At 60.5% G+C, this 113153-nt stretch carries 113 protein-coding genes, 4 tRNA genes, 2 pseudogenes and 1 riboswitch (2 of these 120 only partly in view); of the genes and pseudogenes, 46 read left to right on the top strand and 73 right to left on the bottom strand.

What is annotated here, in order from left to right; all coding sequences use genetic code 11:
- The 12 genes from AB4N98_RS19385 to AB4N98_RS19330 all read right to left on the bottom strand — a co-directional run.
- Positions 1–43, bottom strand: partial view of a TatD family hydrolase gene (locus tag AB4N98_RS19385; RefSeq protein ID WP_065876817.1) — the 5' end (the start) only. Its footprint begins 743 nt before the window's first position; 43 of the gene's 786 nt are visible here — the first part of the coding sequence; it begins with the start codon at positions 41–43; its stop codon lies beyond the left edge, outside the window.
- A 65-nt stretch (positions 44–108) separates the two neighbouring features.
- Positions 109–1098 (bottom strand): DNA polymerase III subunit delta', encoded by a 990-nt coding sequence (locus AB4N98_RS19380; protein WP_017529488.1) that lies wholly within the window; start codon positions 1096–1098, stop codon positions 109–111.
- On the bottom strand, positions 1091–1723 hold the full coding sequence (gene tmk, locus AB4N98_RS19375; protein ID WP_017529487.1) for a dTMP kinase: 633 nt from the start codon (positions 1721–1723) through the stop codon (positions 1091–1093). Before tmk ends, AB4N98_RS19380 begins: the two co-directional genes overlap by 8 nt.
- A 19-nt stretch (positions 1724–1742) precedes the next feature.
- Complete coding sequence (gene mltG, locus AB4N98_RS19370; protein ID WP_116079777.1) at positions 1743–2864, bottom strand: endolytic transglycosylase MltG; 1122 nt, start codon at positions 2862–2864, stop codon at positions 1743–1745.
- Position 2865: 1 nt separating this feature from the next.
- Entirely contained in the window at positions 2866–3681 is an 816-nt protein-coding gene (gene pabC / locus AB4N98_RS19365; protein WP_460148867.1) for an aminodeoxychorismate lyase, read from the bottom strand.
- On the bottom strand, positions 3681–4925 hold the full coding sequence (fabF, locus tag AB4N98_RS19360) for a beta-ketoacyl-ACP synthase II (protein WP_017529484.1): 1245 nt from the start codon (positions 4923–4925) through the stop codon (positions 3681–3683). Before fabF ends, pabC begins: the two co-directional genes overlap by 1 nt.
- Positions 4926–5069: 144 nt before the next feature.
- Positions 5070–5306 (bottom strand): acyl carrier protein, encoded by a 237-nt coding sequence (gene acpP / locus AB4N98_RS19355; protein WP_005892238.1) that lies wholly within the window; start codon positions 5304–5306, stop codon positions 5070–5072.
- A gap of 191 nt (positions 5307–5497) precedes the next feature.
- Complete coding sequence (gene fabG, locus AB4N98_RS19350) at positions 5498–6241, bottom strand: 3-oxoacyl-ACP reductase FabG (protein WP_017529483.1); 744 nt, start codon at positions 6239–6241, stop codon at positions 5498–5500.
- A gap of 25 nt (positions 6242–6266) precedes the next feature.
- Positions 6267–7205, bottom strand: a complete 939-nt coding sequence (fabD, locus tag AB4N98_RS19345; protein WP_460148866.1) for an ACP S-malonyltransferase — start codon at positions 7203–7205, stop codon at positions 6267–6269.
- 140 nt (positions 7206–7345) lie between these two features.
- Positions 7346–8356, bottom strand: a complete 1011-nt coding sequence (plsX, locus tag AB4N98_RS19340; protein ID WP_116079776.1) for a phosphate acyltransferase PlsX — start codon at positions 8354–8356, stop codon at positions 7346–7348.
- Positions 8357–8360: 4 nt separating this feature from the next.
- Positions 8361–8543: a 50S ribosomal protein L32 gene (rpmF, locus tag AB4N98_RS19335; RefSeq protein ID WP_003179396.1), complete on the bottom strand. Its 183-nt coding sequence runs from the start codon at positions 8541–8543 to the stop codon at positions 8361–8363.
- Between the two features lie 13 nt (positions 8544–8556).
- Entirely contained in the window at positions 8557–9087 is a 531-nt protein-coding gene (locus AB4N98_RS19330) for a YceD family protein (protein ID WP_017529480.1), read from the bottom strand.
- Positions 9088–9192: 105 nt separating this feature from the next.
- On the opposite strand from AB4N98_RS19330, the gene AB4N98_RS19325 reads away from it, so the two are divergent.
- Positions 9193–9771 (top strand): Maf family protein, encoded by a 579-nt coding sequence (locus AB4N98_RS19325; RefSeq protein ID WP_116079775.1) that lies wholly within the window; start codon positions 9193–9195, stop codon positions 9769–9771.
- 132 nt (positions 9772–9903) lie between these two features.
- On the opposite strand, the gene AB4N98_RS19320 is transcribed toward AB4N98_RS19325, so the two are convergent.
- Genes AB4N98_RS19320 through rluC form a run of 3 tightly spaced genes read right to left on the bottom strand, consistent with a single transcriptional unit; the run spans position 9904 to position 12519 of the window.
- Positions 9904–10887, bottom strand: a complete 984-nt coding sequence (locus AB4N98_RS19320) for a S49 family peptidase (RefSeq protein WP_017529478.1) — start codon at positions 10885–10887, stop codon at positions 9904–9906.
- 23 nt (positions 10888–10910) lie between these two features.
- The gene (locus tag AB4N98_RS19315; protein WP_017529477.1) at positions 10911–11573 is read right to left on the bottom strand and encodes an HAD-IA family hydrolase; all 663 of its coding nucleotides are present in this window, start codon (positions 11571–11573) and stop codon (positions 10911–10913) included.
- Positions 11560–12519, bottom strand: coding sequence for a 23S rRNA pseudouridine(955/2504/2580) synthase RluC (gene rluC, locus AB4N98_RS19310; RefSeq protein WP_003175615.1), 960 nt, complete (start codon positions 12517–12519; stop codon positions 11560–11562). Before rluC ends, AB4N98_RS19315 begins: the two co-directional genes overlap by 14 nt.
- Positions 12520–13285: 766 nt before the next feature.
- On the opposite strand from rluC, the gene rne reads away from it, so the two are divergent.
- The gene (gene rne / locus AB4N98_RS19305) at positions 13286–16498 is read left to right on the top strand and encodes a ribonuclease E (RefSeq protein ID WP_135196852.1); all 3213 of its coding nucleotides are present in this window, start codon (positions 13286–13288) and stop codon (positions 16496–16498) included.
- A 62-nt stretch (positions 16499–16560) separates the two neighbouring features.
- Here rne and AB4N98_RS19300 read toward each other — a convergent pair whose 3' ends face one another.
- The 3 genes from AB4N98_RS19300 to AB4N98_RS19290 form a co-directional block, all read right to left on the bottom strand.
- The gene (locus AB4N98_RS19300; RefSeq protein ID WP_068937868.1) at positions 16561–17139 is read right to left on the bottom strand and encodes a nucleotidyltransferase family protein; all 579 of its coding nucleotides are present in this window, start codon (positions 17137–17139) and stop codon (positions 16561–16563) included.
- Positions 17136–18122, bottom strand: a complete 987-nt coding sequence (locus tag AB4N98_RS19295) for an XdhC family protein (protein WP_065876822.1) — start codon at positions 18120–18122, stop codon at positions 17136–17138. The genes AB4N98_RS19300 and AB4N98_RS19295 overlap by 4 nt, the downstream gene beginning before the upstream one ends.
- A gap of 145 nt (positions 18123–18267) precedes the next feature.
- Entirely contained in the window at positions 18268–19599 is a 1332-nt protein-coding gene (locus AB4N98_RS19290) for a dicarboxylate/amino acid:cation symporter (protein ID WP_017529473.1), read from the bottom strand.
- 338 nt (positions 19600–19937) lie between these two features.
- Here AB4N98_RS19290 and AB4N98_RS19285 point away from each other — a divergent pair, with 338 nt between their 5' ends.
- On the top strand, positions 19938–20936 hold the full coding sequence (locus tag AB4N98_RS19285) for an AraC family transcriptional regulator (RefSeq protein ID WP_017529472.1): 999 nt from the start codon (positions 19938–19940) through the stop codon (positions 20934–20936).
- Positions 20937–21054: 118 nt separating this feature from the next.
- Here AB4N98_RS19285 and AB4N98_RS19280 read toward each other — a convergent pair whose 3' ends face one another.
- Genes AB4N98_RS19280 through AB4N98_RS19270 form a run of 3 tightly spaced genes read right to left on the bottom strand, consistent with a single transcriptional unit; the run spans position 21055 to position 23402 of the window.
- Positions 21055–22401: an ATP-binding protein gene (locus AB4N98_RS19280; protein ID WP_017529471.1), complete on the bottom strand. Its 1347-nt coding sequence runs from the start codon at positions 22399–22401 to the stop codon at positions 21055–21057.
- A complete protein-coding gene (locus AB4N98_RS19275) occupies positions 22398–23075 on the bottom strand; it encodes a response regulator (protein ID WP_010208358.1) in 678 nt (225 codons plus the stop codon). Before AB4N98_RS19275 ends, AB4N98_RS19280 begins: the two co-directional genes overlap by 4 nt.
- 18 nt (positions 23076–23093) lie before the next feature.
- Positions 23094–23402 carry a hypothetical protein gene (locus tag AB4N98_RS19270; RefSeq protein WP_017529469.1) on the bottom strand — a complete coding sequence of 103 codons (309 nt, stop codon included), beginning with the start codon at positions 23400–23402 and terminating at the stop codon, positions 23094–23096.
- Positions 23403–23520: 118 nt separating this feature from the next.
- On the opposite strand from AB4N98_RS19270, the gene AB4N98_RS19265 reads away from it, so the two are divergent.
- Positions 23521–24237 carry a 4'-phosphopantetheinyl transferase family protein gene (locus AB4N98_RS19265; RefSeq protein WP_065876823.1) on the top strand — a complete coding sequence of 239 codons (717 nt, stop codon included), beginning with the start codon at positions 23521–23523 and terminating at the stop codon, positions 24235–24237.
- 64 nt (positions 24238–24301) lie between these two features.
- Here AB4N98_RS19265 and AB4N98_RS19260 read toward each other — a convergent pair whose 3' ends face one another.
- Both AB4N98_RS19260 and AB4N98_RS19255 read right to left on the bottom strand, forming a co-directional pair.
- The gene (locus tag AB4N98_RS19260; RefSeq protein ID WP_017529467.1) at positions 24302–25912 is read right to left on the bottom strand and encodes an ATP-binding protein; all 1611 of its coding nucleotides are present in this window, start codon (positions 25910–25912) and stop codon (positions 24302–24304) included.
- The gene (locus AB4N98_RS19255) at positions 25909–26634 is read right to left on the bottom strand and encodes a response regulator (RefSeq protein ID WP_017529466.1); all 726 of its coding nucleotides are present in this window, start codon (positions 26632–26634) and stop codon (positions 25909–25911) included. Before AB4N98_RS19255 ends, AB4N98_RS19260 begins: the two co-directional genes overlap by 4 nt.
- Before the next feature lie 585 nt (positions 26635–27219).
- Here AB4N98_RS19255 and AB4N98_RS19250 point away from each other — a divergent pair.
- Entirely contained in the window at positions 27220–30111 is a 2892-nt protein-coding gene (locus tag AB4N98_RS19250; protein WP_017529465.1) for a ribonucleoside-diphosphate reductase subunit alpha, read from the top strand.
- A 96-nt stretch (positions 30112–30207) separates the two neighbouring features.
- On the opposite strand, the gene AB4N98_RS19245 is transcribed toward AB4N98_RS19250, so the two are convergent.
- The 5 genes from AB4N98_RS19245 to flgB form a co-directional block, all read right to left on the bottom strand.
- Positions 30208–31266 (bottom strand): hypothetical protein, encoded by a 1059-nt coding sequence (locus AB4N98_RS19245; protein ID WP_068937451.1) that lies wholly within the window; start codon positions 31264–31266, stop codon positions 30208–30210.
- 147 nt (positions 31267–31413) lie between these two features.
- The gene (gene flgE, locus AB4N98_RS19240; RefSeq protein ID WP_017529463.1) at positions 31414–32727 is read right to left on the bottom strand and encodes a flagellar hook protein FlgE; all 1314 of its coding nucleotides are present in this window, start codon (positions 32725–32727) and stop codon (positions 31414–31416) included.
- Between the two features lie 31 nt (positions 32728–32758).
- Positions 32759–33484, bottom strand: a complete 726-nt coding sequence (gene flgD / locus AB4N98_RS19235) for a flagellar hook assembly protein FlgD (protein WP_017529462.1) — start codon at positions 33482–33484, stop codon at positions 32759–32761.
- Positions 33485–33500: 16 nt separating this feature from the next.
- Positions 33501–33944, bottom strand: a complete 444-nt coding sequence (gene flgC / locus AB4N98_RS19230) for a flagellar basal body rod protein FlgC (protein WP_003175632.1) — start codon at positions 33942–33944, stop codon at positions 33501–33503.
- Positions 33945–33947: 3 nt separating this feature from the next.
- Positions 33948–34355 carry a flagellar basal body rod protein FlgB gene (gene flgB, locus AB4N98_RS19225; protein WP_017529461.1) on the bottom strand — a complete coding sequence of 136 codons (408 nt, stop codon included), beginning with the start codon at positions 34353–34355 and terminating at the stop codon, positions 33948–33950.
- Between the two features lie 433 nt (positions 34356–34788).
- Between flgB and AB4N98_RS19220 the strand changes: the two genes are divergently transcribed.
- Positions 34789–35451 carry a hypothetical protein gene (locus AB4N98_RS19220; RefSeq protein WP_244265374.1) on the top strand — a complete coding sequence of 221 codons (663 nt, stop codon included), beginning with the start codon at positions 34789–34791 and terminating at the stop codon, positions 35449–35451.
- Between the two features lie 90 nt (positions 35452–35541).
- Here AB4N98_RS19220 and cheR read toward each other — a convergent pair whose 3' ends face one another.
- On the bottom strand, positions 35542–36369 hold the full coding sequence (gene cheR / locus AB4N98_RS19215; RefSeq protein ID WP_017529459.1) for a protein-glutamate O-methyltransferase CheR: 828 nt from the start codon (positions 36367–36369) through the stop codon (positions 35542–35544).
- 53 nt (positions 36370–36422) lie between these two features.
- Positions 36423–37349, bottom strand: a complete 927-nt coding sequence (locus AB4N98_RS19210) for a chemotaxis protein CheV (protein WP_017529458.1) — start codon at positions 37347–37349, stop codon at positions 36423–36425.
- Positions 37350–37439: 90 nt separating this feature from the next.
- Here AB4N98_RS19210 and flgA point away from each other — a divergent pair, with 90 nt between their 5' ends.
- From flgA to AB4N98_RS19190, 4 genes are all read left to right on the top strand, one after another.
- Positions 37440–38204 (top strand): flagellar basal body P-ring formation chaperone FlgA, encoded by a 765-nt coding sequence (gene flgA / locus AB4N98_RS19205; RefSeq protein ID WP_026067398.1) that lies wholly within the window; start codon positions 37440–37442, stop codon positions 38202–38204.
- A 141-nt stretch (positions 38205–38345) separates the two neighbouring features.
- Positions 38346–38660: a flagellar biosynthesis anti-sigma factor FlgM gene (flgM, locus tag AB4N98_RS19200; RefSeq protein ID WP_017529456.1), complete on the top strand. Its 315-nt coding sequence runs from the start codon at positions 38346–38348 to the stop codon at positions 38658–38660.
- Between the two features lie 48 nt (positions 38661–38708).
- Positions 38709–39179, top strand: coding sequence for a flagella synthesis protein FlgN (locus AB4N98_RS19195; RefSeq protein ID WP_017529455.1), 471 nt, complete (start codon positions 38709–38711; stop codon positions 39177–39179).
- A 96-nt stretch (positions 39180–39275) separates the two neighbouring features.
- Positions 39276–40025, top strand: coding sequence for a flagellar brake protein (locus AB4N98_RS19190; protein WP_017529454.1), 750 nt, complete (start codon positions 39276–39278; stop codon positions 40023–40025).
- 61 nt (positions 40026–40086) lie between these two features.
- Here the strand turns inward: AB4N98_RS19190 and AB4N98_RS19185 are convergent, their stop codons facing one another.
- Positions 40087–41475 (bottom strand): MFS transporter, encoded by a 1389-nt coding sequence (locus AB4N98_RS19185; RefSeq protein WP_065876826.1) that lies wholly within the window; start codon positions 41473–41475, stop codon positions 40087–40089.
- A 270-nt stretch (positions 41476–41745) separates the two neighbouring features.
- Here AB4N98_RS19185 and AB4N98_RS19180 point away from each other — a divergent pair, with 270 nt between their 5' ends.
- The gene (locus tag AB4N98_RS19180) at positions 41746–41937 is read left to right on the top strand and encodes a colicin E3/pyocin S6 family cytotoxin (RefSeq protein WP_080598162.1); all 192 of its coding nucleotides are present in this window, start codon (positions 41746–41748) and stop codon (positions 41935–41937) included.
- A 15-nt stretch (positions 41938–41952) separates the two neighbouring features.
- Positions 41953–42192 (top strand): pyocin S6 family toxin immunity protein, encoded by a 240-nt coding sequence (locus tag AB4N98_RS19175; protein WP_065876827.1) that lies wholly within the window; start codon positions 41953–41955, stop codon positions 42190–42192.
- Between the two features lie 284 nt (positions 42193–42476).
- Here AB4N98_RS19175 and AB4N98_RS19170 read toward each other — a convergent pair.
- Positions 42477–42553: transfer RNA gene (locus AB4N98_RS19170), tRNA-Arg, on the bottom strand.
- A 324-nt stretch (positions 42554–42877) separates the two neighbouring features.
- Between AB4N98_RS19170 and AB4N98_RS19165 the strand changes: the two genes are divergently transcribed.
- The 3 genes from AB4N98_RS19165 (at position 42878) to AB4N98_RS19155 (ending at position 43994) form a co-directional block, all read left to right on the top strand.
- Positions 42878–43105, top strand: a complete 228-nt coding sequence (locus AB4N98_RS19165) for a hypothetical protein (RefSeq protein WP_017529428.1) — start codon at positions 42878–42880, stop codon at positions 43103–43105.
- An 11-nt stretch (positions 43106–43116) separates the two neighbouring features.
- Complete coding sequence (locus AB4N98_RS19160) at positions 43117–43284, top strand: PA3371 family protein (RefSeq protein WP_017529427.1); 168 nt, start codon at positions 43117–43119, stop codon at positions 43282–43284.
- A 383-nt stretch (positions 43285–43667) separates the two neighbouring features.
- Positions 43668–43994: an Arc family DNA-binding protein gene (locus tag AB4N98_RS19155; RefSeq protein ID WP_003175643.1), complete on the top strand. Its 327-nt coding sequence runs from the start codon at positions 43668–43670 to the stop codon at positions 43992–43994.
- Positions 43995–44136: 142 nt separating this feature from the next.
- Here AB4N98_RS19155 and mgtE read toward each other — a convergent pair whose 3' ends face one another.
- From mgtE to ltaE, 8 genes are all read right to left on the bottom strand, one after another.
- Positions 44137–45579, bottom strand: a complete 1443-nt coding sequence (gene mgtE, locus AB4N98_RS19150; protein ID WP_017529426.1) for a magnesium transporter — start codon at positions 45577–45579, stop codon at positions 44137–44139.
- A 349-nt stretch (positions 45580–45928) separates the two neighbouring features.
- Positions 45929–46005, bottom strand: a tRNA-Arg gene (locus AB4N98_RS19145).
- A gap of 72 nt (positions 46006–46077) precedes the next feature.
- Positions 46078–46154, bottom strand: a tRNA-Arg gene (locus tag AB4N98_RS19140).
- Between the two features lie 108 nt (positions 46155–46262).
- A tRNA-Ser gene (locus AB4N98_RS19135) sits at positions 46263–46353 on the bottom strand.
- A 62-nt stretch (positions 46354–46415) separates the two neighbouring features.
- Complete coding sequence (gene csrA / locus AB4N98_RS19130) at positions 46416–46604, bottom strand: carbon storage regulator CsrA (protein WP_003175645.1); 189 nt, start codon at positions 46602–46604, stop codon at positions 46416–46418.
- A gap of 175 nt (positions 46605–46779) precedes the next feature.
- Positions 46780–48021 (bottom strand): aspartate kinase, encoded by a 1242-nt coding sequence (locus tag AB4N98_RS19125; RefSeq protein ID WP_017529425.1) that lies wholly within the window; start codon positions 48019–48021, stop codon positions 46780–46782.
- A gap of 94 nt (positions 48022–48115) precedes the next feature.
- The gene (gene alaS, locus AB4N98_RS19120; protein ID WP_460148865.1) at positions 48116–50734 is read right to left on the bottom strand and encodes an alanine--tRNA ligase; all 2619 of its coding nucleotides are present in this window, start codon (positions 50732–50734) and stop codon (positions 48116–48118) included.
- A 146-nt stretch (positions 50735–50880) separates the two neighbouring features.
- A complete protein-coding gene (ltaE, locus tag AB4N98_RS19115; RefSeq protein ID WP_137220445.1) occupies positions 50881–51885 on the bottom strand; it encodes a low-specificity L-threonine aldolase in 1005 nt (334 codons plus the stop codon).
- A gap of 190 nt (positions 51886–52075) precedes the next feature.
- Positions 52076–52245: riboswitch (FMN riboswitch) on the top strand.
- Between the two features lie 97 nt (positions 52246–52342).
- Here ltaE and AB4N98_RS19110 point away from each other — a divergent pair.
- Complete coding sequence (locus AB4N98_RS19110; protein WP_003175649.1) at positions 52343–52852, top strand: 6,7-dimethyl-8-ribityllumazine synthase; 510 nt, start codon at positions 52343–52345, stop codon at positions 52850–52852.
- Positions 52853–52924: 72 nt separating this feature from the next.
- Here the strand turns inward: AB4N98_RS19110 and astE are convergent, their stop codons facing one another.
- The 7 genes from astE to AB4N98_RS19075 all read right to left on the bottom strand — a co-directional run bounded on the left by astE (position 52925) and on the right by AB4N98_RS19075 (position 60810).
- Positions 52925–53929 carry a succinylglutamate desuccinylase gene (gene astE / locus AB4N98_RS19105; RefSeq protein ID WP_017529422.1) on the bottom strand — a complete coding sequence of 335 codons (1005 nt, stop codon included), beginning with the start codon at positions 53927–53929 and terminating at the stop codon, positions 52925–52927.
- 11 nt (positions 53930–53940) lie between these two features.
- Complete coding sequence (locus tag AB4N98_RS19100; protein ID WP_017529421.1) at positions 53941–54228, bottom strand: hypothetical protein; 288 nt, start codon at positions 54226–54228, stop codon at positions 53941–53943.
- A 26-nt stretch (positions 54229–54254) separates the two neighbouring features.
- Positions 54255–55601 carry an N-succinylarginine dihydrolase gene (gene astB, locus AB4N98_RS19095; protein WP_017529420.1) on the bottom strand — a complete coding sequence of 449 codons (1347 nt, stop codon included), beginning with the start codon at positions 55599–55601 and terminating at the stop codon, positions 54255–54257.
- A 156-nt stretch (positions 55602–55757) separates the two neighbouring features.
- Entirely contained in the window at positions 55758–57227 is a 1470-nt protein-coding gene (gene astD / locus AB4N98_RS19090) for a succinylglutamate-semialdehyde dehydrogenase (RefSeq protein WP_161979904.1), read from the bottom strand.
- The gene (gene astA / locus AB4N98_RS19085; RefSeq protein ID WP_017529418.1) at positions 57224–58249 is read right to left on the bottom strand and encodes an arginine N-succinyltransferase; all 1026 of its coding nucleotides are present in this window, start codon (positions 58247–58249) and stop codon (positions 57224–57226) included. Before astA ends, astD begins: the two co-directional genes overlap by 4 nt.
- A 60-nt stretch (positions 58250–58309) precedes the next feature.
- On the bottom strand, positions 58310–59329 hold the full coding sequence (aruF, locus tag AB4N98_RS19080) for an arginine/ornithine succinyltransferase subunit alpha (protein WP_017529417.1): 1020 nt from the start codon (positions 59327–59329) through the stop codon (positions 58310–58312).
- 260 nt (positions 59330–59589) lie between these two features.
- Complete coding sequence (locus tag AB4N98_RS19075) at positions 59590–60810, bottom strand: aspartate aminotransferase family protein (RefSeq protein WP_065876830.1); 1221 nt, start codon at positions 60808–60810, stop codon at positions 59590–59592.
- Between the two features lie 299 nt (positions 60811–61109).
- Between AB4N98_RS19075 and AB4N98_RS19070 the strand changes: the two genes are divergently transcribed.
- Positions 61110–66158: a dermonecrotic toxin domain-containing protein gene (locus AB4N98_RS19070; RefSeq protein WP_460148864.1), complete on the top strand. Its 5049-nt coding sequence runs from the start codon at positions 61110–61112 to the stop codon at positions 66156–66158.
- Between the two features lie 10 nt (positions 66159–66168).
- Here AB4N98_RS19070 and AB4N98_RS19065 read toward each other — a convergent pair whose 3' ends face one another.
- The 7 genes from AB4N98_RS19065 to acs all read right to left on the bottom strand — a co-directional run bounded on the left by AB4N98_RS19065 (position 66169) and on the right by acs (position 74143).
- Positions 66169–67149 (bottom strand): GlxA family transcriptional regulator, encoded by a 981-nt coding sequence (locus AB4N98_RS19065; RefSeq protein ID WP_017529414.1) that lies wholly within the window; start codon positions 67147–67149, stop codon positions 66169–66171.
- A gap of 200 nt (positions 67150–67349) precedes the next feature.
- The gene (locus AB4N98_RS19060) at positions 67350–68114 is read right to left on the bottom strand and encodes an ABC transporter ATP-binding protein (protein ID WP_460148863.1); all 765 of its coding nucleotides are present in this window, start codon (positions 68112–68114) and stop codon (positions 67350–67352) included.
- Between the two features lie 27 nt (positions 68115–68141).
- Positions 68142–69254: a succinylglutamate desuccinylase/aspartoacylase family protein gene (locus AB4N98_RS19055; protein WP_017529412.1), complete on the bottom strand. Its 1113-nt coding sequence runs from the start codon at positions 69252–69254 to the stop codon at positions 68142–68144.
- 1 nt (position 69255) lies between these two features.
- Complete coding sequence (locus AB4N98_RS19050) at positions 69256–69954, bottom strand: ABC transporter permease (protein ID WP_017529411.1); 699 nt, start codon at positions 69952–69954, stop codon at positions 69256–69258.
- Positions 69951–70640, bottom strand: coding sequence for an ABC transporter permease (locus tag AB4N98_RS19045; RefSeq protein ID WP_010208305.1), 690 nt, complete (start codon positions 70638–70640; stop codon positions 69951–69953). Before AB4N98_RS19045 ends, AB4N98_RS19050 begins: the two co-directional genes overlap by 4 nt.
- 92 nt (positions 70641–70732) lie before the next feature.
- Positions 70733–71518: an ABC transporter substrate-binding protein gene (locus tag AB4N98_RS19040; protein WP_017529410.1), complete on the bottom strand. Its 786-nt coding sequence runs from the start codon at positions 71516–71518 to the stop codon at positions 70733–70735.
- 669 nt (positions 71519–72187) lie between these two features.
- Positions 72188–74143, bottom strand: a complete 1956-nt coding sequence (gene acs / locus AB4N98_RS19035; protein WP_460148862.1) for an acetate--CoA ligase — start codon at positions 74141–74143, stop codon at positions 72188–72190.
- A gap of 397 nt (positions 74144–74540) precedes the next feature.
- On the opposite strand from acs, the gene AB4N98_RS19030 reads away from it, so the two are divergent.
- Complete coding sequence (locus tag AB4N98_RS19030; RefSeq protein WP_017529408.1) at positions 74541–74810, top strand: DUF2790 domain-containing protein; 270 nt, start codon at positions 74541–74543, stop codon at positions 74808–74810.
- Between the two features lie 66 nt (positions 74811–74876).
- On the opposite strand, the gene AB4N98_RS19025 is transcribed toward AB4N98_RS19030, so the two are convergent.
- Genes AB4N98_RS19025 through AB4N98_RS19015 form a run of 3 tightly spaced genes read right to left on the bottom strand, consistent with a single transcriptional unit; the run spans position 74877 to position 76562 of the window.
- Positions 74877–75317: an aconitase family protein gene (locus tag AB4N98_RS19025; RefSeq protein WP_218062381.1), complete on the bottom strand. Its 441-nt coding sequence runs from the start codon at positions 75315–75317 to the stop codon at positions 74877–74879.
- Positions 75203–76222 carry an aconitase family protein gene (locus tag AB4N98_RS19020; RefSeq protein WP_206665936.1) on the bottom strand — a complete coding sequence of 340 codons (1020 nt, stop codon included), beginning with the start codon at positions 76220–76222 and terminating at the stop codon, positions 75203–75205. Before AB4N98_RS19020 ends, AB4N98_RS19025 begins: the two co-directional genes overlap by 115 nt.
- A gap of 7 nt (positions 76223–76229) precedes the next feature.
- On the bottom strand, positions 76230–76562 hold the full coding sequence (locus tag AB4N98_RS19015) for a 3-isopropylmalate dehydratase small subunit (RefSeq protein ID WP_065876835.1): 333 nt from the start codon (positions 76560–76562) through the stop codon (positions 76230–76232).
- Positions 76563–76655: 93 nt separating this feature from the next.
- Here AB4N98_RS19015 and AB4N98_RS19010 point away from each other — a divergent pair, with 93 nt between their 5' ends.
- The 8 genes and pseudogenes from AB4N98_RS19010 to AB4N98_RS18975 all read left to right on the top strand — a co-directional run bounded on the left by AB4N98_RS19010 (position 76656) and on the right by AB4N98_RS18975 (position 82221).
- Positions 76656–77039: a LysR family transcriptional regulator gene (locus tag AB4N98_RS19010; RefSeq protein ID WP_083221600.1), complete on the top strand. Its 384-nt coding sequence runs from the start codon at positions 76656–76658 to the stop codon at positions 77037–77039.
- Positions 76949–77572 carry a LysR substrate-binding domain-containing protein gene (locus tag AB4N98_RS19005; RefSeq protein WP_223271471.1) on the top strand — a complete coding sequence of 208 codons (624 nt, stop codon included), beginning with the start codon at positions 76949–76951 and terminating at the stop codon, positions 77570–77572. Before AB4N98_RS19010 ends, AB4N98_RS19005 begins: the two co-directional genes overlap by 91 nt.
- A gap of 458 nt (positions 77573–78030) precedes the next feature.
- On the top strand, positions 78031–79281 hold the full coding sequence (locus AB4N98_RS19000; RefSeq protein WP_217855327.1) for a ribonucleotide-diphosphate reductase subunit beta: 1251 nt from the start codon (positions 78031–78033) through the stop codon (positions 79279–79281).
- A 76-nt stretch (positions 79282–79357) separates the two neighbouring features.
- A complete protein-coding gene (locus AB4N98_RS18995) occupies positions 79358–79867 on the top strand; it encodes a hypothetical protein (RefSeq protein WP_017529092.1) in 510 nt (169 codons plus the stop codon).
- Between the two features lie 4 nt (positions 79868–79871).
- Positions 79872–80045: pseudogene (locus tag AB4N98_RS18990) on the top strand (HNH endonuclease); the annotation flags it as partial.
- A gap of 71 nt (positions 80046–80116) precedes the next feature.
- The gene (locus AB4N98_RS18985) at positions 80117–80764 is read left to right on the top strand and encodes an HAD-IB family hydrolase (protein ID WP_032883485.1); all 648 of its coding nucleotides are present in this window, start codon (positions 80117–80119) and stop codon (positions 80762–80764) included.
- A 115-nt stretch (positions 80765–80879) separates the two neighbouring features.
- Positions 80880–81827 carry a hypothetical protein gene (locus tag AB4N98_RS18980; protein WP_065876718.1) on the top strand — a complete coding sequence of 316 codons (948 nt, stop codon included), beginning with the start codon at positions 80880–80882 and terminating at the stop codon, positions 81825–81827.
- A 106-nt stretch (positions 81828–81933) separates the two neighbouring features.
- Positions 81934–82221: a helix-turn-helix domain-containing protein gene (locus tag AB4N98_RS18975; RefSeq protein ID WP_017529095.1), complete on the top strand. Its 288-nt coding sequence runs from the start codon at positions 81934–81936 to the stop codon at positions 82219–82221.
- Positions 82222–82304: 83 nt separating this feature from the next.
- On the opposite strand, the gene AB4N98_RS18970 is transcribed toward AB4N98_RS18975, so the two are convergent.
- Both AB4N98_RS18970 and AB4N98_RS18965 read right to left on the bottom strand, forming a co-directional pair.
- Complete coding sequence (locus AB4N98_RS18970) at positions 82305–83066, bottom strand: hypothetical protein (protein WP_223271441.1); 762 nt, start codon at positions 83064–83066, stop codon at positions 82305–82307.
- 106 nt (positions 83067–83172) lie between these two features.
- Positions 83173–84219: an MBL fold metallo-hydrolase gene (locus AB4N98_RS18965; RefSeq protein WP_068937296.1), complete on the bottom strand. Its 1047-nt coding sequence runs from the start codon at positions 84217–84219 to the stop codon at positions 83173–83175.
- A 123-nt stretch (positions 84220–84342) separates the two neighbouring features.
- Between AB4N98_RS18965 and AB4N98_RS18960 the strand changes: the two genes are divergently transcribed.
- From AB4N98_RS18960 to AB4N98_RS18940, 5 genes and pseudogenes are all read left to right on the top strand, one after another.
- Positions 84343–84969 (top strand): TetR/AcrR family transcriptional regulator, encoded by a 627-nt coding sequence (locus AB4N98_RS18960; RefSeq protein WP_017529098.1) that lies wholly within the window; start codon positions 84343–84345, stop codon positions 84967–84969.
- A 187-nt stretch (positions 84970–85156) separates the two neighbouring features.
- Positions 85157–86215: a diguanylate cyclase gene (locus AB4N98_RS18955; protein WP_017529099.1), complete on the top strand. Its 1059-nt coding sequence runs from the start codon at positions 85157–85159 to the stop codon at positions 86213–86215.
- A pseudogene (locus tag AB4N98_RS18950) lies at positions 86127–87194 on the top strand (PAS domain-containing protein); the annotation flags it as partial. The gene AB4N98_RS18955 and the pseudogene AB4N98_RS18950, both read left to right, overlap by 89 nt.
- A 165-nt stretch (positions 87195–87359) precedes the next feature.
- The gene (locus AB4N98_RS18945; protein ID WP_371911864.1) at positions 87360–87794 is read left to right on the top strand and encodes a methyl-accepting chemotaxis protein; all 435 of its coding nucleotides are present in this window, start codon (positions 87360–87362) and stop codon (positions 87792–87794) included.
- 81 nt (positions 87795–87875) lie between these two features.
- Complete coding sequence (locus AB4N98_RS18940; RefSeq protein WP_017529101.1) at positions 87876–88394, top strand: DUF1003 domain-containing protein; 519 nt, start codon at positions 87876–87878, stop codon at positions 88392–88394.
- 31 nt (positions 88395–88425) lie between these two features.
- On the opposite strand, the gene AB4N98_RS18935 is transcribed toward AB4N98_RS18940, so the two are convergent.
- A complete protein-coding gene (locus AB4N98_RS18935; RefSeq protein ID WP_460149548.1) occupies positions 88426–89307 on the bottom strand; it encodes a LysR family transcriptional regulator in 882 nt (293 codons plus the stop codon).
- An 81-nt stretch (positions 89308–89388) separates the two neighbouring features.
- Here AB4N98_RS18935 and AB4N98_RS18930 point away from each other — a divergent pair, with 81 nt between their 5' ends.
- Both AB4N98_RS18930 and AB4N98_RS18925 read left to right on the top strand, forming a co-directional pair.
- Positions 89389–90090 carry a CTP synthase C-terminal region-related (seleno)protein gene (locus tag AB4N98_RS18930; RefSeq protein WP_065876714.1) on the top strand — a complete coding sequence of 234 codons (702 nt, stop codon included), beginning with the start codon at positions 89389–89391 and terminating at the stop codon, positions 90088–90090.
- On the top strand, positions 90087–90407 hold the full coding sequence (locus AB4N98_RS18925) for an antibiotic biosynthesis monooxygenase family protein (protein WP_460148861.1): 321 nt from the start codon (positions 90087–90089) through the stop codon (positions 90405–90407). Before AB4N98_RS18930 ends, AB4N98_RS18925 begins: the two co-directional genes overlap by 4 nt.
- Positions 90408–90454: 47 nt before the next feature.
- Here AB4N98_RS18925 and AB4N98_RS18920 read toward each other — a convergent pair whose 3' ends face one another.
- Positions 90455–90778, bottom strand: a complete 324-nt coding sequence (locus AB4N98_RS18920) for a DUF2025 family protein (RefSeq protein ID WP_017529105.1) — start codon at positions 90776–90778, stop codon at positions 90455–90457.
- Positions 90779–91011: 233 nt separating this feature from the next.
- Between AB4N98_RS18920 and AB4N98_RS18915 the strand changes: the two genes are divergently transcribed.
- Together AB4N98_RS18915 and AB4N98_RS18910 are read left to right on the top strand one after the other, a co-directional pair.
- Entirely contained in the window at positions 91012–92139 is a 1128-nt protein-coding gene (locus AB4N98_RS18915; RefSeq protein ID WP_116079190.1) for a glycerophosphodiester phosphodiesterase family protein, read from the top strand.
- Positions 92140–92805 (top strand): helix-turn-helix domain-containing protein, encoded by a 666-nt coding sequence (locus AB4N98_RS18910; RefSeq protein WP_017529107.1) that lies wholly within the window; start codon positions 92140–92142, stop codon positions 92803–92805.
- Here the strand turns inward: AB4N98_RS18910 and AB4N98_RS18905 are convergent.
- Positions 92797–93660 (bottom strand): sterol desaturase family protein, encoded by an 864-nt coding sequence (locus AB4N98_RS18905; protein WP_017529108.1) that lies wholly within the window; start codon positions 93658–93660, stop codon positions 92797–92799. The genes AB4N98_RS18910 and AB4N98_RS18905 overlap by 9 nt on opposite strands.
- Positions 93661–93812: 152 nt before the next feature.
- On the opposite strand from AB4N98_RS18905, the gene AB4N98_RS18900 reads away from it, so the two are divergent.
- The 3 genes from AB4N98_RS18900 (at position 93813) to AB4N98_RS18890 (ending at position 97071) form a co-directional block, all read left to right on the top strand.
- A complete protein-coding gene (locus tag AB4N98_RS18900; RefSeq protein WP_065876710.1) occupies positions 93813–94127 on the top strand; it encodes a PepSY domain-containing protein in 315 nt (104 codons plus the stop codon).
- Positions 94128–94277: 150 nt separating this feature from the next.
- Entirely contained in the window at positions 94278–95297 is a 1020-nt protein-coding gene (locus AB4N98_RS18895) for a transporter (protein WP_017529110.1), read from the top strand.
- A gap of 157 nt (positions 95298–95454) precedes the next feature.
- On the top strand, positions 95455–97071 hold the full coding sequence (locus tag AB4N98_RS18890; protein WP_065876709.1) for an inorganic phosphate transporter: 1617 nt from the start codon (positions 95455–95457) through the stop codon (positions 97069–97071).
- Positions 97072–97131: 60 nt separating this feature from the next.
- Here the strand turns inward: AB4N98_RS18890 and AB4N98_RS18885 are convergent, their stop codons facing one another.
- The 3 genes from AB4N98_RS18885 to AB4N98_RS18875 are packed head-to-tail and all read right to left on the bottom strand — an operon-like array spanning position 97132 to position 99780.
- Positions 97132–98106 carry a 5-oxoprolinase subunit C family protein gene (locus AB4N98_RS18885; RefSeq protein ID WP_017529112.1) on the bottom strand — a complete coding sequence of 325 codons (975 nt, stop codon included), beginning with the start codon at positions 98104–98106 and terminating at the stop codon, positions 97132–97134.
- Positions 98103–98981 (bottom strand): 5-oxoprolinase subunit B family protein, encoded by an 879-nt coding sequence (locus tag AB4N98_RS18880; RefSeq protein ID WP_065876708.1) that lies wholly within the window; start codon positions 98979–98981, stop codon positions 98103–98105. The genes AB4N98_RS18885 and AB4N98_RS18880 overlap by 4 nt, the downstream gene beginning before the upstream one ends.
- Positions 98974–99780 carry a 5-oxoprolinase subunit PxpA gene (locus AB4N98_RS18875; protein ID WP_065876707.1) on the bottom strand — a complete coding sequence of 269 codons (807 nt, stop codon included), beginning with the start codon at positions 99778–99780 and terminating at the stop codon, positions 98974–98976. Before AB4N98_RS18875 ends, AB4N98_RS18880 begins: the two co-directional genes overlap by 8 nt.
- A gap of 117 nt (positions 99781–99897) precedes the next feature.
- Here AB4N98_RS18875 and AB4N98_RS18870 point away from each other — a divergent pair, with 117 nt between their 5' ends.
- Positions 99898–100815 carry a LysR family transcriptional regulator gene (locus AB4N98_RS18870; protein WP_026067362.1) on the top strand — a complete coding sequence of 306 codons (918 nt, stop codon included), beginning with the start codon at positions 99898–99900 and terminating at the stop codon, positions 100813–100815.
- Here AB4N98_RS18870 and AB4N98_RS18865 read toward each other — a convergent pair.
- Complete coding sequence (locus AB4N98_RS18865) at positions 100812–101708, bottom strand: LysR family transcriptional regulator (protein ID WP_460148860.1); 897 nt, start codon at positions 101706–101708, stop codon at positions 100812–100814. The genes AB4N98_RS18870 and AB4N98_RS18865 overlap by 4 nt on opposite strands.
- Before the next feature lie 107 nt (positions 101709–101815).
- On the opposite strand from AB4N98_RS18865, the gene AB4N98_RS18860 reads away from it, so the two are divergent.
- On the top strand, positions 101816–102574 hold the full coding sequence (locus AB4N98_RS18860) for an SDR family NAD(P)-dependent oxidoreductase (protein ID WP_017529117.1): 759 nt from the start codon (positions 101816–101818) through the stop codon (positions 102572–102574).
- On the opposite strand, the gene AB4N98_RS18855 is transcribed toward AB4N98_RS18860, so the two are convergent.
- A complete protein-coding gene (locus AB4N98_RS18855; RefSeq protein WP_017529118.1) occupies positions 102473–102985 on the bottom strand; it encodes a multidrug/biocide efflux PACE transporter in 513 nt (170 codons plus the stop codon). The two genes, AB4N98_RS18860 and AB4N98_RS18855, sit on opposite strands and share 102 nt — an antisense overlap.
- A gap of 88 nt (positions 102986–103073) precedes the next feature.
- On the opposite strand from AB4N98_RS18855, the gene AB4N98_RS18850 reads away from it, so the two are divergent.
- Positions 103074–103928, top strand: coding sequence for a LysR family transcriptional regulator (locus tag AB4N98_RS18850; RefSeq protein WP_065876705.1), 855 nt, complete (start codon positions 103074–103076; stop codon positions 103926–103928).
- Positions 103929–104058: 130 nt separating this feature from the next.
- On the opposite strand, the gene AB4N98_RS18845 is transcribed toward AB4N98_RS18850, so the two are convergent.
- The 3 genes from AB4N98_RS18845 to AB4N98_RS18835 all read right to left on the bottom strand — a co-directional run bounded on the left by AB4N98_RS18845 (position 104059) and on the right by AB4N98_RS18835 (position 106235).
- On the bottom strand, positions 104059–105282 hold the full coding sequence (locus AB4N98_RS18845) for an RNA polymerase sigma factor (RefSeq protein WP_017529120.1): 1224 nt from the start codon (positions 105280–105282) through the stop codon (positions 104059–104061).
- Between the two features lie 146 nt (positions 105283–105428).
- The gene (locus tag AB4N98_RS18840; protein ID WP_017529121.1) at positions 105429–105773 is read right to left on the bottom strand and encodes a YciI family protein; all 345 of its coding nucleotides are present in this window, start codon (positions 105771–105773) and stop codon (positions 105429–105431) included.
- 42 nt (positions 105774–105815) lie between these two features.
- A complete protein-coding gene (locus AB4N98_RS18835; RefSeq protein WP_017529122.1) occupies positions 105816–106235 on the bottom strand; it encodes a YybH family protein in 420 nt (139 codons plus the stop codon).
- Between the two features lie 144 nt (positions 106236–106379).
- Here AB4N98_RS18835 and AB4N98_RS18830 point away from each other — a divergent pair, with 144 nt between their 5' ends.
- From AB4N98_RS18830 to AB4N98_RS18820, 3 genes are read left to right on the top strand one after another with little or no spacing between them, the layout of a single operon-like run.
- Positions 106380–106895, top strand: a complete 516-nt coding sequence (locus AB4N98_RS18830; protein ID WP_017529123.1) for a GNAT family N-acetyltransferase — start codon at positions 106380–106382, stop codon at positions 106893–106895.
- A 42-nt stretch (positions 106896–106937) separates the two neighbouring features.
- Positions 106938–107192, top strand: a complete 255-nt coding sequence (locus AB4N98_RS18825; RefSeq protein WP_017529124.1) for a helix-turn-helix domain-containing protein — start codon at positions 106938–106940, stop codon at positions 107190–107192.
- Positions 107185–108393 carry a type II toxin-antitoxin system HipA family toxin gene (locus tag AB4N98_RS18820; RefSeq protein ID WP_065876704.1) on the top strand — a complete coding sequence of 403 codons (1209 nt, stop codon included), beginning with the start codon at positions 107185–107187 and terminating at the stop codon, positions 108391–108393. The genes AB4N98_RS18825 and AB4N98_RS18820 overlap by 8 nt, the downstream gene beginning before the upstream one ends.
- 45 nt (positions 108394–108438) lie before the next feature.
- On the opposite strand, the gene AB4N98_RS18815 is transcribed toward AB4N98_RS18820, so the two are convergent.
- On the bottom strand, positions 108439–108921 hold the full coding sequence (locus AB4N98_RS18815; RefSeq protein ID WP_017529125.1) for a GyrI-like domain-containing protein: 483 nt from the start codon (positions 108919–108921) through the stop codon (positions 108439–108441).
- Between the two features lie 195 nt (positions 108922–109116).
- Between AB4N98_RS18815 and alaC the strand changes: the two genes are divergently transcribed.
- Positions 109117–110328: an alanine transaminase gene (gene alaC / locus AB4N98_RS18810; RefSeq protein ID WP_460148859.1), complete on the top strand. Its 1212-nt coding sequence runs from the start codon at positions 109117–109119 to the stop codon at positions 110326–110328.
- Between the two features lie 80 nt (positions 110329–110408).
- On the opposite strand, the gene AB4N98_RS18805 is transcribed toward alaC, so the two are convergent.
- Together AB4N98_RS18805 and AB4N98_RS18800 are read right to left on the bottom strand one after the other, a co-directional pair.
- Positions 110409–111761 (bottom strand): GntP family permease, encoded by a 1353-nt coding sequence (locus AB4N98_RS18805; RefSeq protein ID WP_017529127.1) that lies wholly within the window; start codon positions 111759–111761, stop codon positions 110409–110411.
- A gap of 83 nt (positions 111762–111844) precedes the next feature.
- Positions 111845–112378, bottom strand: a complete 534-nt coding sequence (locus AB4N98_RS18800) for a gluconokinase (protein WP_017529128.1) — start codon at positions 112376–112378, stop codon at positions 111845–111847.
- Positions 112379–112590: 212 nt separating this feature from the next.
- Here AB4N98_RS18800 and gntR point away from each other — a divergent pair, with 212 nt between their 5' ends.
- On the top strand, positions 112591–113153 hold the 5' portion of the coding sequence (gntR, locus tag AB4N98_RS18795; RefSeq protein WP_026067363.1) for an HTH-type transcriptional regulator GntR. The gene runs 469 nt beyond the window's last position; the window shows 563 of its 1032 coding nt (coding positions 1–563); it begins with the start codon at positions 112591–112593; its stop codon lies off the right edge, out of view.

Genomic DNA, 113153 nt, shown 5'->3' with positions numbered 1-113153 from the left:
CGAGGTCGAGACGATCAAGGTGGCAATGGGAGTCTACGAGCATAGGAAATTACGACTTGAGATCACAGAAAGTTGTCTGGCCGACGATACACCTGTCGGCCACGGAAATTAACGTCGGCCAAGCAACCCGACCCACTGCACCAGCAGCGCTTCGAGCAACAGCACACGGTTGAGGTTGGCCTTGCCGAGCACCTTCTGGCGCTGGGCGAGGATCCAGTCCTGAATATTCAGTACTTTTTCCTGGGCGCTTTTCTGCGCGAGGTATTGCACCACCTTGCGCATATCCGGCAGGCCAAGGCCGTTTTCATCCTGGGTCAACTGGTAACGCAGGATCAGGCTCGACCAGTCGCAGAACCAATCGAACAACAACAGCAGTGGAATATCCTTCCAGGCGCTCTCGGCCAGTTGTGTCGCGGAGAGTTCCTGCTTGAGCAGCTTTTTAACGCCATCCACCACCAGTGCCCGTTGCTCGCGCACGCCTTGGGCCTGCAACTTTACTGCGGCCAGAGGCGAGCCGGCTGCCAGGGTGAGCAATTCCACCCGCTCGTCTTCGGAGCAGTCCGGCAACGCCTGCCCCAGCCATTGCAAGCTCATAGCCTCGCTGGGCAAGGGGCACGCCTGCTGCACGCAACGGCTGCGAATGGTCGGCAGCAAGCGACTGGACTGATGGCTCACCAGCAACAGCACGGTGTCGCCGGAAGGTTCCTCCAGGCTTTTGAGCAAGGCGTTGGCGGCGTTGATATTCATCGCCTCCACGGGCTCGATCAGCACCACCTTGCGCCCGCCCATTTGCGCGGTCTGCACCACGAAGCTGACAAGGTCGCGCACTTGGTCGACCTTGATCGCCTTATCGGCTTCCTCGGGTTCCAGCAGGTAGTTATCGGGGTGGCTGCCGGCCTTGAGCAGCAGGCAGGATTTGCATTCGCCACAGGCGTTCAGGTTGACCGGGCGTTGGCACAGCAAGCTGGCCATCAGGCGCTCGGCAAGGTCGCGCTTACCGATACCGATTGGCCCGTGCAGCAAGTAGGCATGGGCGTGCTGGGCACGGCCGGCCAACTGCTGCCAAAGGCTGTCCTGCCACGGATAGGCCTCAGCCACGGGCGCGCTCCAATAACGTGGGCAGCAGCGCATCAATGCTTTGCTGCACCTGGGCCAATGGCCGGGCGGCGTCCAGCCGGTGATAGCGCGCCGGCTCAGCCTCGGCACGCGCGAGGAAGGCCCTGCGTACGGCATCGAAAAATGCCTGGCCTTCCAGCTCGAAACGATCAAGACGGCCACGGGCGCTGGCGCGGGCCATACCGACTTCCACCGGCAGGTCGAACAGTAACGTCAGGTCAGGGCGTAGATCGCCCTGCACGAAGGTTTCCAAAGTGGCGATACGCTCCAGAGACAAGCCACGACCACCTCCCTGGTAGGCGTAGGTAGAATCGGTGAAACGGTCGCAAATCACCACCGCTCCACGTGCCAGGGCCGGGCAAATCACCTCGGCCAGGTGCTGGGCACGGGCGGCAAACACCAGCAGCAGCTCGGTGTCCGGGTTCATCTGTTCCTCGCCTGGGGCAAGCAGCACTTCACGAATGCGCTCGGCCAGCGGCGTACCGCCAGGCTCGCGGGTCAACACCACTTCGATACCTTCGGCGCGCAAGCGCTCGGCCAGGTAATCGCGGTTGGTGCTTTTGCCGGCGCCTTCCGGGCCTTCCAGGGTAATAAACAAGCCAGTCACAGGCAGTCCTTAGTCAGAGTCATTGCGGGCTTTGCGGCGCGGCGGTGTCCGGCGCGGGCTCGGCGGGTGCGTCTGCGGGCGGCATCACGTCTTCGGCAGGCTTTGCCACCGGCGCCGGGCTGGAGCGGTAGTCGGCGCGGCGCTTGAGCTGAAACTCTCGCACGGCGGCATTATGCGCACCCAGGTCATCGGAGAAAATATGGCTGCCATCGCCACGGGCGACGAAATACAGACTGCTGCCCGGCACCGGGTTCAGCGCGGCATGGATCGCCTCGCGGCCGACCATGGCGATCGGCGTCGGCGGCAGGCCAGCCACCATGTAGGTGTTGTAGGGGTTGGCTTCCTTGAGGTGGGCGCGGGTCAACTTGCCGTTATAGCGCTCGCCCAGGCCGTAGATCACCGTGGGGTCGGTCTGCAGTAACATACCGACCTTCAACCGCCGCACAAAAACCCCGGCGATCTGCCCGCGCTCTTGCGGTACGCCGGTTTCCTTCTCGACAAGGGAGGCCATGATCAGTGCCTGATACGGATCGGTGTACGGCACATCGGCGGCGCGAGTGTTCCACTCCTGGGCAAGCACGTCATCCAGGCGGTTGTAGGCTTTCTTGAGAAATTCGACGTCCGTCATGCCACGCACGAAGCGGTAGGTATCGGGGAAGAACCGTCCTTCGGGAAATACGCCGGGGTGGCCGAGCTTCTCCATCACTTCGCTGTCACTCAGCCCCGGCAGGCTCTGCACAATCTTTTCGTGCTTGGCCAAGGCCGAGCGCACTTGGCGGAAATTCCAGCCTTCTACCAGGGTCAGGCTGTATTGCACCACTTCGCCGCGCTGCCACAGGCCGATCAGGCCTTGGGCGGTCATGCCGGGAGCCATACGGTATTCGCCGCTGTGCAGCGGCTGCCCATCGAGGTTGAAGCGCCAGTAAAGGCGCAACCAGAAGGCGCCATCGAGCACGCCGTCGGCTTCAAGGCGATTGAACATACCGGTAGGGGTCGCCCCAGCCGGCACATCGAGCAACTGCTCCTGGGTCAGGTTCAACGGTTGCTTCAAGGCAGCGTCGTATTTCCAGGCAGAAAAGCCCAACAGCAACGCCGCCGAGAACAGACCGACCAGCAGCAGTACAACCAGTTTTCGTATCAACTCAAATATCCAATAGCGCGCGAACAATGCACTGCAGTTTACGGGTGAGCGGGCCAACCGGCCAGCGCATCGCAGCGTACCCGCGCACCGGCCAAATGCCATAAACGCTGTTGCACATGAAAACTTCGTCGGCCTGCTGCAGTTGCTCGACAGTGATATCAGCCACGGCCACCGGGACGCCCAGCGTTTGTGCCTGGGCCAGGATCTCGGCGCGCATCACCCCGGCTACGCCGCAACGATTCAGATCGGCGGTTAGTAACAAGCCGTTGCGCACCAGGAACAGGTTGCTGAATACACCCTCGATCACACGCCCGGACATATCCAGCATCAAGCCTTCGGCGTGCTCGGCATCCTGCCACTCGGCACGGGCGATCACCTGCTCCAAGCGATTAAGGTGCTTGAGACCGGCCAGCAACGGCTGTTCAGCCAGGCGGGTGGCACACGCAAACAGGCGGATGCCATCGATTGCATGGGCGGGGGGATAAGTAGCGGGCGGACTGCCCTGCAAGATACGACGCACCGGCGCGTCAGGGTTGATCCCATAACCGCGCAGGCTGTCGCCGCGGGTGAGGATCAGTTTGAGGATACCGCTGCCAAGGGCGCCAGCGTAGGCCAGCACTTCGTGGCGGATCACGGTCGGCTCCGCCACCAGCGCAAGGCGCCTGCAACCCTCGTCGAGGCGCTGCAGGTGGCGGTCGAGCAGCACAGGCTGCCCGGCCTTGACCACCATGGTCTCAAACAGCCCATCGCCATACGCCAGGCCGCGATCTTTCAGGGGCACGCTGTCCGCTGGCTGACCGTCGACCCAGCTGTACATCACTCGGCGAACCGGCGGAACACCAGGGAACCGTTGGTGCCACCAAACCCGAAGGAGTTCGAGATTGCCACATCAATCGGCATCGGCTGGGCTTCGTGAGGCACGAAGTTCAGATCGCAGCCTTCGTCCGGCTCATCCAGGTTGATGGTCGGCGGAGCGACCTGATCCTTGATGGCCATGACGCTGAAGATCGCCTCGACCGCGCCCGCCGCGCCCAACAGGTGGCCGGTCATGGACTTGGTGGAACTCACGGCCAGCTTGTAGGCGTGCTCGCCGAACACCGACTTGATGGCTTCGGCTTCCGCCAGATCGCCCGTCGGGGTCGAAGTGCCATGGGCGTTGATGTACTGCACCTGGTCCGCATTGACCTTCGCATCGCGCAGTGCGTTGGTGATGCAACGCGCAGCACCGGCACCGTCGGACGGTGGCGAGGTCATGTGGTAGGCGTCGCCGCTCATACCAAAACCGATCAGCTCGGCGTAGATGGTGGCACCGCGCGCCTTGGCGTGCTCCAGCTCCTCGAGCACCAGCGCACCGGCGCCGTCGGACAGCACGAAGCCGTCACGGCCCTTGTCCCACGGACGGCTGGCACGGGTCGGCTCGTCATTGCGCGTCGATAATGCACGCGACGCGCCGAAGCCGCCCATGCCGAGGCCGCAGGCGGCCATCTCGGCGCCGCCGGCGATCATCACGTCGGCTTCGTCATAGGCGATGTTGCGCGCCGCCATCCCGATGCAGTGAGTGCCCGTGGTACAGGCTGTGGCGATGGCGTAGTTAGGCCCCTGTGCACCCAAGTGGATGGACAGGAAACCGGAAATCATGTTGATGATCGAGCCAGGCACGAAGAACGGTGAAATTCGACGAGGGCCGGATTCATGCAGCGTGCGGCTGGTTTCTTCGATATTGGTCAAACCACCAATACCCGAACCCATGGCCACGCCGATGCGCTCACGGTTGGCGTCGGTGACTTCCAGGCCGGCGTTACGCACCGCCTGAAAACCGGCTGCCAGGCCGTATTGAATGAACAGGTCGAGTTTGCGGGATTCTTTGATCGAGAGATATTCCTCGACATTGAAACCCTTTACCGAGCCGCCAAAACGGGTGGAATAGGCAGAAAGGTCCGTGTGTTCGATCAGACCAATACCACTGTGGCCAGCCAGAATGCCCTGCCAACTGCTCGGCACATCCGTACCCAGTGGCGACAACATACCCATACCGGTGACTACGACGCGTCTACGCGACACAGCACTCTCCTTTTTCTTGATGACGACACTTCGTTTCAGAGCTCACTTTTCATCGGCGCCAGTTTTCATAGACGCTAAAGAAAAAACCGCACGCCGTTACAGCAGTGCGGTTTTTCCCTGACAGCAAGCGACGACTACAAACTATTACGCCTGGTGGCTAGTAACGTAGTCGATGGCAGCTTGAACAGTAGTGATTTTTTCAGCTTCTTCGTCCGGGATTTCGGTCTCGAATTCCTCTTCCAGAGCCATCACCAGCTCAACGGTGTCAAGGGAATCGGCACCCAGGTCTTCTACGAAGGAAGCAGTGTTGACCACTTCGTCTTCTTTAACGCCCAGTTGCTCGGCAACGATTTTCTTGACGCGCTCTTCGATGGTGCTCATACCTTGTTTAACTCCTAATGGACAAATTCAGGCAGCTGGCCAGTGGGTAAGTGTATAGAAAGCCATTTCAGCTTTTCAACTGAAAGCTTCACCCTGTACCCGCTCGGCCACCTGTCTATAAATTAAGTTGCAGCTTTATAACGGATTTTAGACAGCTCGTATGACATTTTTTTGAAGCGATCCGTCACAATTTAACTCATGTACATCCCGCCGTTCACCGGGATTGTAGCCCCAGTCACGTATGCCGCACCGTCGGATGCCAGGAAAGTGACCACATTCGCGATCTCTTGAGCCTGGCCCAGACGGCCCAGCGGAATCTGCGTCAGCAAGGCTTCACGCTGTGCTTCAGGCAGTTCGCGGGTCATATCGGTGTCGATGAACCCTGGGGCCACCGAGTTGACCGTAATCGACCGCGAGCCGACTTCACGCGCCAGTGCACGGCTGAAACCCTCCAGACCGGCCTTGGCGGCTGCATAGTTTACTTGGCCTGCGTTGCCCATGGCACCCACTACGGAGCCAATATTGATAATTCGACCCCAACGCGCCTTGGTCATCCCACGCAAAACACCCTTGGACAGGCGAAACAGACTGTTCAGGTTAGTATCGACCACGTCGTGCCACTCGTCGTCTTTCATGCGCATCATTAGGTTGTCACGGGTGATACCGGCGTTATTCACCAGAATCGCCGGCGCACCGAACTGTGCGGTGATCTCGGCCAGTACGGCAGCCACGGACTCGTCGCTGGTCACGTTCAGCTCAAGGCCGGTGCCTTGAACGTCGTTTTCCTTCAGGGTAGCGGCGATACGCTCGGCGCCCGAAGCAGACGTGGCGGTGCCGATCACGATAGCGCCCTGACGGCCCAGTTCCAGGGCGATCGCCTGGCCAATGCCACGGCTGGCGCCGGTGACCAGTGCAACTTTACCTTGCAGACTCATGCAGGCTTCTCCTAAGTTCGAGGGGTCAGGCCTGCGCCGCGCGAGCGGCAGCGAAGGCATCCGGGGTATTGAGGTTGGCAGTCGACACGCCATCGACGCAGCGTTTGTTCAGGCCGGCCAGGACTTTGCCTGGGCCGCATTCGACCAGCTCGGTAGCGCCGTTGGCAGCCAGGGTCTGGACCGATTCAACCCAGCGCACCGGCTTGTACAGTTGTTCCAGCAGGTCGCGCTTGAGGGTCTCGAGGTCGGCGGCTACCGCCGCGCTGACGTTCTGTACCAGCGGGATCTGCGGCGCCTGCCAGTTGATGGCGGCGATGGACTCGGCAAAACGCTCGGCCGCCGGGCGCATCAGCTCGCAGTGCGACGGCACGCTCACCGGCAACGGCAACGCGCGCTTGGCGCCACGGGCCTTGCAGCCTTCAATGGCACGCTCGACTGCCGCCTTGGCACCGGCAATCACCACCTGGCCTGGGGAGTTGAAGTTCACCGCACTGACCACTTCACCCTGGGCCGCTTCGGCGCAGGCTTCGATCACTACCGCGTCGTCCAGGCCCAGGATAGCGGCCATGCCGCCCTGCCCAGCCGGGACGGCTTCCTGCATCAATTGACCACGGCGCTCGACCAGCTTGACGGCCTCACCCAGGGTCAGGCTGCCCGCCGCTACCAGGGCGCTGTATTCACCCAGGCTGTGACCGGCCACGAATGCCGGGCGCGCGCCGCCTTCGGCCAGCCACAAGCGCCACAGGGCGATCGAAGCGGTCAGGATGGCCGGTTGGGTTTTATCGGTTTGATTGAGTTGCTCTTCCGGCCCTTGCTGGGTCAGCGCCCACAGGTCGTAACCCAGGGCGTCGGAAGCTTCCTTAAAGGTGTCCAGAATCAACGGGTATTGCGCGCCCAGCTCGGCCAGCATGCCGAGGGACTGCGAACCCTGCCCTGGAAAGACGAATGCGAGGGATGTAGACATGTAACAAGCCCCTAAATGATCAGGTCGTCGGAAATGGTCGCTCCCGATCTTAAAATGAAGGGTGGGAGCGCACGAAACTGACAGATTGGATGGTCAATTGAACTGGCCGGTCACATTTAAGCACTCCCGGGCCAATTCGCCTAAGGCAACAGATCCTCAAGACGGCCGTGCAACCGTTGCGGCAGGTTTTCCTGGATCTCGATCACGGCTCGCGCAATGGCACTTTGAAACCCTTCCACACCGGCCGAACCGTGGCTTTTCACCACAATGCCCTGCAACCCCAGAAAGCTCGCGCCGTTGTGCCTTGCCGGCGCCAGGTCAGCCTGTAACCGCCGCATCAATGGCAGCGCCAGGGCGCCGACAAAGCGCGAGACCATGCTCTGCTTGAACAACGCCTCAATGCGCGCGGCGATCATGGTCGCCAGCCCTTCACTGGACTTGAGCAGGATATTGCCGACAAACCCGTCGCACACCACCACATCCGCTTCGCCGCGGTATACACCGTCACCCTCGACAAAACCGATGTAGTTCAGGCCGCGCGCGCCTTGCAACAGGGTAGCGGCCAGCTTGACCTGCTGGTTGCCCTTGATGTCTTCGGTGCCGATATTCAGCAGGGCGACTCGCGGGCGGGCCACGCCCAGCGCTTCGGCGGCCACCGAGCCCATCACGGCGAACTGGAACAGGTGCTCGGCACTGCAATCCACATTCGCGCCCAGGTCCAACAGCTGGCAATAGCCTTTCTGCGTCGGAATCGCCGCGACCATCGCCGGTCGGTCAATACCCGGCAGAGTCTTGAGCACGTGCCGCGATAACGCCATCAACGCCCCGGTATTACCGGCACTGACGCAGGCTTGCACCTTGCCATCACGCAGCAACTCCAAGGCCACCCGCATTGAGGAGTCGGGCTTGCCGCGCAACGCTGCCGCCGGCTTTTCATCCATGGTGATGGTTTCGCTGGCTGGCGTAATCGTCAGGCGCGCGCGATCCACAACCGGATGGCTGGCAATCAATTCTTCAAGGAGTGAGGGTTGACCGACAAGGGTCAGGTGCAACGAGGGCGTGGCAGACAGGCTGGCAATGCAGGCCTGAACAATGCTGCGGGGACCGAAGTCCCCGCCCATTGCGTCAATCGCGATGACTTGAGCAGACAAGTGATTACTCGTCAGCGCCCTTGTCGATCACTTTACGGCCACGGTATACGCCTTCTGGCGATACGTGGTGACGCAGGTGAACTTCACCAGTGGTCTTTTCCACGGACAGGGTGCTAGCCTCGAGAGCGTCGTGCGAACGGCGCATGTCACGGGCGGAGCGGGATTTTTTGTTCTGCTGAACAGCCATAATTGATTAACTCCTAAACGTTTGGGTCACGCTTTAACTGCGCCAATACACTGAACGGGTTGGACCGCGTTACCTCGTCCTCGCTCGGCTCGGCCTCGTCATCGAGACCCTCCGGCTGCTGGCATTCTTCCGGATGATGAGCAGGCACAATGGGCAAGGCGAGCAGAAGCTCCTCCTCGATCAGTGCATGCAGATCCAATGGATCTTCGCCCAGTTCCAGCACGTCATAACCTTTCGGCAACGACTGGGTATTCGCACCCTCCTTCACCACGGCGTAACTGCATTCGCTGTGGATCGGCAGGGTGACCAGCTCAAGACAACGCTGGCAAACCATTTTGACTTCGGTGTCGACAAAGCTGTGGATCACCACAGATTTGCGTTCATCTCGTTCAAAAACGAATTTGGCCTGCACCGTACCGACATCGTCGGAAAGCGGGTCGCAGAGTCTCTTCAAATCGGCCAGCAGCAGTTCACCTTGAAGGGTGGTGCCACGGTCAGCCAATTTGCGCGGGTCAACGTGAGGTGGAATCGGGTCATTCAACATAGGCGCAGCATTATAGGGATGCACCCGGCCATGTCAAAGGAAATTCAGCCCTGTGCGTCAGCCGGTCGCCCCGCTAGAATCCGCGACTGCTTTGAGGAGATGCCCATGCTGCCTTTATTACTTGCTTCCAGCTCGGTTTATCGCCGGGATTTGCTGAGCCGCCTACGCCTGCCGTTCATCTGCAGCTCGCCGGATATCGACGAAAGCCACCGTGCCAACGAGCCTGCCGTGGAACTGGTCAAGCGCCTGGCTGAACAGAAGGCACGCGCCCTTGCAGCTCAATACCCCGAGCACCTGATTATCGGATCGGACCAGGTTGCCGCACTGGACGGGCGGATTATCGGCAAACCGCACACCTTCGAAAACGCCCGCGAGCAGTTGTTGGCGGCCAGCGGCAAGCGTGTGAGCTTTCTCACCGGCCTGGCGCTGCTCAATACCAAGACAGGGCACTGCCAGGTGGACTGCGTTCCGTTTACCGTACACATGCGCGAACTGGACGTTGAGCGCATCGAGCGCTATCTGCGGACCGAACAGCCTTATGACTGCGCGGGCAGCTTCAAGGCCGAAGGGCTGGGCGTGAGCCTGTTCCAGAGTACCGAAGGGCCGGATGCCACCAGCCTTGTAGGCCTGCCACTGATTCGACTGGTGGACATGCTGCTGGCCGAAGGCGTGCAAATCCCCTAGGAGAAACATAAATCAAAATGTGGGAGGGGCTTGCCCCCGATAGCGATGGACCCACCAGCTTATTTATGGCTGACACACCGTCATCGGGCACAAGCCCCTTCCACATTTTTGATATCTACCTGCCCCGAACTGTCAGCGTAGGCTCGGGCCCTGGAAGCCCATGTACAGGGCCAGCTTCTCCGCCACGCTGGCACCGAGTTTTTTGGAGAAGCGATCAAACGGCGATTCCTCAACCGTGAAATCCACCAACTCCTTCTCGCCAATCACGTCACGCGCCACCGAACTGGCACTGCCCAGGCCATCGACCAAGCCCAGCGGCAGCGCCTGCTCGCCTGACCAAACCAGACCCGAGAACAACTCCGGGTGCTCTTTGTCTTTCAGACGATCGCCACGCCCCTGCTTCACGCTGGCAATGAACTGGCGATGGGTAGTATCAAGTACGCCCTGCCAGAACTGGGTCTCATCGGCCTTTTGCGGCTGGAATGGGTCAAGGAACGCTTTGTGCTCGCCCGAGGTATAGGTGCGACGCTCTACCCCGAGCTTCTCCATGGTGCCAACAAAGCCGTAACCCGCCGCTGTCACACCAATGGAACCCACCAGGCTGGCCTTGTCGGCATAAATCTGGTCAGCGGCGCTGGCAATATAATAGGCACCCGAAGCCCCCAGGTCGGAAATCACCGCATACAGCTTGATATCCGGATGCAGGCCGCGCAGACGGCGAATCTCGTCATACACATAGCCCGACTGCACCGGGCTGCCGCCTGGGCTGTTGATGCGCAGGATCACGCCCTTGACCTTTGGGTCCTCAAATGCGGCACGCAGACTGGCGACGATGTTATCGGCGCTGGCCGGCTCCTTGTCGGCGATGACCCCACGCACTTCGATCAACGCGGTGTAGTTGGCGCCGCGCGTCGCGCTTTTTTCCATGTCCATCAGCGGGCTGAACAAGGCCAGCATGAGCAACAGATAAGTAAAGGTCAGCAGCTTGAAGAAAATCCCCCAGCGCCGTGCGCGACGTTGCTCCTGGACGCTGGCCAGAAGCGTCTTCTCCAGCAGCTTCCAGCTTTTGTCGTCACCACTTTCTGCCTTTTCAGGCGCTTTCCACTCGTCACTCATGTGCCATCAACCCCGGCTAAGACTTATCGGGCCCGGCTGAGCCAGGCCTGCAATTGCGAAAAATGATCGATCATGACCCTGGGCTCATATGGCTGCAACGCCTCGGCGGATTGGGCGCCATAGCTGACCGCCACACTGTCCATGCCGGCGTTGCGCGCCATCATCAAGTCGAAGGAGGCGTCACCCACCATCAGTGCCTGGCGGGCAGACACGCCGCAATGAGCCAGGATCTGCTCCAGCATCAGAGGATGTGGTTTGCTGGCGGTTTCATCGGCGGCGCGGGTGATATCGAAATAGTCTTCCCAGCCATGGGCCCTGAGCACCCGATCCAGCCCGCGACGCGCCTTGCCGGTGGCGACCGCCAGGTAGTAACCCTCGGCACGGAAGGTGTCCAGCGATTGCACAACCCCTTCAAACAGCGGCGAAGGCTCAGCCTCCAGCGCAATGTAGTGATCGGCGTAGTGCTCGCGAAAAGTGATCAACTCAGGGTCGGTGATTTCGGGATACAGGGTGCGAATCGCCTCAGGCAAGCCCAGACCGATAATGCCCTTGACCGCCAGGTCGCTGCACAACGCAAAGCCTGAACGGGTAGACGCCACGTGCATTGATTCAACGATACGGCCAATGGAGTTGGCCAGGGTCCCGTCCCAATCAAAAATCAGCAGCTTGTAATCAAGGTGCGACACTCAAACGCTCCACGGTCTTGGCCCACATCTCATCGACCGGCGCCTGCAGCTTCAATTCGCCACCGTCCGGCAGCGGCACAGTAAGCATGTAGGCATGCAGGAACAGGCGCTTACCGCCCAGGTCGCGGATTTCCTTGGAGAAACCCTCATCACCGTACTTGGTATCGCCCGCAATGCAGTGGCCCGCATGCAGGGTATGCACGCGGATCTGGTGGGTACGCCCGGTCACCGGCTTGGCCTCGACCATGGTGGCGAAGTCACCGAAGCGGCGCAGCACCTTGAACAGGGTCAGGGCTTCTTTGCCCTCCTCGTCCACTTCGACCATGCGCTCGCCCGAACGCAGGTTGCTCTTTTGCAGCGGCGCGCGGACGCTCTTGATCGAACTGGCCCAGTTGCCGCGCACCAGCGCCATGTAGCGCTTGTCCACGCCATCGCCACGCAGGGCGGTGTGCAAGTGGCGCAGCATGCTGCGTTTTTTGGCAATCATCAGCAGGCCAGAGGTATCGCGGTCCAGCCGATGGACCAGCTCAAGCTCCTTGGCATCCGGGCGCAATTGACGGAAGGCTTCGATCACGCCGAAGTTCAGGCCGCTGCCACCGTGAACCGCAATGCCACACGGCTTGTTGATCACGATCAGCTTGTTGTCTTCGAACACGATCGATGCTTCCAGGCGCTGCAACAGCCCCTGGGCCAAGGGCACAGGCTCGTCACGCTCAGGCACGCGCACGGGCGGCACACGAACGATATCGCCCGCCTGCAACTTGTACTCGGGCTTGATGCGCCCCTTGTTCACGCGCACTTCGCCTTTACGCAAGATGCGGTAAATCAAGGTCTTGGGCACGCCTTTGAGCCTGGCCAGGAGAAAATTGTCGATGCGTTGGCCGGCATATTCCGGCGAGACCTCAAGCAGCTGGACGCTGGGGGTCGGGGGGGCGGTAGTCGTCATGGCGGCGATGATAACAATTTTTATGGAATTGAAGCACTTAATCATTGCTGCTATAGTCGCGAACGCCGCCAAAAGCGGCCTGGCCAGAGGACATGCGGCAAACTGCCGGCCCTGACCATCGCAATTCATCAGGACGCGAGGCCGTCCTACGGGGCTTTCGCCACCTTGGAAGGCTCAGGATTGTAACAAGCGCAGGTGACATGAGGCCTGAAGCGAGTGCGATGCGCAGAGTGAATACTCGCGTTGCGCGCCGATATTTACGGCCAGTTCACAAAGTGCAGTCAGTCTTGTGCCAGACCATGGCGAATGCTTCGGAAACAACGCCTGTTAAGAGCTGAGTGAGAGCGCAATCGCCCACATTCAGTCTTGTTTAGCCATGAGCGTGGACTCCCCATTGGAGAACACGGTAAATGCCAACCCGCTGCGGATTCTGCGCGCGGCAGCACCCGAATTATCAGGGATACGTGTAGGGTGGAGATGCACAACCGTCGGACCGTGTAGCACTAGGCTTATATTTAGACGCTTCATCTCGTCCACAGTCGTCGGTTGATTCCTCCTCCTGACCTTAGCTTTTGTTGAAGTGGTGCCTTTGTCACCACCGCTAACAAGCAGGACGCGTCCGTCGCGATGCCCGCCCAATTGGCAGGCTTTGCTGGACACTGGAGTGGCCAACCACTCTTGACGCACCTGACACCGACCGTGAGAAGTCGTGTGTGCCGAACGCCGTTTCCGGCAGCCCGGAAACCGACGGTACAACATGAAAAGAATGCTGATTAACGCAACTCAACCCGAAGAGTTGCGTGTTGCACTGGTAGATGGCCAACGCCTCTACGACCTAGACATCGAGTCCGGTGCACGCGAGCAAAAGAAGGCCAACATCTACAAAGGCCGTATTACTCGCATCGAACCAAGCCTTGAGGCAGCCTTTGTCGATTTCGGCTCCGAGCGCCACGGCTTCCTGCCCCTCAAAGAAATCTCCCGCGAGTACTTCAAGAAAGCCCCTGAAGGTCGCGTGAATATCAAGGACGTCCTGAGCGAAGGCCAGGAAGTCATCGTTCAGGTCGAAAAAGAAGAACGTGGCAACAAGGGTGCAGCCCTGACCACTTTCATCAGCCTGGCCGGCCGTTACCTGGTGCTGATGCCGAACAACCCACGTGCCGGCGGTATCTCCCGTCGCATCGAAGGCGAAGAGCGCAACGAACTGCGTGAAGCGCTGAACGGCCTGATCGCACCGGCCGACATGGGCCTGATCGTGCGCACTGCGGGCCTGGGCCGCAGCAGCGAAGAAATGCAGTGGGACCTCGACTACCTGCTGCAACTGTGGACCGCCATTAAAGAAGCCTCGCTGGATCGTTCCGCGCCGTTCCTGATCTACCAGGAAAGCAACGTGATCATCCGCGCTATCCGCGATTACCTGCGCCAGGACATCGGCGAAGTGCTGATCGACAGCGTTGAAGCCCAGGACGAAGCCCTGACCTTCATTCGCCAGGTGATGCCGCAGTACGCCAGCAAGATCAAGCTGTACGAAGACAGCGTGCCGCTGTTCAACCGTTTCCAGATCGAAAGCCAGATCGAAACCGCCTTCCAGCGCGTGGTTGAACTGCCTTCCGGCGGCTCCATCGTGATCGACCCGACCGAAGCCCTGGTGTCCATCGACATCAACTCCGCGCGCGCCACGAAGGGTAGCGACATCGAAGAAACCGCCCTGCAGACCAACCTGGAAGCGGCTGAAGAAATCGCCCGCCAGCTGCGTCTGCGTGACATCGGCGGCCTGATCGTGATCGACTTCATCGACATGACCCCCGCCAAGAACCAGCGCGCCGTGGAAGAGAAAGTCCGCGAATGCCTGGAAGCTGACCGTGCCCGCGTACAGGTCGGCCGCATCTCGCGCTTCGGCCTGCTGGAGATGTCCCGTCAGCGCCTGCGCCCTTCCCTGGGCGAGAGCAGCGGCATCGTCTGCCCGCGCTGCAACGGCACCGGCATCATCCGTGACGTTGAATCGCTGTCCCTGGCGATCCTGCGCCTGATCGAAGAAGAAGCCCTGAAAGACCGCACCGCCGAAGTCCGCGCGCAAGTGCCGATCCCGGTTGCAGCCTTCCTGCTCAACGAAAAACGCAACTCGATCACCAAGATCGAACTGCGCACCCGCGCCCGTATCGTGATCCTGCCGAACGATCACCTCGAAACGCCGCACTTCGAAGTGCAGCGCCTGCGTGATGACAGCCCGGAAGCCCACAGCGGCCAGTCCAGCTATGAAATCGCCGCGGCAGCTGCCGAAGTGGAAGAAGTCCAGCCAGCTGCCGCGACCCGCACCCTGGTTCGCCAGGAAGCAGCCGTGAAGACCGCGCCGGCCCGCGCCAACGCACCGGTGCCGGTTGAAGTCGCAGCCCCGGTTGCCGCGCCGGCCGCCCTGCCTGAGCCAAGCCTGTTCAAAGGGCTGGTGAAGTCGCTGGTCAGCCTGTTCGCCAGCAAGGAAGAGCCTGTGGCACCGGTAGTGGTTGAAAAACCCGCATCCGAACGCCCGGCACGCAACGAAGAGCGTCGCAACGGTCGCCAGCAAAGCCGTAACCGCAACGGTCGCCGTGACGAAGAGCGCAAGCCTCGCGAAGAACGTGCACCGCGTGAAGATCGCGCGCCACGTGAAGAGCGTGCGCCTCGCGAAGCCCGTGAAGACACCCCGGCCGTCGCCCGTGAAGAACGTGCACCCCGCGAAGAGCGCGCACCCCGCACCCCGCGCGCCCCACGTGAAGACCGCAAGCCACGTGGCGAGCGTGAAGAGCGCGTGCGTGAACTGCGCGAGCCGCTGGACGCCGCCGCGCCAGCCGTTGCTGGCGCTGCCGCCACTACCGAAGAGCGCCCGGCCCGCCAGCCGCGTGAAGAACGCGCCCCACGTGAAGAGCGCCAGCCGCGCCCTGCGCGTGAAGAGCGTCAACCACGCGCCGAGCAAGCCGCTGCCGCCAGCGAAGAAGAAGTGCTGACCGGTGAAGAGCACTCGCAGGAAGATGGCCAGGAAGGCGCCGAAGGCGACCGTCCACGCCGCCGCTCCCGTGGCCAGCGTCGTCGCAGCAACCGTCGCGAGCGTCAGCGTGATGCCAACGGCAACGTGATCGAAGGCTCGGAAGAAGCCGGCGAGAACGCGCAAGCCCACACCAGCGAACCGACCGGCGCCGAACTGGCTGCCGGGCTGGCCGTTACCGCTGCCGTTGCCAGCTCGGTCATCAGCGCACCTGCTGAAGCCCAGGCTCACGAGCAAGCTGAACGCGCCACGGCTGCTGTCGAAGAAACCGCTGCTGTAGAAGCGCCTGTTGCCGAGACTCCCGTAGTTGAAGCACCTGTCGTTGAAGCCACCACCCCGATCGAAGCCCCAGTGGTTCCGGAAGTGGAAGTGGCACCGGTTCGCGACGCCCAGCCAGAAACCGAAGTGGTTGCCGTTGAACCGGCTCCAGTGGTTGAACCTCAGCCAGTGGTTGAAGCCCCGGTTGAAGTCGCGGCTCAAGCCCCGGTTGCCGAAGAAGCCGCCCCGGCAGTGCGTGAAGTTCGTGAAGAACAGACCGCCTTCCAATGGGCTGCCGAGCCCGCCGCTCCGATTGAAGCCCCAGCGCCTGCGCCTGTCGTAGAAGAAGCGCCGGCACCGGTTGCCGAAGTGGTTGAAGCGGCTCCGGTTGTGGTTGCCGAGCCTGCGCCAGCGGTCGAAGTGCCGGCCGTCGCCGAAGTTGAAGCGCCAGTGGTCGAAACGCCCCCTGCCAGCGCCCTGACCGAAAACGGCCGCGCACCGAACGACCCTCGTGAAGTGCGTCGCCGTCGCAAGGAAGCTGAAGCCGCCGCTGCCGCCGCTGCTGCTGCTGCTGCTCCAGCCGTAGTCGAAGCCGTCGAGGCGCCAGCCCCGGTTGCTGAAACCGTGGTTGAGCACGCCGCTGCTGAAGCAGTGGTAGAGCACCAGGCCCAGGAAGAAGAACACGAGACCAAACCTCTCGTCTGATTCCATGAGCCACTAAAAAGCCCCGCCTGAGTGATCAGGCGGGGCTTTTTTATGGTTGCTGATTAGCGGTAATCCAACGACGCGGGCACATCCACATCCCATGACACACCGGGGTCATCCACCGGCACTTCCTTCAGCGCAGCCTGCGCAAACAGCGATTTGGCACCACGGTCCCCGGTCAATGCCATCAAGGCAGGCCCGAATGCGCGGGCAAACGCGACCGGATGCCCATATCGCCCGGCATGCACGGGCACGTTGATGCTATCGAGACCTTCCATCACGCGCTCGATTGTCGAGGCCTGAATAAACGGCATATCCCCCAGCACCACCAACCAGCCCTGCGCCGAAGCGCTGGCCGCGACGCCTGCGGCAATGCTGTGGCCCATGCCGGCCGATTGCAGCAACAAGACCTTGCAGCCATACGTTTTGGCCAACTGAATAACGGCCGTACGATCCGGCGAAGTCACCACCCAGCGCTCCACCAGCCCCTGCGGCAGATTCACCAGCACCTGTTCGATCACCGGCCGCGTCACGCCGTCCCGGCCGACGCAGGGCGCCAGCAACTTATCCTGATCCCTCCCCGCTTCAGCGCGAAACCGGCTGCCCTGCCCTGCCGCCAGCACAATCGCGGCGAGCGTCACTCAACCACCACCGGCAAGGGTTTTTTCTGCATCGGCGCCACGCCATTTTTGATCGCGACAATTTCCGCCAGTAGCGACAGAGCGATTTCCGCCGGTGTGTGGCTGCCGATATGCAACCCAATCGGCCCGTGCAACCGCGCGATCGCCGCCGCCGATAAGCCTAATGCAGCGAGGGTTTCCCGGCGTTTTTGCGTGTTGACCCGCGACCCCAGCGCACCGATGTAAAAAGCACTCGAATTCAACGCAGTCAGCAATGCCATATCGTCCAGACGCGGGTCGTGAGTCAGGCAGACAATGGCCGTGCGCTCGTCGGTCTGGATACTCAATACCGCTTCATCAGGCATGCCCGGCACAAAACGACCATGTTGCTCTTCCCAGCCGTACACAAACTCTTCACGCGGGTCGCAGATCAACACTTCAAAATCCAGCAAACGCGCCATTTCGGCCACGTAGCGCGACAGTTGCCCAGCACCGATCAACAGTAGGCGCCAGCGCGGGCCGTAGATGGCCCGCAAGCGTTCACCGTCGAAGCTCACCACGTCGGTCTTGCTCGCGCTGCTCAAGGTGACTTCGCCGGTGACCAGGTTCAGCTCGCGCGCGACGACTTGATGGTCCTCACAACGCGCCAGCAATTCCTCGACCCAACCCCAGTCATCCACCCGCTCTTCGGTCAGGCGCAGGGTGCCGCCGCAAGGCAGGCCAAAACGCGCCGCTTCATCGCGCGTCACGCCGTAGGTCACCAATTGCACGGGCGGGCCGTCAGCGGGTAAGCGGCCATCCTGCAGGCGCGCGATCAGGTCATCCTCGATGCACCCACCCGAAACCGAGCCAATCACCACCCCATCGCCGCGCAAGGCCAGCATCGCCCCCGGTGGGCGCGGGGCACTGCCCCAGGTCTGCACCACGCTGTACAACACCACTCGCTGCCCGGCGCGGCGCCATTCGAGCACGCTGCGCAGGACATTCAGATCCACACTGTCCATCACGCCTCCCGCCAGCGTTGTTGCTGAAATATTTATTTACTGTAAAGCAAAAGAATTCAAAAGTGGCCGCGCACAAACGCAAACGCCCCGAACCAGTCGGGGCGTTTGCAGATGACGGCTAGCGTGAGTTCACGCCATCAGTCGTTTACTTGACCACAGGTGCAGGGCCTTCGGCCACGCCCAGGTCATCGAGTTCGCGGGTTTCGGAGATACCGGTACCACCGGACGCCAGCTCGCTTTGCAGCTTGTCGGTGTCCAGTTCCTTGACCCACTTGGCCACAACGATAGTGGCAACTGCGTTACCCACCAGGTTGGTCAGTGCGCGGGCTTCGGACATGAAGCGGTCGATGCCCAGGATCAGCGCCAGGCCGGCAACCGGCAGGTGGCCGACGGCCGACAGGGTTGCCGCCAGTACGATGAAACCACTACCGGTCACGCCGGCAGCACCTTTGGAGGACAACAGCAGCACCAGCAGCAGGGTGATCTGGTGGGTAATGTCCATGTGGGTGTCGGTCGCCTGGGCGATGAACACGGCCGCCATGGTCAGGTAGATCGAGGTACCGTCGAGGTTGAACGAGTAGCCGGTCGGGATCACCAGGCCTACCACGGATTTCTTCGCGCCCAGACGCTCCATCTTGATCAGCATGCGTGGCAGTGCGGATTCGGAAGAAGAAGTACCCAGTACGATCAACAGCTCTTCACGGATGTAGCGGATCAGTTTGATCACACTGAAGCCGTGGGCGCGGCAGATGGCGCCCAGCACCACCAGCACGAACAGGACGCAGGTGATGTAGAAGCAGATCATCAACTGGCCCAGTTGCACCAGCGAACCTACACCGTAGGCACCGATGGTGAACGCCATCGCACCCAGGGCACCGATCGGCGCAAGCTTCATGATCATGTTGATGATGTTGAACATCACGTGGGCGAAGCGATCAATGAAGTCCAGTACCGGCTTGCCGTAGGCGCCCAGGCGGTGCAGGGCGAAACCGAAGATCACCGAGAACATCAGCACTTGCAGGATGTCGCCGTTGGCGAAGGCGCCGACAATGGTGTTCGGGATAACGTTGAGGATAAAGCCGACGATGCTCTGGTCTTTACCGGCAGTCACGTAAGCCGCGACTTTGGACGCGTCCAGGGTGGCCACGTCGATGTGCATGCCGGCGCCCGGTTGCACAACGTTCACGACAACCAGACCGATCAGCAGGGCGATGGTGGATACGATTTCGAAGTACAGCAGCGCGTAGCCGCCGGTTTTGCCGACCGATTTCATGCTCTGCATGCCGGCGATGCCGCTGACAACGGTGCAGAAGATGATCGGCGCAATGACCATTTTGATCAGTTTGATAAACCCGTCACCCAGCGGCTTGAGGGCCACACCGGTCTGCGGGTAGAAGTGGCCCAGCAAAATACCGATAACGATTGCAACGATCACCTGGAAATACAGGGATTTGTAGATTGGCTGACGAGTCGTCATTGCGAAATTCCTCAAACGTCCCATGGGGCAAATATCCGCCATTGCCCACGGCACTTGAATTGCGAACCCTCCTGCACTGGAGGGATTTGTTGTTTACGAGGCCTGTAGGACTAAGCCTGCGCTGTCTTGTGTATCGCAAACGCCGTGCCACTTTCGGCAAATCCGCTAAAGGCCTTTAGACATCAGGGTTTAGGGTTTCCAAGCAGGGTTCCCGCCACCGAAGCGGTTGGCGGATTTCCGCCGCACGGCCCGATCCCGTCCTACAATTTGGCGGATATCCGCCTTGTTGCCCTGCTCGTCAATGACTACCCTCTGGCCTTCCGCAACGAGGGCCCCGCATGCGTGAACGTACCATCGCCAGTCACTACGCCCGCGCTGCCCTCGGGGGTGCGCGTCGGGCCGGTTACGATTATTCGGGCCTGCTCCAGCAGGTGGGCATCACTCCTGAATTGTTGACCGAAGCGCGTGCACGCATCACCCCGGAACAATTTACCCACTTGCTGCAAATGCTCTGGCAGGGGCTGGACGACGAATACCTGGGGTTCGCCGAGGCCCCGAGCAAACGCGGCACCTTTGCCATGATGTGCCACGCGCTGATTCACTGCCGCACGCTGGAGAAGGCCCTGGAACGCGGCTTATTATTTTATAGCCTATTCCCACAAGGCCCGCGCTGGCAGCTGACGCTAGATGGCGAAATGGCCCACTTGAGCCTGGATGACTCGCACCTATGGGACCCGGACCACTTTCTCAGCGAATGCCTGCTGGTGATCTGGCATCGCCTGGGCAGTTGGCTGATTGGCCAGCGCATCCGGCTGCACCAGGCCACGTTCAGCTACCCGATGCCCGCCCACGCCAGTGAATATGACCTGCTGTTCCCCTGCCCCCTGGTGTTCGGTGCACCGAACAGCAGCCTTGTGTTTCCCGCCCGCTATTTGAGCCTGCCGCTGTTGCAGGACGAACGCACCCTCAAACATTTTCTCGAACGCTCCCCCGCCGACCTGCTGTCACGCCCGGATGAAGGCGATAGCCTGAGCAGCCAGTTGCGTCGTCTGTTAAGTCGCGACCGCACGCCCTGGCCGGATCTGGAAGCCGTCGCCCAACACCTGCACGTCAGCCCGCAAACCCTGCGTCGGCATTTGCGCGAAGAAGGCACCAGTTTCCAGACGCTCAAGGACGAACTGCGGCGGGACATCGCCATCTACCACTTGGGCCGGGCGGATTTGTCGTTGCAAGCGATCGCCGAGCAGTTGGGCTTTTCAGAACCGTCGGCGTTTCATCGGGCGTTCAAGAAGTGGACGGGGCTCACGCCGGGGGCCTACAGAGCGCAGGAGCGTTAAAGATGTGTCGCCTGGCCGGGCCTCATCGGGGGCAAGCCCCCTCCCACACTTGAATGTATTCAGAGATCAAAATGTGGGAGGGGCTTGCCCCCGATGAGGCCTTTACAGCCCATAAGGATCAAACAGCCGGAAAATGAATCCTGAACGCCGCCCCACCCAAAGGTGAATCGCCCAGGGTCAGCCGCGCGCCGTAGCTTTCGATGATGTCCTTGACCACCGCCAGCCCAATCCCCTGTCCAGGGTGCTGGCGGTCCAGCCGCTCGCCGCGCTGCAAAATCCGCGCGCGCTGATCCGGCGGTACGCCGGGGCCGTCATCTTCGATGCACAACTCGATGCCTTCAAGGCTTTCTACCAGGCTGATGTGCACTTCGCTCAGGCACAGGCGGTAGGCGTTTTCCAGCAGGTTGCCGAGCAACTCGAGCAAGGCGCCCTTCTCGATTGGTATGTCGCACGCCTGCGGCAAGTCAAAAGACACCGTGACGCCCTTGTCGCGGTACACCTTGCCCAGCGTATCGCACAGGCTTTGCAGCACCGGTTCAAGGCGCACCTGATGGCGCACCAGGCCGCTTTTGCGCAAGCTGGCACGTTGGAGCTGATAGCTGATCTGCTGGCTCATGCGCTCGATCTGCGATTGCAGCACCCAGGCCTGGTCGCGGTCCTCGGGGCGCTGGGCCATGTCTTCGCTCACGCCTTGCAACACCGCAAGCGGGGTTTTCAGGCTATGGGCCAGGTCGTCCAGAGAATCGCGGTAGCGCGCCCGCTGCTCGCGTTCACTGTGCAGCAAGCGGTTGAGGGAGCCGGTAAGGCGCAGTAATTCACGGGGGTGTTGTTCGGAGAGACTTTCACGGGTGCCGCCCTCGATCTGGTCCAACTCCTGGCTCAACCGCCGCAAGGCTTGCAGGCCCCAGGTCAGGCCCAGCCACAGTAAGGTCAGTAGCACCAGCAATGCCGCGCCGAAACCCAGGTAAAGGTTCTCGCGCAGGCCCTCCAGGGTCAGCTGGTATTCACGCACCGGTTGCAGGGCCACGATACTGAACGCCGCGCTCTTGCCGCCAAGCAGCTTGACCTCCACGTCATAGACGAAGAATTCCTGGCCGTCGGCCTCGCGGATCCGCGCAAACTCATTGCCACGCCCGTCGTAACGCGGCTTGTAGTTGATGTTTTCGTCGCGGGTCGCCCGCGAGCGCCACACCAGATGGCCTTCGCGGTCGTAGATATAGCCGAGCAACCGGCTATCGGTGAGGTTGAAACGCTCATCCGGCAATTGCGCCGGCATCAGCAGACGATTGTTTTCGACCCGCGCGGCCGAGATCAACGTCGTGACATCCGACGCCAGGCGCTGCTCGATAGAGTCCTGCAACGCCAGGCTGAACGCACCTTGCATGGCGGGCAACAAGCCCAGCATAAACAGCACGGCCAGGGTGGTGGCCGCCAGCATCAAGCGCACGCGTAACGAGCGAATCAACGGCAGCGCTCATTGAACAGGTAGCCCAGGCCGCGCACGGTGTCGATCGGTTTGAACCCGGCCGGGCCTTCCAATTTGCGGCGCAGGCGGCCGACCAGCACTTCAATGACGTTTGGATCACGCTCGTCATCATCGGGGTAGAGCTGTTCCATCAAGCGGTCCTTGGCGACGACTTGCTGGTGATGGCGCATCAGGTATTCGAGGATGCGGTATTCGTAGGCGGTCAATGCCAAGGGCTGTTCGTCGAGCGACGCTTGCTTGCGGTTGAGGTCCAGCAGCAGAGGCCCGGCGACGATGGTCGACTGGGTAAACCCGCTGGAGCGACGCAGCAAGGCGTTCATGCGCGCCTCCAGCTCTTCGAACTGGAACGGCTTGACCACATAGTCGTCGGCACCGGCGGCCAGGCCTTCGACCTTGTCCTGCCAGTTACCGCGTGCGGTGAGGATCAGGATCGGGAAGGTCTTGGCCTGGGTGCGCAATTGGCGGATCAGGTCCAGGCCGCCCATGCCGGGCAGGCCCAGGTCGATGATCGCCAGGTCGTGGTTGAATTGGCCGGTCTGGTAAAGCGCCTCTTCGGCATTCGCCACAGCCTCGACCACATGGCCGCTGTCGGTCAGGCGGGTAAACAAGTGATGACGCAACAGCGCCTCATCTTCCACCACCAGCAATTTCATAAGGCTCTCCAAAGCAAATCAACTGTCCGACAGGAGGACATCATAGCGGCCCTGCAGGTCTTGCGGGCGCAGTTTAATGCCATTGAACCGGCCGCTCAGATGTTCATAGCCGACGCGGTAGGTTGGCTGCGGGGCAGCAAGCCCCAGGGCCTGGCCCCAAGGCTGGGGCTGGCTGCCTGCATCCTCGAAACTCACACGCTGGATCAGGCTACTGGTTTTCTTGGTTTTCTCCCTGCCGAACTCGGCGAAGGCACCTTCCGAGGCTTGGGCCCCGGCGGTGGCACTGAGCAGGGTCAAGGCCAACATCAGCTTTTTGATCGCAGTCATGGTGGGTTACCTCATACGCGTTTGGGCTGTTGTGACCAGCCTACGCAAACGCCCCTGAACTCCCCCTGAACAGCCGCGGGCTATCCGCGGGCGCTGCAACTCGGCAAAATACCGCCCCATGACGCCCCTACCCGCTTGCTGCACTCCACTCGATGCCCATTGGCCGCTGCCCGTTCCCTTGCCGGGCACGGTGTTTCTCAGCACCCGTTTTGACCCGGCGCTATTAACCGCTGGGGACTTCCAGCGCAGCGCCGTGCCGCCACCGCCGAGCATCCAGCGCTCGGTGGCCAAGCGCCAGGCCGAGTTTCTCGCCGGTCGAGTGTGTGCCCGCGCCGCACTGCAACAGCTCGACCACCTCAACTGCATCCCCGCGATCGGCGAAGACCGTGCGCCGGTATGGCCTTCGCATATCAGTGGCTCGATCACCCACAGCACCGGGCATGCGGCAGCGATTGTCGGGCACAAGGCCCAATGGCGCGGGCTGGGCATGGATCTGGAAAATGTGCTGACACGAGAACGGGCGGAGCGCCTGGCCGGGGAGATTCTCACCGCTGATGAATTGCAGCGCATGGCCACGGTAGACCGCGAGCAGGCGGCCCTGTTGGTGACGCTGACGTTTTCGGTCAAAGAGAGCCTGTTCAAGGCGCTGTATCCGATTGTGCAGACGCGCTTCTACTTTGAGCATGCCGAGGTGGTGCAATGGTCGCCGGCCGGGCACGTGCGCTTGCGGCTGTTGATCGACCTGTCCAGCGAGTGGTGCCACGGCAAGGAGCTGGTTGGGCAGTTTGCGGTGGCTGATGGGCAGTTGTTGAGCCTGGTGGCCGTCGGCGTCTGATCGATCGCTATTGGGAGCAAGCCCCCTCCCACACTGTGATCTGTGGCTACCTTCGACAGCGGTGTCAGGGCTTGTCCTGATCCCTCGGCCAACTCAGGCTGAAGCATGCCCCGCCCAGGTTATTGCTCTTGCCGATCAGCGCCCGCCCGCCATGCCAGTAAATAATCCGCCGCACAATCGACAAGCCCAGGCCATGCCCGCCGGACGCGCGGGTGCGGCTGTCGTCGAGACGCAGGAACGGCGTAAAAATGCGTTCCCAGGCACTTTCCGGCACACCGGGGCCGTCATCTTCCACATCGATGCGGCAACGTACCTGGCCGACCTGATAACTGATCAACACCTGGCCCTGGGCATGGCGCATGGCGTTGCTCACCAGGTTTTGCAGGGCGCGGTGCAGGTAACGCGGTTCGGCGTCGACCCAGGCATCGTCCCAATGCGCCGATGACAGGCAGATCCCACGGGCGACGGTCACTTGCGGGCGCAGTGGCGATAATTCGCCGATCACTTGGTCGAGCAACGCATCAAGATCGACCCGCTGGAAATTCAGCTCCGGCGCGCCCTGCTCAAGCCGGGCGTAGGTGAGCATTTCATCCACCAGGCCGTCGAGGTCCTGGATATCACTGTCCATGCCGTCCAGGTACTTGCGCCGCGTTTCAGGGGTGGCGGCTTCGCCAATCATCTCCAGCCCAAAACGCAGGCGCGCCACCGGTGTGCGCAGTTCATGGGACACGGCGCGCACCAGTTCTCGCTGGATCGCCAGCAATTGTTGCAAGTGCTCGGCCATGCCATTGAACGCCGCGGCCAGGCGCCCTACCGAGTCGGCGCCACGGGCCGGTACCCGCACCTCCAGATTGCCTTTGGCGATGCGTGTGGCGGCGGCTTCCAGGCCGCGCAGCCGACGCTCGAGCTGACGCACCAAGAGATAGACGATCAGGCCGATCAGGGTCAGGCCGATCAAGGCGATCAGCACCAGCCATTGCGGCGGATACGGGTTCATCTGGTACAACGGGCCGAGCTCCAGCACCCAGGGCGTGCCGACCATACCGGCAAACACGCGGATCGAGTCGCCGCCCTTGCCCAGGGCCATCACCGTATCGCCTTCCGACACACGGCGACGCTGGTCATCGTCCATGTCCGCCTGATCGAGTGTCATCAAGTGCATGTCGAAGCCAAAGCCCTTGGCCTGTTTTATATCCGCCAGCCGTTGCGGTTGCTCGGCCACCGCAAAGCGCACCAGTTCGTCGGCCAACAGGTAAATGGTCGCACGGGCCAGCTGCTCGCTGATCTGCTGCACCTCCCCCGTGAGCACCCACTGCTCTTTATCACTGACCAGGCGCAGCACGCGGGCGGCATGGGGCCCGGTCTGCTGTACCAGCACGTGGCCGCGTTGCAGGCGATTGCGCTGGCTGAGGTCCAGCTGGGCGTCGGTGAGGCTGCGCAGTTCCAGCGGAATGCCCAGCAAACGCTCCCATACCGCCAACGCGCGCTGACGCTCGATGGCGCTCATGGGGCGCAGGTTGTCGCCCATCAAGGCGAAGGTGCCATGGGCCAGGCGTTCGCGGTACTGGCCGCTGCGCACCTCGTTGAGCAAGTGCAGGGCCAGCACACCGAGCAGCGCCACCAGAATCAGCGCCGCGCACATGCCGCCGTAGATGCGCAGGAAGATCGAGTTCACAGCGGCATGTCGGCGCAGGCTTCGGGGACGAACAGGTAGCCTTTGCTGCGGATGGTCTTGATCAGGCGCGGGTGAATCGGGTCGTCGCCGATTTTGGGGCGAATGCGCGAAATGCGCACATCAATGGAGCGATCCTGACCGTCATAGCCGACGCCACGCAGGGCGATAAAGATTTCTTCGCGGGACAGAATGCGCCCGGCATTCGCCACCAGTAGCCACAACAGGTCGAATTCGGCGCTGGTCAGTTCGATGCCGCTGTCATGCAGCCAGGCTTCGCGCAGGGCGTTGTCCACCACCAACGGGCCGAATTGCAGGCGGCGCTGGTTTTCCACCGCCACGGGCTCGACCGGCTCGCTGCGCCGTAGCAAGGCCTGGATGCGCGCCAGCAACAGGCGCGGGCGCACGGGTTTGCATACGTAGTCGTCGGCGCCCATGTCCAGGCCGAGCACCTGGTCCATGTCGTCGGTGCGCGCGGTAAGCATCAGGATCACGCCGTCATAGCGTTCGCGCACCTTACGGCAGATGCTCAGGCCGTCTTCACCGGGCAGCATCAGGTCGAGGATCACCAGGTCCGGTTGCTCGGCGATGATCCGCGCCGCGGCCAGGGCGCCGTCACCTTCGACCGACACGCGCAGGCCGTTGCTCTCCAGGTACTCGCGGGTCAACTCGGCCAATCGCTGGTCGTCCTCGACAATCAATATGTGCCAGGCTTCTTGCTCCATGCGTTGTCCTCATTGTTATAAAAAATGCCCCCTCCCACAGGTTGGTCTTCACCAGGCAGATACCCTGTTTGTCATGTTGGGAAGGCATAAAAGGAGGCGATTGTAGCCATGCCCCAACCCTTGCGCACAAGCCGGGAAATCCATTCGGTGATCGCATTTTTTTGTGATAGGGTTCGCGCCCTTCGAAATTCGCCGGGCTGTTTGGTCCTTGGAACATTTAGTGACAAACGGCGCAATGCAGCAGTGATGCGGCCTACACGGCAGTTCCACCTTTCATACACATTTTACTCACAGCGTTATCCACAGGTTAGTGCGTTGCTAAGGCGTCCAAAACGCATTATCTTGTAGCTCGGCGACAACACAGACCCTACATGTAGGGTTTTTGAACAAATTGCCCAACCACACAAGTGGCACGAAATTCAAGCGTTTTATTGCTGACACAGCGTGGAACCAACCGATTTTCAGTAGACCAAACCGCTCACGCGGATGGCACCTGTTTCTCCATCCCGATATGGAAAACGGTACGGGTGTTGCAGGAAGAGCCTGGCACTCGCAATCAAATATAGAACGTGGAGACAACCCCCCATGCAAACCGACACAACTCGCGAGAACCCGCAGGGCTCCGTGCCGCAGGCCGCTGATTCGAATATGGATCTGTCCGCTACCGCACCTGGCCAATTGCGTGTGATCAAGCGTAACGGCACTGTCGTTCCTTACACCGATGACAAAATCACCGTCGCCATCACCAAAGCGTTTCTCGCAGTTGAAGGCGGCACCGCTGCCGCTTCGTCGCGCATCCACGACACCGTTGCCCGCCTGACCGAACAGGTCACCGCGACCTTCAAGCGTCGCATGCCGTCGGGCGGCACCATCCACATCGAAGAAATCCAGGACCAGGTCGAACTGGCCCTGATGCGTGCCGGCGAGCAGAAAGTCGCCCGCGACTACGTGATCTACCGCGATTCGCGCGCCAAGGAACGTGCCGTGCACGCACCGGCCGCCGAAGCCGTGCAAGCCCACCCCTCGATCCGCATCACCCTGGCCGACGGCAGCTTTGCGCCGCTGGACCTGGGCCGCCTGAACACCATCATCACCGAGGCCTGCGAAGGCCTGGAAGAAGTCGACGGTGACCTGATCCAGCGCGAAACCCTGAAGAACCTATACGACGGCGTGGCCCTGACCGACGTCAACACCGCCCTGGTGATGACCGCCCGTACCCTGGTTGAACGCGAGCCGAACTACTCGTTCGTCACCGCGCGCCTGCTGATGGACACCCTGCGTGCCGAAGGCCTGGGCTTCCTGGGCGTGGCCGACAGCGCCACCCATCACGAAATGGCCGACCTGTACGCCAAGGCCCTGCCTGCCTACATCGCCAAGGGTATCGAATTCGAATTGCTCAACCCGGTCCTGGCCACCTTCGACCTGGAAAAACTCGGCAAGGCGATCAACCACGAGCGTGACCAGCAATTCACCTACCTGGGCCTGCAAACGCTTTACGACCGTTATTTCATCCACAAGGACGGTATCCGTTTCGAACTGCCGCAGGTGTTCTTCATGCGCGTGGCCATGGGCCTGGCCATCGAAGAGAAGCACAAGGAAGACCGTGCGATCGAGTTCTACAACCTGCTGTCGTCCTTCGACTACATGTCGTCGACCCCGACCCTGTTCAACGCCGGTACCCTGCGCCCACAGCTGTCGAGCTGCTACCTGACCACCGTGCCGGATGACCTGTCGGGCATCTACCACGCGATCCACGACAACGCCATGCTGTCCAAATTCGCCGGTGGCCTGGGCAACGACTGGACCCCGGTACGTGCACTGGGTTCCTACATCAAGGGCACCAACGGCAAGTCCCAGGGCGTCGTACCGTTCCTCAAAGTCGTGAACGACACCGCCGTTGCGGTCAACCAGGGCGGCAAGCGCAAAGGCGCGGTGTGTGCCTACCTGGAAACCTGGCACATGGACATCGAAGAGTTCATCGAGCTGCGCAAGAACACCGGTGATGACCGTCGTCGTACCCACGACATGAACACCGCCAACTGGATCCCCGACCTGTTCATGAAGCGTGTCTTCGATGACGGCAAGTGGACCCTGTTCTCGCCATCCGAAGTGCCGGACCTGCACGACCTGACCGGCAAAGCCTTCGAAGAGCGCTACGAGTACTACGAAGCCCTCACCGAGTACCCAGGCAAGGTCAAGCTGTTCAAGACCATCCAGGCCAAAGACCTGTGGCGCAAGATGCTGTCCATGCTGTTCGAAACCGGCCACCCATGGCTGACCTTCAAAGACCCATGCAACCTGCGCAGCCCGCAGCAGCACGTGGGCGTGGTCCACAGCTCGAACCTGTGCACCGAGATCACCTTGAACACCAACAAGGACGAGATCGCCGTTTGCAACCTGGGCTCGATCAACCTGCCGAACCACATCGTCAACGGCAAGCTGGACACCGCCAAGCTGGAACGCACTGTCAACACCGCCGTACGCATGCTCGATAACGTGATCGACATCAACTACTACTCGGTGCCGCAGGCGCAGAACTCCAACTTCAAGCACCGTCCGGTCGGCTTGGGCATCATGGGCTTCCAGGACGCTTTGTACCTGCAGCACATTCCGTACGGTTCGGATGCGGCGGTCGAGTTCGCCGACAAGTCCATGGAAGCGGTCAGCTACTACGCGATCCAGGCCTCCTGCGACCTGGCCGACGAGCGCGGCGCCTACGAGACGTTCCAGGGTTCGCTGTGGTCCAAGGGCATCCTGCCGCTGGATTCGCAACAGATCCTGATCGAAGCCCGTGGCCAGAAGTACATCGATGTCGACCTGAACGAAACCCTGGACTGGGCACCGGTACGTGCCCGTGTGCAGAAAGGTATTCGTAACTCCAACATCATGGCCATCGCGCCGACCGCGACCATCGCCAACATCACCGGCGTATCGCAGTCGATCGAACCGACCTACCAGAACCTGTATGTGAAATCGAACCTGTCGGGCGAATTCACCGTGATCAACCCGTACCTGGTTCGCGACCTGAAAGCTCGCGGCCTGTGGGACTCGGTGATGATCAACGACCTCAAGTACTACGACGGTTCCGTGCAGCAGATCGAGCGCATCCCGCAGGAGCTCAAAGAGCTCTACGCGACTGCATTCGAAGTGGACACCAAGTGGATCGTTGACGCCGCCAGCCGTCGTCAGAAGTGGATCGACCAGGCGCAGTCCCTGAACCTGTACATCGCCGGCGCTTCGGGCAAGAAGCTTGACGTGACCTACCGCATGGCCTGGTACCGTGGTCTGAAAACCACTTACTACCTCCGTGCCCTGGCAGCGACCAGCACCGAGAAGTCGACCATCAACACCGGCAAGCTGAACGCAGTGTCCAGCGGCAACCATGGTGATGATTCGGTTCTGGCTGCTCCAGCCGGCCCGGCACCCGTGCCAAAAGCCTGCGCGATTGACGAGCCGGATTGCGAAGCTTGCCAATAAGCTGAGCCCATTGGGTTAACCACCCAAGTTGAAAGCCCCCGATAGGCTTACGGCGTATCGGGGGCTTTCTTTTGCTGGGTGAAAAGCGCTCGCGATTTAAAACAATACGGTCGCGATACCTGATTGAGGCATGCCGCCGCGCTTGCCCCACAACTCAATCCGGCCATCAATCACGGCCATCGAATGGCCACCGAACTCCACGGTGCCCACCTTGCTGTTTCTCAAATCAGCAACGGTTGTCTGCCTGTAGAACCCTCTCAAACCCAAACGGTCCAGCCCTTCACGCGAGTGTTCGCCATCGTTGAGGCTGTTCATGGCCGCCTGGAAACTGCGCCCAGCAGTACCGTCATTGTTTTCCATCTGCGCCCGCTTGGCGCTCGCGGCATACATGAAGTTGGCATCCGTCATCATTGCCGGGTCATCGCCCTTGAAACGCGCATGAATGGCCGCCTGCCTCACCTCGTCATTGGACAGAGAAAGCTTGAAGCCATCACGCATGGTCACCTCGTAGCCGTGGCCCAACGCCTTAACGTCTTTGAAAATGTCCGTAGGTTTTTGCCCATACCGCATCATCGCCGCCTTTATCGCCGATACAGTCACGCAATTGCCGTCAGGCCCCTGCCTGAAGCCACTCCAGATATTGTCCGGCTTTTTCCCGGGGTTGCTCGTGTCGGGCTTGTAGTGGTGATGCCGTGAGCCTTCGGTAATCGGCTTGTTGCTCATCGACTCACTGGGACCGAAGCCGCCGCGACCGGGAAAATCACCGCCGCCACCGCCATCCCTAGGCGATGGTGGTGCCGGAGAAGGGGCAGGCGTATCCGGAAACAGGTCCGGAAACAGCATCTTTAAAAGCTCCAGCCATCGCTTGGAGCGTTCTTCCTTGAGTTGCTCAAGGATTTTCTTGAACGTGTCGTCCCCCAATGCTGTGCGTTTTTCATTGAGCCTGTCGCGCAATTCCCGGACAGTCTGGTTTTTGCCGGTACTGTGCGCGTCATCAAGCTCCTTGAGCAGTTGTGCGACGGCCTCCTTATTTTTTGCGTCCCGGTCTTCGTTGATCGCGTGTGTCGCGCCTTTGCCGCTCAAATAGAACTGTGCCGCTCCCGCGTCAAAATGCACGCCGGCCTCGCTGCGACCCATCCCCCACTGATTTCCCATTGTTATTCCCCACCCAAGGTCACAAGCTCGATAGCTTCCGGCTTCATGGGTGGCATTCAGGGCGTAGGACGTTCCAGACGACGTTTGTCAGGGCAAAAAAAACCCCTCGATCGAGGGGTTTTCAGTCAAGCGCATTACGCCATGGCATCAAGTCATCTGAATGATGGTCTGCATGATGGTGCTCTGGGTGGAGATAGTCTTGGCGTTGGCCTGGTAGTTGCTCTGGGCCTTGATCAGGTCCACCAGCTCGTTGGTCAGGTTGACGTTGGAGTTCTCCAGGGAGTTGGCCACGATCGAACCCAAGGTACCGGATTGCGGGGTGTCGTAACCCGGCTGGCCCGAAGCGAACGTCTCTCTCCAAGTGGTGCTGCCGGCTGGCTGCAGGCCCTGCTCGTTGTTGAAGCTGGCCAGGGAGATCTGGCCGATGGCCTTGCTCTGCTGGTTGCTGAACGTGGCGAACAACACGCCGCTGCCGTCGATTTTCAGGCCGGTGATCTGGCCGGTGGCATAGCCGTCGGTGATCGGTGGGTTGCGGTAGGTGGCCGAGTTGTACTGGGTGATGTTCGCCATGTTGATGGCGATGCCGTCAGGGTTGGCATCCGCGCCGTTGGCTTTCCAGACGCCATTGGTCACGGTACCTGGCACCCAACCGGTCAAGGTCAGCGTCGTGCTGGACGCGCCGGCGGTGACGATGCTGGTGAGCTTGCCATAGCCGTCAAAGGTCAGGGTCGAAGGCACAGGCGGAGTGGGTGGCGTACCGCCCGTTGGTGACGAACCGTTAGGGTTGCGCCCATCAATCAGCGTATAGGCGTTCCACTTGTTGCCGTCGGTTTTCACCAGGTATTGCACCATCGGGTGCGCATTGCCTTGGGCGTCGTACAAGGTGGTGCTGTATTGGGTGGTGAAAGTACTGGTATCCGTCGGGTCGAATGGCTTGAGCGTCTGGTTGATCACCGGCTCCGAGGAGTTCAGGTTACTGGTGGAATCCACCTTGGTGGACGCCTTCGGCGGCAGGTTCGACAGGTTCAGTTGCAGGTCGGTCAGGCCACCCTTGATGATTTTGCCGTCATCGTCCGCCGCATAGCCTTGCAAACGCGAGGTACCGGTGTTGTTGGTGATATAGCCGTCTTTGTCGGCACGGAAGGCACCGCTGCGAGTGTACTCCAGCGAACCGTCGCTGCCCTTCTGCACGAAGAAGCCACCACCCTGGATCGCCATGTCCAGGATACCGCCGCTGCCGTTGACGTCACCCTGGGTGAATTGCTGGGACACCGCCGCCAGGTTCACGCCGTTGCCGATGCTGTTCTGGCCGGTACCCAGTTTGGACGCGGCATAGATGTCGGAGAATTCCGCACGGGACGACTTGAAGCCGGTGGTCGCGACGTTGGCGATGTTGTTGCCGGTCACGTCCAGTTGTTTATTGGCCGCATAGAGGCCGCTAAGGCCGATGTTAAAAGACATGTTTCTCTCCCTCTGCCGTATCTAGCCGGCTCTATGTACCAATAGTCTGAATTTGCGACAGCTTCACGCTGCCCATGCCACCTGCAAGGTTCAGCAGCATTTCGCCGCCGGTCTTGCTCAACGTCACGCTGGTCACGGTTGCCGGCAGCGATGTTGCCAGGGCCACTGCGTCGCCCTTGTCATTCTTGGTCGTGGCCGCAAAGGTGTAGGTGCCGGCTGGGGCGACCTCGCCGTTGCCGTTCTTGCCATCCCAGATAAAGTCCGACGTACCGGCACTCTGGGCGCCCAAATCGAGGGTGCGCACCAGGTTGCCGTCTTTGTCGGTGATCTTGACGGTGACGTTACCCGTCGCCGCGGTCACGGCCACCGAGCCGGTCATGCTCTTGCTGGTATCCACCAGGGCCTTGTCGGTCTGGGTGATGATCGAACGCCCGACCAGCGAAGAAGCCTGCAGCGCTTGCGAGGAGCTGAAGTTGCTGGAGATGTTATTCACCGAGTCGTTCAGGGTGTTGATGCCTTCGAGGCTGCTGAACTGCGCCAGCTGGGCCACGAATGCACCGTTGTCCTGGGGTGACAGCGGGTTCTGGTTTTTCAGTTGGGTCACCAGCAGTTGCAGGAACGCGTCCTTGCCCAGCGACTGGTTGCCCGTCGCGGTCTTGGAAGCATCACCCAGGCTGCTGTTGTCCGTTGCAGTCTTGACCTTGGAATTGAACAGGTCCTGGACTGCCGTGTTGTTAGACGTATCAACGATGGCCATTATTTGGCGCCCCTTATCACTGACCCAGGGTCAGGACCTTTTGCATCATGGTTTTGGCGGTGTTCATCATTTCCGCGTTGGTCTGGAACGAGCGGCTGGCGGAGATCATGTCGGCCATCTCCTCGACCACGTTGACGTTCGGGTAATACACGTAGCCTTTTTCGTTCGCTGCCGGGTGGTTAGGCTCGTAGCGCGCTTCGAGGTTGCTCTGGTCTTCGACCACACCGAGTACCTGCACGCCTTTGCCGGCGGCGTCCTGTTCCTGGAACAACGAATCGCTGCCACCGTTCTGGCCGGCCTGGAACATGGTGGCGAACACCGGGTGCCGGGCGCGATAGGTTTGGTCAATGCTCGAAGACACAGTCTCGGCGTTGGCGATGTTACTGGCGACGGTGTTGAGGCGCGTGGTCTGGGCGCTCATGCCACTGCCGGCAATATTGAAAACACTGGACAGGGACATGGCTTACTCTCCACGCAGGGCTGACATCAGCCCTTTGAATTTGCTGTTGAGCAGGGTAAAGCTGGCCTGAAAGTTCACCGAGTTCTCGGCATAAGCCGATTGCTCCAGTTGGGCGTCGACGGTGTTCTGGTCGATCGATGGCTGCATCGGCGTGCGATACAGCAACGACTCGTCACCACTGCTCAGGCCTTGCGCTTCGATATGACGGTTGTTGGTCATGTTCAAGGCGAAGGTGCCGTTCTTGGTCTTGTCCTGCTGTGCAGCGAGCACAGCGGAGAAGTCCAGGTCCCGAGCCTTGTAGTTCGGGGTGTCGGCGTTGGCAATGTTGTTGGCCAGGACTTCGGCACGCTGGGCGCGGAAGCCCAGGGCTTGTTCGTGGATACCGAGCGCTTTATCGAAGCTGATGCTCATGGCGGAAACCTTTAGGCTGACCTGCTGTTCGTTAACAGGACTATAGCAAGGTGCATGCCAACCTGAGCAGAGCCCGAATTTCAAGGGCTTGCGGCAATGTTGCCGGCGGTGATGCCAGAAAAGCGGCAAGCGATTTCCGCGTAGCGCCAGTAAAGCGGCAATCGGGCTTGCCGCTTGCGAGTGGAGGGCTATAAACGGTGTGCGCAGGGGGCCGGGGTATTTAACCGTTTGTCCGTACTGTTATTTATGACAATTGCGACACGCGTAGGCTTTGATGCTTTATCAACCGACCCCCTTAAGCACAACGCAGAGGCTCGACATGTTGATAATCCCGGCCCCCAGGTTTGTCGAACAGGATTCGACACAGCCGATCCCGAATCTTGACCCTGCCCGACTGAGCGGCGACGTCGCCATACTGAGGTTGGATTTTCCTATGCAGCCAGCCGATTATTTCTATTTGAGCCTCAACAGCACCGTTCTTGGTGGCACGCACAATCAAAGCTTTAATATTGCCCACAGCACCGCTTCGCTGCGGATTCTGATTCCCACGAACATTGTCATCGCCAGTGCGGGCACCGAAGTCCAGTTGCGGGCCCGCATCCTGCGTGGAGGGCTGTATTCCACTGCAGGGGAGGCGAGAGTAAACATCGGTCGCCTGCCCATTGTGGTGCCACCAGACCAGTCATGGGACTTCAGCGACGGCACCTTTCAAGGCTGGGTAGCACAAGGCGTCTATGTGTCGCGGCTAAGCGTGATCGGTAGCCGCGTGGTCGTTAACCAGTTCAACAATCAGGCCACCAGCTCCCACATCATCACCCGTGCAGTTCCGGTAACGGCAGGACGCACCTATAACTGCAGCTTCGAGGTGACGGGAAGTACAGCCGTCAGCGACGGGTCGACCCTGCACATGACGATAAACGGCAGCCGGATCGGGCCTGACGTCACCACTATTACCGATGCCCGACGCCAAATCGGAACAGGAACATTTACCGCCGCCACGACGGGAACCGTGCGACTCGGCATCTTCAACGCAACAGTGCCCAGCGGGCAACATGGCCTGTCCCTGGGGCCCCTCCAAATGAGCACCACGCCCTGAGCGCTGTTGATGAGGACCGGCAGCGATTTTGCGCGAATAAAAAACGGGAGACTTTGCAAAGGTCTCCCGTTTTTGTTTTTAAAGCGCCGGTTATTTGGCCTGGTAAATGATGCCGGGGCTGCACTGCACCATCTGGAAGTGATCCGGCAGGCCGTTCAGCGCTTCGGAAGCACCCAGGAACAGGTAGCCGCCACGCTTGAGCGTGCCATGGATGCGCAACAGGATGTCTTTCTTCACCTCGGCCGAGAAGTAGATCAGCACGTTGCGGCAAAACACCATGTCGAACTTGCCCAGGCTGGCGTAGCTGTCGAGCAGGTTGAACGAGCGAAACTCCACGCGGTTTTTGATCGGCGCCTTGATCGCCCAGCGCCCGGCGCCTTTAGGCTCGAAGTAGCGCTGCAACCGGTCTTGGGACAAACCACGGCCCAGGGCCAGGCTGTCGTACTCACCGGTCTTGCAGTTGGTGAGCATGGTGCCGGACAGATCGGTGGCGACAATTTGCGCACCGGCCTTCAATTGCCCGATGTTGGTCCGCTCGAACTCATCGATGGACATCGAGATGGAATACGGCTCCTGCCCCGAAGAACAGGCCGCCGACCAGATGCGCAGACGCTGGCCCGGGCTGGCCTTGATAGCCTCCGGCAGCACCTTGCTCTTGAGCACCTCAAAGGGGTAGGTGTCACGAAACCACAGGGTTTCGTTGGTGGTCATGGCATCGACCACCATCTCTTTGAGCCCACTGCGCGGCTGGCCCTGGATCCGTTGAACCAACTCACCCAGGGACTTGATACCCTGCTGCTCCATTAGTTTGTTAAGACGACTGGATACCAGGTATTGCTTGTTTTCACCGAGCAATATCCCACAGGCTTTTTCCAGGAAGACCCGGAACTGCTCAAAATCCAAATTACCTGTAGACACTGATACCGCCTCTAAAATCGTATGACCGCCAGGGAAAAAGCCCCTGGCTATTATTATTCTGCTGCCTTGATCCGGTCGACCACCCGGGATGCCAGGTCATCAGGACGGAATTTGGCCAGGAAGTCATCGGCACCGACTTTCTTGACCATCGCCTGATTGAATACACCCGACAACGAAGTATGCAGGACGATATGCAATTTTTGCATGCGTGGATCGCTGCGTATTTCGGCCGTGAGAGTGTAGCCATCCATTTCCGGCATCTCGATGTCGGAAATCATCATCAAGAATTCTTCTTCCGGCTTCTTACCCTCATCCACCAGTTTGCGCAGATAGTCCAGCGCCTGGCGGCCGTCGTTGAGCGCCACTACGTCCACGCCGACGGTTTGCAGGCAACGGGTCACCTGCTTACGCGCCACCGAGGAGTCGTCCACTGTGAGCACCCGCAGCGAGACCGCCTTGTGCGCCGTCTCCGCGTCAACCACACCGACCGAAATCGATTCCGAGGTCGGCGCCACTTCGGCGAGGATCTTCTCTACGTCGATGATTTCCACCAACTGGTTATCGACCCGCGTCACCGCCGTGAGGTAGTGGTCGCGGCCGGTGCCCTTGGGTGGCGGATGGATCTCTTCCCAGTTCATGTTGACGATGCGCTCCACCGAGCGCACCAGGAAACCCTGGGTCTTGGTGTTGTATTCGGTAATGATCACGAATGGGCTTTCGCGGTCCTGCAAGCCTGCCGAACCTGTGGCCAGGGCCAGGTCGAGAATCGGAATGGTCGCACCACGAATATTGGCCACGCCACACACCACCGGGCTGGATTTGGGCATGATCGTCAGCTTGGGGCACTGCAGCACTTCCCGTACCTTGAACACATTGATGCCATAGAGTTGCTTGCCATCGAGGCGAAAAAGCAACAACTCCAGGCGATTCTGCCCTACCAGCTGTGTGCGCTGGTTTACTGAATCCATTACACCTGCCATGCCTTTACTCCTACGCTAAAACCTTGGGCTGTACCTACACGGCAGCGCGCACCCAACACTAAACGGCACGAGCCTTGCTATTTATTGGCCATGGACATTAAAACGACAGTTTCCCGACGCCTTCGACTCCCACGTTACCGCAGATTGCTCTGCGCCTCGGTGGCGTTGCTTGCTTTGAGCCTGAACACCACGGCCCGCGCAGAGAACGTCACCTTGCCTGATCTCCTTATCGGCGTCACTCAGGGCTTTCTTGAGTTCACTGTAGAAGATTATCTGGCAACCACACAGACACCGGGGCGTTATGAAATCCAAGTCAACCAATTGGACCCCCGCCTGCGCATGCCGATGTGCGACAAGGAATTGACAGCGACCCTTGAAAGCCCGGCCCAGCCCATCGGCCGCGTGACGGTACGGGTGCGCTGCGACGGAGCCTCGCCTTGGACGGTGTTTGTGCCGGCGCAGGTAAAGTTGTTTCGCGATGTTGTGGTAGTGGCCCGACCACTGAAACGCACCGGCATCATCGGTTTTGAGGACGTTGTATTACGCGAACGCGACATCAGCCTGATCAGCCAGGGCTACCTGACGTCCCTGGATCAGGCCGTCGGCCAACGATTGACCCGACCAGTGGTCACCGATCAGGTGATCACGCTGGTCCACCTGGAACAGGCCGAAGTGATTCGCAAGGGCGACCAAGTGGTAATTTCCGCCAGCAGCGGTACGCTGAATGTAAAAATGCCCGGTGAAGCGTTGTCCAACGGCGGCATGAGTGAACAAATTCGAGTCAAGAATCTCAATTCCAATCGCGTGATCAAAGCGCGGGTCACAGCCCCCGGACAGGTAGAGGTCGCTTTATAGATTACTGGTACAGGACGCTGGGTTTTCCTACACTGTGCACGCGGTTTACCGTGCGGAGATTTATTGTCATTCGCGCCTAAAGTTTGTCCGGGTATGGCCGAAAACATGGCAAGCGTCCAAATACCCAGAGGTTTTTTTATCATGGTCATCGATTTCAGCCGTTTGAATAACACCCCGTCGACGTCAGGCGCTACGCGTACCAGCGCTGCCAAAGAAAGCGTCGAAGCCAAGGCCCAGCCGCTGACAGAACAGGCCAGCGTCAGCCAAAGCGGGGAATCCGTACACCTGAGCAATGAGGCTCAACAGTTGCAGAAGGTCACTGACTCGCTGCGCGATCAACCAGTGGTCAATAAAGCCCGCGTGGCCGAGTTGAAACAGGCAATCGCCGATGGCAGCTATAAAGTCGACAGCAACCGTGTAGCCAGCAAGCTGCTTAATTTCGAAGCCGAGCGCTAGGCAAAGGCCTGCGCAGGGCTTTTGGACGCTTAAACCCCAAGGCCAGCCATGCATCACGACGAAAATTTGCTGCAACTGATCATTGATGATCTAGCGCCGACGCAACAATTGCTCGAGCTGCTCAAAGAAGAATCCCTGGCCCTCTATGGCCGGGATATGCCGCTGCTGGAAGAAATTCTGGCGCGCAAGCAATCGCTGATTGTGCTGCTGGAGCAACACGGCAAAAAACGCAGCCAGATCCTCAGTAGTCTCGGCCTGCCGGCAGACCATGACGGCCTGGCGCAGTTGGCCAGCCACTCCTCGGTTGGCGACCAATTGCTGTCCCAGAGCAAAGAACTCAATCAGTTGCTCGCCCAGTGCCAGGAAGCCAACCGGCTCAACGGTCAGTCGATCCAGCTTCAGCAAGCCACGACCGCCAACCAGTTACGCATACTTCACGGCGGAGAGCCGCCGGCGCTGTATAACGCCCAGGGTTCCACCTCGCGTCTGGTCAAACCAAGCACCCGCAGCCAAGCCTGACATCGGTTTACCGTGCGCCCTATCCAAGGCGCGCCACATGCTGGCAAAATGCCGGTTCTTGCGTGTAGTCGTATTTTGTCTGGAGATGGAAGAACCGTGTTCAACGCCCTTAATGCGGAAGATGCCCCGCAGCCACCCAAGGTGCTCACCACGCCTCTGGAAATCGCCGGCACCTTGCGGATGCTGCAAGACAGCCATGACCCGCTGATCATCACCTTCCACGAACGCAGCCAGCGCTTCCAAAGCTATCTGGTGGACGTCAACCGTGACAGCAACACGCTGGCACTGGACGAAATGATTCCACGCGACGGCGAACGCTACCTTGAGAGCGGCGAGCCCTTCCGCATCGAAGGCTTCCACGATGGCGTTCGCGTTGCCTGGGAAAGCAAGGGCACCCTGGCTATCAGCGCGAAAGACGGCCACCGCATTTACACCGGCAGCCTGCCGGACGAGGTGGTCTACCATCAGCGTCGAAATGCGTTCCGTGCCGCGTTGAAGCTGGCGCAATTGGTCAACATCGAACTGGGTGGCGAAAAACTCAAGGCGCCGGTCAACGGTAAATTGCTGGATATTTCCGCCACCGGCTGCAAGCTGCGTTTTGAAGGCAATATCTCCGAGCGCCTGCAATTGGGCCAGGTCTACGACCGATTTATTGCCGCCCTGCCCTTTGGCAGCATGACCACCTCGGTCGAATTGCGTTACCTGCACTTCGAAGAAAAGATCAATACGACCTTTGCCGGCGTACGCTTCCACAACATGAGTGGGCTGGTACAGCGCCAGGTCGAGCGCTTTGTGTACCAGTTGCAGCGTGAAGCGCGACGGTTCGATAAAGACGACGATTTTTAATACATACAGGTCGTCACAAAAAAACGGGCAGATCCTTTGGGGATCTGCCCGTTTTTTTCGTTCAGGGGCGTGCCCTGCTGAGGTCATGGGGATGCTCGTCCGGGTCCGGATGCTCGGGTGGCGCTTCGCAGCCTGGCTCCTCTATCGGCGGCTGCTCTGGCTCGGTTTCAGGCTCAGGCTCAGGCGCAGTGGTCTGCATCTGCTCCTGGACCACGGCCTCATCCACCCGCGGGTCAAGTGCAGCCACCAGCGGTGAGCTGGACATACTGTCGGGCATCGCCACGTGATGCAGGGGGGCGTCCTCCACCTGGTGCAGGTTGGTGACGGCTTTTGGCCGGATGCGCCACACCAGAATCAACGCACACAGGCTGAAAAACGCGTAAAGCATCTGGCTGCCGAACATCTTCATCACCACACCCGCCAGCAAAGGCCCGATACTGGCGCCGATGCCATATGTCACCAGCAACATGGCTGTCAGCGACACGCGGCGATCACCTTCGACATGGTCATTGGAAAACGCCACGGCCAGCGGGTACAAACAGAACTGCACCAGCGAGCAGAGGAAGCCTGCGACGAACAAAACCTCCAGCGGCACCTGGGTCATGATTGCGAGCGGCAATGCCGCCACCGCCAGGCACAGGGCAAAACAACGAATCAACAGCGCGCGATCATAGCGGTCAGACAACCATCCCAGCGGCCACTGCACCAGCAGTCCGGCAAAAATGCAGCTACCCATGAACAAACCCACTTGCTCGGTGGTGAGCCCCTGCTGGGACGCATACAGCGGTGCCAGGCCATAGAAAGAGCCGACAATCAACCCCGCCCCCAATACCGTGCTCAGCGACTGCGGCACGCGCTTGATAAAGAAACGCGGCTCCATCGGTGCGGGGTGCAGGGGCGCGGGGTGGATGCGTCGGGTCATGGCCACCGGCACAAGGCACAAGGCAAAGCACAGCGCGACCAGCATCAACAACTCCAGGCCGAGTTGAGGATGCATGACCAGAATCAACTGCCCCAACACCAAGCCAAGGTAGGAAGCGATCATATAGCCGCTGAACACCACGCCACGCTGCTTGGCATCCGCCTGCTCGTTGAGCCAGCTTTCGATCACCATGTACTGGCACATCATGCCCAGGCCAACGATCACCCGCAGCACGATCCAGGCCGGCAACCAGTCGACCAAACCATGCCCCAGCACCGCCGCACCGACGATACCGGCACAGGTCGCATACGCGCGAATATGCCCGACCCGGGCGATCAGGCGATGCCCGATCTTGCCGCCCAGCACCAGGCCGAAATAGTTGGCCGCCATCAGCGCACCCACCCACAAGCTGTCGACATGGTCAGCCGCCAGGCGCAAGGCCAGGTAAGTACTGAGCAGGCCGGAGCCGATCAGCATCATCAAGGAAGCGAAATAAAGGGCTCGAAAAGATTTCCAGATCTGGCGCATCGGCGTTCCGAGCGGCTCCTTGCAGTTAGAAACAGGGCTATCGGCATGATAGTCCCGGGTGGCAGGTTCCGGACAGGCGGCAGAGGCTGTTTCCGGGGATTATTTTGCTTAACCGCTCAGACGCTGCCGGGTGGCGTGCAAGGTACATCGTTACGATAAAAGACGCGACGCACCTGCTGTGAACCTCGATCGGCGGCAAGGTTCGATTGGTAGGTGAAAAGACCGAATGCCAACAAAAAATGTAGCCCAGATGCAATACGCGCAAAACAGATGTCGAGTGTCCAGGGCGCAGGCAAAAAACGAAGTCGTTGGAAAGATCGCAAAGGCAGAATTTATGAATGGGATTATGAGAACGGCAGAGTCGAGCTATACGACAAACAAGGCAAGCACCTGGGGGAGTTCAACCCAGGAACAGGAGAGCGAACAAAGGACGCTGAACCAGGACGTACCACATCAAAGTGATATTGGAGGGCCAAGATGTTTTTAGAAATTACGGGGTTTCTCGCTGACGCCAACGAAGATGACTCAATTAAATTTGAGCTCGAGATAAGCCCTGAGTTTCAGCAAGCGGTTATGGAGGTGCTGGGCTGGAAAAGTTTGGCGGCGGAGGCCGACGGAGAGCTTCCACTAACAGAAAACCAAGTGCAGCAAATTGCCTTAGCAATCAATGAACAATTGCCGATGAGCTTGGACCTCTTCATCGGGGTAAGAGCATAGCAACGACGATCATGACCGCCCGCCTGACATCGCCTGAATATCACCGATTGGAAGTGAGTATTCAGGTAATGGGGCTCGAAATCCAAACCGTAACCAAGCGGTGGGGGAAATCTCTCACTCCGTAGCACAACGGATAAGCATTCTTCGTCACCATCCGGCGAAAAAAGTCTCACCAGGTCAAACCTTAGCGGGGATTTTTTCTGCCTGAATTGTTACTGCTGCACCCACGCTGTCCACATGAGAGCCAAGAGAAGAAAAAAAAGCGCTACAAGCCTTGAATAATATGGTGTCCCAGGGCCGGTTCGAACGGCCAACCTTCCCCTTAGGAGGGGGATGCTCTATCCAATTGAGCTACTGGGACAAATGACAGCCATCGGGCTCAGGGGCACTGCGACGGACGGCGTGCATGTTAACGGTCGAGTTAGGTTTTGTCATGTCGTCCGTGGGCTTTTTGAGCGTAGGCCGATACTTGCGAATGCGATCGTCGCTCAACCCTGTAAACACCGGCACATGACGCCATCGTGCAGAATGCACTGCGACAAAATGCCAGCATTGCAAATTGCAACCCGAAAGCCACTTAAGGTAGACTCAACCATTTGATTTTATTGAAATAATAGATTGGCACGCGACCTGCAATGTTTCATGTGAACCCCCTCAGCCACGGCGTTAAACGGAGAACATGACCATGAACAGTGCCCTTCTGTTAGCCCTCAATACCGTCGCCCTGGCTGCGCTGGTGATGTTTCATTTCCAATCGACCGGCAGCAACGACCCCGCGCAGATCAGCCAGGCCGTGCCACACCATCTGCAACAACGCCCGCAACTGGCGGTGATGACCCCGACCGCGCAAGCGCCACTGCGCTTGGCTCAAGGTAGTCAGGCTTCGCCAGCCTCTGAACATTGGGTTTTCTGAGAAAAGCACTCATGAGCAAATCTGCCTGGCTGTTTCTGTGCCTGTTCATTGCCACCGCCGGGTTCGGCTTGGGAACCGGCCACACCACCGCACAGATTGCCAGCGGCGTATTCGCCTGCCTTCTGCTGCTGACGCTTATCGTAGGCCGACGCATCAAGTTCGACCCGATTTTGCGCTAGCCCGTTCCCCGCCCTACCTTATGTCGCCTCAACCTAGTAAATCAGCAAATTGCCACTAGTCTTAAACAACAGGGCAAAAGGCCAGTTTGCGATAGGATGTTCGGCCTCAAACCCTTATGCAGCCTGGTTCTGCGCGGAAATCGCCCTGGGCATCCCGCGCGAAAGATTTTTCCAACCAGTCCGCAAAAATGCAAATGAGTGCTGGCATAAAGCCTTTAGGCAGTTCAATATTTGTCACAGAATTGACGCCAAGGAACTGGCAAATCTGAGGCATGATGCGGCCTCTTTGCAATTCGGGTTGAACTTTGGTCGTGAGTCTTGTCTTAACACTCATCTTGCGGCCAATTCCAAAAACCGCTCCCCTGAACTAACCGGTTAAATATATGCGCCCATTGAAACAGGCAATCTATTCAAGCCGTACGGCTGACAAGTTCGTCGTACGTCTGCCAGACGGAATGCGGGAACGCATTGCCGAGGTGGCTCGCAATCATCATCGCAGCATGAACTCTGAAATCATCGCGCGCCTGGAACAAAGCCTTATTCAGGAAGGTGCGCTGGGCGACGAGTTGAGCATGCGCCTGGACAGCCCAGAGCTGTCACTGCACGAACGCGAACTGCTGCAGCGTTTTCGTCAGCTCTCCCATCGCCAGCAAAATGCCCTGGTCTCGCTTATCGCGCACGACGTAGAGGCAGCCGCAGAAGCCAATTGATCTGCAACTGATAGCCGAAGCCAGCCATGTGCTGGCTTTTTTTTGCGCGCCTTTCAAGGGCGCCCGGACTGGGCAAGGGTTGGGGCCGGCCTGCTGCGGCAAGGGAAGCTTGCTCACCAACGCAAGCCGCCCCCACAAGGGATCAAAGCAGGAAGATTGTCGCCAGCCCCAGGAAGATGAAGAAACCGCCGCTGTCGGTCATGGCAGTGATCATGACACTGGCCCCCATGGCAGGGTCGCGACCGAGACGTGCCAGCGTCATGGGGATCAGCACGCCCATCAACGCAGCCAGCAGCAGGTTGAGGGTCATGGCGGCGGTCATGACCACCCCCAGGGACCAACTGCCATACAGCAAGTAGGCGACAACCCCGATCACGCCTCCCCACACCAGACCGTTGACCAGCCCCACCGCCAGCTCCTTGCGCAACAGGCGCGAAGAGTTAGCCGTACTCACCTGGTCCAGCGCCATTGCGCGCACGATCATGGTAATGGTCTGGTTACCGGAGTTGCCGCCGATACCCGCCACAATCGGCATCAATGCCGCCAAGGCCACCAGTTTTTCGATGGAGCCTTCGAACAAGCCGATCACCCGAGAAGCGATAAACGCGGTAATCAGGTTAACGGCCAGCCAGGCCCAGCGGTTATGCAGCGAACGCCAGACTGACGCAAAAATATCTTCCTCTTCACGCAAACCCGCCATGTTGAGGACTTCGGTTTCACTTTCCTCACGAATCAGGTCGACCATTTCATCGATGGTCAGACGGCCGATCAACTTGCCGTTTTTGTCGACCACCGGCGCCGAAATCAAGTCGTAACGCTCAAACGCCTGCGCCGCATCGTAGGCATCTTCATCCGGATGAAAGCTCACGGTATCGCTGGCCATTAAATCAGCCACTTTCTTCTCAGGGTCGTTGACCAGCAGGCGCTTGATCGGCAGCACCCCCTTGAGAATGCCTTCGTAGTCGACCACGAACAACTTGTCGGTATGGCCCGGCAGCTCTTTGAGCCGGCGCAGGTAACGCAGTACCACTTCCAGGCTGACGTCTTCACGAATGGTGACCATCTCGAAGTCCATCAGGGCGCCGACCTGGTCCTCGTCATAGGACAACGCGGAGCGCACACGCTCACGCTGCTGGCCGTCGAGAGCCTCCATCAGCTCGTGGACAACATCTCGAGGCAGCTCAGGCGCCAGGTCAGCCAGCTCGTCGGCGTCCATCTCCTTGGCCGCGGCCAGGAGTTCGTGATCGTCCATGTCGGCGATCAGGGTTTCACGGACCGAGTCGGATACTTCGAGGAGGATGTCGCCGTCGCGGTCAGCCTTGACCAACTGCCAGAGGGTCAGTCGATCATCGAGCGGCAAAGCTTCGAGAATGTAGGCGACGTCGGCGGAGTGCAGGTCGTCGAGCTTGCGCTGCAACTCGACGAGATTTTGCCGATGGACCAGGTTTTCAACGCGGTCGTGATGCGGACCTTCCTGGCGGTGCGTGAGGTCTTCGACCACACGCTGGCGCTGCAGCAGCTCGATGACTTGAGCCAGGCGATCCTGCAGGCTTTCTTGTGTTTTCTTTACTTCTACTTCGGTCATAGGCGAACTCCACTCCCAGCAGCGGGGCACGCCGGAAGGATCAATCAGTCAATTCATGATTGGTAAAACGGGGTACTGAGTAACTACTGGGTAAGTCCATGGAGGTATTCCACAAGCCCCGGCGGGGCTGACGGGCGCAATGATACACCGCTCGGCTGGTTTTAACGTCAAAAAACTGGAAAGAACAAGCGCTTGCGAGCCAAAGTTGAGTATTGGCTGCATCTAGGATCTGCGACGACGCAGCGCGAAAGGAAAACACATGAAGGCGAGAGAAAAACAGCGCTTGGGATAAATCTTACTCAAACCCCAGACGGCAAAAAGCCCGCACTAGGCGGGCTTTTTGTTTGTATGGTGCACTCGACAGGATTCGAACCTGTGACCGCTCGGTTCGTAGCCGAGTACTCTATCCAGCTGAGCTACGAGTGCAGATTGTGTTTTTAGACCAGATCACAACTGGCTGAAGCCAAGCTACCTGCATTGCTGCAACTAACTCTTAAATGGTGCACTCGACAGGATTCGAACCTGTGACCGCTCGGTTCGTAGCCGAGTACTCTATCCAGCTGAGCTACGAGTGCATTTGTTGCCGCGCATTATAGGCCGTTCAATCTCTATGTAAAGCTATTTTTTCGTTTAACTTCAACAACTTAACGAAAAAACCAGATTGCAACGTACTAAGCAAATAATGGCGGAGAACGGGGGATTCGAACCCCCGACACCCTTTTGAGGTGTACTCCCTTAGCAGGGGAGCGCCTTCGGCCACTCGGCCAGCTCTCCGCAACACGGGGCGTATATTAACCACGTTCATCCCCGTTTGCAAACATAAAAAACGATAAAAATTAAAGGCTTGGTTCTTCGTCCTTCTCTTTCTTGATCCGCAGGTAGATTTCCTCGCGGTGGACCGCTACCTCTTTCGGAGCGTTAACCCCGATACGTACTTGATTGCCTTTGACGCCGAGCACGGTCACGGTGATTTCGCCATCACCGATAATCAGGCTTTCTGCGCACCGACGAGTCAGAATCAGCATACCTTTCTCCTCACGCATTTCAGTTCAGGAACAACAGTCTGCAAAAAAAAGGCGTTCGACCTACGACCTGATGGACGCAGCCCTAACGGCCTAAGTATTGTCGAGCGCAGGCAAAAGACCATGCGCCCTACAAAAAAAGGAAAGGCGCGGTAGTCCGCGCCTTCCTGGCAACACATCACTCGCCCTGTCGGGCCGGAGCGTCCAGCTCAAAAGCGGTATGCAGTGCGCGTACAGCCAGCTCCAGGTACTTCTCTTCGATCACCACCGAGACCTTGATTTCCGAGGTGGAGATCATCTGGATGTTGATGCTTTCCTTGGCCAGTGCGCCAAACATGCGGCTGGCAACGCCGGCGTGGGAACGCATGCCTACACCCACGATCGAGACCTTGGCGATCTTGGTATCGCCCACCACTTCGCGGGCGCCAATTTCGCGCGCAGTGTTCTCCAGGATTTTCAGCGCCGCATCGTACTCATTGCGGTGCACAGTGAAGGTGAAATCGGTGGTGTTATCGTGCGAGACGTTCTGCACGATCATGTCGACTTCAACATTCGCATCGCTGATAGGGCCCAGAATCTTGAAAGCCACGCCCGGGGTGTCTGGCACGCCACGGATAGTCAGCTTGGCTTCATCACGGTTGAAAGCGATACCGGAAATGATCGGCTGTTCCATGGATTCCTCTTCATCAATAGTAATGAGGGTGCCCGGACCCTCTTTGAAGCTGTGCAATACGCGCAGCGGAACGTTGTACTTACCGGCGAACTCCACCGCGCGGATCTGCAACACCTTGGAACCGAGGCTGGCCATTTCCAGCATCTCTTCAAAGGTGATCTTGTCCAGGCGCTGGGCCACCGACACCACGCGCGGGTCGGTGGTGTAGACGCCGTCCACATCGGTGTAGATCTGGCATTCATCAGCCTTGAGGGCTGCGGCCAGGGCCACACCGGTGGTGTCCGAACCACCGCGCCCGAGGGTGGTGATGTTGCCGTGCTCGTCCACACCCTGGAAACCCGCTACAACTACCACGCGGCCTGCTTTCAGATCAGTACGAATTTTCTGATCATCAATTTGCAGGATGCGCGCCTTGGTGTGCGCACTGTCGGTAAGGATGCGCACCTGGCTGCCCGTGTAGGACACCGCCGGTACGCCACGCTTGTTCAGCGCCATGGCCAACAAGGCGATGGTCACCTGCTCACCGGTGGACACGATCACATCCAGCTCACGCGGCAGCGGTTGCTGGTCGCCGCTAATGGCCTTGGCCAGATCGATCAGGCGATTAGTCTCGCCGCTCATGGCCGACAGCACCACCACCAGGTCGTCGCCGGCATCGCGGAACTTCTTAACCTTGTCGGCCACCTGCTCGATTCTTTCAACAGAGCCGACCGAGGTGCCTCCAAATTTCTGTACGATCAAAGCCATTTCCAAGCCGCCTCAGCCCGTAAAGGGGCGCCTAATATCCAATCAACCCACACCGCATGGCCCGCGAGTGAACCACGGGCCAGTCAGCTGTGCCTTAAATACCCGCTTCGACAAACGGCACGGTCAAGGCCAGGGCCGCGTCCAGGGCACCGGCGTCTACACCACCGCCTTGCGCCATGTCCGGACGCCCACCGCCCTTGCCGCCCACTGCCGCAGCGGCTTGCTTCATCAAATCACCAGCCTTGAGTTGGCCAGTCAGGTCCTTGGTTACACCGGCAACCAGAACGACCTTATCCTCATGGACACTGCCGAGCAGGATCACTGCGCGGCCGAGCTTGTTCTTCAACTGATCGACCAGGGCCAACAACGCCTTGCCGTCCTGACCGTCCAGGCGTGCGGCCAGGACCTTCACGTCCTTGACGTCCACCGCAGAAGCCGACAGATCGTCGCCCGCTGCGCTGGCTGCCTTGGCTTGCAACTGCTCCAGCTGTTTTTCCAGCGCACGGTTGCGCTCCAGCACGGCGGACAGTTTGTCGATCAGATTGTCGCGGCTGCCCTTGACCAGGCTGGCCGCCTCCTTGAGTTGTTCTTCACCCGCATTCAAATAGGCCAGGGCCGCAGCGCCGGTGACCGCTTCGATACGACGCACACCAGAGGCCACGCCACCTTCGCTGATGATTTTCAGCAAGGCGATGTCGCCGGTCCGGTTGGCGTGGATACCGCCGCACAGTTCTACCGAGAAATCGCCGCCCATGCTCAATACACGCACGCTGTCGCCGTACTTCTCGCCGAACAGCGCCATGGCGCCCTTGGCCTTGGCGGTCTCGATATCGGTCTCTTCGGTTTCTACGGCGGTGTTCTTGCGAATCTCGGCGTTGACGATGTCTTCCAGGGCCTTGATCTGCTCAGGCTTGATCGCTTCAAAGTGGCTGAAGTCGAAGCGCAGGCGCTGGCTGTCGACCAACGAACCTTTCTGCTGAACATGGTCGCCCAGCACCTGGCGCAGCGCGGCGTGCAGCAAGTGCGTGGCCGAGTGGTTCAGCGCGGTGGCGTGGCGTACATCGGCATCTACCTGGGTGTCGACCGGCGCGCCGATAGTCAGGTTGCCCAGCACCAGCACGCCGTGATGCAGGAACGCACCGCCGGTCTTGGTGGTGTCGCGCACTTCAAAGCGCCCGGAAGTCGAACTCAGGAAACCACAGTCGCCGACCTGGCCACCGGATTCGGCGTAGAACGGCGTCTGGTCCAGGACCACCACCGCTGCGTCGCCTTCGTTCAGCACGTCGACCGATTTGCCGTCTTTGTAAATGGCAACGATCTTGGCCGAGCCAACGGTTGCGTTGTAGCCGGTGAACTCGGTCGGTACGTCAACCTTGACCAGGGTGTTGTAGTCCAGGCCAAAGGAGCTGGCGGAACGCGCACGCACGCGCTGGGCCTCCATCTCACGCTCAAAACCGGCTTCATCGACGGTCAGCTCACGCTCACGGGCGATGTCGGCGGTCAGGTCCATCGGGAAACCATAGGTGTCGTAGAGTTTGAACACCACGTCGCCCGGCACCACGGTGCCTTTGAGCTCAGCCAGGTCCTGCTCCAGAATCTTCAGGCCGTGTTCCAGGGTCTTGGAGAATTGCTCCTCCTCGGCCTTAAGCACACGCTCGATGTTGCTTTGCTGCTGCTTGAGTTCCGGGAACGCTTCGCCCATCTCGGCAACCAGCGCGGCCACGATTTTGTAGAAGAAGCTGCCGGTGGCGCCCAGCTTGTTACCGTGACGGCAAGCGCGACGGATGATGCGGCGCAACACGTAGCCACGGCCTTCGTTGGACGGCAGCACACCGTCGGCGATCAGGAAACCGCAGGAACGGATGTGGTCCGACACCACCTTGAGCGAAGACTGGCTTTCATTGGCGCAACCAATGGCCGCCGCCGACGCGCTCAGCAGGTTGGTGAACAGGTCGATTTCATAGTTGGAGTGAACGTGCTGCATCACCGCACTGATCCGCTCCAGGCCCATGCCGGTGTCCACCGACGGCGCCGGCAGCGGATGCAACACGCCATCGGCGGTGCGGTTGAACTGCATGAACACGTTGTTCCAGATCTCGATATAGCGGTCGCCGTCTTCTTCCGGCGAGCCTGGCGGGCCGCCCCAGATATCGGCGCCGTGATCGTAGAAAATCTCGGTGCAGGGGCCGCACGGGCCGGTATCGCCCATGGTCCAGAAGTTATCGGAGGCATACGGCGCGCCTTTGTTGTCGCCGATGCGGATCATGCGCTCGACGGGCACGCCGATGTGCTGGGTCCAGATGTCATACGCTTCGTCGTCCGTGGCGTACACGGTGACCCAGAGTTTTTCCTGGGGCAGCTTCAACACGCCGGTCAGGAAGGTCCAGGCGAAGGTAATCGCGTCTTTCTTGAAATAGTCACCGAAGCTGAAGTTACCCAGCATTTCGAAGAATGTGTGGTGGCGAGCGGTGTAACCGACGTTCTCCAGGTCACTGTTCTTACCGCCGGCGCGTACGCACTTCTGGCTGCTGGTGGCGCGGCTGTAGGCGCGTTTTTCCTGGCCCAGGAAGCAGTCCTTGAACTGGTTCATCCCCGCGTTAGTGAACAGCAGGGTCGGGTCATTGCCTGGGATCAAGGAGCTGGAGGAGACACGGGTGTGACCTTGCTCTTCGAAGAAGCGAAGGAAGGCTTCACGGATTTCTGCGCTTTTCATTAGGTTCTTCCACGGAGGCTGCGGCCAAAGGCCAGTGCGCAACATCATCAGACGGAGCGACGGCAAAAGGCCGCATTATATCGGCCCTTTGCCGGTGGTACAGCGTGTTTATGCGATAGAGAAGCTCAATTAGACGGTCAACACGCTCATTTGCGCGAAAAATCGACGAATGCCTTGAGCACCTGCTCAATCTGAGCCCGGCTCACATCCAAATGGGTGACCATACGCAGGCGCGGCGCGGCGCTCAACTTGATCCCGCGTTCGGCGGCAAAGGCTTGGAGCGCCGGGGCCAGGTCACCGACGCGCAGATAGACCATGTTGGTCTGCACCGGCTCCACCTCATACCCCGCTTTGCGCAATTGGTCCCCCAGCCACTGGGCGTTGGCGTGGTCGTCAGCCAGGCGCTGCACCTGATGATCCAGCGCATACAACCCGGCTGCCGCCAGAGAACCGGCCTGGCGCATGCCGCCGCCGACCATCTTGCGCAAACGGCGGGCCTTGGCGATCAGCGCGGTGGAGCCGCATAGCACCGAGCCAATCGGCGCACCGAGGCCTTTGGACAGGCACACCGACACCGAATCGAAATGCCGGGCGATCTCCCGCGCGTCTACCCCCAACTTGACTGCTGCGTTATAGAGGCGCGCCCCGTCCAGATGCAGAGCCAGACCATGCTCACGGGTAAAGGCCCGCGCCTGGGCCAGGTAATCCAAGGGCAACACCTTGCCCTGCATGGTGTTTTCCAGTGCCAGCAGGCGGGTGCGGGCGAAGTGGAAATCGTCCGGTTTGATCGCTTCCAGCACGTGCTTCAAATCCAGGGAGCCGTCTGCCTGCACTTCCAGCGGTTGCGGCTGGATCGAGCCCAGTACCGCCGCGCCACCGCCTTCGTATTTGTAAGTGTGGGCCTGCTGGCCAACGATATATTCCTCGCCGCGCTCACAGTGAGCCATCAACGCCAGCAGGTTGCTCATGGTGCCGGTGGGCACGAACAACGCGGCCGCAAACCCCAGGCGCTTGGCCAGTTCGGCTTCCAGACGATTGACGCTGGGGTCCTCACCGTAGACGTCATCGCCGCTGACGGCACTGGCCATCGCATCGAGCATGCCGGGGGTGGGCTGGGTCACAGTATCGCTACGCAGGTCAATCACAGTCATGAAGCAGGCCTCGGGCAAGTTGGATAAGTCCTTTTGTGAGTGATTACTGCGGGCAAAGCCGAGGAATATCAAGCCCCGTCTGCACTCAATCGAATACCAACCAAACAAACCGATATAGCTTATCGATACGGCGCTCGTGCAGTTTTTGAAAAACCATGTTAAAAACTCTCCGCCGCCAGGGTTCTGGCGGTAACGTTCTCAGGGCGGGGTGTAACTCCCCACCGGCGGTAATTACACGCAATGTGTATAGCCCGCGAGCGCTTGGCGCCTCGAACTGCTCACGCGGGACGGCGACAAGGTCAGCAGACCCGGTGTGATCCCGGGGCCGACGGTCATAGTCCGGATGAAGAGAGAACGGGATTGGCACCTAAGGGCCGCGCGCCTGTTCGCGCATGCGTACCCTTAAATCCCATTCGATTCATAACGCCCTGTTTTTTTCTTAAACAGGAGTCAGAACATGCAACCCACCGCTATCGACAGCAAAAGCAAAAACCATCATGGCGAGCGCGTCGCGTTTATCCAAGCCTGCTGGCACAAGGATATTGTCGACCAATCCCGTAAAGGCTTCCTCGCCGAAATGCTCGTTCAGGGCTACCAGGAATCGGACATCGATTTCTTCGAAGTCGGCGGCGCCTTTGAAATGCCCCTGCACGCCAAACTGCTGGCCAAGACCGGCCGTTATGCCGGTATCGTCGCCGCCGCACTGGTGGTGGACGGTGGTATCTACCGTCACGAATTCGTCGCCCAGTCGGTGGTCAGTGGCCTGATGCAAGTGCAACTGGAAACAGAAGTACCGGTGTTCTCGGTCTCCCTGACCCCACACCATTTCCATGCGGGCAGCGAACACCATGCATTCTTCCACGATCACTTCGTGCACAAGGGCCAGGAAGCGGCACGCACCTGCGCCGACACGCTGCACAAAGTCCGTGCGATCCGTCGCAGCGAACCGCGTGCGGTAGCGGTCTAAGCCACACCGCCAAACAAAATGTGGGAGGGGGCTTGCTCCCTCCCACATTTGGAACTACACGAGCCTTGAGATCTACGCCAGACCGGCCTCTGTAGTCGGCACAATCAGAATCCCCGCCCGCAAGCCGTTCTTGACCTTCGGGTTGGGGAAGATGATGCGTGCGCCCTCCTCCTCGATCACCCAGCGGGTCTTCGCCACGTCTTCGGCCAGCAAATAGCCCTTTTCCAATTCCGAAAAGTTTTCCACGTCTGCCGGTAGGTGCAGCAGGAAGGCGTCGCTGTGCTTGATCACCTCCCGCGCAACGGCAAACAGCTTCAGACCGTCGAGGCTGTCAGCCTCAGGCTCGGTGCCTTCGATGATCTGCTTCAGGCGCAGCTCCAGGCGCGACACATCCACCCCCTGGTTCTGCCCGAACGGCCGGGCCTTGCCCAGTTCCAGGGTGAAGGCCTCGGCGTCCAACTGCTCGTAGGTAAAAGCCGAGAAGGTGATCGAGGCCTTGTTCTGCATCAGCACCGCTTCCATGCCGGCGGCGCGCAGGCGCGAAAGCTCACGACGCGAGTGCTGGCGCCCTTCCTTCCAGGGGTACAGGGCGAACTGCTCGATCTTCGAGCCGCGGATGGCCGTGTGCAGGTCGTAATGCAGGCGCGAACGGCCAGGCTGGCTGAAAAAGCTGCGGGCCAGTTGCTCCAGTTCGGCGGCGCGCATGGCTTCGGGGCCGATGTTGCTTTCATGACGGCCGTTGAACAGCCGGTTGATGTCCAGTTCGAGATAACGCTCGCCGCGGCGCATGGCCTCGGGGTTGCCGAACAGGAACAGAATACGGGTGCGGGGCTTGATCTCCCCACGGGCGATGCCATGCAACAGGCGGTCGAGCAGTTCGATCGGCGCGGTTTCGTTGCCATGGATGCCGGACGACAGCAGCAGGTCGCCGCCGTTGTCCCGAGCCTGCGGCGGGCGCACTTCAAGCGCACCCTCGCTGAGCCAGCGCATCTGCACGCCGTCGACAGTCAGTTGAATTTTTTGCGCCGGTTCGCGACCGGCGAGGGTCAGTTCAAGCAGTTTGCCGAGGGCGAGCATACGCAGCTTCCTTAGTGGTTGCAGCCTGGGCCGTGGACGTGATCGTCGTCATCACCTTCGACGTCGGCCGGTTCCATTTCCAGTTGCAGGCTCATCAGGTTGGTGGCCAGTGGGCGCATCAGCAGGTTGGCGTACTCGGCATCGCCTTCTTCCACATCCACGCCGATCAGCAGTTGGCCGCGGCCGTCGTGCTGGATCCAGATCTCCTTGCCCTGCCAGACCACGGCGACGCGGGTGCAGGAGGTTTCCAACTGGGTGCCGTCGGTGTCTTCAAGGATAAGTTGCAGGGTGTCGGTCATAAATAAAAGCTCTCAGCCGTGCGGCATTAATTGATCTGGAAAGGATAAACCGAGCCCAGTTTAAGGATTTGCGTCAGTTCATCCAGTGCCGTCCGGCACTCAAGCAGCAATTGCGGGTCAGCCAGGTCGGTTTCACGCAGGCTGTCGCGGTAGTGCTTGTGGACCCACTGGGTCAGCGTGTCGTACAACGGCGCGGTCATGATAACCCCTGGGTTCACGGCCGCCAGTTCAGTTTCGTTCAGCGCCACGCGCAAGCGCAGGCACGCCGGGCCACCACCGTTCTGCATGCTTTGCTTGAGGTCGAACACCTTCACTTCGCGGATCAGCCCACCGGAGGCGGTGAGGCCTTGCAGGTAGTGCCACACACGTTCGTTGGCACGGCATTCCTCCGGCACGATCAACAGCATCGAGCCGTCCGGGCGGGTCAGCAATTGGCTGTTGAACAGGTAGGAACGCACCGCGTCCTCGACGCTGACCTGCGCACGTGGCACGCACACCGACTGGAAGTTGCCGCCCAGCTTGCCCAACTTGCCTTGCAGCTCGGCGAGCATCGGTTCGGTATTGAGGAACGCATCCTCGTGATAGAACAGCACTTCGCCATTGCCCACCGCGATCACGTCGTTATGGAACACGCCGGCATCGATCACCGCCGGGTTCTGCTGGGCATAGACCACGCCTTCGTCCTTCAGGCCGTGCAGGCGTGCAACGGCCTGGGACGCTTCGAGGGTCTGGCGCGCCGGGTATTTCTGCGGCGCGGGGTAACGCGGGTCGAATGCACTGCGCCCGAACACAAAAAACTCCACGCCCGCCTCGCCGTATTCACGGCAGAAACGCGTGTGGTTGGCCGCGCCTTCGTCGCCGAACTGCGCCACAGCCGGCAACGCGGCGTGGTGGGCGAAGTGCTTGCCATCGGCAAACATCGCCCCCAGCACGCGGCTGGTGGTCGGATGCTCGATGCTGCGGTGGTATTTGCAGTTGAGGTTGGCGGCGGTGAAGTGCACGCGGCCGTCAGACGTGTCGGCGCTCGGGCTGACGGTGGCGGCGTTGGCCACCCACATGCTTGATGCCGAGCAACTGGCCACCAGCAACGGCATGGCTTGCCTGGCCGCCTGCTCGATCACCTGGGCATCAGTGCCACCGAAACCGAGGCTGCGCAAAGCGGCTACGTCCGGGCGTTCCTGCGGTGCAAGCACGCCTTGCACAAACCCCATGTCCATCAGGGCTTTCATTTTTTGCAGGCCCTGCAACGCGGCTTCCTTGGGGTTGGAATGCTGCTGGCTGTTGCTCTGGGACGCGACGTTGCCGAAGGACAAACCGCCATAGTTATGGGTCGGCCCCACTAGACCGTCAAAATTGACTTCATAGGATTTCATCGGCGAGGCTCCACGAACATCTGTTTTTATAAGGCAGCAAAAGTCTTTAAAACACCATAAATCCAGTGTGGGAGGGGGCTTGCTCCCGATAGCAGTCTGTCAGTTATGAATCAGGTGACTGACACACCGCTATCGGGAGCAAGCCCCCTCCCACATTCAGATCAGTGTTATGCCGGGGGTCAGCGTGGCCGGCACCACCAGGCTCGGGGTCTCCAGCGACGCCACCGGGTACGCGCAATAATCCGCCGCGTAATACGCACTGGCGCGATGGTTGCCCGAAGCCCCTACCCCACCGAATGGCGCGGTGCTGGCGGCGCCGGTCAGTTGTTTGTTCCAGTTGACGATACCGGCGCGACTTTGCAGCCAGAACTGCTGGTAACGCGCTTCGGAATCCGACAGCAAACCGGCAGCCAGGCCGTACTGGGTGTTGTTGGCCTCGGTGATCGCCGCTTCGAAATCAACGTAGCGAATCACCTGCAGCAGCGGGCCGAACAGTTCTTCGTCTTCGCGCTCGGTGACGCCGGTCACATCAATGATGCCGGGGGTCAGCAACGCCGCCTGATCCTGCGGCTGGGTCATTTCAAGCAGCGCCACGGCGCCGTTGGCCAGCATCAACTCCTGGGCTTGCATCAAGGCCTTGGCCGCGCCGAGGGAAATCACCGAGCCCATGAACGGCGCCGGTTGTTGATCGAAGGCGCCCACCTCAATCGTGGCGCTGACCGCCACCAGGCGCGCCAGCAACGCATCGCCCCAGGCACCTTGCGGCACCAACAGGCGACGGGCACAGGTGCAGCGCTGGCCGGCCGAGATAAACGCCGATTGGATAATCGTGTAAACCGCCGCATCCACGTCGGCCACTTCGTCGACCACCAGCGGGTTGTTGCCCCCCATTTCCAGCGCCAGGATCTTGTCCGGACGCCCGGAGAACTGCTGGTGCAGGTGATTGCCGGTGCGGCTGGAACCGGTGAAGAACAAACCGTCGATGCCTGGGTTGGCCGCCAACGCGATGCCGGTCTCCCGCGCGCCTTGCAGCAGGTTCAGCACGCCCGCCGGCAAGCCGGCTTCGATCCAGCATTGCACGGTCAGCTCGGCGACTTTGGGGGTCAGTTCGCTCGGCTTGAACAACACGGTGTTACCCGCCAGCAAGGCCGGGACGATATGCCCGTTGGGCAAGTGCCCAGGGAAGTTGTAGGGGCCGAACACCGCCACCACGCCGTGAGGTTTGTGGCGCAATACGGCGGTGGCGTCGCCCAGGGGGCCGCTCTTCTCGCCAGTACGTTCACGGTAGCTTTGCACGGAGATGGCGATCTTGTTGGCCATGCTGGTGACTTCGGTGGCCGATTCCCACAGCGGCTTGCCGGTTTCCTCACCGATGCAGCGGGCGATTTCATCAGCGCGGCGTTTCAGGATACTGGCGAAGGCTTCCAGCACGCCGATGCGCTCTTCCAACGAGCGCTGGGCCCACGCCGGGAACGCCTGGCGCGCGGCCTGCACGGCGGATTCAACCTGCTCGACGCTGGCGCCATTGCCGGCCCACAACACCTGTTGGGTTACCGGGTTACGCGATTCAAATAGCTCACCCTGGCCAGCCAGCCAGCTCCCTGCGATATACAACGAATTCATTATTTCGACTCCCGAGCAGCGGACAACGGTACAGCGCGCACTTGATCACCCACCACCAGTTGCAGGCGTTTGGCGGTCTGCGGATCAACCACCAGGGTGCCGGCGGCAAGGCGCGCCGGTGCGGCGGTGATGCGGCAATCTTCGCGCTTGCGGTTATGGATCAGGAACGGCGTGGCGTCGTCCCCCGGCGTGCCAATGGCCAGCACCAGCGACTGGCTGTCGCGCACCGCACGGATCTTGGCGGTTTCGCACTCCACCGCCGGGCCGGCGTCAAAGATGTCGACATAGCCCTGGTAGCTGAAACCTTCGCTCTTGAGCATGCTCAGCGCCGGCTCGGTGTCTGGATGCACCTTGCCGATCACGTTGCGCGCATCCTCGGACAGGAAGCAGCTGTACAACGGAAACTTCGGCATCAGCTCGGCGATAAACGCCTTGTTCCCCACGCCGGTGAGATAGTCGGCCTGGCTGAATTCCATCTTGAAAAAGTGCCGGCCCAGGCTTTCCCAGAACGGCGAACGCCCGGCCTCGTTGGACACGCCGCGCATCTCGGCGATGATCTTGTTACCGAACAGCTGCGGGAATTCGGCGATAAACAGCAGGCGCGCCTTGGCCAGCATGCGACCGTTGAGGCCGTTGCGGTAATCGGCGTGCAAAAACAACGAACACAGCTCGGAATTGCCGGTGAGGTCGTTGGCCAGGAACAGCGTCGGGATCTCGCGGTAGATGTTCAGCTCCTGGGAGGCGCTGACCGTCAGGCCGACCCGGAAGTTGTACCAAGGTTCACGTAGTCCAACGGCACCGGCGATGGCGGAAATACCCACCACGCGGCCTTCATCGTTTTCCAGCACGAACAGGTAGTCCGCGTCGCCGCGCCCGGCGTCGCCGCGAAAGGTTTTTTCGGCCCAGCCAACCCGGTGGGTCAGGCGCTCTTCGTTGGCCGGCAAGGTGGTCAAGCCGGTGCCGGTGCTGCGCGCCAGATCAATCAGGGCCGGTAAATCGCTGCTGCGTACGGGACGAACGATCATGCTATCTCCTCAGACGGGCCGCTTTGCAGCCACCCGCGAAACTCTGTTTTATACCGGCTCTCAAACTGCAACAAGACGCACGCTGGCGCCTTCGCCAACGCCCAGCGCTTCAGCCGCCGCCAGGTCCAGGGTCACCGGCTTGCCGGGGGCGTAGTCCAGTTCCAGCATCACCGCGCGGTAATCCTGCAATTGCGCGTTGCTCACCAGGTACTGGCGGCCGACACCCTTGGCCATCTCACCGATCTTCACCGGCACCACGCGGCTCTGGGCGATCGAGCGAATGCCCGAAACCCGTGCATGCAGCGTCGGGCCGCCATCGAAGATGTCGATGTAATGGTCGGTCTCGAAGCCTTCGCGCATGAGGATGTCGAAGGTGATCTGCGCACGCGGGTGCACCTGGCCCATGGCTTCCTGGGCTTCGTCCGGCAGCAGCGGCACGTAGATCGGGTAATGCGGCATCAGTTCGGCGAGAAAGGTGCGGCTCTTCAGCCCGCACAAGCGCTCGGCGGCGGCGTAGTTGAGGTCGAAGAAGTTGCGGCCGATGGCGTCCCAGAACGGCGAATCACCGTTCTCGTCGCTGTAGCCGACGATCTCGGTCACCACCGAGTCGGCAAAGCGCTCGGGGTGGCTGGCGACGAACAACAGACGGCCACGGGAGTTGAGTTCCGACCACGGCGAACCGACCAGCGCAGGCTTCACATAGAAACTGGTAAGCAGGCTGTTGCCGGTGAGATCGTGGCACTGGGAAAGCACATGGATCTTGTTGTGGATCTTCAGCTCGCGGGAGGCGTGCACAAAGGTTTCGTTACGGAAACTGTAAAAGGGCTCCGAGTAGCCGGCCGAGGCGACGATGGCCGAACAACCGGCGAGCTGGCCGGTCTCGGTGTCTTCGAGTACGAAGAAATAGCTTTCTTCACCGTTGAAACTCACCTCGGCCGCGAAGGACGCTTCGCTGGCGGCGATCTTGTCGCTCAGGCGTTCCACATCGTCCGGCAAGGAAGTGACACCAATCGGGCTGTCCGCAGCCAGACGCTGTACCTCGCCCAGATCAGCCATTTGCGCGGGGCGCATCACCAGCATGGTGTCACTCCTTAACTCGAAAAACTCATAGGAAAAAATACCAGGCACAGTCCAGAAACCAGTGACGTCCGGTGTGGGAGGGGGCTTGCTCCCGATGGCAGTGTGTCAGTTGATGAATGAATTCACTGACACACCGCCATCGGGAGCAAGTCGAATCGTCGCACCGCCCCTCCCACATTTGGATCTTCACCGCTCCAACTGACGGGCCCGGCATAAAAATTTGGGTTCGATGCTCAATCGCGCGGGCATCGAACGGTCCATCATGCTTGCGTCAGTGTTTTTACAGCCCGCTCAAAACGATCCAGGCCTTCATTGATGTCCGCTTCGTCCACCACCAGGCTCGGGGCAAAACGCACCACGTCGGGGCCGGCTTGCAGGATCATCAGGTTTTCTTTTTCGGCCGCGTTGAACACGTCCTTGGCCTTGCCTTTGAACGCGTCGCTGAGCACGCAACCGATCAACAGGCCCATGCCGCGCACTTGGGTGAAGATGCCGTATTGCGTGCCGATCCGCTCCAGGCGCGCCTTGAACTGTTCATGCCTGGTCTTGACGCCGGCCAGCACCTCGGGTGTGTTGATCACGTCGATCACCGCCTCAGCCACCGCGCACGCCAGCGGGTTGCCGCCGTAGGTGGTGCCGTGAGTGCCGACCACCAGGTGCTTGGCCAGCGCTTCAGTCGTCAGCATGGCCGCGATCGGGAAACCGCCGCCCAGGCTCTTGGCGCTGGTGAGGATGTCCGGCACGACGCCGTAGTGCTGGTAGGCAAACAGGTGGCCGCTGCGGCCCATGCCGGTTTGCACTTCGTCGAATACCAGCAGCGCGTCGTTGGCGTCGCACAGCTCGCGGGCCCCTTGCAGGTAAGCCAGTTCGGCCGGCAGTACACCGCCTTCGCCCTGGATCGGTTCCAGCACCACCGCGCAGGTCTTGCCCGACACGGCGGCTTTCAGCGCCGCCAGGTCGTTATAAGGCACGTGGGTGATGCCGGTAATTTTAGGCCCGAAGCCATCGGAGTACTTGGACTGGCCACCGACGTTGACGGTGAACAGGGTACGGCCGTGGAAGCTGTTCAGTGCGGCGATGATTTCGTACTTTTCACTGCCGAAACGGTCGAACGCCACGCGACGGGCCAGCTTGAACGCGGCCTCGTTGGCTTCGGCGCCGGAGTTGCAGAAGAACACGCGCTCGGCAAAGGTGGCGTCGATCAATTTATGCGCCAGGCGCAGGGCCGGCTCATTGGTGAAGACGTTGGAGACATGCCACAGCTTGTTGGCCTGTTCGGTCAGCGCACCGACCAGCGCCGGGTGGGCGTGGCCCAACACGTTGACCGCGATGCCGCCGGCAAAGTCGATCAGCTCGCGACCCGCCTGGTCCCATACGCGGGACCCTGCGCCACGCACAGGTATGAACGCGGCAGGTGCGTAGTTGGGAACCATGACCTGGTCGAAATCGGCACGTTGCACCGGGGCTTGCTCAACGGACATCGGAGTCTCCTGAAGAGGAACGCCTGCCTGGAACTGGCGGGCGATGCAGGGATTGTAAGGACAGTTTTCAGCGCGGCCTTGCCGCCAAGCGACAACTTCTTATAGCGCCAACCCGCGTTTTTGGCGGGTTTACGCCAATGCGACAAATAGCGTCGCAAAGGCGCAGTTTAAACCGTGCAGGGCCCGAGAGGCAGAGGCATGCACGGCTGATTTGCCGCCACGCGCTAACTATCTGAAGCCTGAACGAACCCAAAGCCTGTTTTGATCTCGGTGACTCAATTCACTGAAGGATCAGCCACATGGCTTCCGCTGTCATTCAAAGCGTTATCCAGGCCACACGCATCGCGCCCGCCGGTGTACACACAACGCTGCCAAGCTGGCTGGGAAACGCCTCAGCCGCCAAGCGCCAGGCATTAAAAGCCACACCGATGGTATTTGCCGACTGGCATGCCACCACCAGCCGCGAACGGCAGGCGCCGCTCAAACTGGCGCTGGCGACGAACTGGAACGCGCACAATCAGGTGGACAGCGCCCTGGCGACACTCCAGACCCCGCAACAGTTCGCCGCGCCCCTGCTGCTGCAAGCGCTCAAGCAACGGTTCGGCCTGGACGCCGATGTAACGACCACCTACCTGCGCCTGTACACACCGCTGACGACCCCGCTGCTGCCCGTGCCGACCGGCGGCGCGAAAGTCTGGACCGTGTCGCTGCTTTCGGCCGCCCTGCATAACTTCGACGCGGCCGAAAGCCAGCCGCACGCTTACACAAACGACTCAACCTTTATCACCCAACCCAGCGCCACCGGGCAGTTCGACACGTTGCCCTCGTTCGCCGGCAAGGTCAGCATCCGACAGTTCATCCAGCTGTGCCGCGAGCTGGATATCGGCGCGCGCTACCAACGCTACCTCAAGCGCTTTTTCGGCTTCGAAGACGCCACCGTCAAGGCCACCCTGCGCGACACGCTGATCCAAAGCCTCAAGGCCGAGGCCAACACCAGCCTGCATATGGCGCGCCTGAAAAAAGACGTGAGCGACGCCGCCTTTTACACCCTTCAGGGCCAACTCGAAGGCCTGCGCGGCATGATGCTGGAAGGCAAATTGCTGCTCAGCCACGACCTGAGCCTGATGGCAGCGCCGCTGACCGGTATCGTGCTGTTCGCCGCCGACCTGGAGGCGCACCACGATTCAACGCCCGTGGTGGCTTACATCCCCGGTGACCCACAGGCGCCGCTCAAGTACTACCCCAACGGCACGGCGTTCATGCTCGACCTCACCTCGAAGCTGCGCAGCGCCGACTACCAGAAGTTCTTCTGCCGCTTCGTCAAACAGGAGCACCGCGGCTATTTTTTCGCCGACCTTAACAATCGCCTGTCGCAAGTGGCCTGGCACAAGCCCAAACCCGGCGACCCACGACCGGCCTGGCGCGAAAAGCCCGTGGCGGAGCCCAACCTGCAGTTTTTCGCCACCAAGATCAGCGGCGGCCTGTACGAACACCTCTACGAAAACAAACTCAACCAGCTGCTCAATGACGCACGCGTGACCGCCGTGTCCAGCGCCGACGCCGATCGCCAGGCGCGCTGGCAACGCTGGAGCATCGTGCAAAAAGTCGCCAAGGCGATTCTCGAAGTGGCGGCCTTTATCGCCACCCCCTTCATACCGCCGCTGGGGGCGTTGATGCTCGGCTATACCGCCTTCCAACTGCTCGACGACACCTTCGAAGGCATCCTCGATTGGGCCGAAGGGCTCAAGCGCCAGGCCTTCGGCCACCTGATGTCGATCCTTGAACAAATGGTGCAACTGGGGATGTTCGCGGTGGGCGCGCCGATTGCCGAAAGCCTGCTACGACAGGCGCTGCCCCAGCCACTGTGGGATTTTTTCGACACGCTTCACCCGGTCAGCGGCGAAGACGGCAAAACCCGCCGTTGGAAGCCTGACCTCACGCCCTACGCCCACGACATCACCCTGGCTGCCGAATCATCTGCCAACCCCGAAGGGCTGCACACCCACCAAGGCAAACAGATCCTGGCGCTCGACGGCAAACACTTCGCCGTTGAGCAACGCACCGGCCACGCATTCATGCAACACCCGACCCGCCCGCACGCCTACCGCCCCCGGATCATGGGCAACGGCGCGGGCGCCTGGGTCACCGAAGTGGATCAGCCTTTGAGCTGGGACCGCGCCACCCTCCTGCGCCGACAAGGCCCACTCGCCGAGCACCTCAGCGACGCACGCCTGGAGGAGGCGCGGCTGATCAGCGGTACCGATGAACCGGCCCTGCGCAAGCAGTTCATGGACCGCCAGCCACCGCCGCCCCTGCTAGCCGACGCACTCAAGCGCGTCACCCTCGACCAACAACTGCAAGACTTCATCGACCAGATGAACAGCGACGACCCTGAGCTGTTTCAAAAAGCCGATTCACAGACCCAACTCTGGTTGCTCAGCAATACGGCCCTGTGGCCTGCATCCAAAACCCTGCGCTTTCTCGACGCCGAAGGCCGCACGTTGTGGGAACTCAAAGGCAAGGAAAACGCCGCAGTGGTGCAGGTCCACCAAGCGCAGTTGAAAAATGGCGACCTGCTCAAGACCCTGCTCGAAACCCTCGACGAACCCGAACGCAAAATCCTACTGGAAGAAGAGTTTGGCGCGGCCGTCACACAGCCCCACGTGCGCGCGGCCATACTGCGCAAACGCCTGGCGCGCAAAGCCGAGGAGAAACGCTTTGCCCTGTTTGACGCGCGTTATCGCAGCCGGGAGGTCACCCACGACCCTCGCGTGCAAAAAATCATCGACACCACGCCCGGCCTACCTACCAGCACCGCCGAAGAGGTGTTGCGCGAAGCGACCGGCCAGGAGCTGCTGGAAATCGACCAGGGCAGCCTGCCCGCAACCTTGACGGAACGTGCACGTTGGGCGGCGCACCAAGTCAGGATCAGCCGCGCCTACGAAGGGCTGTACCTGGACTCGGTGGACAGCAGCGACACCCATCGCCTTGCCCTGCACACCTTGCAAAAGCTGCCGGGCTGGTCGCCCCAGGTGCGCCTGGTCGTCACCGACTACTCGCGCACAGGCCGCGTGCGCGACTCAATCGGCACGCCTCAAGCGCCGATCCAACGTACGTTGGTGCGTACGGCCGAGGGCGCTTACGTTCCAGAAAACGGCGAGGGCACGCTCTTTGGAGAAACCGACTTCTATACAGCGGTGCTCCAGGCACTCCCCGACGCCCAGCGCGACGCGCTGGGCATGCAGATCGGCCAAGGCCGATTGCTGCGCCAGACCTTGCGCCAACACGCGCTGACGCGCGAAGAGGTTGGCACGCTGCTCGCCGAGATGCCCGTGCGCAAGCCTCTTTACGACCCGAAACTGATGCGCCTGCCAGGGGGCATGGAAGGCTATGACCGGACCTCACCCACGCCTGGCCCCAGTGGGCAACCGTCGCTGGAAGATCGGCTGCGCGATCTTTACCCCAGCCTGAACCCGGAAGAAGTGCGCAATGTGCTGGAAGCCATGCGCGCCCAGGCGGGTCCGCCGTTGCTGACGCTGCAATCCGTCAAAAGAGAATTGCTGAGATTGCAAGCCGACCTGGCGACCTGGCTTCACAACACGCCGCAGACGTTCCTCGATACGCAGATCCCCCTGAGCCGCGCGGTGATCACGGCCGAGCGGCACAATCGAGCGCGGTGGGTAGAAGAAATAGTTCACGCCTGGCGCCATGAAACCCCGTCCGATAGCCATTTCCCCAACCCCGATGACAACGGCCTCACGCTGCGCCTCACCCAGCCGATCTATGGCGAACTGCCAAAACTGAGCGCCAACTTCGACCACATCTCCTACCTGGAATTGAACAGCTATGTGTCCACCCGAGGCACACCGGCGTTCCTGGCCCAATTCCCCAAGCTGCGCAGCCTGAATATCCACGGCATAGCCCTGCGAACACTGCCCACCGAGGTAACGTCGCAACCCCATCTCAATGACCTGACACTGCGCAACACGGCCATCAAGTTGACCGCGCAAAGCCGTGAAAACCTGGCCAGCCTGCGCGGGTTAAAGACCCTCGACCTGTCCAGCAACCCGCTGACGCTGGCGCCCAACCTTGAACACATGACCGACTTGCAGCTGCTGAACCTGAGCCACACAGAGATTGCCCAAGCGCCCCAAGGCCTGACGGACCTGCCCCACTTGATCGACGCCAGCCTCAGCGACAACCAGTTTCAAGCACTGCCCGATGCCCTCTTTACGTTGCCGGCCGAACGCGCCAAGGCCTTTGATTTTTCCGGCAACCCGCTCTCGCGGGCCACCCTGGAGCGGGTCAAAACCTATTGCCAGCAAACCGGCGAACACTTCGGCGCGGATGCCGGCCTTGAAGAGCGGCGCCGGGTCCATGAGCTCTACCCTACCTTCACCGACAGGGAGGCCAGCCAATTTATCTTCAAGCTGCCGCGCAGCCTGGACGACGCAATGGCTACCCTCACCGACATGAAAGCGGACTACGAGCGCCTGCAAACAGACCTTGAGCAGTGGGCGGTGGAAGTCCCCGAGCGACACCCCGTCACCCACGCCCCCCTGGACACCCGAACGCGCGCGCAACAGCAAATCACACGGCGGGCGTTCAAGACGTTGCTGCAAGACTGCTGGCGCCGGGAAACCGCCCTGTACGCGGATCATGAGTCGCCGCGAGACACTCACGAACTGGTCAGCACCCACGCGATCCTGGGGGATTTGCCGGCACTGAACGTGAGCTTTAACCATGTCGCGAGGATTGAACTGGTGGGCGAGCACCATACGTCGATCCCGCCGGGCTTCCTCAAGCGCTTCCCTCAGCTTGAAAGCTTGCTGGTGCATCGCTACGCATTGCCGGACATCCCACTGGAGGTGTTCAACCTGGCCAAGCTCAGGTCGCTGAGCCTGACGTTCAGCGGCCTGCGCCTGAGCCCTGCCAGCGCCGACGCGTTAAGCGGCCTGGAGCACCTTAACTACCTGGACCTGAGCGAAAACCCGCTGGGCATTACACCGAACGTACGCTTGATGACCGGGCTCTCAACGCTGATGCTCTCGAATGCCGGGCTTACCGAAGCCCCCGCGGGCGCATTCAACCTGCCGCTGCTCGATCAACTGGATTTGAGCGACAACCAGATCACCGAGCTTCCCAGCGACATTCTTGAAATCACGCCTGACCTGGCCGATGGCTTCGATCTGAATGGCAACCCACTCTCACCCGCGACAATTGCCATGCTGCGCCCTTACTACCGACGCCATGCGGTGGACTTTGGCGTAGTAGAAGTCACGCTGGACCCGCAGATGAACCCGCTTGCTGCGTCACCCGACGTGTCCGAGGAGGAAATGGAACAATAGAGCCTGCGGGTCAACCGCGTTCGGACGGCACCGAGGACAATTCAAAGGGGCTGCTGCTGCGTCGTTGGTTGCGGTCTTCACGCGGCGTGGCGCCGAAAAAGTTGCGGTAGGCACTGGAGAAATGCGGCCCCGAGGAAAAGCCGCAGGAGAGGCCGATCTGGATGATCGACTTGCTGGTTTGCATGAGCATCTGGCGCGCCTTGTTCAGGCGCAGTTCCAGGTAATACTGGCTGGGAACGCGGTTGAGGTACTGCTTGAAGATGCGTTCAAGTTGTCGTCGCGACACGCACACGTGCTGGGCGATTTCGTCGGTGGTCAGCGGTTCTTCGATATTGGCTTCCATCAACAACACCGCCTGGGTCAGCTTCGGGTGGCTGGAACCCAGGCGGTTTTGCAGCGGAATCCGCTGGCGTTCGCCGCCTTCGCGGATGCGCTCCACCACCAGCTCTTCGGACACCGCGCCGGCAAGCTCGGCGCCGTGATCACGGGCAAGTACCGCCAGCAGCAGGTCGAGCACCGACATGCCACCGCAGGCGGTCAAGCGGTCTCGGTCCCAGTCGAACAGATGGCTGGTGGCGATGACCTTGGGGAAGCGCTCGGCGAAATCGTCCTGCCAGCGCCAGTGCACGGCGGCGCGGTAGCCGTCGAGCAGACCGAGTTGGGCCAGTGGATACACGCCTGCCGACAGACCACCGATCACGCAGCCGGCCCGCACAAGTTGCTTGAGGGCACTGCTCAGTTGAGAGGCGATGACGGTGGGCGGTTCGTCAGCCAGCAGGAACAGTTTCTGGAAGCCTTCGAGCTTGCCGGCCCATGGCTCGCCCGGCAGTTGCCAGGCGCCGTCGGTGGCAGGTTCGGCGAGCAGGAACGACAGCTCGTAGACCACATCCGGATGCACCCGCTGAGCAACGCGCAAGGCCTCCTCAGCCAGCGCAAGCGTGAGCGCTTTTGTGCTGGGCCAAATCAGGAAACCAATTTTGTGGGCGGTCATGTGGGAGCTATCCGAAACAAAAACAGTGAAAGAAACTGTGGGGCAATGCTAGCCCGTAAACCAATACAAAGCTCAAAAACAAATCTGGGAGGGGGCTTGCTCCCGATAGCGGTGTACCAGTCAGCACATGTGTATCTGATGGACCGCTATCGGGAGCAAGCCCCCTCCCACCTAAAGCGCCAGCAATTTCAGCAGGGGTGTTATTTCAAGCTGCCGGACAGGAACTGCTGAAGGCGCTCGGACTGTGGATTGACCAGCACTTCCCTCGGGTTGCCGCGCTCTTCAACAATGCCTTTGTGCAGGAACACCAAATGGTTGGACACTTCGCGGGCAAAGCCCATTTCGTGGGTCACCACCACCATGGTGCGGCCTTCCTGAGCCAGGTCCTGCATCACCTTGAGCACCTCGCCAACCAACTCCGGGTCGAGCGCCGAGGTGGGTTCGTCGAACAGCATCACCTCCGGCTCCATCGCCAGGGCACGGGCAATCGCCACGCGCTGCTGCTCGCCGCCGGACATGTGGCCGGGGAACGCATCCTTACGATGCCCAACGCCGACTTTGGCCAGGTAGTGCTCGGCCTTTTCACGGGCTTCTTTCTTCGACACGCCCAGCACATGCACCGGGGCTTCCATCACGTTCTCAACGGCGGTCATATGCGACCACAAGTTGAAATGCTGGAACACCATGGACAAGCGCGAACGCATGCGTTGCAGTTGCTTGGGGTCGGCGGCCTTCAAGGCGCCGTCCTTGTTGGCCACCAGTTTCAGCTCTTCGTTATTGAGCAGGATCTTGCCGGCGTGGGGTTGCTCCAGCAGGTTGATGCAGCGCAAAAAGGTACTTTTGCCCGAACCGCTGGAACCGATGATGCTGATCACATCACCGGCCGCGGCGGCCAGGGACACGCCTTTGAGCACTTCATGACTGCCATAGCGTTTATGCAGGTCTTGGACTTCAAGCTTGTACATGCGGTCGGTTCTCACAAAAACAGGTGGTCAGTCGTTGAGCAAGCGCCCGTGCCGCAGCGCATCGCGCCCCGCCACCTTGGCCAGCCAGAAACCCGCTTGGGCATAACGTAGCCGTTCAACGGCAAACAACACCCCCGAGGTGCCCGCGCAGATGACGCTCACGCGGTCTTCCAGGGGGTCAATCACTTCAAAAATCGCATCGCCCTTCTCAACCCAGTCACCGGCCTTACGCAGGTAACTGATGACCCCGGCGTGGGGGGCGAACAGCAATTGCGTACCTTCGAAAGGCATGCCTTCGCAAGGCTCGAACTGCGGCTCCGGCCATTGACCTTTGATCAGGCCCTGCTCGGCGAGGAATGCGAGGATGCCTTCGGCGTGGAAGATCGCTTCATCCCGGCCGGTATCGGCCTGGCCACCCAATTCCAGGGTCGTCGCCAGGCACGCCAGCGGGATCTGCGCCTCAGGGAACATCCGCGACAGACGCAACCACGGCAACGAGCACGCTTCATCGAACGAGCTGCCGCCGGAATCTTCCGCCAGCAGGCCGACCTTCACGTTCAAATGCGCCGACAGCGAACGCCACTGCGGCCAATGCTGGGGCAACGCGTACATATGCAGCGCGGCCTCGGCGTCGCAGTGCAAGTCGAGCACCACATCGGCGGTGCAGGCGTGGCTCAGCAAGATACGCTGCATGCCTTGCAACTGGCTGCTCGGGGCCGGCAACGCGCTGAGCGCGGCGCTCATGGCCTGACGAATCATGCCCACGTTGGCGTGGGCATCATCGCCCAGCCGGCCTTGCAGCAACGCCGCGACCGGTTCGCTCAATTCGACGAAATCACGGTTGAAATTCTTGCCGCTGCCTACCTCGAAACGCCCTTGGTGGCTGCCTTGCAGCAACTGGCCCAGGCCCATCGGGTTGGCCACCGGTACCAACTCGATTACCCCGTTGAGGGCGCCTTGACGTTCCAGTTCGCCGAGGCGTTTTTTCAGTTCCCAGGCGGCGCGCATGCCGGGCAGTTCATCGGCGTGCAGGCTGGCCTGGATATAGGCCTTGCGCTCGCCACTGCCAAAGCGGAATACGCTCAGTTGGCGTTCGCAGCCCAGATGCCCCCAGGGCAATAGGTGATCGATACGTTCCATATCAATGCTTCCGTGGCGCCAGGTAGCTCAGCCAGCGGCGCTCGGCCAACTTGAACAGGCGTACCAGGATGAAGGTGAGGCACAGGTAGAACACGCCGGCGGTGATGTAGGCCTCGAACGGCAGGTAAAACTGCGCATTCACCGTGCGCGCGGCACCGGTGATGTCGATCAGGGTGACGATGGACGCCAGGCTGGTGGTCTGCAGCATCATGATCACTTCGTTGCTGTACTGCGGCAGCGCGCGGCGCAAGGCCGACGGCAGCAGGATGCGGCGGTACAGCTTATAGCGCGACATGCCCATGGCCTTGGCTGCCTCGATCTCGCCATTGGGCGTGGCCTTGAGGCTGCCGGCGATGATTTCTGCGGTGTAGGCGCTGGTGTTGATCGCAAAGGCCAGGCACGCGCAGAAGGTGGCGCTGGACAGCAGCGGCCACAGGAAGCTCTCGCGTACCGCTTGGAACTGCGCCAGCCCGTAGTAGATCAAAAACAGCTGCACCAGCATCGGCGTGCCGCGGATGATGTAGGTGTAGAGCCACGCCGCGCCGTTGACGATCGGCTGCTTGGACACGCGCATCAAGCCCAGCGGCAAGGCCGCGAGCAGGCCGAAAAACAGCGAAATGGCGAGCAGTTTCAGGGTGGTCAGCAAACCGCCAAGGTACAGCGGCATGGATTCCCAGATGACGTTGTAGTCGAAGATCATAGATCAGCCGCCCTTACGCCTACCGAGTAGCGCTTCTCAAGATGACGCAGGGCCAGCAACGACACGCTGGTGATCACCAGGTACATCGCCGCCACCGCGAGGAAGAAGGTAAAAGGCTCGCGGGTGGCATCTGCCGCCTGCTTGGCCTTGAACATCATGTCTTGCAGGCCCACCACCGAAATCAGCGCAGTGGCCTTGGTGAGTACCAGCCAGTTATTGGTGAACCCAGGGATAGCCAGCCGAATCATCTGCGGCACCATCACCCGGAAAAACACCTGGAAGCTGCTCATGCCATAGGCAAGGCCGGCTTCGGCCTGCCCCTTGGGGATGGCCATGAAGGCACCGCGGAAGGTTTCCGACAGGTAGGCGCCAAAGATGAAACCCAGGGTGCCGATACCGGCGGCCAAGGGGTTCAGGTCGATATAGTCGTCGTAGCCGAGCATCGGCGCGACGCGGTTGAGCAGGTCCTGACCGCCGTAGAAAATCAGCAGGATCAGCACCAGGTCGGGGATCCCGCGGATCACCGTGGAGTACAAGTCACCCAGCCAGGCCAGCCAGCGCACCGGCGACAGGCGTAACGCGACCCCGATCAGACCCAGAACAATGGCCAAGGCCATGGACGACAAGGCGAGCTGAAGCGTCAACCATGCGCCATCGAGGATGACGGCCCCGTAGCCTTTCAACATGATTCAGGTCCTCGAAAAGGGGGATGAAAAAATGGCGCAAACTTCAGAGTGTTCTGTTGCTTGCGCCATTTTGCACAGACAGCCGCGACGATTTACTTGGCGTCAGCGCCGTAGATATCGAAGTCGAAGTACTTGTCCTGGATTTTCTTGTATTCGCCGTTGGCACGGATCGCGGCGATGGCTGCGTTGATGCGGTCCAGGTTTTCCTTGTCGCCCTTGCGTACCGCGATGCCGATGCCGTCGCCGAAGTATTTGGCTTCGGTGAACGACGGGCCTACAAACGCGTAGCCTTTGCCGGCGTCGGTTTTCAGGAAACCGTCCTGCAGCAGGGTAGCGTCAGCCACGGTACCGTCGAGACGACCGGCAGCCACGTCCAGGTAGATTTCGTTCTGGGTGCTGTAACCCTTGATGTCCGCACCTTTTGGCGCCAGGACTTCATGGGCGAAACGGTCATGGATCGAGCCACGCTGTACGCCGATCTTCTTGCCTTTCAACTCATCCAGGCTGTCGCTGACCGCAGTGCCGTCCTTCATCACCAGGCGCGCCGGGCTCAGGTAGTAGCGGTTGGTGAAGTCCACGGACTTCTTGCGGTCGTCGGTAATGGACATGGACGACAGGATCGCGTCGATCTTGCGCACTTTGAGCGCTGGGATCAGGCCATCGAATTCCTGCTCGACCCAGGTGCACTTGACGTCCATCTGCTTGCACAGGGCGTTGCCGATGTCGTAGTCAAAACCGACGATGCTGCCATCCGGCGCCTTCGAGGCAAACGGAGGGTAGGCCGCTTCGATACCAATTTTCAGAGGCTTGCCTTCAGCGAAAGCCTGCATGGACAGCACGGACAGCGCCAGGGCGCCCAACAGCACGAGTTTCTTCATCTTGGGACTCCATCGGTATAGGGCAAAACAGCAGTATGAGCCATGGCCCACGATGCGGCGAAGGTGAAACCGAATAGCGGTGCTGCGTCCTACGCCAGTTCAACACTGGAGACGACGAGCGAGTGATCGGCATTCTAACGACAGGCCGGAAGCCGATATTTCCTCAATGCGACAACAATTTACAGAAGCACCGAGAAAGCGGTTCCAGCTCATTGACAGCCCCTGAATTTTATGCAGAGACAAAAGACACTAAACCTGTAGACGCTGCAAATTGCGGGCCTATTATTCGCAAACCCTTCTAGCACGGCAAGTGTGGCGTTTGATCTTATTTGCGGGGGTGTCTAAAACGCGGTTTTTCGCGGCGCGGGCGTAGCGCTTTGCCTCATGTTTGGGCGCAGGGTTACACATTTGCGCCGCTCGGTAACATTCAGAAACCTCCTACGTGAAAAACCGATATTTATTGGACTGGTCATGAGCCTGACCTGAAATGCAGCCCAAATGCGGAAGGGGGCTTGCTCCCGATTGCAGTGTGTCAGCCAACACCTAGGTCACTGGACCTCCGCTATCGGAGCAAGCTCCCTCCCACAGGGGATCTTCGTGGTTTCGAGAACGCACAAAAAAGCCCCAGCCGGCTCATGCCGAATGGGGCTCTTTGCCACCTAGCCCGCGTTACGCGACGTTCATGGTCTTGTGGGTTTCGATCAAATGCGCCACCACACCTGGGTCGGCCAGGGTGGAGATATCACCCAGCCCGTCGTACTCAGCCGTGGCAATCTTGCGCAGGATGCGGCGCATGATTTTGCCCGAACGGGTCTTCGGCAAGCCCGGCGCCCACTGGATCACATCCGGCGAAGCGATCGGCCCGATCTCCTTGCGTACCCAGTTTTTCAACTCCAGGCGCAGCGCTTCGTTCGGCTCTTCGCCATTTTTAAGGGTGACGTACACATAAATGCCCTGCCCCTTGATGTCGTGTGGCACACCCACCACCGCCGCTTCGGCGACTTTAGGGTGGGCGACCATCGCGCTTTCGATCTCGGCGGTGCCCATGCGGTGGCCGGACACGTTAAGCACGTCGTCCACACGCCCGGTGATCCACCAGTAGCCGTCTTCGTCACGACGCGCACCGTCGCCGGTGAAGTACATGCCGCGGAAGGTCTTGAAGTAAGTGTCCACAAAACGGTCATGATCGCCGTACAGCGTACGCGCCTGGCCTGGCCACGAATCGAGGATCACCAGGTTGCCTTCGGCGGCGCCTTCGATGATGTTGCCCAGGTTGTCCACCAACGCCGGCACCACGCCAAAGAACGGCCGTGCGGCCGAACCCGGCTTGAGCGCATGAGCGCCCGGCAGCGGGCTCATCAGGGTGGCGCCGGTTTCGGTCTGCCACCAGGTATCGACGATCGGGCAACGGGATTGGCCGACGTTCTTGTAGTACCAGTCCCACGCCTCGGGGTTGATCGGCTCACCCACCGAACCCAGCAAGCGCAGGCTGCCGCCATCCACGCCTTCGCAAGCGGCGGTGCCCGAGGCCATCATCGCGCGGATCGCAGTCGGCGCGGTGTAGAGGATGTTGACCTTGTGCTTGTCGACGATCTTGCCCACCCGGGTGATGTCCGGGTAGTTCGGCACGCCTTCGAACAGCAGCGTGGTCGCGCCATTGGCCAGCGGGCCATAGACGATATAGGTGTGGCCGGTGACCCAGCCAACGTCGGCGGTGCACCAGTAGATTTCGCCCGGGCGGTAGTCGAACACGCGCTCGTGGGTCAGGGCTGCGTATAACAGGTAGCCGCCGGTGGTGTGCTGCACGCCTTTAGGCTTGCCGGTGGAACCGGAGGTATAGAGGATGAACAGCGCTTCTTCGGCGCCCATTTCTTTAGGCGCACACACGGTGCCGGCCACTTTCATCAGGTCTTCGTACCAGATGTCGCGATGCTGGTTCCACTTGATCGCGCCATTGGTGCGCTTGCACACGATGACCTTTTGAATGCTGCTGGTTTCCGGGTTGGTCAGGGCGTCATCGACGTTGGCCTTGAGCGGAATTTTCTTACCTGCGCGGATGCCTTCGTCGGCGGTGATCACCACCTTCGACTTACAGTCGATGATACGGCCGGCCAGGGCCTCCGGCGAGAAACCGCCGAACACCACCGAGTGGATCGCACCGATGCGGGTACAGGCCAGCATGGCGACCACGGCTTCGGGGATCATCGGCATGTAGATCGTCACCACGTCGCCGCGGTGCACGTCCTGGCCACGCAGGGCGTTGGCGAACTTGCAGACTTCTTCGTGCAGCTCGCGGTAGGTGATGGTGCGGCTTTCGGCAGGGTCATCACCCTCCCAGATGATCGCCGCCTGATCGCCACGCTCGGCGAGATGACGGTCCAGGCAGTTGTAGGAAACGTTCAGGGTGCCGTCGGCAAACCACTTGATGTCGACATGGTGGTCGTCGAAAGAGGTCTGCTTCACCGCGGTGAAAGGCTTGACCCAGTCAAGACGCTTGGCTTGCTCACGCCAGAAACCATCGGGGTTGACCACCGACTGCTGGTACATGGCCTTGTAGGTCGCCTCATCGGTCAGCGTGTTGGCTGCTACTTCGGGGCGAACGGGGTACAGGGAAGCCGCACTCATCTTTCTTACCTCGGTGACAATAGTTGTTTTTGTATGGCCCTGTTGTAGCCGGGGCCGGCCTATAGAACCATTCGACGATGGTAGTAACAAGCCCCTACAAATTGCCCCGGTATCCAGCTTTGGCGCTCTGGCCCGCGGCCTGCGGCGCTTCGACGGTTTGTGAAAAAACCTTTAACACGGGATTGTTACAAAAACCGCTAAAAGTGTTTATCAAAACCACGGGTATATGAATATAACCCCCACGCCTAAAATCAACTCCGCCAACAAGGCAATCTGATTAACACCGCAACAGCCCCCACGAAGGCAACGTTAATCCGAACTCCCAAACTTCAAGTTACGCACGCGGCCTCACAAGGGCCCCGTGACCCCTTTCGCCCCAAAGAAGGTAAGTAAAGAAATGAAAGTTCTAGTAGCAATGGCCCTCAGCAGCCTGTTTGCCACCACCGTCTTGGCCGACGAAGCCCCGACCGAGCTGGCCGGCCAGAACGCCCCGATTGTTGAGGACTACACCTACAGCACGCACTTGGATGTCGCCAAAGTAGTGTCCATGAGTAATATCCCGGAAGTCTGCGAAGTTGTACCGGTGAAGATGGAATATGAAGACTCGCACGGCCAACGGCATATTCTTAATTATCACGTGATGGGCAATGGTTGCTCCAACGGGTAATGAGTTTTCAAGTTGAATGCTTGCTCGCCGCAAGAAATCGTTCTTGCGGCAAAGGCCCAGCCTCTTTTATCGCCCCAGCCGCGCGACGTTCATAAACCGACGAGCAGGCTTGCCTGTGGTGCGATCATCCGGCAACCCCCAGTACACCACGCCTGTGCATATCAGGCAGAACGGTGCCAGCGCCAACATGCCAAGGTAGGTGTTGCCGCTTACATCGTTGATGTAGCCCACCAGCAACGGCGCGACCATCCCACTGAGCTGCCCCACCGTATTCACGGCGGCAATCCCCCCGGCGATAGCAATGCTGCGGTTGATCGCACTCACCGTTACTTGGTCCGCGCGCGTGGATGACCCCGGCCCACAGTTCGCGCAGGCGCCACACCCGGGCATGATCATTTCGACGCCCAGGCGCTCGAAGGTGGCCAGGTAGCCCTTTTCGATGCAGTAGTCGCGAACTGCCAGCGTGCCATATTGCAGGTAGAGCCGGGTGCGCTCATGCAGGGACAAGCCCTGGGCCTCAGGCGCGAACAGTCGATCGCCAACCGCTCTTTGTACTCGGCCTGCGCATCGCTGAATAACCACCCTTCCAATTCAATAGCCACGCCCCGGCGCTCAAGGATGAAATCGACAGTTTTCTGGTCGGGCTGCACGATACCGGTGAACCCGCCCAGCTCCGCCACCATATTGGTCAACGTGGCCCGCTCATCAATGGACATGGCCCGCACCGCTTCGCCGGTGTACTCGAACACCGCGCCAATCCCATGGCCCTGACGAATGAATGCCAGGCTCAGCAACTGCAGTACCACGTCCTTGGCGGTAACCCCCGGCACAAGCCGGCCATTGAGCTCGACACGGATGATCTCGGGCACCCGGCAACGGATGTAACCCGTGGCCCAACTGTTGGCAATGTCGGTGGCGCCGGCCCCGAAGGCCAGGCAGCCCAGCGCGCCGGAGTGCGGGGAATGTGAGTCGGTACCGACGACGACCTGGCCGGGCATCGCGTACTTCTCGGTCATCAAGGCGTGACAGATACCCTCCGAGCCAGGCCTGTCTTGCAATGCGCCGTGCTCGATCACCGGGTAGCGCCGTACAAACGCGTGATGGGCGCTGGCCAGCCCACCGACCGCAGCGAGCAGGTTGTCTCGCACATGGGCCACACTCTGGCTGGCCAGGATGAGATGGTCTTGAAAAGCAATAATTTCATGGGCACGCACCAGCGCCACATCGTCACCAAAAGCGTCGTGCATCAAGTGCGCGCACATCCCGGTGAAGTAATCGTGGCTAAAACGCCAGTCCGCCGAGATAAATACGCCATCCCCTTTCGCCACCGCCTTATCAGGCCCGAGGCGACGACGCTCGATGATCTTTTCGACCAACGTGAGAGGCCGGCTGCTCGGGAGCGGGTTGAACACGTTGCCATCACGCGACGGCAAGTGGGCTGGATTCGCGCGAAGATCCCTTGCCATAACGCTTGCCTGTCACCGTGACCGTGAACCCGCCCGCCTGAACCGCAAAATTGCCGATCGGGCACACGCCTTCAACCTTGAAGCCCACGTAGGGAAACTCACCCAGCCGCGCGTCATAGGTCATCATGACGACCACGGGCGTGATTTCATCGGTGGAAATATCATCACGCAGTGGCAGCGCAGCGGTCAGCGTGATGTCGTGCCCCTGGAGCTGGGCACGAACGGCCTCGCAGTGGCTGGATAAAAACAGGATGCGTCCTTCAAAGCGCAGGGGTGTTTTAGCCATATGCCCTCTCCTTTTGAGAGCGAGACTAAACTTCGACCCGTTTAACGGTAGTGATCATTGCTCAGCACACCCATCACCAAATAGCGGTGCTCCATGCAATCAATCTGGCGATTTGACCCCACCTCCTTGAAGCTCTTCATTGCCGCCTGCGAATTGGGCAGCATTGCGCGCGCCGCGGAACGAGAAAACAGGGTGGCCTCGGCGGTGAGCAAACGCATTGCGGAACTGGAAGAAGCCGTTGGCACCCCCTTGTTCTATCGGCACAAAAAAGGCATCACCGCCACGCCTGCCGGCCAGTGCCTGTTTGAACACGCAACGCGGGTCGTCGATGACTTATTGCAGATGAGCGCGCAGATGTCCGGCTTCGCCAAGGGCCGACGCGGCATATCAGGATCGGCGCGAACCGCTCCAGCATCATTCAGTTCCTGCCCCACGACCTTCGCGCCTTCCGTACGGAGTACCCCGGTATTGAAATAGCACTGGAGGAACAGACCAGCGAAGAGGTCCTGGAATCGGTGCTCGGCAATCAACATGACCTGGGTATTGGCACGGGCCTGTGCGACGCGGTAGAGCGCGGGCTGCAGGTGCATGATTACCACTGGGACGAACTGGTGCTGATGGTGCCGATGGGCCACCCGTTGTGCCAGCATCGCGTGATCGCCTTTTCAGACAGCCTGTCGTTCCGCCATATCGCCCTGCACACGGACAGCCCGCTGTACCGAATGCTGGACCACGCGGCCCGCAGCGACAGCCAAACGATCCAGTACGACGTGCATGTAAAGAGCTTCGATGCGGTGTGCTGGATGATCCAGGCACACATGGGTATCGCCGTCATTCCCCGCAAAGCGGTCAGCTACACCGACGGGCCGGGGCTGGTCAGCATCGGGTTGAGCGACAGTTGGGCGTCCAGGCGCTTTCACATCATCACCCGGCCCACGCCGTATCAATCGGCGGCATGCAGAAGCCTGCTGCAGTTTCTGCGCGCTCAAATACCCGGCCCTGCACATTGAGCCCTACCCCGCCAACTGCCCGATTTACAGGGCTGGCGCCTGCATGCGGCAAATGCCCACTGAAATCTCGTCACCGTCCGTCAAAAAATTCCTACCCCGCCAACCCCTGTAAACCCGCACTCCGGGTAAAAAAGTCTTCATTTTGTGCGCGCGCCGAGACCATCCGCCGCAACACAGCGCCGATTTTTTCCCTATAATGCGCGGGTAAATCGGGCCTGCAATATCCCATTACATTGGGACGAAGAGCCAGACCTGAGGCCTCCGCTGGAGCAAGCGCGCACCGCTCCGCACCTCAAGCCTCACGCAGAGTACCCGTAACCCTATTCCGTTTAATGCCTGCGCGAGCTGCTGCAACAAACGATTCCTTAAGATCCACCGCGGCCTCAGGGCCGTGTGAACACCCAACCACGCGGTTTCACACGGGCACCTTTGAGCCCTCACGCAGGAGACGACACGTCATGCTGAGCTGGGACGAATTCGACAAAGAAGAAGAAGGCGAAGTAGCCGCTAAAGGCGCCAACGCCGGCCACGCCACCGAAGCCAACATGGACCGCCTCGACGGTGCCGGCGCCGCTGCCGCCGTCGAAGCCCGCGCCGTCACCGCCAACGACTCCGCCGCCATCATCCGCGCCAAGGCTGCCCTGGACAAACTCGACGTCGCCGAAGGCCTCGCCGAACTCGAAGGCGCCTCCGCCCGCGTCGCCGTTGACGAAAAACGCATGATCAACTGCCGCGCCGACCTCAACCAACTCGTGCCCTTCAAGTACGACTGGGCCTGGCAGAAGTACCTCGACGGCTGCGCCAACCACTGGATGCCGCAAGAGGTCAACATGACCGCCGACATCGCCCTGTGGAAAAACCCCGAAGGCCTCACCGACGACGAACGCCGCATCGTCATGCGCAACCTGGGCTTCTTCTCCACCGCCGATTCCCTGGTCGCCAACAACCTGGTGCTGGCCGTGTACCGCCTGATCACCAACCCGGAGTGCCGCCAGTACATCCTGCGCCAGGCCTTCGAAGAAGCGATCCACACCCACGCCTACCAGTACTGCATCGAATCGCTGGCCATGGATGAAGGCGAGATCTTCAACATGTACCACGAGATCCCATCGGTGGCTAAAAAGGCCGCGTGGGGCCTGAAATACACCCGCTCGATCTCCGACCCCAAGTTCGAAACCGGCACCGTCGACACCGACAAAGAACTGCTGCGCAACCTGGTCGCCTACTACTGCGTACTGGAAGGCATCTTCTTCTACTGCGGCTTCACCCAGATCCTCTCCATGGGCCGCCGCAACAAAATGACCGGCGTGGCCGAGCAGTTCCAGTACATCCTGCGCGATGAGTCGATGCACCTGAACTTCGGTATCGACGTGATCAACCAGATCAAAATCGAAAACCCGCATTTGTGGGATGCCGAGATGAAGGAAGAAGCGACCCAGATGATCCTGCAAGGGACTCAGCTGGAGATCGAATATGCGCGTGACACCATGCCGCGTGGGGTGCTGGGGATGAATGCGGCGATGATGGAGGATTATCTCAAGTTCATCGCGAATCGTCGTTTGTCGCAGATTGGGCTGAAGGAAGAGTATCCAGGCACGACCAACCCGTTCCCGTGGATGAGCGAGATTATGGATTTGAAGAAAGAGAAGAATTTCTTCGAAACCCGCGTGATCGAGTACCAGACTGGCGGCGCGCTGAGCTGGGATTGAAGTTACAAACACCAGATAGAGCCGCCCATGGGCGGCTCTTTTTTTATATATGGAAGTTAGAAGGTCCAATCAGCACATGGAAATGCTCTACGCCACCCTAATCATAATCGCGTCAATCGGACTGGCTACCTGGATGTTTCTCGGTGGGTTTGTCTTCAGAAAACCGTTCGTTCTCTGCGTCATGGGTTTTGTCCTGGCCCTCGCCGGCGGATACCTTTCCTACAGTTTGCAAGAAGCCGCCGATAACGCCGAAGTCGCTAAGTACTTTAGCGACCTTAAGCTGGCCGCCGCACTTGTCAGCTACACCATCGCAGCTGCCGGCGGAAGTTTGATTGCAAGCGGCATCCTATTGAAAGCCCAGCATCTAGCCAAAGCGGACAAACACTCTGCAAAGGCTGCCGTGAGGCTGGTTTACAACCACATCGCGATGATCCAACAGCATGCGCAGCGGCTATTGGATAACCCCACGAAGCTATCGATAGCACAGCGGAGAGAACAGCTTGACGACCTGCGCTGTCGGTTGTGCGTGCAACAAACTGCGTTGGACAAGGCCCTTGAACGGCTGGAACAAATGGACTACCCATAAACGTTTGCCATTCCTTGAAGTACATCACGTCAAGCACCTGGCCCAGAAGGGTTCGGATCGCATCACCAATGCTGTAGCCTTGTGCCCCAATTGCCATCAGCGTTGTCACCGGTCGAGTGATCGGGAGGCTTTCACCGAAGGGCTTTACGCCAAAATCGGAAGATTGGCACGGGAGTAGACTCCTGCTGTCACAGCTGATGCACGTTCAAAACTATTAGATAGGACCGAGGCCAACCCGTGAACCCAGACATGCTCGAAGCCGGCCCCGTTGATGCCAAAGTACTTTCCGTCTTTGACTTCGACGGCACCCTCACCCACCACGACAGTTTTGTGCCCTTCCTCAAGTTTGCCTTTGGCCCCGGCGAGTTTTATGGCCGGATGGTCAAGCTGGCGGTGCCGGGGCTGCGCTTTTTGGTGCGGCAGATCAGCCGGGATGAGTTGAAGGCGCAGTTGATCCGCACCTTTATGACGGGGGTGGAGAAGACGTGGGTGCAGCAGAAGGCCGAGGAGTATTGCCAGCGCAATTGGGCGCGGTTGATGCGCCCGGCGGGGGTGTTGTCGGTGGAGCAGGAGTTGGGCTCGGGGGCGGTGGTGACGCTGTGTTCGGCGTCGCCGGCGTTGGTGTTGCAGCCGTTTGCCGATCGGCTTGGCATCCGCTTGATCGGCACTGAGCTTGAGGTGGTGGATGGGGTGTTGACCGGCAAGCTCACCGGGAATAATTGCCGCTGTGAGAACAAGGTGCTGCGGCTCGAAGCGGTGTATGGCGACCTGGGGGAGTACCGGCTCAGGGCCTGGGGCGATACGCGCGGGGACCGGGAGTTGCTGGCGGCGGCGCAGGACGCGCATTTTCGGCATTTTCATGCGAAGAAGAAAAAGCGGGCTCGGTTGCAGCGCTAATGCGGTGGCGGGGTTGGCGGTAGCTTCGCTGGGGGCCGTAAGCCTGTACATTCGATCGCTGCAATGACCGATATCTGCGTAATATCCAGCGAAACTTCTCCCGGACCCAAGCCCCATGAAATTCGATACGGCCTACAGCCTGAGCCTCGATGACAAGCTGTCGATCTACGACGTCCGAGAGCTGAATTTCGATGAAACCGCAGCCTACGACTCCGAACAGGATAGCTTCCTCTGCCCCAACGACGCCTGCCGTGGGGCGTTCGATACGGGCAATGCACTGGGCACCTTCAACGCGAAAAACGTCAATTATGTGCGCACGCCGCATTTCAAGAACAAAACCAGCACCCGGCATATCGAAGGCTGCCGCTATGCCAGTACGCACAAGGCCGCTGCGGGTGAAAATGACGACGAGCGCGAGGACAACTTCCCGTCGGAATGGGTGCTGACGCGGCGTCAGTACCCACGCAAACCCGCACCCGCCGGTACCGAAGGAAGCCTCCCACAAGCCCACACAAAGGTGCCGTCACCTCAAGCAACCCCATCCCACGGCGCCAGCGACCATACCCCGGATAAAACCAGCGTATTCGCCCACCCGGTGGAATGCTACGTGTCCAATATCGACGACAAGGATACGCTCAAGCGCATGCCGCTGAAGATCGGTGATCACACGGCGACCTATTGGGCTTTTTTCAAGAAAATCGAATACCTGCAAGACAACAAGGGCTTGATCTACTGGGGCAAGATCAAAGCGATCAAGGATTACACCAGCAGCTTTCGCATCGACTTCGAAAAGAAGGTATGGCACGACAAGAAGCCGTATTCGGTGAACGTCTACCTGAGCAAAAAACTCATCGACAACTACCGCAAGCGCACCGCATTCCTGGAGCAGATCAAAGCCGCTGCGAGCAGTGAGCGGTCGCTGTATTGCTTCTTTTATGGAGTGACGCCCGAGCTGAAACAGGTGCCGAGCAAGAAGAACCCCGAGCAGACGTTCGGGGTGTTCAGCGCGAATATCGAGAACCTGGACCACCTGATTATTCGGGAGGCGCCGAGGGTCGAATAGAGGGAGGCTGAAAAGCCATCAAAAAAAACCAGTTGATGAGCGGTCGAAACAACTGTACAAAAACACAGTATAGTTTGCCCTCCCCGTCGAACCCTGGAGAAACCCGATGTCCTCTCTGGCAATGAGCTCTTTTGTAGAACAGCAGATCGTCCTGCACCAATTCACCGCCAAACATAGCGCACAGGCCCGGCTCATGCTGGGCTGGAGCCGCGAAGACCTGGCCCGTCACGCGGGCGTCGCGGTCGAATCGGTTCAACAGTTTGAAGGCCTGGGCGAGGTGGATGACAAAACCCGTCTGGCCCTGGCGTTTCGGCTGGAAGCAGAAGGGCTGGTATTTTTTCCAGGGTTTGCGCCGGGGTGGGGAATGAGGGCCGACGCCAGGTGCGCAGGCTAAACCCCCCAGGTTTGACGCCTACTTTGGCGGGGTTCGCTCCACGGCGTTGGAACACCGCGGGCACAATGATGGAGCCATTGGTTTCAGTGCCCAGGGTCAGGCGTGGGGTTGTTCAAACGCACGCTGCGATACCCCTGCACCACCACGGCCAGTGATTCCCTCGACCATCGCGCACCGTAGAACCACACCGTAGTGCCGCCCTCGAGTGGCTCGCCAAACCGTGGATACCCAGCCCAACACGCCTCATGGAACGCGGCACTCTGGCTGTCGGATACCAGGGCATCCAGCCGATACTCGTTCACCAGTTCGTCGATTTCATTGTGGGTGTGCAGGTTGAACTGGAGGCTTGCATCAACCCGTCGTGCCGGTACCGGAACCAGCTTTACCCCGGCCCGACACAGGGTTTCCAGCGCCCGCGTGAAGGGCGGCCGGTGTGCGATAGACGTTTGATCAGGGCCACTCCCGTAGCAGTCGGCAAACCCTATGCGTTTGCCGGACAACCCGTAGACGGTCGTAAACGTGCAACTGTCTTGCACCGGCGGCACCGCCACCATGACTGGCTCCCTTGGGTCGACACCGCTCAAGGCGATCAGCGACAACGAGGGATCCCGCATGGGCTTTATGGGAAGTGCCGGTGCGTCATAACCCGGGATCGGGACGCGGCTGTCGGCATGCACCTGAGGCAAGGGAACACCACCAAACGCAATGCTGGGCGGGCTCGCGGGTTCGACGGCGGAATGGCAGGTTGCCGTCGCCAGGCCGGTGGATTCCGTGAGCGCGGGCCCCCACGCTCCGACCTGACAACCCATGCCCGGCCACCCATATTTCTTACACTTGCCTTCCATCAGATCTGCCCCCTGAACACTCATTTTCGGGGATCATCGCACCCTTCATGGGCACGTGTCGCAGTCCTGAAACAGCTTGAAAACTCCTTTTTCCGATCCCCCCTCATCAGCTCACGAGGGGCTGTTGCGCATCCTGAGTTTCCACCTCCAACCACCATGCATACCCACGCTCAGGGTGATTCAAACTGAACGCGCGCCCCATCGGCGGCGTGGTAATCGACACATTGCGCTCCCACGCCAGCGCCATGATGCGGTCGAACGGTTCGTGCCAGGCATGGAAAGCCAGGTCGAAGGTGCCGTTGTGAATCGGCAGCAGCCAACGCCCTTTGAGGTCGATGTGCGCCTGCAGGGTTTGCTCCGGCTGCATGTGCACGTGTGGCCAGTCGACGTTGTAGGCCCCGGTTTCCATCAGCGTCAGGTCAAATGGGCCGTACTGTTCGCCGATCCGCTTGAAGCCGTCGAAATAACCGGTGTCACCGCTGAAAAAGATCCGCCGCGCGCCGTCGACCATCACCCAGGAACACCACAGCGTCTGGTTGGCATCAAACAGCCCGCGCCCGGAAAAATGCTGCGCCGGCGTCGCCACGAAACGAATGCCCTGCACCTCGGTGCCCTGCCACCAATCCAGCTGGCGCACCTTGTCGGCCGCCACGCCCCACTTGACCAGAAGGTCACCCACGCCCAGCGGCGCAAGAAAATAACGGGTCTTGGCGGCCAGTTGGATGACAGCCTTGCGGTCAAGATGATCGTAGTGGTTGTGGGAAAGAATCACCGCTTCCAGCTCAGGCAGCTCATCCAGACTGATCGGTGGCTGGTGAAAGCGCTTGGGGCCGGCCCAACTGAATGGCGAGGCGCGTTCGGCGAATACCGGGTCGGTCACCCAGAACTTACCGCGCATCTTGAGTAATACGGTGGAATGCCCAAGGCGAAACACGCTGTGATCGGGTGCGGCCAGCAATTGGTCGCGGGACAACGGTTGCACCGGAATCGCCCCTACCGGCCGCGTGGTACGCGGTTTGTTGAACAGCATGTTCCAAAAGATACGCAAGGTTTTGCCGAAGCCACCGTGCGGCACAGGGGGGGCGTTACTGAAATGCGATTTGCCCTGCACGGCGGTGGAGGAAGGGTCGATGCGGGGTGAGACGGTGGCCATTGCAGAGTGACTCCTACGGTCCGCAGCTAAACTACACTGCACAGTGTAGTTTCAAGATTGCAACAAAACCGTTAGCAAGTAAACTACCGAGTGTAATTTTACTTCAAGAGCCGAACGCCACCCATGACTGCCCCTCAGCGCCTCACCGACCGTAAACGCCAAGCCATCGTGGCAGCGGCCATCGCCGAGTTTCGCGAGAACGGTTTCGAGGTCACCAGCATGGACAAAATCGCCGCCACCGCCGGGGTTTCCAAACGCACCGTGTACAACCACTTCCCCAGCAAGGAAGAGTTGTTCGCCGAAATCCTGCACCAACTCTGGGCCAGCAGCGTCGCGCAACTCGATGTCAGCTACGCCAGCGAACGCCCGCTGCGCGAACAATTGCGCGGGTTGCTGGAGGCCAAGATGAAGATGATGTCGGATGCCAATTTCCTCGACCTGGCCCGCGTCGCCATCGCTGCGACCATTCATTCGCCGGACCGCGCGCAAGACATGGTCAACCGCCTGAGCCAGCGCGAAGAAGGTTTCACCCAATGGGTACGTGCCGCCCAGGAAGACGGCCGCCTCTGCTGCACCGACCCGGCGTTTGCCGCCCACCAGATCCAAAGCCTGCTCAAAGCCTTCGCTTTCTGGCCCCAGATCACCCTCGGCCAACCCATCCTCGACACTGCCAGCCAGGCCAATGTCATCGAGTCGGCCATCGACCTGTTCCTGGCCGGCTACGAAGTCACTGCCCCGCGCCGCCCATAAAAGGTGTTGCAGGCGCGACATTCCAGGTCGTTTTTGACGCTTTCGCCCTCTGCTCTGCGCAAATGGCCTGGAAGGACACTGATTATTCCCCTGCGAGTCCCCACAATATTCACCGCGCTTATCCGATCAACGGTTAATCCACCGAGCGTGCATCGCCGTGCAGGTCAAGCAGCTGAACCGGGAATCTATGGAAAACAGACAAGGCAAAGGGCTTTCGTTTGCCAGACGCATCTACAGGCCAAGGATCATCGGCGCGGCCATGTGCAGCATCGGCGTGATTGCAGCCCTGTATCCGTTGGCCATGCCTGGCTGGGTCTGGGCATTACTGCTGTTCAATGGCGTGGTCTGGCCTCACCTGGCGTATCAGTGGGCGGCCCATTCCAAGGTTCCCTATGACGGCGAACAGCGCAACCTGGTGTATGACGCCTTGTTCAGTGGGTTCTGGGTCGCGACGCTGCAGTTCACACCGTTAACCAGCGTCACCCTGCTGTCGATGGTGTCCATGAACAACGTGGCCGCCGGCGGCAAACGCCTGTTGATTCGCGGCGCACTGGCCCAACTGTTCGGCGCCGGGGTGGCCGTGCTGCTGTTTGGCTTGCACTTCAACCCCAGCGTCGGTTTGGTGCAAGTTTATGCCTGCCTGCCGATGCTGACCCTCTACCCGATGGCCATCGGCATGGTCTGCTATCAATTGGCGATCAACCTGTCGGCACACAAACGCACCCTCAGCGCGTTAAGCCGCATCGACAGCCTCACCGGCCTGCTCAATCACGGCTCATGGAAAGACCTGCTGCACCTCACGTTCCACAAGTGCCGGCAGCAACAAAGCCACGCCACCATCGCGCTGATCGATATCGACCACTTCAAGCAGATCAACGATACCCACGGCCATATCGTCGGCGACGCCGTGCTGCGCCAACTGAGCCTGGAGCTCCGGCGCAACCTGGGGAATAACGACTTGGCGGGACGTTATGGCGGCGATGAATTCTGTGTGATTCTTCCGCAGATGCATCAGGAGGAAGCGGCGCGAATCATGGAGCGCATGCGCGAAAAATTCAGCAACTACCGTCCCGCGCATATCCCCGAACTGCGCGTGAGCCTGAGCATCGGCCTGGCAGATTTCCATCCTTCCTTCACCGACGCCGCGATGTGGCTGAATGCGGCGGACCGGGCGCTGTATGCCGCCAAGGACACCGGGCGCAACCGGGTCAACCTCAGTGAGAAAAAGGTCGCTCACTGCAGTTGAAAGGCCTTACGCACCTCGTCTGATTCTCCCGTCAGGCCGGCTGAGCGATAGCACAATGCCGCCACTGGTCGCCTACCCAAAAAAGGTCCTGCCCCTGGGGCGAACTTCTTGTCACGCTGACCACTCTGAGCCCCTTGTTCCCCCCCGCTGTCAGAAACAGGACACTGACAATGAGCAGGTCAACCGTAAGGCAGAATGCCTTACGGGGACAGGCGCACATTCATGGATACCTCACGTCTGCCTGTACGAGCCCCCGAACATGTTATTCAACGCCCATAAAAAAACCATCAGCCTCTTGCACCACACCCTCGCGCAACAGGCCAGCCTGCTGAACGCCATCGAGTGCTCCATGGCGGTGATCGAATTCGACCTGCAGGGCCACGTGTTGCGGGCCAATGACAATTTCCTCAAAACCATGGGCTACCGCGCCGAGCAGATCGTGGGCCAGCCCCACCGTCTGTTGTGTCCCCCCGCGTTCGCCCGTAGCGCCGAGTACCAGCAGTTGTGGTCGAACCTGCGCAGCGGCCAATTTCAGGCCGGTACGTACGAACGCGTGGGCGACAAGGGGCAGTCGGTGTGGCTGGAGGCAAGCTACAACCCGGTACGTGATGAGGCAGGCCAAGTGATCAAGGTGGTCAAGTACGCCATGGACGTCACACACCGCCTGCAGGCCGAGAGCGAAGCCAATGCCAAATTGGCGGCTATCGGCCGGGCAATGGCGGTGATCGAATTCAACCTCGACGGCACCATCATCACGGCCAATGCGAACTTCCTGCAGCGCATGGGCTACAGCCTGGCGCAGATCCAGGGCCAGCATCATCGCCTGTTCTGCCCGGCGCAACTGGCCAACAGTGCGGCCTACAAAGAATTCTGGAAACGTTTGAACCAGGGCGAACTGTTCAGCGGCCAGTTCGAACGCGTGGACAAAAACGGCCAGACCGTCTGGCTCGAAGCCAACTACAACCCGGTGTATGACGCCAGCGGCCAGCTGTGCAAAGTGGTCAAGTTCGCCTCGGACGTGACCGCGAGCGTGCAACAACACGCGGCCGATGCGGCCAGCGCGGCCCAGGCGTATCACATTTCCCTGAGTACCCGGGACATCGCCGAAAAAGGCGCCGAGGTGATCCAGCAAAGCGCCAACGGCATGCGCGACATCGCCGCCGACATCGACGACTCTTCGCACCTGATCGCCAAGCTGGGCGAGCGTTCGCAGCAGATCACCACCATCGTCAACACCATTCGCGGCATCGCCGAGCAGACCAACCTGCTGGCCCTCAACGCAGCCATCGAAGCAGCCCGCGCGGGTGAGCAAGGCCGCGGATTTGCCGTGGTGGCCGACGAAGTCCGGCAATTGGCGGCACGCACCAGTGGCTCAACGGCGGAAATTTCCAGCATGATCGCGATGATCCAGGACGAAACCCGCCAGGCCATCGAGAGCATGGACGGCACCCGCGACCGCGCCGCTCAAGCCGTGGACCTGGCCAACCGAGCCGGCACGGTCATCCTGCAGATCCGCGAGGGCACCAGCGAGGCGGTGCAGGCGGTGAGTGCGTTTGCCAACGAGCGCGCCGGGCGCTAAGCAGGCTACGGGTTATTCATGCGTAAGACAGATCGCCAGGGCTATAGTCACCCCCTGTCTTAACGATGACCCGAGCCCGCCATGCACTCAGAAAAGCCCGACACAGCCCCCGTCGACCACCTGCGCTTCCATCGTGCCCACGCGCACTTGGCGCCCACCTTTGGCAACGACACCTTTGCGCTCAAGGCTGAAGCGTTCGCGCGCTTCTTTGGCACGCCGACCTTCCTCGGCGCGCAAACCGCCATCGTGGTGCTGTGGGTGGCATTGAACGCCACCGGCATCACCCACTTCGACGTGTACCCGTTCATCCTGCTCAACCTGGCCTTCAGCCTGCAGTCAGCCTATGCCGCACCGCTGATTCTGCTGGCCCAGACCCGGCAAGCCGCACGGGATAAAGCCCAGTCAGACGCCGACGCGCAACACCGCGAAGCCCTGGCCATCGCCAATACCGAACGCCAGGCCCAGGCCGCGCAGACCACCAGACAACTGCTGGAACTGCTCGAACAAAACACCCGGCTGACAGAAATGACCAAGCAACTGACGGAACACATCGAAACCCTGACGTGTGAAATGCATGAGCACTTCGTGAGAAAAACCTGAAGCCAAGGTCGGTGCAGTTCGCCCCAAACGTTCATTTATTCAAGCGCACGTGCCGTCCCAGCTCGTCAAACAACGTCACCACCGAGCGTAACGCCCGGCAGTCGGGGCGCGTGAGCAACCACAGCGCAGTGTCGTGCCCTGCCAATGCCGGCCCCAGCGGTTGCAGGGCGTCATCCAATAAAAAGTCGGGCAACGCCGCCACGCCGAGCCCGGCCTTCACCAGTTCGGTGACCGACAACATGCTGTTGCAACGATAGCTGGGGCGCACGCCTGGCAGGTGTTCGCGGCGCCAGGCGACGGTGGGGTGGTCGGGCAGGAAATCATCCGGTGCGATCCAGGCCAACTCGGCCAACTCCCGACCGGCATGGCACCGGGCATAGTCGGGATTGGCACACACGACGTACGACACAGTACCGAGGCAGCGCCCTACAAGATGCTCCGGTGGCGTCCTAGTCAAGCGTAGGGCGATATCCGCATCACGACGGCTGAGGTTGGCGAAATCATTGGAGGTGCTCAACTCCAGAGTGAGCGCGGGATACTGCGGCATAAACTGCGCCAGCGCAGGCAGCAGCAGGCCTTGCAGTACCGAGTCGGTACATGTCAGGCGCACCGTGCCGCTGATCACTTCGCCGCCCTGCTCCACGCCAATGCGCGCGGCCTCCAACGCCTGCTCGGCGCGCTCGGCCTGCTGCGCCAGGGTGCTGGCCAGGCTGGTCGGCAAGTAACCCGCGCGGCTTTTTTCAAACAGCGTCTGGCCCAGCGCCGCCTCCAGGCGCCGCACCGCGCGGAACACCGTGGACACATCCACGCGCAGCAACGCCGCCGCGCGTGCCAGGCTGCCGCCGCGCACCAGGGCGAGGATCAGCGACAGGTCGGTATAATCGATTGAATAGTGCGTGGCCGCATTGAGCATATGGGTAAACGCCAATATTGATTGCGTGAGCGCCAATCTATAGTGCACCCCAGCCCCACCACAAGCCATGGAACGCCTACGATGACAACCCGCCCTCTGAGCCTTGCCCTGATCGGTGACTACAACCCTGAGGTGATCGCCCACCAGGCCATCCCCCTGGCGCTGCAACAGGCTGCCGCCAACTTGGGCGTGACAGTTAACGCCCACTGGCTCGACACCGATACGCTCACGCACTCCCTGCACGACTTCGACGGTTTCTGGTGCGTGCCCGCCAGCCCCTATCGCGACACCGAAGCCGCACTGCGCGCGATCCGTTTTGCCCGCGAACAACGGCGACCGTTCCTCGGCACCTGCGGCGGTTTTCAACATGCGGTGCTGGAATATGCCCGCAACGTACTGGGCTGGGCCGACGCCGAACATGGTGAACTGGCTCCGGATGCCAAGCGCGCGGTGATCACGCCCCTGAGCTGCGCCTTGGTGGAAGCGCGCGACACCATACGCTTGGCGCCTTACACACGCATCGCCGAGGCCTACGACACGCTTGAGGTTGAGGAAGGCTACCGCTGTCGCTATGGCATCAACCCTGATTTTGCCGCGGCGTTGCTCGCACGTGACTTGATAGCCAGCGGCCACGATTCGGCAGGCGACCTGCGCGCCATCGAGTCGCTGGACCATCCGTTCTTCGTCGCCACCCTGTTCCAACCCGAACGCGCGGCGCTCAAGGGTCGCACACCACCCTTGGCGCTGGCCTTGCTCAAGGCTTGCCAGGCGCAAACGGCATGATCGCCAAGACGCCCGCCCCGCCCTACTACGCAGTGATTTTCAGCTCACTGCTCACCGACGGTGACCACGGTTACGTTGAGGCGGCCGGCCGCATGCTGGAACTGGCGCGGGAACAACCAGGCTTCCTCGGGGTGGAATCGGCACGAGAAGATGGGCTGGGGATTACCGTGTCGTACTGGAGCAGCAAAGCCGCGATCCTGGCCTGGAAGCAGCAGGCCGAGCACCGCGCCGTGCGTGAGAGAGGACGCTCCACCTGGTACGCGGCGTTTCATACGCGGGTGTGCAAGGTGGAACGAGACTATGGATTCGCGCATTGAAAGGCAGTCGATAACACACTGCAAAACCCTGCGGGCAACGCGCAAACCTAGCTCACAAGACTGCGCAACGCGCTGATCTGCGGGATCTCTACCCGGCGCATGTACACACGCAGCGGCTCGGTGATGTTGATGCGGTCGTCGATGTTCTGGTCCAGCAGCAACCGGATGCGCTCGCGCGACAGGGTCATGGTTTGCCCGGGGGCCGGCAACCAGACGAATTCGGCGGTGGGGATGATGCCGTCGTCGGCAACGTCCATGCCGAAGGAGTCTTCGCTGAAACGCACGATGTATTGGCCGGTCTTGCGGTTAAGGCCCACAAACCCGTTAAGTTGGTCGGCGGCCTGGCAGATAAGCTCGGAGGTGATGCGCATGGTAAACCTCACTGAAAAGTCCTACATGGACTGGAAAGATGGTTTACACGCGTGGCGGAAAGTACTGCCCTCTGACGGGGCGGCTGCGAACAAGAGTACTGCAATGCCTGGCAAAAAAAACCGAAAAAATTGGCGCGGGCGCACGTTAATGTCGGTTTGGTGATAGCGCCTTTCGCAATCAATTGTTAAAAAGGAGGCCATCTCAAAGCTACCTCCACGAAAGGACTTCGCATATGCCTGTCACGTTTACCAAGAGCGCCTTGCTGCTGGCTCTGATGCTCGGCCTTGGCCAGGCGCAGGCTGCCGACCCGATCAGCCCGGCTGAATTGGCAACTAACGAAGGCATCCCGTACCCCGCCGTGATCGCCCACCGTGGCGCCTCGTACGACGCGCCTGAATCCACCGCCGCAGCCTACAAGGTCGCGCGTGACCTGGGCGCCGACTATCTGGAGCTGGACTTGCAGCGCAGCAAGGACGGCGTGCTGTTCGCCCTGCACGACAACAACCTGCAGCGCACCACCGACGTGGCCACCAAGTTCCCTGAGCGCAAAGACGCGCCGGCCAACGAATTCACCTGGAAAGAGCTGCAAACCCTCGACGCCGGCAGCTGGTTCAACGCGGCTTACCCGGACCGCGCACGCCCCGGTTTCGTCGGCCTGAAGATCCTGAGCCTGGACGACATCATCAAGATCGCCGAAGGCAACCCGCAGCACAAACCCGGCCTGTACATCGAAACCAAAGAGCCCAAGCAATTTCCTGGAATCGAAGCCGACCTGAAAAACAAACTGCTGGATAAAGGCTGGTTGAGTTCCGCCGGTTCCAAGCTGGGCAAGAGCAACACCGGCGTCGGCCAGGGCAAGGGCCGCGTGGTGCTGCAAACCTTCGAAACCGCCAGCCTCAAAGAGCTGCAAAAAGAAATGCCCAACACCCCGAAAATCCTGCTGTTGTGGGTCGGTGAAGGCAGCATCGAACCCAAATCCAAGCAGACCTTCGCCGAGTCCGGCGAACCCACCAAGGCCGCCTACTACGCCAAACAAGAGCCGAAGGACGCCGCCGAGTTCGAAAAATGGGTCGACGAAGCCAAGAGCCTCGGCGCCATCGGCACCGGCCCGTCGGCCGAGCTGACCGATCATGGCGACCAGAGCTACACCGACCTGGTCAAGCCTGAAATGAACCAGCTGACCCACGACAAAGGCCTGCTGGTGCATGTGTACACCGTGGATGAGCCGGTGGACTTCGAAAAAGTCATGAAGGCCGGCGTCGATGGCATCTTCACCAACCGCGCCGCCGAACTGCTGAAGTTCTACAAGCGCTGGCCGTCATCGAGCGTGCAGGATTTGCTCAACGACTATAAATACTGAGTGACGGCCCCATGGTCAGGCCGCCTGTGGCTGGGGCGCGACTACGGCTTGATCCTCGGCGAGCTGGGGCGTACCGCGCCCCATGCGCACTACGCCCATCAGTTGATGTTCTGCCCCGGCGGCGCCATCACGGTCCGCCTCAATGGCCAGATCACCGTGGCCCAGCGCTTGTTTATCCCTTCGCGAAAAACCCATGCCATTCTCGACAGCGAGGGTGAGGTGCGGGTGCTGTACGCCGAACCCGCCGTATTTGATACCGCCCCTTTGCAACAGCTGTTGACCGGCGCCGACCTGTCACTGGACGCCCTGCACCAACTGCCCCGGCGCAGCCTCGGTGATCCACGCCTGGAGCGCGCCCTCGACACCTTGGACCAACAGCTCGGCGGCAAGGTGTCGGCCCAGGCTTTGGCCGAGGTGGCACATTTGTCACTGAGCCAGTTGGAACGCCTGTTCACCCATCAGTTGGGTTTGCCGGTGCGCCGCCTGGTGGTGTGGCGACGATTGCGCGTCGCCCTGGGATTGGCGCTCGCCGGTAGTACGTTGACCGAGGCTGCCCATGCCGCAGGCTTTGCCGATTCGGCGCACTTCTCGCGGACCATGAAGCAGTTGTTCGGCGTAACGGCCGCCGCATCGCTGCGCCAACTGAACGTGCAATTTCTAGCGTAACTCTTCCGGCAGCGGCGGCTCCTTGCGCACGCAAACGGGCAGGAACGGATCACGCAACTGCGCCCCATAGGCCACTGGAAAATCCGGGCGACTGCCAATGCCCAGATCCCCCGGCCCCATGCGATAGCGGTCGCGATAAAACGCCGTGCCCAGCAGCCAGTCCCAGAGGTTGAAAAACAGGCCGAAATTGACATCCCCGGCGCGGCCGTACTTCATGTGATGAAACCGATGCACGGGTGCCCAGGCGAACACCCAGCGCAGCGGCCCCAGGCGCATATCCACATTGGAATGCTGCAGCAACAGTTGAACGGCAATAGCCAGGGCCAACAGCTGCGCCACCTCCAGCGGGATGCCCAGCAGGATCAGCGGCAGCAAGCCGGCAGTCGCTTCCAGCATCTGGTGTAACGGGTGCTTCATCAAACCGTTGAACCCGTAGAGCCGCTGCACGCTGTGGTGCACCGCATGCAAACGCCACAGCGGCGCGATGCGGTGGCTGGCGTAATGCATCAAGGTAATGCCTGCGTCGGCGAGTACGATGGCCATCAGCAGTTGCTCCCACAACGGCCAACCACGCGGCCAGATGCTTTCGAACGCCAACAGCGCAGTCAGCCCCGGCAGCATCAGCAGGCCCACGGCATTCAGGCTTTCGTTGACCAACGCGTGGAGCGTATCGCGCCGCCGGTCCCCCAGGCTGCGATTCCACTGCGGCTCATAGGGCAACCACTGCTCCATGAAAAATGACACCCCTACCGCCGTGGCAAACACCAGCACCAGCCCATTTGGCTGCGCGATGGCCCAACCGATAAATCCCGTCATAAACGCCGGTGCATAGATCCAGCTCATTAACCGTTTCATCCGAGTCTCCTTCCAAGTGAGCCCCAGCATGAAAGTGTCGGCGGCGGGTGGATTGAACAAACTGCGCAACCACTTGACATAATTAAGCGTGAATTAAGTTGCGCGGGATAACCTGATCCCACTTAAACAGCTCACCCCCAGAAGGACACACCATGAAAACCATGACCACTTTGTTCGCCGCCGCGGCCCTGACTCTGACTGCCGGCCTGGCCCAGGCTGATGTTCGTCCGGACCACATCGAAGGCTTGGTCAAATCCGGCGCCGTCATGCAGTTCGACAAACTCAACGCAGCCGCCGTAGCCACCCACCCAGGGGCGACGATTACCGATACCGAACTGGACACCAAACACGGTGTAGCCAATGAATATGTGTACGAAGTCGACCTGACTGACACGGCGGGCAAGAAGTTTGAAGTCAAGCTCGACGCCAAGACCGGCGCCGTACTCGAAAACAAGCAAGACACTTGAGTCACCCCGCTGTAAAACCGCGCCACCTTCGGGTGGCGCGGTTTTTTTATGGGCGCCGCTAAACCGTCACATAACCGTCATACCGCCTTGCAATGATTCGCCTACGCGATCCTGTGAAACGTCCTACAGGCGCTTTCTCTGCGAGCCTCCATGAACCACAGCATTGACCACAGCCATCAGGACTCCGATCTGTTTGGCTTGCTTTACGGTTTTCGTTTTCGCCCAGGTGAAAAGGCGGAACAGATTGATTCAGCCGCTGCGCTGGCGGCGCTGACAAGCCCTCAAGACCCCGAAGAGTTTTTGTGGCTGCACCTGAACCTGGCCCACGCCGCCTGTGAGCGCTGGATGCAGACGCACCTGCAATTGCCCGAAGAGTTCTTCGAAGCCCTGCACGAGGGCTCGCGCTCCACGCGGATCGAGCACGTCGACTCGGCCTTGTTGGCGGTGGTCAACGACGTGGTGTTCAACTTCAGCAGTTTGGTTTCGTCGGACATTTCCACGCTGTGGGTATGCGCCCGCAGCCGCCTGCTGGTCAGCGCGCGCCTGCAACCGCTGCACTCGGTGGACAAACTGCGCTCATCGGTAAAGGCCGGTGAGCGCTTTCGCTCGCCCCTGGAATTGCTGGTGCATTTGCTGCGCGACCAGGGCGAAGTACTCACGCAGATCGTGCGCAAGACCAGCCTCAGCGTCGACCATATCGAAGACCAGTTGCTGTCCTCGCGCCTGTCCACCAACCGCGCTGAGCTGGGCGCCGCGCGCCGCGTGCTGGTGCGCCTGCAGCGCCTGCTGGCGCTGGAGCCGGGGTCGCTGCTGCGCCTGCTCAACCGTCCACCGCAATGGCTGCAAAAGGAAGACGTCAAGGAACTGCGCAAATCTACCGAGGAGTTTGCGCTGGTCATCAACGACCTGACGGCCTTGGGCGAACGAATCAAGTTATTGCAGGAAGAGATCGCCGCCAACCTCAACGAGCAAAGCAACCGCACGTTGTTCACCCTCACGGTGGTCACGGTGCTGGCGTTGCCGATCAACATCATCGCCGGTTTCTTTGGCATGAACGTGGGCGGTGTACCGCTTTCACAAGACCCCGAGGGGTTCTGGATTCTGGTGGCGCTGGTCGCGACATTCACGCTGATCGCGGGGCGCTGGGCCTTTCGCAAATTCTCGAATTGAAAGGCGACCGGCTGTGGGAAGGGGTAGATCGCAGGGCTCTACGGGGTGTTGTAGACGAGCGGCATAGCCAATTTCACAAACAGTGACTTATCGCAGCATCTCTGTAACATTCTGCAATGACTATGAACGACATCCTTCATTACCTGGATGCTCCGGCATGGCCACCCCTTCCCTGACTGCTTCCACACACACCTCGACTGCCAACCCCAAACCCAGGCTGGACAAGAAACCCGGCCTGGTGACGGTGATCATTTTCTTCGCCGTGCTCGCCATGGGCCTGCTGTTCACCGCCTACAGCCTGATGCACGACATGAGGGAGCTGGGCACGGTGGTCACCACCTGGACGCCGTTCCTGCTGCTGGGCGTGGCGTTGCTGATCGCCCTCGGCTTTGAGTTCGTCAATGGCTTCCACGACACCGCCAACGCGGTGGCGACGGTGATCTACACCAACTCGCTGCCGCCGCATTTCGCGGTGGTGTGGTCGGGTTTCTTCAATTTCCTCGGGGTGCTGCTGTCCAGCGGCGCGGTGGCCTTCGGCATCATCGCCCTGCTGCCCGTCGAGCTGATTTTGCAGGTGGGCTCCTCGGCCGGCTTCGCAATGATTTTTGCGCTGCTGATCGCCGCGATCCTGTGGAACCTGGGTACCTGGTGGCTGGGCCTGCCGGCGTCGTCGTCCCATACACTGATCGGTTCGATCATCGGCGTGGGCGTGGCCAATGCCCTGATGCACGGGCGTGACGGCACCAGCGGTGTGGACTGGAGCCAGGCGATCAAGATCGGTTACGCGCTGCTCCTGTCGCCACTGATCGGCTTCGCGTTTGCCGCATTGCTGTTGCTGGCCCTGCGCGCCTTCGTGAAAAACCGCGCGCTGTACAAGGCCCCCAAAGGTGACACCCCGCCGCCATGGTGGATTCGCGGCATGCTGATCGCCACCTGCACCGGTGTGTCGTTCGCCCACGGTTCCAACGACGGGCAAAAAGGCATGGGGCTGATCATGTTGATCCTGGTCGGCACCCTGCCGATGGCCTACGCACTGAACCGCACGATGCCGGCCGAGCAATCGTTGCAGTTTGCGGCGGTGGCGGAAGTCACCCAGGTGGCCTTGATGAAAACCGCGCCGCAGGCACTGGCGGCTGACCCACGGCCGATCCTGTCGACCTACGTGCGCACCAAGGAAGCCACCCCGCAACTGGTACCGGCCCTGGCGGCCCTCACCGGGCATATCGGCGAAGAGGTAAAAGGCTACGGCTCCCTGGCCAAGGTCCCCGCCGAAGCGGTGGGTAACGTACGTAACGACATGTACCTGACCAGCGAAACCATCCGCTTGATGGACAAGGGCAAAGTCGGCAATTTTGACGCCGACACCCAAGGCAAGCTGCAACTGTTCAAGCAACAGATCGATAACTCCACGCGCTTTATTCCGCTGTGGGTCAAGATCGCCGTGGCCATCGCATTGGGCCTGGGCACCATGGTCGGCTGGAAGCGCATCGTGGTCACCGTCGGCGAAAAAATCGGCAAGACCCACATGACCTACGCCCAGGGCGCCTCGGCGGAAACCGTGGCGATGCTGACCATCGGCGCGGCGGATATGTATGGGTTGCCGGTATCGACCACCCATGTGTTGTCGTCCGGTGTGGCGGGCACCATGGTGGCCAATGGCGGTGGGTTGCAGATGCGGACCATCCGCAATCTGTTGATGGCCTGGGTGTTGACATTGCCGGCAGCGATTCTTCTGTCGGGCAGCCTCTACTGGCTGTTCACCAAGCTTTTCTGACACACCATCGCTTGAATGTGGAAGGGGGCTTGCTCCCTTCCACATGAGTACCGTGCGGTGTCAGTGACTAAAGAGTGCAGCCATCGCCTTCAGCCGTTTTTTGTACACCCGCCGCGCCTCCAACGCTTCCTCCAGCGTCACCGCCACAAACCCCGCCCGCTGGTTCGGCTGCATCTGCCCGATCAAATCCAGGTCGGCACTGATCACCGTGCCGATCATTGCGTAGCCGCCGCCCGACACCGCATCGCGATGCAACACGATCGGTTCCAGCCCCGCCGGCACCTGGATCGAGCCGATGGGGTAGCAACTGTCGACGATATTCGAAGGGTCCGAGCCCGCACCAAATGGCTGCTCCCGTGGCTGGAAGCTCAACGCGCTGCCGCCCTTGAAGCGATAACCGATGCGGTCGGCTTCGGAGCCGACTGTCCACGGCTCGGCAAAAAAGCTGTGTTTGGCCGTATCCATCAGGCGTTCGTAATACAGACCGGGCACCACGCGCAGGGTAATGTCGCCGCCCACCGAGCGGCGCAAAGCCATCGGCAGGCTGTTACCCGCCCGGCCCTGCCCGCTCGCCACGCCGATGGGCAGTTCGTCGCCCTCCTGCAAACGCCGCCCGTGAAACCCACCCAGTGCGCCGAGGGTATAAGTGGAGCGGCTGCCGAGCACCTGCGGCACGTCGATGCCACCGGCCACCGCAAGGTACGTGCGCGCACCGGCCTGGGGAAATTCGAAGCGCAATACCTGCCCCGCGCGCACGTGAAAGGCGGTGTCCTGGTGCACCACTTCACCGTCCAGACGCGGCGACATCAGCGCGCCGCTTAACGCCACTAACGCATCCTGCCGGAACGCCAACTCAGGCCCGATCAACGTGCACTCCAGGCCCGCCGCGCCGAGTGGGTTGCCCACCAGATGGTTGGCCGCGCTCAACGCATATTGGTCCAGCGCGCCCGAAGGCGGGATGCCCAAGTGGTAATAACCTTCGCGCCCAAGGTCCTGCACGGAGGTGGCGAGACCGGGCTTGAGCACTTTGATCATGCCAACGCCTCCTGCAGGGTTTTCGGATAACCGATCGGGTCGGCGAGGAACGCATCGAGGGAAAACTCCACCGGGCGGATACGCAGGTCGAAACGTCCCGCGTCCACCTCGGCGAGGGCCCGGTCGTAGGCTTCGCGGTCAATCGGTTTGAACTGCACGATGTCACCGGGGCGGAAGAACACCATATGTTCCTTGAGGTAGGCCAACTGCTGCGCCGGGTCATAGATCGGTGCCGGGGTCACGCCGAACATCTGGTAACCGCCGGCGCCGCGCACCGAGTAGATACAACCGAAACAACCGCCGTGCCCCAGGGTGAGTTTCGGTGTGTCGGTGCGTGGGCGCAGGTACTTGGGCACCTGCAATTGCCGCGCGCGCTCGACCATCTGGAACATGAACGGCAGACCCGCAACAAACCCGACCATCGACACAAACCACGGCGCACCGCTGTGGGCGGCGATAAACGCGTCCACATCGGCCAGGCCATTGATGCGTGCGGCGTACTCCAGGTCGGTACCGCTGGGGTCTTGATGGCGGTCGCGAAAACGCATCAAGGTCTCCAAGGTCCAGGGGTCGTTGTAGAGCACCGGGATTTCGATGATGCGCGTGTGCAGACGGCGTTCGGCCACGGCCTGGGCTTCGGCGCTTTGCACGGCGTCGAGCAGCACATGAGGCGCGATGCGGTCGGGGTCGAAGCGGACCTGGAACGAGGCGTTGGCCAGGCACACATCCAGCACACCGTCCAGCGCCAGGCGTTCCACCGCGCGGGTCACGGCCATGCCCTTGAAAAAGGCCTCCAGCGACATGCTGTCGCTGACCTCGGCAAACAGGTGTTCATCACCGCCGAAGCTGTAGCGGATGGGCGACGTTTCAGCCATGGGTGTTCCTCGGGTGGGATGAGCGGGCCTGCCCGATGACACAAGCCGCGTTGCGCACCGCAATCCCCGCTTGGTCCAACGCTTCGCGGGTGGCTTCCACCAGTTCCAGCGCACCGGGGGTGTCGCTGTGCAGGCAGATCGAATCGAACTCGATAACCAGGTCTTCGCCTTCCACGGTTCGCACCAGCCCGGTCTGGCAAGCCCGCAGCACACGTGCCGCGACCGTTGCGGGGTCCAACGCCCGGACCTTACGGGTAAACACAATGGAGCCGCTCAGATCATATTCACGATCGGCATAAAATTCGCGCACCACCGGGTGCCCAAGCTCCTTGGCCACCTGCCAGATCACCGAGTTGGGCATGCAGTACAGCAGCAGCGTCGGCTCGACGACTTGCAGGTTTTGCACCAGCAGTCGCGCGGCTTCTTCGTCGCGGGCCAAGTGCATGTAGAGCGCGCCGTGGGGCTTGATGTGTTGCAGGCTGACGCCCTGGGCACGGGCAATTTCACGCAGGGCGCCCAGTTGGTAGAGCATGTCGTCCACCAATTCCTGGGCCGGCGCATTGATGTGCCTGCGGCCAAACCCCACCAGGTCGCGAAAGCCTGGGTGCGCGCCGATGGCCACGCCAAGTTGCTTGGCGCGTTCGACGGTACGGCGCATGGTGCCGGGGTCGCCGGCATGGAAGCCGGTGGCGATATTGGCCGAGCTGATATAGGCCATCAGTTCTGCATCGACACCATCGCCGATGGTCCAGGGGCCGAAGCCTTCGCCCATGTCCGAGTTGAAATCCACTGCCTGCATCAAGGTCGCTCCGCCAAGGTAATGCTGGAAAAGTAGGCGCGGCTTGACCCCTTGGGAAGATCTATTATCAGATGGCCCTTCTTCTGAAAAACAGATAACCCGATGCTGGGAGCGATGATGTCCCTGACCTTGCGCCAAGTGCGTTACTTCATCGCCACCGCCGAGATCGGCCAGATCTCCCAGGCGGCGATTCACCTGAATATCTCCCAGTCGGCGGTGACCACGGCGATCAAGGAGCTGGAGGCGATGCTCGGCGTGCAGCTGTTTGTGCGCTCGGCCCAGGGCATGAACCTGACCGACGCCGGACGGCATTTTCTCAACCGCGCCTATGTGATTGCGCGCAGTGTCGACGATGCGTTGAACAGCCCCCTGCCCGACCATCGCGCCAGCGGCGTACTGCGCCTGGCCGCCAGTTACACGGTGCTCGGTTACTTCCTGCCCCACCACTTGCAGCGCCTGGAGCATTGGCATCCGGACGTGACCATCGAGGTGTTCGAGCAGGAGCGCCAGGCCATCGAACAGGGCTTGCTCGACGGCCAGTTCGACATGGCCGTGGTGCTCACTGCCAACCTGACCCACCCCGATATCGTCTCCGAAATCCTGTTTAACTCGGAACGGCGCCTGTGGCTGCCCAGCCATCACCCACTGTGCGAACACGCCAGCGTCAGCCTGGCCGAGGTGGCCCGGCACCCCTACATCCTGCTCACCGTGGATGAAGCCGAACACAGCGCCATGCGCTACTGGGAACAGGCCGGGCAGACACCCAAGGTGCGGCTGCGCACCAGTTCGGTGGAGGCGGTGCGCAGCATGGTCGCCAACGGCAGCGGCGTGGCGATCCTGTCAGACCTGGTGCACCGGCCCTGGTCACTGGAAGGCAAGCGCATCGAAACCCTGACCGTCACCGACCCCGTCACGCCCATGAGCGTCGGCCTGGCCTGGCACCGCGAGCGTGCGTTTACCCCGGCGATGCAGGCGCTGCGCGATTACTTCCACGACGCGTTCCTGGCGCCGCAGCAGTTGTCGGCGCGGCGTTAAAGATGGGTTTGCACGATGGCCGCCAACCAGTCCATGAACACCCGCACCCGCAATGGCAAATGCCGCTGCCCGGCGTAGAGTAACGACACGTCCAGGGGCGGCGCCGGGTACTGCGGCAGTACCGCGATCAGCTCGCCGCTGGCCAACTCATCGCCGATGCCCAGGGCCGGCACCTGGATAATCCCGAAGCCGCCCAGGCACGCCGACGTGTACGCATCGGTGCTGCTGACAGTGACACGCCCAGCCATGGGGATACGTTGCACTTTGTTGCCTTGCAGGTATTCGAACCCCGCCGAGCGCGAACCCAACGGTCGCACGTAGTGCACCAAGTGGTGGCCGGCCAAGTCAGCCAGGGTTTGCGGCACACCAAAGCGTTGCAGGTAGGCGGCGCTGACACAGTTGATCATCGGCATGCTGCACAGCAGCCGCGCCACCACCGTCTGGTCCGGTTGCGCGCCGACCCGCAACACGCAATCAAACCCTTCGGCGAGCAGGTCGACCTGGCGGTCGGTGGTGCTGATTTCCAGCTCGATCAGCGGGTGCGCGGCCATGAACTGCGGCAGGCGCGGCAAGATCAAATCGCGGGCCATCACGTTGGGCATGTCCACACGGATGCGCCCGGCCAACTGCGCTTCATCCTGGCGGAACAGGCCTTCCAGCTCGTCCATATGGGCCAGCAGATCCTTGCTGCGCTCATACAAAACGCGGCCGTCCTGGGTGGCTTGCACCTTGCGCGTGGTGCGTTGCAACAGGCGCGCACCGAGCAGTTCTTCCAATGCCTGCACATGCTCGGACACCGTGGAGCGCGGCAGCCCCAGGCTCTCGCCGGCCTGGGTAAAACTCGACAGTTCGGTAACGCGCACAAAGGTGCGCAGCAACTCCAACTTGTTCATGGATTGTTCGCCTTATCCGGCCAGTGATTCCGGTTCTGCTCTGTTTATCACGTTATAAGCGGACAAATACACTCGGTCCCACGCTCACATCTGAAGAGGACTGCACCATGACCCGTAAAATCGCACTCATCACCGGCGCCAGCCGTGGCCTAGGCAAGAACGCCGCGCTGCATCTGGCGGCGCAAGGCGTCGACATCATCGGCACTTACCACAGCAAGGCCGACGAAGCACAAGCCTTGGTAGCGCAGATCGAACAATTGGGTGGCCGCGCCGCCATGCTCAAGCTGGACGTGAGCCAGAGCGCGACCTTCGGCGCTTTCGTCGGTGAAGTGGCCGGCGTGCTCAAGGAAGTTTTCGCACAGGATCACTTCGACTTTCTGATCAATAACGCCGGTATCGGCATTCACGCCAGCTTTGCTGAAACCACCGAGGAGCAGTTCGATCAACTGGTGGCGATTCAATTCAAGGGCCCTTTCTTCCTGACCCAGAAGTTGCTGCCGTTGATCCGCGACGGTGGGCGCATCCTTAACGTCTCCAGCGGCCTGGCGCGCTTCAGCCTGCCAGGTTACGCGGCCTATGCGGCGATGAAAGGCGCGATGGAAGTGCTGACCCGCTACCAGGCCAAGGAATTGGGCGGGCGCGGCATCAGCGTCAACGTCCTCGCACCCGGCGCCATCGAGACCGATTTCGGCGGCGGCGCCGTGCGCGACAACGCCAGCCTGAATGCCATGGTCGCCAACAACACCGCGCTGGGCCGCGCCGGTTTACCGGATGACATTGGCGGGGCCATCGCCAGCCTGTTGGCCGACGGCAGCCACTGGATCACCGGCCAACGGATCGAGGCCTCGGGCGGTATGTTTTTGTAGGAGCTTTTCGCGCAGCACGTCATACCCCCAGTGATACACATAGGTATACGGCAGGAAGAACAGCAGTATGCCGATGTCGAGGACAAACGCCTGCAACAGGCTGATCTTCAGCCACGCCGCGATCAACGGCACGCACACCAGGATCAGCCCGCCTTCGAACAGCAACGCATGGAGCACGCGGGTCCAGGCGGTGTTGGCCAGTTGCAGGCGCACCTTGAGGCGGTCGAACAGGCCGTTGAAAATCACGTTCCATGTCAGCGCCATAAGGCTGATCGCCAGGGTGACCATGCCCATTTCCAGGGCCGGCTTGCCCATGATCCACGCCAGCAAGGGCGTACAGATCAACAACGCCAAGGCTTCGAAACCAATGGCTTGGCACACGCGTTCAGCGATGGATTTGGTAGGGCTCATGACCGGTCTCCGTGAGTGAGGAAGGTTGCCATGATCACCCCTTGTCTCGATACTTCATAACCAATAACCATCGATCAAGGCGATAGTCATGGCCTCTCATGAAGTGCTGCAGGCGTTTGTCCAGGCGGCGACCCAAGGCTCGTTTTCCGCAGCCGCGCGCAAGCTGGGCAAGAGCCAGTCCACCGTCAGCGCGGCAGTGGCCAGCCTGGAGATTGACTTGGATGTGGTGCTGTTCGACCGCAGCAGCCGCAAACCAGCCCTCACCCCGGCCGGCCATGTGTTGCTGCAACGCGCCGAGCAGGTGCTGGAGGCCAGCAGCCGCTTGGAACTGGCGGCGAGCCAGTTGGCCCAGGGCCTGGAGCCGAAGCTGACCATCGCCATGTCCGATACCTACCAATCCGACCGTTTCGAGTGCGCCCTCAGCGCATTTGAACAGCGCTATCCGGACCTTGAGCTGGAATGCCTGATCGCCGAATGCGAAGACTTGATTGCCTTGGTGCAGAGCGGTCGGGCGCAGATTGCGTTTATTGAGCACCAGGCGGTTTACCCGCCGGACCTGACCTGCGCAACCGTGGACGAGCGCACGGAAATTGCGTTGTTCGTGTCGCCGAAACACCCGTTGGCGGCGCTCAAGTCCATCACCGCACACGCCCTGCAACAACACCGCGAATTGCGCCTGGCCAGCATCATCAACCCGAATGAAACCCGCGCCACCGGGCGCGTCTGGTCGGCACCCAGTTACCTGATGCTGATGGAGATGGCCCAACTGGGTTTCGGCTGGGCACCGATTCCGCGCTGGCTGGTAGAGCGGTTTGGCGGCGGGCAACTGGTCGAACTCACCGCACGCAGTTGGCCGCGTTCGGTGGCGGTGGATGCGCTGTGGTCGCGCCACCACGCGCCGGGGCCGGCGGGGAGTTGGTTGTTGGGCAAGATGCTGGAGTGACGAGCACTGCCGGTGCTGACACTGAGATCACCTGTGGGAGGGGGCTTGCTCCCGATGGCGGTGTGACAGTATCCGATGTGCTGGCTGAACCACCGCTATCGGGAGCAAGCCCCCTCCCACAGTTTGATCTTCATTGCATGGACGATTTGAGTTCAGCCAGGCGGCTGTCAAGAAAGCGCTGTTCCGGGACCTGCTGGGTCAGGGACAGGGCTTTTTCGTATGCCAGGCGTGCGTCTTCCCACCGCCCCAACCGCCGGCAGAACTCCCCACGCGCCGAGTGTGCCAAGTGGTAATCGAGCAATTCGCCGCGCGCCAGGATCGCTTCCACCTGCTGCAACCCCGCCAGCGGCCCATCACGCATGGCCAGTGCCACCGCGCGGTTCAACTCGATCACCGGCGACGGCATGGCCCTGAGCAATACATCGTAAAGCCCGACAATTTGCGGCCAGTCCGTTTGCCCTGCGCTCGGCGCCTCGGCATGCACCGCCGCAATGGCCGCTTGCAGGCAGTAGGGGCCGAAGCGCCGCGTGGTCAGCGCGCGTTCGACCAGCGTGCAGCCTTCGGCAATCAGGGACGCATCCCACAACGAACGGTCCTGTTCATCCAACAGCACCAGTTCGCCATTGGCCGAGGTACGCGCCGCGCGGCGAGATTCGTGCAGCAGCATCAGCGCCAGCAGGCCCATCACTTCCGGTTCCGCCAGCAATTCCATGAGCAAGCGCGCCAGGCGAATGGCTTCGCCGGTTAATGCTTCGCGGGTGAGGTCGGCGCCCATGGACGCCGAATAGCCTTCATTGAACACCAGGTAAATCACGCGCAATACGCTGTCGAGGCGCTCGGGCAATTCGGCCAGGGACGGTACTTGATAGGGGATTTTCGCCTCACGGATCTTGCCCTTGGCGCGCACGATGCGCTGGGCGATGGTGGTGGGCGTGACGAGAAACGCATGGGCAATTTCTTCAGTGGTGAGGTCGCAGATCTCGCGCAAGGTCAGCGCCGCCTGGGCATCAGGTGCCAGCGCGGGATGGCAACAGGTGAAGATCAGGCGCAGGCGATCGTCTTGCACGTCTTCAACGCTCCAGTCGGCCGCTTCCAGTTCGTCGGCCTGCGCTTGCAACAACGGGGTGAACCGCGCCTGGCGGCGCAGGCGGTCGATGGCCTTGAAGCGCCCGGTGGAGACCAGCCAGGCGCGGGGGTTGTTGGGTACGCCGTCCTGCGGCCAGCGTTCGACCGCGACGAAGAACGCCTCGTGGAGGGCTTCTTCGGCGAGGTCGAAATCACCCAGCAGGCGGATCAGCGTGGCGAGCACGCGCCGCGATTCACTGCGGTAGATCGCCTCGATCTGCGGCGTCAATCGCGCATGCCTTCGGTCGAGGCTCTGGCCCCGGCCATTATGAAAACCCATGGCTTGGCGCATTGATCAAGCAGCTGATGGACGGTTCAAACGCGGCAGGTTGTCGGAACATGGGAAAAACCTCCTGATTGTTGGGATTGTTGTACTCAGAGATTCAATTCGCGCACCGGGCGCACTTCCACGCTGCCGACCCGAGCAGCCGGGATGCCGCCGGCTACCTGGAGCGCTTCGTTAAGGTCCCGGGCTTCGATCAGGTAAAAGCCGGCGAGCTGCTCCTTGGTTTCGGCAAACGGCCCGTCGGTGATCGACAGCTTGCCGTTGCGCATGCGCACGGTGGTGGCGGTGCTCACTGACTCCAGCGGCTCGGCGGCAAGCATGCGCCCGCTGGCCTGGATGGCCTGGGCGTAAGCGAGGCATTCCGGGTCGGCAGGGCTGTCGGGCGAGGTGTGCAGCACCTGTTCGTTGCTGTAGATCAGGCACAGGTATTTCATGGCGTTCTCCGTTTTCGGACTATTGACTATAGTTCGCGACGCTCAAGGTTTCAGGTCGAACAGCGCGGTGCCTGTGGCCATATCGAACGGGGCCGACCAATGCTCATGCACCACTTTCCATTCGCCGTTGAATCGCTGATAACCGGCGGTGACGCGCATCCAGCAGGCCTTTACCTCGCCATCCGGCCCGGCGCCGCCGCAATGGGCCAGCCAGTGGGCAAAGGCGCTGTCCTGGGCCTGCACGATGCGCAGTTCGTGGAACTCGAAAATACCGGGGCCAGGGCAGTGCTCCATGCACGCCTTCCAGTGTTCGCGGTAAGCGGCCTTGCCCTTGAATTGCAGGGCGCTAACGGCGTCGAACGAGACGATATCGTCGGCGTAATAGCTGACAATTTTGTCGATATCACGGGCCAGTACGGCGTGTTTCCAGTGTTCGATCAGGGTGTTGATTGCAGTGCTCATGGTGTTGACTCCTGGGATGGAAAATCATGGAAGACACCCTTAGTCGAACGCGCCGTGGGCCAATCGACAGACCGTTGAAAAATAATTTCAACCCCGCCAAACCCGATAGACTGCGGCCTTACTTGCAGCCGTTCGGACACCCCGATGCACACCCGCCTGGTCGATTACGCCGCGCTGACAGCCACACAGCAACAGCACGTCAGCGCCATCGAAGTGCATCCCGAGCAGTTACCGTTTTGCGGCGACATGTATTGCGCGCTCAATAGCCTGTTGGCTAAACCCAGCCCCGGCGTCAAAGGCTTTGCGCTGCTGGCCGATGATTTCCCCGTGGCCTTCCTGTTGCTCAAGCGCCCGCCGTGCCTGCCGCACTGGGCCGACGAACACAGCGCCACGCTGCATGCCTTGCAGGTGGATCGCCGGCAACAGGGCCGTGGGTTCGGCAAGGCGTGCCTGCAGGCATTGCCGGCGGCGGCGCTTGAGGCGTGGCCGCAGATCAAGGCGTTGGAGTTGTCGGTGGATACCGACAATGTGGCGGCAATGGGCTTGTATCTGGGGCTCGGATGGGTGGACAGCGGCGAGGCCTATAAAGGGCGGGTGGGCTACGAGCGCAGGTTGAGGTGGGTGTTTGGTCGGGCCACCGTTGACACTGCCGAAATGTAACGTATATATGACTTAACCTTTCAAAAGTAACGAATACGTAACATGGACGCCTCGGTTATTACCCAACGACTCGGTCATCAAATCCGCGCCATGCGCCTCAATCGGGGCTATAAACAGGCCGACCTGGCGAAGCTTGCGGGCATTACCCGGCAGAAACTGATTGAAATTGAACAAGGAAGCCTCTCGGTTTCCATGAATGCTTACGCCCGGGTGATGGCGGCCTTGGGCAGCGAGGTCAAATTGGTACCCGTGACCCTGCCGACGCTGGAGGAGTTAGAGGATTTGTTCGATGAATAGCCCAACGCTCCATGTGCGTACCCCTCAAGGAGACAGCGGTAGTGTGTTGCTCAGTGCTGACGACTATCTGTTTCGATACAGCGACTCAGCAAAGGCACAAAGCGCAGTAAGCCTGTCTATGCCTGTTCGAACGCAGGAGTACCGTCGCAGAGAGCTTCATCCCATTTTCCAGATGAACCTGCCGGAAGGCTACGTTCTGGAGCAATTGCGCAATCGCCTCGCCAAAATGATGAAGGTCGACCCCATGCTGTTACTGGCATTGTCAGGCAGCAGTGCGCCGATTGGCCGAGTGTTCGTATCCTCCGAGCAAGTGAACGGATTACTCCAACGCAACAGCCCCTCTACCACAGGCGAGAACCTGGACGAGATTCTCGCCTGGGACGGTGCGCAAGATTTGTTCGCCGACTTGATGGATCGCTACATTTTGCGGGCAGGCATTTCTGGTGTGCAGCCCAAAGTACTGGTGCCGGAAAAACCACAGACACCCGAGCAGAAATTCACCTCGAAAACAGACGATCTGATTATCAAGAGCGGGCGCGAGGAGTTTCCGGGGTTGGCTATCAATGAGTACCTGTGCATGTCCATTGCACGGGATGCAGGCCTTCCCGTGCCGCCGTTTTACCTGTCGAAGAACCATAAACTGTTCGTCATGCGACGCTTTGACCGAGACGAGCAGCTCAACCCGTTGGGCTTTGAAGATATGACCACCCTGATGGGCCTGTCTGCCGAGCAAAAATACAGCAAGAGCTACGCCGCCATCGCGAAGGCCGTGCGCGTTTTCTGCGCCCCGGCACATCAACGCAGCTCACTCGATCAATTGTTCGATAGCGTGGCGCTGAGCTGCATCGTGGGTAATGGCGATGCACATCTGAAAAACTTCGGCGTGCTCTACAGCGATCCAGTGCAGTTGGATACGCGACTGGCACCTGCCTACGATATTGTAAACACCACGGCCTACATCCCCGAGGATGCACTGGCGTTGGACCTGAGCGGAAATAAATCAATGTTCGCCTCGCGCCTTGGCATCCTCGAATTCGCCAAAACCTGCGAAGTCGAGAATCCTGAAACACGCATCCAGGCGTTGCTCCAGACGCTTGAAGTCGTGCTCAAGCGCGAAGACGATTACTGCCGGTCAGCGCCTGAAGTGGCGAAAGCCATACGGCAATCCGCTGAGGTTTACCAACGCAGCTTTGGTGGCTGAGGTGCCTCTGCAGGCGCCGGCAAGCCGGCACCCGCATGATTGCAGTCAGCCGCGCTCTCCAACCGGTAACCAGATCTCCACTGTGCCCGTGCCTTTGCGCGCATCAAAATCGGCGCTGTAGCGCTCGAAATCCGCGCCCATCACCTTGTAGCCCGAGTGCGGCAGCCACTCGAACATGATGCGCTCGTAGGTCTGTTCCAACGCCTGCACCGGGCCGTGATGCGGGAACACGGCATAGTTGAGCGGTGGAATTTCGATCACTTCAAAGTTGCTCGGCACCGCGCTTTTAGCCGGGACTTCCACGCCGGCCATGTAATCGAATTCGCCATGGTGGGGGTTATGGCAAACCCCATAGGTCACACCGCCGACACGCTTTTTGATGTCTTTGACGCAGGTGTCGAACAACTCCCACAACCTGGGTATATCGCCGACGGTGGCCTTCGAATAACGCCCTTGTACCCCGGCGATCACCAGCGCCTTGCCTGCTTCCATGCGTGGCTCCAGCGGTTGTCTTGTCTGCTGATCCATACGAACAGTCTCCTTCTTATGAGGGAACAAACCCGCATCGAGTATAGGGGCATTTTCACGCAGCGCTTCAACCGGAAAATTTTCCTACGCATCTAGACAACTGGCCATCACGGACCGTATTGTCTGCCCCGCAGGCCACCGCAGTGGCCGACGTCGCTCGGACGGTTCCGGGCGCTTACGTACTTCGAGGCAACAATGGCCGAACAAGGTTCGCCGCGCCGCTTTGCGCGCATCGATCGACTCCCCCCTTACGTATTCAACATCACTGCCGAGCTGAAGATGGCTGCGCGTCGGCGCGGCGAAGACATCATCGACTTGAGCATGGGTAACCCCGACGGCGCCACGCCGCCGCACATCGTCGAAAAACTCGTGCAAGTGGCCCAGCGTGAAGACACCCACGGCTACTCCACCTCCAAAGGTATTCCGCGGCTGCGCCGGGCGATTTCGCACTGGTACAAAGACCGCTATGAAGTGGACATCGACCCCGAGTCGGAAGCCATTGTGACCATTGGTTCAAAAGAAGGCCTGGCGCACTTGATGCTGGCCACGCTGGACCAGGGCGACACTGTGCTGGTGCCCAACCCGAGCTACCCGATTCACATCTACGGCGCGGTGATTGCCGGCGCCCAAGTGCGCTCGGTGCCGCTGGTGCCCGGCGTGGACTTCTTCGACGAGCTGGAGCGGGCGATTCGCGGCTCGATCCCCAAGCCGAAGATGATGATTCTCGGCTTCCCGTCCAACCCCACCGCGCAGTGCGTGGAGCTGGATTTCTTTGAACGGGTGATTGCGCTGGCCAAGCAATACGACGTGCTGGTGATCCACGACCTGGCCTACGCCGATATCGTCTACGACGGCTGGAAAGCCCCGTCGATCATGCAGGTGCCGGGCGCCAAGGACGTTGCGGTGGAGTTTTTCACCCTGTCCAAGAGCTACAACATGGCCGGCTGGCGCATCGGCTTTATGGTGGGCAACCCGGAACTGGTCAACGCCCTGGCCCGCATCAAGAGTTACCACGACTACGGCACCTTCACCCCGCTGCAGGTGGCGGCGATTGCGGCATTGGAAGGCGACCAGCAATGCGTGAAAGACATCGCCGAGCAATACCGCCAGCGCCGCAATGTGCTGGTCAAGGGCCTGCATGAGCTGGGTTGGATGGTCGAGAACCCGAAGGCGTCGATGTACGTCTGGGCCAAGATCCCCGAACAGTACGCCGCCATGGGCTCGCTGGAATTTGCCAAGAAGCTGCTGCTGGAGGCCAAGGTGTGCGTGTCACCGGGCATCGGCTTTGGTGAGTATGGGGATGATCATGTGCGCTTTGCGCTGATCGAGAACCAAGACCGGATTCGCCAGGCGGTACGCGGGATTCGCGGGATGTTCAGGGCGGATGGGCTAGTCGCTAAAGCCTGAATCTGACTCGGTCAAAATGTGGGAGCAAGCCCCCTCCCACATTTTAATTGGGTTATCAGCCCGGTTTCATTGGGTGTCTGTTAGACCACCAACGACAGCAGCATGATGAAGATCAGTGCCACGATGGACAGGATGGTCTCCATCGCCGTCCAGGTCTTGAAGGTTTCTGCCACGGTCATGTTGAAGTACTGCTTCACCAGCCAGAATCCCGCATCGTTGACGTGAGACAAGATCAACGAGCCCGCCCCCGTCGCCAACACCAGCAATTCGCGGTTAACCCCTGGGATCATTCCTACCACCGGCACCACGATGCCCGCGCCAGTGATGGTCGCCACGGTCGCGGAACCGGTGGCCACGCGGATCACCGCCGCCACCAGCCACGCCAGCAGAATCGGGTTGATCTGCGCGTTCACCGCCATATGGCCGATCACGTCACCCACGCCGCTGGTCACCAGCATCTGCTTGAAGCCACCACCGGCACCGATGATCAGGATGATCGCGGCGGTGGGCGCCAGGCTTGCGTCGAGCAGCTTGAGGATCTGCTTGGCGTGGATGCCCTGGCGAGTGCCGAAGGTATACAGCGACAGCAGCAGCGCCAGCAGCAAGGCGGTGATCGGGTGACCGATCATGTCCATCCAGTTGCGCACTACGTTGCCTTCGGCAAACGCGATGTCGGCGAAGGTTTTGAGCAGCATCAGGAACACCGGCAACAGCACGGTGACCAGGGTGATGCCGAAGCTTGGCAGCGACTTGTTATCGGTCTCGCGGGCCAGTTGGTCGACCAGCTCCTGGGACGGGTTGCCGGGGATGTACTTGGCGATGAACGTACCGAAGATCGGGCCGGCAATGATGGCAGTCGGCAGGGCGACGATCAGGCCGTACAGGATGGTCTTGCCGATGTCCGCGCCAAACACGCCGATGGCCAGCAGCGGGCCCGGATGCGGTGGCACCAGGCCGTGCACCGCCGACAGGCCGGCCAGCAGCGGGATGCCGATCTTGATCAACGACACGCCGGTGCGGCGCGCAACAATAAACACCAGCGGGATCAGCAGCACAAAACCGATCTCGAAGAACAGCGGGATGCCCACCAGGAAGGCGGCAAACATCATGGCCCACTGGACCTTGTCCTTGCCGAAAGCGCGGATCAGGGTCTGGGCGATCTGATCGGCGCCGCCGGATTCGGCCATCATCTTGCCGAGCATGGTGCCCAGCGCGAGGATGATGCCGACAAAGCCGAGCACCCCGCCAAAACCGTCCTGGAACGCCTTGATGATCTTGTCCACGGGCATGCCCGAGGTCAGGCCGAGGAAGCCGGCCGCGATGATCAACGCAATAAAGGGGTGAACCTTGAACTTGGTGATCAGAACGATCAACCCGATGATGGTGACGACTGCATCTAGCAGCAGGTACGACTCGTGGGACATGCCAAACATGGGGGTCTCTCCTGTTTGTTGTTGTTATTAAAGCGGGTGTTGAATCTCCTGCCGGGGATAGCGCTATCTTTTCCGGCAAAAAATTAATCAGTTCGTTCAAAACCGTGCAGAAGCCACCAGGCGTTGGTTTGCTCGGCCAGGGCCTCAACGCTGTCTTCGCTGGCGTTGAGGGCCAGGGTCAGCGGCTCGCCTTTGGGCGATTCAAGGGTGGCGAACTGGCTGTCTATGAGGCTTGCCGGCATGAAATGGCCGGGGCGATGGGACACGCGGTCCGAGGCCACTTCACGGGTCAGTTCCAAAAAGACGAAACCCAGGCCCGGCGCGGCTTCACGCAGGTGGTCGCGGTATTTCTTCTTCAGGGCTGAACAGGTGAGCACCGGATGTTCACCGGCTTTAAGAGAGCGGCGCAGTTCATCGCAGAGGATGTCGAGCCAGCCGGCGCGGTCGTCGTCGTCGAGGGGGTGGCCTGCGCTCATCTTTTCGATGTTGGCGGCGGGGTGAAAGCTGTCGCCTTCAATGGCAGTGGCGCCGTTCAGCCGGCACAGGGCCTCGCTGACACTGGTCTTGCCGCAGCCGGCGACGCCCATGATGACCAGGGCGGTAACAGGTTGACTCATGAAACACCTCAAGACGCAGATAGCGCTACCTTTGCACGCCTTGAGGCGAGTGCAAAAACAGGCTTTTCCCGCGCCGTCTTGTCATTTTTATGGAGTGACGCGTGCATCCGCTCCAATCATTTGAACCGGATCAGGCAACCCAGAGTTCAATAATTTGCAGCCATTTGGAGACAGCGCTACCTTAGTGCCTCGATTTTTGTTTGGCAAGCCGCCTGATGACCTCCAAGAACGATAAAAATACGCGCACCACGGGTCGCCCGACCCTTAACGAAGTCGCCCGCCTGGCCGGCGTCAGCCCGATTACCGCTTCCCGCGCCTTGCGTGGCATCAGCACCGTGGCCGTTGAGCTGGTCGAAAAAGTGCAGCACGCCGCCGCCGAACTCAACTACGTGGTCAACCCCGCCGCCCGCGCCCTGGCCTCGGCCCAGAGCCATTCGGTGGTGGTATTGGTGCCGTCGTTGTCCAACCTGCTGTTCATCGAAACCCTCGAAGCCATTCACCAGGTGCTGCGGCCCAAGGGCTTCGAAGTGCTGATCGGCAACTCCCACTATTCGCGCGATGAAGAAGAAAACCTGCTGCGCAACTACATGGCCTACCAGCCTCGGGGTTTGCTGCTGACGGGGTTCGATCGCACCGAAAGCGCCCGACGGATGGTCGAGGCCAGTAACGTGCCCTGCGTATACATGATGGACCTGGACCCGAATGCGGGCGTGAACTGCGTGGGCTTCTCGCAACTGGCCGCGGGCGAAACAGCGGCGGCGCATTTATTGTCCCG

It is taken from the genome of Pseudomonas sp. S3_E10 (genome assembly GCF_054667615.1).
Note: the sequence above shows the minus strand (reverse complement) of the source record. Positions and strands in the feature narration are given on the sequence as shown.

Bases quoted from the DNA above. Each gene is read 5' to 3' on its own strand.
- pabC (WP_460148867.1), bottom strand. From the start codon at position 3,681: ATGTACAGCTGGGTCGACGGTCAGCCAGCGGACAGCGTGCCCCTGAAA.
- acpP (WP_005892238.1), bottom strand. From the start codon at position 5,306: ATGAGCACCATCGAAGAGCGCGTCAAGAAAATCGTTGCCGAGCAACTG.
- fabG (WP_017529483.1), bottom strand. From the start codon at position 6,241: ATGAGTCTGCAAGGTAAAGTTGCACTGGTCACCGGCGCCAGCCGTGGC.
- fabD (WP_460148866.1), bottom strand. From the start codon at position 7,205: ATGTCTACATCCCTCGCATTCGTCTTTCCAGGGCAGGGTTCGCAGTCC.
- rpmF (WP_003179396.1), bottom strand. From the start codon at position 8,543: ATGGCTGTTCAGCAGAACAAAAAATCCCGCTCCGCCCGTGACATGCGC.
- AB4N98_RS19330 (WP_017529480.1), bottom strand. From the start codon at position 9,087: ATGTTGAATGACCCGATTCCACCTCACGTTGACCCGCGCAAATTGGCT.
- AB4N98_RS19325 (WP_116079775.1), top strand. From the start codon at position 9,193: ATGCTGCCTTTATTACTTGCTTCCAGCTCGGTTTATCGCCGGGATTTG.
- AB4N98_RS19320 (WP_017529478.1), bottom strand. From the start codon at position 10,887: ATGAGTGACGAGTGGAAAGCGCCTGAAAAGGCAGAAAGTGGTGACGAC.
- rluC (WP_003175615.1), bottom strand. From the start codon at position 12,519: ATGACGACTACCGCCCCCCCGACCCCCAGCGTCCAGCTGCTTGAGGTC.
- rne (WP_135196852.1), top strand. From the start codon at position 13,286: ATGCTGATTAACGCAACTCAACCCGAAGAGTTGCGTGTTGCACTGGTA.
- AB4N98_RS19295 (WP_065876822.1), bottom strand. From the start codon at position 18,122: ATGGACAGTGTGGATCTGAATGTCCTGCGCAGCGTGCTCGAATGGCGC.
- AB4N98_RS19290 (WP_017529473.1), bottom strand. From the start codon at position 19,599: ATGACGACTCGTCAGCCAATCTACAAATCCCTGTATTTCCAGGTGATC.
- AB4N98_RS19285 (WP_017529472.1), top strand. From the start codon at position 19,938: ATGCGTGAACGTACCATCGCCAGTCACTACGCCCGCGCTGCCCTCGGG.
- AB4N98_RS19275 (WP_010208358.1), bottom strand. From the start codon at position 23,075: ATGAAATTGCTGGTGGTGGAAGATGAGGCGCTGTTGCGTCATCACTTG.
- AB4N98_RS19270 (WP_017529469.1), bottom strand. From the start codon at position 23,402: ATGACTGCGATCAAAAAGCTGATGTTGGCCTTGACCCTGCTCAGTGCC.
- AB4N98_RS19265 (WP_065876823.1), top strand. From the start codon at position 23,521: ATGACGCCCCTACCCGCTTGCTGCACTCCACTCGATGCCCATTGGCCG.
- AB4N98_RS19255 (WP_017529466.1), bottom strand. From the start codon at position 26,634: ATGGAGCAAGAAGCCTGGCACATATTGATTGTCGAGGACGACCAGCGA.
- AB4N98_RS19250 (WP_017529465.1), top strand. From the start codon at position 27,220: ATGCAAACCGACACAACTCGCGAGAACCCGCAGGGCTCCGTGCCGCAG.
- AB4N98_RS19245 (WP_068937451.1), bottom strand. From the start codon at position 31,266: ATGGGAAATCAGTGGGGGATGGGTCGCAGCGAGGCCGGCGTGCATTTT.
- flgE (WP_017529463.1), bottom strand. From the start codon at position 32,727: ATGTCTTTTAACATCGGCCTTAGCGGCCTCTATGCGGCCAATAAACAA.
- flgD (WP_017529462.1), bottom strand. From the start codon at position 33,484: ATGGCCATCGTTGATACGTCTAACAACACGGCAGTCCAGGACCTGTTC.
- flgC (WP_003175632.1), bottom strand. From the start codon at position 33,944: ATGTCCCTGTCCAGTGTTTTCAATATTGCCGGCAGTGGCATGAGCGCC.
- flgB (WP_017529461.1), bottom strand. From the start codon at position 34,355: ATGAGCATCAGCTTCGATAAAGCGCTCGGTATCCACGAACAAGCCCTG.
- AB4N98_RS19220 (WP_244265374.1), top strand. From the start codon at position 34,789: ATGCAGCCAGCCGATTATTTCTATTTGAGCCTCAACAGCACCGTTCTT.
- AB4N98_RS19210 (WP_017529458.1), bottom strand. From the start codon at position 37,349: ATGGCAGGTGTAATGGATTCAGTAAACCAGCGCACACAGCTGGTAGGG.
- flgA (WP_026067398.1), top strand. From the start codon at position 37,440: ATGGACATTAAAACGACAGTTTCCCGACGCCTTCGACTCCCACGTTAC.
- flgM (WP_017529456.1), top strand. From the start codon at position 38,346: ATGGTCATCGATTTCAGCCGTTTGAATAACACCCCGTCGACGTCAGGC.
- AB4N98_RS19195 (WP_017529455.1), top strand. From the start codon at position 38,709: ATGCATCACGACGAAAATTTGCTGCAACTGATCATTGATGATCTAGCG.
- AB4N98_RS19185 (WP_065876826.1), bottom strand. From the start codon at position 41,475: ATGCGCCAGATCTGGAAATCTTTTCGAGCCCTTTATTTCGCTTCCTTG.
- AB4N98_RS19180 (WP_080598162.1), top strand. From the start codon at position 41,746: ATGTCGAGTGTCCAGGGCGCAGGCAAAAAACGAAGTCGTTGGAAAGAT.
- AB4N98_RS19175 (WP_065876827.1), top strand. From the start codon at position 41,953: ATGTTTTTAGAAATTACGGGGTTTCTCGCTGACGCCAACGAAGATGAC.
- AB4N98_RS19165 (WP_017529428.1), top strand. From the start codon at position 42,878: ATGAACAGTGCCCTTCTGTTAGCCCTCAATACCGTCGCCCTGGCTGCG.
- AB4N98_RS19160 (WP_017529427.1), top strand. From the start codon at position 43,117: ATGAGCAAATCTGCCTGGCTGTTTCTGTGCCTGTTCATTGCCACCGCC.
- AB4N98_RS19155 (WP_003175643.1), top strand. From the start codon at position 43,668: ATGCGCCCATTGAAACAGGCAATCTATTCAAGCCGTACGGCTGACAAG.
- mgtE (WP_017529426.1), bottom strand. From the start codon at position 45,579: ATGACCGAAGTAGAAGTAAAGAAAACACAAGAAAGCCTGCAGGATCGC.
- csrA (WP_003175645.1), bottom strand. From the start codon at position 46,604: ATGCTGATTCTGACTCGTCGGTGCGCAGAAAGCCTGATTATCGGTGAT.
- AB4N98_RS19125 (WP_017529425.1), bottom strand. From the start codon at position 48,021: ATGGCTTTGATCGTACAGAAATTTGGAGGCACCTCGGTCGGCTCTGTT.
- alaS (WP_460148865.1), bottom strand. From the start codon at position 50,734: ATGAAAAGCGCAGAAATCCGTGAAGCCTTCCTTCGCTTCTTCGAAGAG.
- ltaE (WP_137220445.1), bottom strand. From the start codon at position 51,885: ATGACTGTGATTGACCTGCGTAGCGATACTGTGACCCAGCCCACCCCC.
- AB4N98_RS19110 (WP_003175649.1), top strand. From the start codon at position 52,343: ATGCAACCCACCGCTATCGACAGCAAAAGCAAAAACCATCATGGCGAG.
- astE (WP_017529422.1), bottom strand. From the start codon at position 53,929: ATGCTCGCCCTCGGCAAACTGCTTGAACTGACCCTCGCCGGTCGCGAA.
- AB4N98_RS19100 (WP_017529421.1), bottom strand. From the start codon at position 54,228: ATGACCGACACCCTGCAACTTATCCTTGAAGACACCGACGGCACCCAG.
- astB (WP_017529420.1), bottom strand. From the start codon at position 55,601: ATGAAATCCTATGAAGTCAATTTTGACGGTCTAGTGGGGCCGACCCAT.
- astA (WP_017529418.1), bottom strand. From the start codon at position 58,249: ATGATCGTTCGTCCCGTACGCAGCAGCGATTTACCGGCCCTGATTGAT.
- aruF (WP_017529417.1), bottom strand. From the start codon at position 59,329: ATGCTGGTGATGCGCCCCGCGCAAATGGCTGATCTGGGCGAGGTACAG.
- AB4N98_RS19075 (WP_065876830.1), bottom strand. From the start codon at position 60,810: ATGTCCGTTGAGCAAGCCCCGGTGCAACGTGCCGATTTCGACCAGGTC.
- AB4N98_RS19070 (WP_460148864.1), top strand. From the start codon at position 61,110: ATGGCTTCCGCTGTCATTCAAAGCGTTATCCAGGCCACACGCATCGCG.
- AB4N98_RS19065 (WP_017529414.1), bottom strand. From the start codon at position 67,149: ATGACCGCCCACAAAATTGGTTTCCTGATTTGGCCCAGCACAAAAGCG.
- AB4N98_RS19060 (WP_460148863.1), bottom strand. From the start codon at position 68,114: ATGTACAAGCTTGAAGTCCAAGACCTGCATAAACGCTATGGCAGTCAT.
- AB4N98_RS19055 (WP_017529412.1), bottom strand. From the start codon at position 69,254: ATGGAACGTATCGATCACCTATTGCCCTGGGGGCATCTGGGCTGCGAA.
- AB4N98_RS19050 (WP_017529411.1), bottom strand. From the start codon at position 69,954: ATGATCTTCGACTACAACGTCATCTGGGAATCCATGCCGCTGTACCTT.
- AB4N98_RS19045 (WP_010208305.1), bottom strand. From the start codon at position 70,640: ATGTTGAAAGGCTACGGGGCCGTCATCCTCGATGGCGCATGGTTGACG.
- AB4N98_RS19040 (WP_017529410.1), bottom strand. From the start codon at position 71,518: ATGAAGAAACTCGTGCTGTTGGGCGCCCTGGCGCTGTCCGTGCTGTCC.
- acs (WP_460148862.1), bottom strand. From the start codon at position 74,143: ATGAGTGCGGCTTCCCTGTACCCCGTTCGCCCCGAAGTAGCAGCCAAC.
- AB4N98_RS19030 (WP_017529408.1), top strand. From the start codon at position 74,541: ATGAAAGTTCTAGTAGCAATGGCCCTCAGCAGCCTGTTTGCCACCACC.
- AB4N98_RS19015 (WP_065876835.1), bottom strand. From the start codon at position 76,562: ATGGCTAAAACACCCCTGCGCTTTGAAGGACGCATCCTGTTTTTATCC.
- AB4N98_RS19010 (WP_083221600.1), top strand. From the start codon at position 76,656: ATGCAATCAATCTGGCGATTTGACCCCACCTCCTTGAAGCTCTTCATT.
- AB4N98_RS19000 (WP_217855327.1), top strand. From the start codon at position 78,031: ATGCTGAGCTGGGACGAATTCGACAAAGAAGAAGAAGGCGAAGTAGCC.
- AB4N98_RS18995 (WP_017529092.1), top strand. From the start codon at position 79,358: ATGGAAATGCTCTACGCCACCCTAATCATAATCGCGTCAATCGGACTG.
- AB4N98_RS18985 (WP_032883485.1), top strand. From the start codon at position 80,117: ATGCTCGAAGCCGGCCCCGTTGATGCCAAAGTACTTTCCGTCTTTGAC.
- AB4N98_RS18980 (WP_065876718.1), top strand. From the start codon at position 80,880: ATGAAATTCGATACGGCCTACAGCCTGAGCCTCGATGACAAGCTGTCG.
- AB4N98_RS18975 (WP_017529095.1), top strand. From the start codon at position 81,934: ATGTCCTCTCTGGCAATGAGCTCTTTTGTAGAACAGCAGATCGTCCTG.
- AB4N98_RS18970 (WP_223271441.1), bottom strand. From the start codon at position 83,066: ATGGAAGGCAAGTGTAAGAAATATGGGTGGCCGGGCATGGGTTGTCAG.
- AB4N98_RS18965 (WP_068937296.1), bottom strand. From the start codon at position 84,219: ATGGCCACCGTCTCACCCCGCATCGACCCTTCCTCCACCGCCGTGCAG.
- AB4N98_RS18960 (WP_017529098.1), top strand. From the start codon at position 84,343: ATGACTGCCCCTCAGCGCCTCACCGACCGTAAACGCCAAGCCATCGTG.
- AB4N98_RS18955 (WP_017529099.1), top strand. From the start codon at position 85,157: ATGGAAAACAGACAAGGCAAAGGGCTTTCGTTTGCCAGACGCATCTAC.
- AB4N98_RS18945 (WP_371911864.1), top strand. From the start codon at position 87,360: ATGCGCGACATCGCCGCCGACATCGACGACTCTTCGCACCTGATCGCC.
- AB4N98_RS18940 (WP_017529101.1), top strand. From the start codon at position 87,876: ATGCACTCAGAAAAGCCCGACACAGCCCCCGTCGACCACCTGCGCTTC.
- AB4N98_RS18935 (WP_460149548.1), bottom strand. From the start codon at position 89,307: ATGCTCAATGCGGCCACGCACTATTCAATCGATTATACCGACCTGTCG.
- AB4N98_RS18930 (WP_065876714.1), top strand. From the start codon at position 89,389: ATGACAACCCGCCCTCTGAGCCTTGCCCTGATCGGTGACTACAACCCT.
- AB4N98_RS18925 (WP_460148861.1), top strand. From the start codon at position 90,087: ATGATCGCCAAGACGCCCGCCCCGCCCTACTACGCAGTGATTTTCAGC.
- AB4N98_RS18920 (WP_017529105.1), bottom strand. From the start codon at position 90,778: ATGCGCATCACCTCCGAGCTTATCTGCCAGGCCGCCGACCAACTTAAC.
- AB4N98_RS18915 (WP_116079190.1), top strand. From the start codon at position 91,012: ATGCCTGTCACGTTTACCAAGAGCGCCTTGCTGCTGGCTCTGATGCTC.
- AB4N98_RS18905 (WP_017529108.1), bottom strand. From the start codon at position 93,660: ATGAAACGGTTAATGAGCTGGATCTATGCACCGGCGTTTATGACGGGA.
- AB4N98_RS18900 (WP_065876710.1), top strand. From the start codon at position 93,813: ATGAAAACCATGACCACTTTGTTCGCCGCCGCGGCCCTGACTCTGACT.
- AB4N98_RS18895 (WP_017529110.1), top strand. From the start codon at position 94,278: ATGAACCACAGCATTGACCACAGCCATCAGGACTCCGATCTGTTTGGC.
- AB4N98_RS18890 (WP_065876709.1), top strand. From the start codon at position 95,455: ATGGCCACCCCTTCCCTGACTGCTTCCACACACACCTCGACTGCCAAC.
- AB4N98_RS18885 (WP_017529112.1), bottom strand. From the start codon at position 98,106: ATGATCAAAGTGCTCAAGCCCGGTCTCGCCACCTCCGTGCAGGACCTT.
- AB4N98_RS18880 (WP_065876708.1), bottom strand. From the start codon at position 98,981: ATGGCTGAAACGTCGCCCATCCGCTACAGCTTCGGCGGTGATGAACAC.
- AB4N98_RS18875 (WP_065876707.1), bottom strand. From the start codon at position 99,780: ATGCAGGCAGTGGATTTCAACTCGGACATGGGCGAAGGCTTCGGCCCC.
- AB4N98_RS18870 (WP_026067362.1), top strand. From the start codon at position 99,898: ATGTCCCTGACCTTGCGCCAAGTGCGTTACTTCATCGCCACCGCCGAG.
- AB4N98_RS18865 (WP_460148860.1), bottom strand. From the start codon at position 101,708: ATGAACAAGTTGGAGTTGCTGCGCACCTTTGTGCGCGTTACCGAACTG.
- AB4N98_RS18860 (WP_017529117.1), top strand. From the start codon at position 101,816: ATGACCCGTAAAATCGCACTCATCACCGGCGCCAGCCGTGGCCTAGGC.
- AB4N98_RS18855 (WP_017529118.1), bottom strand. From the start codon at position 102,985: ATGAGCCCTACCAAATCCATCGCTGAACGCGTGTGCCAAGCCATTGGT.
- AB4N98_RS18850 (WP_065876705.1), top strand. From the start codon at position 103,074: ATGGCCTCTCATGAAGTGCTGCAGGCGTTTGTCCAGGCGGCGACCCAA.
- AB4N98_RS18840 (WP_017529121.1), bottom strand. From the start codon at position 105,773: ATGAAATACCTGTGCCTGATCTACAGCAACGAACAGGTGCTGCACACC.
- AB4N98_RS18835 (WP_017529122.1), bottom strand. From the start codon at position 106,235: ATGAGCACTGCAATCAACACCCTGATCGAACACTGGAAACACGCCGTA.
- AB4N98_RS18830 (WP_017529123.1), top strand. From the start codon at position 106,380: ATGCACACCCGCCTGGTCGATTACGCCGCGCTGACAGCCACACAGCAA.
- AB4N98_RS18825 (WP_017529124.1), top strand. From the start codon at position 106,938: ATGGACGCCTCGGTTATTACCCAACGACTCGGTCATCAAATCCGCGCC.
- AB4N98_RS18820 (WP_065876704.1), top strand. From the start codon at position 107,185: ATGAATAGCCCAACGCTCCATGTGCGTACCCCTCAAGGAGACAGCGGT.
- AB4N98_RS18815 (WP_017529125.1), bottom strand. From the start codon at position 108,921: ATGGATCAGCAGACAAGACAACCGCTGGAGCCACGCATGGAAGCAGGC.
- alaC (WP_460148859.1), top strand. From the start codon at position 109,117: ATGGCCGAACAAGGTTCGCCGCGCCGCTTTGCGCGCATCGATCGACTC.
- AB4N98_RS18805 (WP_017529127.1), bottom strand. From the start codon at position 111,761: ATGTTTGGCATGTCCCACGAGTCGTACCTGCTGCTAGATGCAGTCGTC.
- AB4N98_RS18800 (WP_017529128.1), bottom strand. From the start codon at position 112,378: ATGAGTCAACCTGTTACCGCCCTGGTCATCATGGGCGTCGCCGGCTGC.